This is a genomic window from Paenibacillus sp. FSL M7-0802 (assembly GCF_038004945.1).
GTDB classification, from domain to species: Bacteria; Bacillota; Bacilli; order Paenibacillales; family Paenibacillaceae; genus Paenibacillus; species Paenibacillus polymyxa_B.
Genome location: NZ_JBBOSD010000001.1, coordinates 1,268,772 through 1,384,114, shown reverse-complemented (window position 1 = coordinate 1,384,114; position 115,343 = coordinate 1,268,772). Strand labels below are relative to the sequence as shown.

The following is a 115,343-nucleotide window of genomic DNA, read 5'->3' as shown; positions in this document are numbered from 1 at the left end:
TCTAATATATTCTGGCGAACCATCCTTTCAAGAATAACAGATTGCCGAAAAAATTGCATAATTAGGGTAAAAACGAGCTCGCGGTGTCACTATATATAACAACAAATGGCTTTACCCTGATTAGGGACAATCCAAACAGCTACTTTTTGAGATATCCACAAATATCTATTAGGAAAGGAGGTATAGATTGATGAAAAATGAATCGCAAAGACTTTTTACAGCTATTGCTCTCCCAAATGAGCATAAGAAGAAATTACATGATTGGGTGGAGCAGGATTTAAAAGACCTGACTTTTCGCAAATGGAGTGATTTCAGAGATTACCACGTGACACTTCAGTTTTTGGGTGATGTGGAGACCTCGGTTATACCGAAACTTGAGCAGGTTTTAGTTCAAGCTGCAGCTGAGCATGGCCCGTTCACACTCGGCATTGGAGAAGCAGGTTTTTTTGGCCGTGAAGAATTTCCGCGTGTACTGTGGAGGGGAGTGACCGGGCAGCGTGAGTCACTGGATCAACTGTACCAGTCCATACTCCAGGCTACGGAACCGCTGGGTTTTAAACCCGAGGAACGACCTTATCGACCTCATATCACCCTAGCACGTTCGTACACAGGAGAAAAGCCTATTCCACCGTCTATTTGGCAGTCAAAAGACCGATGCAGCGAGCCGTGGGAAGTGGGAGAATTTGTTTTATATGCAACCCGAATGGGTCAAAAACCAATGTACCAAATAATTCAAACATTCCCATTAATGAGGTGAAAGCCTTGATCTATCAGCGAATTTAGTGATATAGTGTTTCAGCGTTATTCAAAAGGCGCATTTTGGGTTACATATCTGAGGAATGTGCTTAAAGTTAACGGGAGGAACATTATGGAAATCGTTAAAGAACATCGTTGGTTTGCACCTCTTTTGAGTGTGCTGCTTGTTTGTATATTGGGGATAGGCCTCTACGCTGAGGTTCAGCAAACACAGAAAAATCATAAAAATACACCTATGCAATCTCTGAGCTGGTCAGGGAACTCTTCGGCTCCTTCATATGGCGACAGGATGGGGACCCATAACGGGTCAAACAGGACAAGCCCCATCTTTGTCGCTGCTCATGGGCAGCCAAGCTGGAAAGAAATCATGCCGACACCGTTACCCGCTTCCCAGATGAAGCAGGCGGAACAAGCTCGGAATAACGTTGCTACAGGCAAGAAAAAGCCTGAGGTCCAGCATAGCAAGTCCGCAATCCTAACCCCTCCTACAACCATCTACTTTACGAAGACAAAAATGCTCACTCAGGATGACAAGGCGTTGTCTACCTGGAGCTATCCTGTCTCCGCTAAAGAACTGCTCCTGCTGCAAAAAATAGTGATGGCAGAAGCAGAAGGCGAACCGTACGAAGGCAAAGTGGCAGTTGCCAACGTTGTCTTAAACCGGCTGCGGTCAGCCCCATTTCCCGATACGATTCAGGCAGTGATTTATCAAAAAGCGCAATTTAGTCCGGTCGCGAACGGGCGTCTTCGTCGTGTTCAGCCCAACCAGGACAGCATCCGTGCGGTTACTGCTGCTTTGAACGGCCATAAAGCCGTGCCTGATAACACCTGTTTTTTCCTGTCGCTTACGTTAGCCCAGGACCTTACGGTTCATCATTCGCGTACCAAGGTGAAAACTATCGGTCATCATACCTTTTATAAATGAGCATTTGGCATAAAACCCATGAGCGTTTCAAATCAGTAATGTATAGATTGAAACGGTTTAGTTGGCAGCCTTCTACAAATAACAGCCCTTTCTAAACAATAGGGTTCAGCTTTGTGAACGGATTTTGTGGTACAGGTGAAGCCAGTATGCAAAAGAGGTATAATAGGTAAAGGAAAGTAACCAAAATAATGAAAGTGACAAAGGAGGCGTAGGTGATATGAAAATCACATATTATGGACATTCAGTTGTACTGGTAGAGGCAGAGGGGAAACGGATTATTATTGATCCTTTTTTGACGGGAAATCCTAAGGCAACCGTAAAAGCTGATGATATTCAGGTGGATGCCGTGTTGTTGACACACGGTCATGCTGATCATTTTGGAGATGCTGTTGAAATTGCCAAGCGCAATGATTGTCCAGTAATCGCGGTCGCGGAACTGGCTGAATATTGTTCATCCTTGGGAGCCAAAGCTCACGGTATGAATCTGGGTGGGGGTCACCACTTTGACGGTTTCCATGTGAAATTCACGCTTGCGTTCCACAGCTCATCTTTGACGGTGGACGGACAAACCGTTTACATGGGAGAGCCGGCGGGGATTTTATTGACCATGGGAGGCCAAACCTTTTTCCATGCAGGGGATACTGGCCTGTTTGGCGACATGCGTCTCATTGGGGAAACTAACTCCATCGATGCTGCGGTATTGCCGATCGGAGATGGTTATACGATGGGACCGGAGGATGCACTGCTGGCAGCAAAATGGCTGCGTGCAAGCCGCGTAATACCGGTGCATTACAATACGTTCCCGGGTATTGAGCAGGACGGAGACGGCTTCTGTGATCGTCTACACAAAGAAGGCATTGAAGGGAAAGCATTGAAGCCCGGCGAAAGTCTCGAATTTTAATACGGATATCTGATTTGCGGGAATACACTTGATGGTCTATAAACTCATCAAATCTCCTTTGTCAGCCTTTTCTGTTCCTTAGAGGAATAGGAAAGGCTGTTTTTTAAAAGTGAATATTTATACATAAAAATGAGATATTTTTGCATTGATACGTTGAAGCTGTAATGTAAAAGATTTATTATCACAATCATAAAAACTTTGAATTGCTAACATGATAGGTCAATGATAAAATGATAGAACTAATTAGATTCATCAGTGGAATCGACGTATTTTTCAAGTCAAGCCATTGCATAATTATTGAAAAACATACGCATTCAGCGGACCGTACCGCCTTGAATACGTCACATGTTTTGTCCCCCATTCCTCGTAGTTGTTCTTTGAGTTACCTCTTGTTGCCACTGTCTTCTATTCGGCCGCCTGTATTTCAGGCCAGCATGACTTTATAACAGAAAGGTTGCGTTCCATGAGACAGACAGGTTTACCACCCAAACAGGGACTATATGATCCCCAATTCGAAAAAGACGCCTGCGGCATGGGCTTTGTTGCCCACATCAAGGGAAAACCATCGCACGATATTGTAAGTCAGGCTTTGACCATGCTCGTGAATATGGAGCATCGGGGCGGTCAGGGAAGTGAACCAAACTCCGGTGACGGAGCAGGGATTATGATTCAGGTCCCTCATCTGTTTTTTCAAGAGGAAGCGGAGCGATTGGGTTTCAAATTGCCAAAGGCCGGACATTATGGCGTTGGTATGCTTTTTGTATCCAATGATCCCAAAGTTCGTGAGGTACATGAGCAGAAGCTAAGAGATATCATCGTGGACGAAGGTCAAAATTGTTTGGGTTTTCGCGATGTTCCAACTTATGACGAAATGCTGGGGAAATCGGCAAAAGCAGCTAAACCGGGCGTGCGTCAGGTATTCATCGGTCGCAGTAGCGATCTGAAGGAAGAGCTGGACTTCGAACGGAAACTGTATGTCATTCGCAAACGTGCAGAGCTTGCTATTCGCTATAACCAAGAGGATGAGAACGGTGAGTCGTTCTATATTCCAAGTTTGTCATGTCGCAAGGTTGTATACAAAGGAATGCTGACAACCGAGCAGGTAGGCAAATTTTATCTGGATTTGCAGGATGAGCGGGTGACATCGGCGATCGCGCTGGTCCATTCCCGTTTTAGCACGAATACGTTCCCGAGCTGGGACCGTGCGCATCCTTATCGTTTTATGATTCACAACGGTGAAATCAATACTATGCGCGGCAACGTGAACTGGATGCATGCTCGCCAGGCGCAGTTTGAAAGCGAAGCGTTTGGTGGAGATATCAAGAAGGTAAAACCAGTCATTAACCCAGATGGCTCCGATACAGCCATGTTTGATAATACGCTGGAGTTTCTGTATCTGAGCGGACGTTCCCTTCCTCATGTAGCCATGATGATGGTGCCGGAGCCTTGGAACAAGCATGAAACCATGGACCCGAAGAAGCGAGCATTTTATGAATATCACAGCACCATGATGGAACCGTGGGACGGACCTGCTGCGATGGCGTTTACAGACGGTATCCAAATCGGAGCCATTCTCGACCGCAACGGTCTGCGTCCTGCACGTTACTATGTGACCAAGGACGATCTGATCGCACTGTCTTCAGAGGCGGGTGTATTGGATATTGCTCCTGAAAATGTGCTCTATAAGGATCGTCTCCGTCCGGGTCGTATGCTGTTGGTTGATACCCAAGAAGGCCGTATCGTTTCTGACGAAGAGTTAAAGGAACGTATCGCTTCCGAGGAACCTTATCAGCAATGGCTGGATGAGCACTTGGTTGATCTGGATGAGCTGCCGGAAGCACTAGAACAGCCGGAGCCTAAACATGAAAATGTAAATCAGCTTCAGCTCGCTTTTGGATATACGTTTGAAGAACTGCGCAAAATTCTGGAGCCGATGGCACTTACAGGTGCAGAACCGATTGGCTCAATGGGGTACGACGCACCATTGGCGGTGCTGTCTGATCGTCCGCAACGTTTGTACAATTACTTTAAACAAATGTTTGCCCAAGTCACGAACCCGCCGATTGACGCCATTCGTGAAGAGATTGTAACGTCAACCGCAACTACGATTGGGCCAGAGCGCAATTTACTGCATCCAGAACCGGAAAGCTGTCGTCAGATTCGTTTGGATTCGCCGGTGTTGTCGAATGAGGAGTTTGCCAAAATTCGCCACGTACACCGTCCGGGCTTCAAATCAATGACAATTCCGATCTTCTTTGAAGCGAAGGAAGGTGCTGAGGGCTTACGCAAGGCGCTGGAAGGATTGTTTGAGGCGGCTGACCGTGTCATTGACAAAGGTCATAACATCCTGATTTTGTCCGACCGTGGAGTGGATGCGGAAAATGCGGCCATTCCGGCGTTGCTAGCTGTTTCCAGCCTGCATCACCATCTGATTAAGCAGGGTACACGTACACGTGTGAGCATTTTGCTGGAGTCCGGGGAGCCAAGGGATATTCACCATTATGCGGTGCTGCTTGGATACGGTGTGAGCGCGGTTAATCCTTATCTGGCTTTTGAAACGCTGGATGTCATGATTCAGCAGGGCTTGCTGCGCGGCATCTCGCACGAAAAGGCAGTTAAAAATTATATTAAAGCGGCAACAAAGGGTGTCGTTAAAATATTGTCCAAAATGGGTATTTCCACGATTCAGTCGTACCGTGGAGCACAAATTTTTGAGGCTGTAGGTCTGAAACAGGATTTTGTTGACCGTTATTTCACCTGGACACCTTCCCGCATTGGCGGTATCGGTCTGGAGGAAGTGACTACGGAAGCGCTCGTTCATCATAACCGTGCTTTCACCGACAAGGACGGCAACGACAAAGTGCTGGATTCGGGCGGCGACTATCAATGGCGTAACGACGGGGAAGAGCATTTGTTTAACCCGCAAACGGTGCATTTGCTCCAGCAGTCGGTTCGCTCTGGAGACTACAAGTTATACAAGAAATACGCCAAGCTGGTGCAGGGCGAAACGGAACAGCATTTAACGATCCGCTCGATGCTTCAGTTGAAGCCTACGGGTGAGCCTGTGCCGCTGGAAGAAGTGGAATCCGCTGCATCCATTATGCGTCGCTTCAAGACAGGAGCCATGTCCTTTGGCTCGATCAGTCAGGAAGCGCATGAAGATATGGCGATTGCGATGAATCGGATCGGTGGCAAGAGCAATACGGGTGAAGGTGGGGAGAACCCTGCACGTTTCATTCCGGATGCCAATGGCGATTCTCGTCGCAGTTCGATTAAGCAGGTAGCGTCAGGCCGATTCGGTGTAACATCGAATTACTTGGTGAATGCCGACGAAATTCAGATCAAAATGGCGCAAGGCGCGAAGCCGGGTGAAGGTGGACAACTGCCAGGACGTAAGGTATACCCTTGGGTTGCTGAGGTACGTGGTTCTACGCCAGGAGTAGGTTTGATTTCACCACCGCCGCATCACGATATTTATTCTATCGAGGATTTGGCAGAGCTCATCTATGATCTCAAAAACGCCAATCCGCGTGCTGACATTAACGTGAAACTGGTGTCAGAAGTAGGCGTAGGCACGATTGCTACAGGGGTAGCAAAAGGCCGTGCTGACATTATTCTGGTCAGCGGTTACGACGGTGGTACAGGCGCTTCCCCGCAAGGCTCCATTCGCCATGCAGGTATGCCTTGGGAGCTGGGTCTGGCGGAGACGCATCAGACGCTGATGTTGAACAACCTGCGCGACCGCGTGGTATTGGAGACAGACGGCAAGATGCTGTCTGGCCGCGATTTGGTAGTAGCTGCCCTGTTGGGCGCGGAAGAATACGGCTTCTCTACAGCGCCGCTCGTGGCGTTGGGCTGTATTATGATGCGGGTATGCCAAATGGATACATGTCCGGTTGGTGTGGCTACGCAGAATCCGGAGCTGCGCAAAAATTATATGGGCGATCCTGCCCATGTGGTGAATTTTATGCGTTTCATCGCAGAAGATGTCCGTGAAATTATGGCGGAATTGGGCTTCCGTACAATTCAGGAAATGATTGGACGTACGGATTGTCTGGATACCGTGAACGCCGATTCGCATTGGAAGAAGAAGGGCGTAGACCTGAGCTTGCTGTTGCATGTTCCTGAGTTGGAAGAAGGTAGTGTACGTTACCGCGTACAACGCCAAAATCACGGTCTGGAAGAAACACTCGACATGCAGCAGCTCGTACCGATGGCTGCGGAAGCGCTGGAGAACGGAACGCCTGTTGAGGGTACCTTACCTATTACAAACGTAAATCGGGCGGTAGGAACGATTCTGGGCAGCGAGGTCACCCGTAAGTATGGAGCGGCGGGTCTGCCAGAGGATACGATTCGCTTTAACTTTATTGGATCGGCAGGTCAGAGCTTCGGGGCATTTATTCCGAAAGGCATCACGCTGAGCGTGGAAGGCGATAGCAATGACTATGTCGGTAAAGGGCTATCTGGCGGTAAGGTTATAGTGAAAAAGTCTCACAAAGCAACCTTTAAGGCAGAAGAGAACATTATTATCGGAAATACAGCCTTGTATGGAGCGACCAGCGGTGAAGCTTACATTAGCGGAATCGCAGGCGAGCGCTTTGCCGTTCGGAACTCCGGCGCACGTATTGTAGTTGAGGGCGTTGGGGATCATGGTTGCGAATATATGACGGGCGGACGTGTAGCGGTATTGGGTGGAACCGGACGGAATTTTGGAGCCGGAATGTCCGGAGGTATTGCATATGTCTATGACCCTGAGGGGACGTTCCTGAGCCGTTGTAATCTGGAAATGGTGTTGCTGGAAGGTGTGGAAGAACCTGCAGAAGCAGCGGATTTGCGCGGCTTGATTCAACGCCATGTCACTTACACGGGTAGTGAAGCGGGACAACGTATTTTGGATGATTGGCAGACTGCGATTCAGCAGTTTGTACGGGTGATTCCAAAGGATTACAAGCGTATGGTTGAACAGATCCAAAAAGAAGAGGCAACTGGTTTGAGCGGAGATGAAGCTCTGTTGGCAGCATTTGAAGCCAATATGCGTGAATTGGCGCGTGCCGGGGGCTAAAATGTAGACTACCAAATTTACTAAAAAAGGACTCGCTGAATACCGCTGTTATAATCACGGTGGTACCAGCAAGTCTTTTTTAGGTTGCTAAAAATGTGATTCATTTCCTTGACAAACGTCATAAATTCTGACATTACCCCCAAAATGTTTTCCTGAAACGGTAAATATGTTATAAAAAGTACCAAATTTTTTGGAATGTAACCGTTTACGTAAGAGTTTATGTCTTGTTATTTATTTTTGGATTGGTTATGATTTTTTTAGAGTACGCAAACAAACCTAATATGCCCATCGTCCCTTCAAAACACAGAATAGGGTGACAGGATGAAGTTGAGGAAGTCAGCAGAAGACAAAATGATTTTTTTATACCGTTATGTATCACTATCTCTAACGTCACTTGTTTTTCTGTTCGAATCATCTAGGTTAATCGTGTGGCAGAAGCTATTACTGATTGGTTTTCTATTTTTATCCGTTACAGCATTTACTTGGATTTACCGTAAATACAGACTTCATGATATGGTATTGAAATGCAGCATTGCACTAGAAACAGCAGGGATCATTTTGTTGTTATTCCCAACCGGAGGGATGGATAGCCCGTTCAAATGGTATGTGATTACTCCCATGCTGGTGGCTTGTGCTCATCTGTCTATGAGATACAGTTGGACACTCCTCCTTTCTTATATCGGCTTGGTGCTTACATTTTGTTATATCTTTTTTACACCAGGTCAATATTTTTTGTGGGATCTTATATTGCAGAATATCAATTTGTTTCTGGTACTGATCGTAACTACGATGGCAATGCAGGTTATCGGCGTCATGAAGGACGAACTGAAGGTGGCTAAAGAACAAGCCAATGAGACGATGGATCATATCAAGTCGATTTACCACATCATGGAGACGACCAGCCACAATGAGGCTTTAAATCTCGGCCAGGTCATCTCAGACTATACTGTCAAGCTAACAAAGCAGAGCCGTGCATTTTTCTGGCTGGATAGTCAGGAGGAGGATGCACCGGAAAGTAGCCAGACAGGCTGGACGGTAGAGGAGGAGGAGCAGCTATTTGAGGAGCTGGGGAATTATCGGGAGGAATTCAGGGAAGAGCGTGAACCATTTTTCAGACATCTGCCAGAATGGGGCGATTTCCTCATGATCACAGTACCGATGACGACCCGTTTTGTAGCGACGATTGGCCTCAAGCTGGGCCCGGATCAAAGTCTGACAGGAAGACGCTGGCTCGTGCAACAACTGATATTCTTGGCTGAGCTGAGCGCTGTGTTCTTGGAGCGCTATGAGCTGGAGCGTATTGAAAATCAGCTGATTGTGACGAATGAGCAGAACCGAATTGCAAATGAAATGCATGACAATGTTTCTCAAAGTCTTTTTGGTATTGTGTACGCAACGCATTCTCTCCGGCAAACCTGGTGTCATCAGCCAAAGGAGCAGGTGGAGGAGCAAATTGATCTAATTCAGCAATCTGCTAACCAAGCGGTTAGAGAGCTGAAAGGGGCGATTCATAGTCTAAGCTCGAAAAAAAGCGGAGGCTCAACTTGGTTAGGGACGGTGAAAAGTCATCTCCATACACTCTCCAAGCTGAACCATGTACAAATTGATTTTGACATTCATGGTGATCATTATTCACTTCCGTATTTGTACCAAAAAGCTTTGTTCCGCATCATTTCCGAAGCGGCGGGGAACGCAATCCGTCATGGATTGGCCAAGCGAATTGATGTGAAGTTAAAATTGACGCCCCAAGTGATTAGACTGTCTATTCATGACGACGGAGTAGGGTTTGAGACGGCGAGAATGGTAGCAGGAGGTGAGGCGGTCAGTGCAGGCGGGGGCCTGGGCATGATGAATATGGAATATTTAGCTCAATCGATGGGAGGCGAATTTGATATTTCAAGTCGAATCGGAGAGGGAACACAGATCCGATTGTCCATTCCGGTAAATGCTTATGAATGAGGATTTTGCAAAATCCTCGAATAAAATGCGTGAACATTCTGCAATACAAAATCTGCGGTAACAATCGGATACATAGGGATTATGCAAATCCTGAACTGTAGACAGGAGGCCGAATCATGAAAATTGTCATTGTCGATGATCATCCTTTAGTACGGAAAGGACTCGCTGCGGTTATATCCATGCAGCCCAATGTTCAGTTTGCGGGAGAGGCCCAGAATCAACAGGAAGCACTTGTGGTGATCGAGGAAACAGATCCGGATCTGGTGCTGCTGGATTTGAAACTAGCTGATGAATCGGGGCTGGATATTATCAAGATAGCGCGCGGACGTGGTTTCAGAAGCAAATTTATTTTGCTGACCTCTTCCGCAACACGTGAAGATTTTCTGAAAGCAGAGGAAGCTTCCGTGGATGGTTATGTGCTTAAGGAAGCATTGCCTGAGGAATTAATTTACGCGATTCATCTTGTCAACAAAGGACGCAAATATTATGATCCGGCTATTCTCGAAAACAAGCTGCGTGAAGATGCGGGCAATCTGTCGGACGACCTGACGCCAAAGGAAAAGGAAGTGCTGGTCGAGCTGGGACAAGGAGCCTGCAATCGTGAAATTGCATCGCGGTTATTTATCAGTGAGTTCACAGTCAAAAAGCATGTCAGTCAGATCTTGGCCAAGCTGCGGCTGGCGGATCGTACGCAGGCAGCATTGTATGCCAATGCCATTGGTCTGGCGAAGTACGAGCCAACAAACATGGTATGATGCGCTGACTCTATAAGCTGCGCTGCACTTTTATATGCGAGTGGAAAGAAAAGCCTCAAAATCACCAAGCTTTGTGATTTTGAGGCTTTTTTCGATTTCTTTTTCCATAATCGACAAAGCATGGTACAAAAGTATACCATGCCGTATCCGAAAGTATACATTTCCCTCCCCCCATAGTGAGGGAGAAAGTGCCATTCGGTTCCATGTCGTTCACAGAGCCAATTGTTACAATAAAGTCATACTTAAATATGAAGAGAAATTGTATAGGAGGGAGGATTTTTGTGGAGAAAACCATTTTGGATTATCTAGTCCTGATCAAAAGAAGATTGTGGCTGATCGCAATTTTTGTCATTCTCTCATGTGTAACAACATACTTTGTGAGCGACAATGTTGTGAAGCCAGTCTATTCCGCTTCAAGCCAACTGCTGGTTAATCATATTTCCGCCAAGCAGGGGAGTAACAATCTGAACGACGTCAACACAAGTCTTAATTTGGTGGAAAGCTACAAGCAAATTCTCACTTCACCTAAAATTATGGACGCTGTTGTAGCGGCTCATCCCGAGTTCGGTTTGACGCAGCAGAAGTTGGCAGAGAAGCTGCAGATTAAATCCTCGGATAAAAGTCAGGTTATCGGTTTGACGTTTGAGGCAGGGAGCTATCCACAGGCCGCAGCGGTTGTAAACGCGGTAACCCAGAAATTCGTACAGACAGTTCCGGGATTGATGGAATTGAATAATGTGAAAATTTTAAATGAAGCGGACCCTCAGGCCAATCCTGACCCGATTAATGGGAACCCGCTCATGAATATTGCGATTAGTTTTCTCGTATCGCTGATGATTGCATTGGGCACGATTGTGTTCCTGGAAAGCATTAACGGCACGCTGCGCTCGGAGAAAGAAGCGGACGCGGACATCGGCATTCCGGTAATCGCATCGATTCCAGTCATTCGCAAGAAAGACGTCGATGGAGCAGCCGGAAATTCCAAAGAACGGGTAGGGGAGCGTAAATATGCTGCGATTGAATGACATGTTGATTACAGAAAGTAATCCATCATCGTATATCTCGGAATCATTTCGATCCCTCCGTACATACATCCGGCAGCAGGTGATTGGGCAAAAGGACCGTGGAACGGTTCTATTGTTGACCTCGCCGGAAAGCGGAGCGGGTAAAACTACACTGCTCGCCAACATCGGAGTTTCCTTTGCACAAGAAGGCAAGAAGGTGGCTCTGGTGGATTGCAATCTGCATAAACCAGCGCTGCACGAGATATTCGGAATGGAGAATACCGGAGGTCTATCGGCTTATTTGCGCGGTGGGGCTTCTTCCAAGTCTATCGTTAGGCATGGTGGGCTGGAGCTATCGGTTGTTCCCGGTGGAGACACCCTGTACAACGCAGCAGATCTGCTCGGTAGCGAACGTATGGCTGAGCTGCTGGAAGAGCTCAAACGTGAATATGACATCATCTTGCTTGATTCGGCTCCGGCGTTGAATTATACGGATGCTCGCTTGATTGCAGGCTTGACGGATGGTGTGATTCTCGTTGCTAGACATGGTCGTACCAAACGGGAAGATCTACGCAAAACAAAGCAACTCATGGAGCAGGCCAGTGCGACGCTGGTTGGAATTGTGATGAATCAGGTGAAGTAAGCAACACCAAAATTCGATGAAGCAAGGAGAATGAGTGCGATGACGAAAAGAGTGAAAAAGGCCATTATTCCAGCAGCAGGGTTAGGTACGCGCTTCCTCCCTGCCACAAAAGCGATGCCTAAGGAAATGCTTCCAATTATCAATAAGCCTACGATTCAATATATCGTGGAAGAAGCGATTGCTTCTGGTATTGAGGACATTATTATCGTTACGGGTAAAGGCAAACGTGCCATTGAGGATCACTTTGACAACGCATTTGAGCTAGAATCCAAACTGCTCGAGGACGGTAAGCTGAAGCTTCTGGAGGAAGTACAGCGTTCTTCAGGAGTGGAAATTCACTACATTCGCCAAAAAGAACCCAAAGGTCTTGGACATGCGGTATGGTGCGCAAGACGCTTTATCGGGGACGAGCCGTTTGGTGTGCTGCTGGGCGATGATATCGTAACAGGTCAAAAACCTTGCCTGCGCCAGCTGATGGATCAGTATGAGGAAACTCAAAATTCGGTTATCGGTGTGCAGCGGGTACCGCAGGAATTTACGAACCGGTACGGCATCATTGAACCGGATCAGCAGGACGGACGCTTGTACCGAGTGAATAATTTTATAGAAAAACCGGCTCCAGGCACAGCGCCATCCGATTTGGCTATTATGGGTCGCTACGTGTTCTCGCCGAAGATTTTCAAATATCTTGATCTTCAAGAAAAAGGAGCTGGCGGCGAAATTCAGTTGACGGATGCGATCCAAAAGCTGAATCAGAGTGAGCGTGTGTACGCCTATGATTTTGAAGGCACACGCTATGACGTAGGTGAACGTCTTGGATATATTCTAACCACACTTGAATTTGCACTTGCCAGCGATGATTTGAAGTATCCGGTTATGGAGGCCATGAATGAATGGTTGAAAAAGACCGAGAAAGCAACCACGGCAGGTTGAGAGGGGGTACGTCAGCATGAGCATGGAAAATTTACCGGAGGACGGCGAGGCTGTCATGTCAGGTAAAGCGTTTTACATGCCATACGGAAATACACAAATTCAGGATAAAACGTCCTACCTGGTCACAAAACGCCTCCTTGATATGCTGCTGTCGTTCGTGGGCTTGATCGTCTTGCTTCCGCTTTTTGTAGTGGTAGGCGTTTTGATTAAGCTCGAAGACCCAAAGGGAAGCGTGTTTTTCAAGCAAACTCGGGTGGGCAAGAATGAGAAGTTATTCGATATGTATAAATTCCGTTCAATGGTGTCCAATGCAGAGGAACTGAAAAAGGACTTGATGGAGCTGAATGAAGTGAGCGGCGCCATGTTTAAAATTAAAAACGATCCTCGGATCACGAAAATTGGCAGTTTTCTGCGCAAGACGAGTATTGATGAGATTCCGCAGTTGTGGAACGTGTTGGTTGGCGACATGACCTTAGTCGGTCCGCGTCCGCCGTTGCCCAGCGAGGTCGAGCAATATTCCGATTATGATAAGCAACGCCTGATTGTAACACCGGGATGTACGGGTTACTGGCAGGTGAGCGCACGTAACAGTGTAGGCTTCGAAGAAATGGTGCAAATGGATTTGAAGTATATTCATGTTCGCAATACGTGGCTCGATTTGAAAATCATCATGAAAACTGGCGTTAAAATGCTGTTCTCCAAGGATGCTTACTGATGGATGCATTCAAGCGATGTCCCGCAGTGTCCGTCGTTATTTGCACCTATAACCGGGCGGACCTGCTGGAGAAAACGTTAATGTCCCTGCTGGAGCTGGAAGACCTTGCACTGGCTGAGATCATTGTGGTCGATAACCGATCCACCGATCATACAGCAGCGACGATCAAAAGGTTCACCGTCGCCCATGGTCAGAATATCCATCTCCGATATCATTATGAGCGCGAACAAGGACTGTCTGCTGCTCGCAATGCAGGCATTACGTTATCAAGAGCGGAAGTCATTGCTTTTCTCGATGATGATGCAATTCCGTGTGTTACATGGTTGCAAACGATTATGTCAGCATTCGGGAGCAATCCTGAGCTGACGGCTATGGGTGGGAAAATTGACCCTATGTTTGAGACGGAACGACCGGGTTGGCTAACAGGCCCGCTTGAACTGCCTTACACGATTATTGATCTGGGCAAAGCCGTTCGTGAATATCCGTCTGGACTGAATCCATTTGGAGCGAATATGGCGATGCGCAAAACGGCTTTTGCCGCCGTTATGTTCCCGCTTCATCTAGGCAGAAAGGGAGATATCCTTCTATCAGGTGAAGAATCGTGGGTATTTGAGCAAATCCGTAAAAATGGTGGAACGATTATGTATCATCCACACATGTCTGTGGAACATTTTGTGCCGTCTTCACGGTTAACGAAAGAATGGATCATGAACCGCTACTATTGTCAGGGCATGTCTAACGCTGCTCAGGCCGTAGGTCTGCGTGGCAACGCGATGCTGATGGCGAAGACGGCAGCCAAAGTGTTATACATCACTGTGGATTCCCTGCTGGCACGTAGTGAGGGCAGGAAGCTGTTGAACCGGTGCAGGCTTGAAAGTATCCGTGGGACGCTGGATACACTGCGCAACCGGAAAAGCGAGTCAGCTGCGGGGTGAAAGATGGAACATGAGTAACTATCCTTGGACTACTAGAATAAACACCATACAGCATGTTTTTATTTTTCTACTGGGCGCTCTTGCTGTAGGAATTGCGGCTACCTATCAGCCGGTGGTCAGTATTGCGGCGGTATGTTTACTGCTCTTGCTGGCTGTTTCCATACATCATCCGGAGCGCATCAGCTACGCTGTTTTGCTAAGTACAGCAGTCTCAGTCGATTCTCTGTATCAGGGTGGCGTGTTCGGTATTGAGATTTTGTCATTGTACAAATTGGGCATTTTGGCTCTGCTGGTGCCGTGTATGCTCGTGTATGGCATACGTCTCAAGTTCAGCTATCCGGTCTGGGCATTGGTGATCATGCTGGGGATTACATTTGGATTTTCAGCATGGCTGCCTTTGTTAACGACCTCGATTGCCGTCAAGGCGTTCGTCGGTTTATCACTCCCTTTCTTTTTTTTACTGATCCAGTGGAAAAAGGATGTGGCAGAAAAGCATATCCGACTGATCAGTTTGTTGCCCATTATTAGTGTGGTCATTGGACTGGGTTTGCAGGTTCTAGGGCTGCATTCGTTTACGGATGTAGAATTTACGGGCGCAGTCAGAGTACAAGGAGCGAATATACCGCCGCATCTGGCAATGCTCTCCTTTCTCGGAATTGCTGTCTCTCTAATTGAGGTCAAGCGTAAACCCAAGCAAGCCGCATTTTATTACACTGTGTTGGCACTGAACTTTCTGATTCTGATCGCCACCGGTACACGTGGACCGATTCTGGCATTGTTATTAATGTTTGCTGTGTATCTGTTTGATATTGCCCGTCAGTACCTCAAGGGGAAAGTCAATTATTTGCTACCGCTGGCCGGATCGTTTTTGGTTGCTCTGGGGGCGGTGGCCCTGCAATGGAACAATTTAAAAAAACGCTCCTTCGAACGGGAGACCGATACAGGCATTGACCTGTCGGGACGCTCGGAGGCATGGGAATATTTTTTGAACAGAGTACATGATTACCCTTGGTCAGGGAGAGGTCTTGGCGCGGTAACGGTCGCGAACGATGGGACATTATTCAATGGCTTTGTTGTACCGCATAACGAGTATATACGCTTTTATTTTGACACGGGATATATCGGTTGCGGGCTATTAATGCTTTCATTGCTGATCGTGTTCGCTCTCATTTACCGGTCGCTTGCCAAGTCTATCAAACCTTATTTTGTAAGCTTAATTGCAGGCTTTCTGATCTACTCGTTTTCAGATAATACGTTGTCGACGGTTCAGATGATTATTCCATTTTGCTGGTATTTGAACGCGTTATACCAGACATCTACTCAAACCGATTTTCGCAAAGAGAAGTGATACGATGAGCAGAGTGAACATGTTCGATGTCAACTTTGATAATTACGATTTTAATGATCTACTCGAATTTATAGATACCTCTATTGAACATCAGCGTCATTCCTACATTTTGACCTGTAATGTCGATCATGTGATCAAGCTTCGCAAGGATGATGAATTCCGCAAGGTGTATTCGGATGCCGGAGCTGTAGTGGCCGATGGGATGCCTATCATATGGGCGTCCAAGTTACTGAAAAAACCCCTCAAACAAAAGGTCTCCGGGTCAGATTTGTTCACTCGGTTGGGAGAGGCTTTTGAGGATCGAGGCTATCGTTTATTTTTTCTGGGTGCAGCTGACGGTATTCCTGAGAAGGCTATGCTCAATCTCCAGGAATCTTATCCGAACATGAATGTGGTGGGCTGTTACTCTCCTTCTTATGGCTTTGAGAAAAACGAGGAGGAGAATAGGCACATTGTCCAATTGCTTCAAGAGGCTCGCCCGGACATCGTTTTTGTAGGTGTGGGCGCCCCTAAACAGGAAAAATGGATTTACAGATATTACGAGACTTACCGCGCTCCGATTTCGATTGGGGTGGGAGCGACCTTTGATTTCCTGTCGGGAAATGTGAAAAGAGCACCGGAGCTGATGCAGAAGACGGGATTTGAATGGTTCTGGAGGTTGTCTCAGGAGCCTAAACGATTGTGGAAAAGATATTTGATTGAGGATTCCCAATTTCTCGTTCTGCTGTTTAAGGAGATGTTCAAGCGGAAGCGGATGAAGGGAGGTCAGGGGTGAGAAACATGAGTCGGTTGGCAGATCAGCAGATTTCCGTTCGGCTAGGAAATCGGCGTGGAATCAGCATGATCGGCATGGGGTTGATGGCTTGTATGTTGCCACTCGCCATCGGATTTGTCAGCGCCAAGATGAATCCCACCATGAGCCAGCAGGGAGCCATATTGCTGGCGCTCGTTTTTCCGGCCTTCCTGCTGGCGATCTTGCAATCGCGGCTACTGATTCCTTACACACTGGCAGTGTGGGCAGTAGGCCCGGAAATCCGCCGCATTGCGGATTGGATGGAGGGAACATATCACTCGGTTTCCTTGTTGAGCGTGGCACCGCTGCTGGTAAGCAGTATGTTGATTATTCCTGTGTTGCGGGGCATTCATCAGGCCGAAAAACCCTTGACCCGAATTGCTGTATTTTTCGGCATAGAATTGGCCTACGGAAGTGTGGTCGGGTTATTCAAAAATGGTATTGTTTTTGCTTATGATTTAGCCAATTATGTGGTTCCTTTGATCCTGTTGCCTTATCTTGCGATTAAGCCCATGAAGGCGAAGGAGCTGGACCGACTGCTGTATTCATATGCCAACATTGCTGTTCTTGTGGCAATTTACGGCATTATCCAGTACTTGACGGTGCCTCCGTGGGATGCATTTTGGATGAATCATGTAGAAATGAATTCCATTGGTGTTCCAGAACCACTTCAAATCAGAGTATTTTCTTCCATGAACTCGCCTGGTCCCTGCGCTATTTTCCTGGCGATGGCACTTGTACCCATGCTAATGGAAAAACGTTGGCGTGGCACTTTGGGATGGATCGGAATCCTGCTGACGGTCGTTTGTCTCTTAATCACGCTGGTACGTTCAGCCTGGCTAATTGCATTCGTCATGTTACTGGCTTACATTCTCAGTTCATCTTCCAAGGGAAAGTGGAAAACCTTGTTTCAACTAGCTATAGTTGGCCTTCTTCTCTACATCATTGTTCCAAAACTTCCAGGGGCAGAAGGTTTGGTGGCTCGCATGCAGACGCTGACGGATATTCAGCAGGATCATTCGTACAATGAACGTTTGGATTTACTGCATACGATGCTTCCGGCGATTGCTGGCAATCCGGTCGGGCAGGGGATTGGGAGTGTAGGAATCGGAACCAAGCTTGATAACGGCGGCGATCTCGGCGAACTTGGGATTATGGATAATGGATATATCGCCATTTTCCTCACCTTCGGTATTTTCGGGGCATTCTTTTTCTTCGGTGGTCTCTTCGTTATCATCAAGCGCCTTCTCGCCCGTATTGCCGCACGAGATGCCAGTCAGCCTTATATCAGACTGGCGTTGGCTACGTGGGCCGGAGCTGTAGCCAGTCTCATATCAGATAATGGTTTCCCCGGTATGCGCGGCTATCTGATCTGGATGATGATCGGGATAGGACTATGGGCAAAAGATGTCATCGCGGAAAGAAGGTAAAGGCTGTGCAAAACTTACAAGCATTATCCGCACCTGTCCGGACACTATGGTCCACGGTGATTCGGTTTGCCAAAAGCAAGGATAACAGCTCTGCAGCAGTAAAAACGATGATATTCAGTATGCTGATTCTCGTCGTGAATATGCTGACTGGTGTGCTAACGGCACGATTCCTGGGTCCTACTGGACGCGGGGAACAGACAGCGATGGTGAACTGGTCCCAATTTCTCGCCTTCTGCATGAGCTTCGGTGTCCCATCTGCATTAATTTACAATGCGAAAAGGAAACCGGAGGAAACGGGCAAGCTGTATGGTCTGGCCTTGCTGCTGGCTACCATGTTCGGGGGCTTGGCGACACTCGTCGGAGTTTTTCTAATTCCTTATTGGCTGCGCTCTTTTTCTTCATCGGTCATACTTTTCGCGCAGTGCTCCATGATGATGTGTCCGCTCATAGCGATTTCACAGATCAATAATGCATTGCTTCAAGTTCGCTCGGAATATAAGCAGTACAATTTATTCCGGTATCTGGTACCGCTAAGTACACTGCTGGGTCTGGCGATTCTGATCTTAACCGGAAATATGAATCCGTACACCTCGGCATTGGCCTATTTACTGCCGGGCTTGCCGATTTATATTGGTGTCACGATACGAATGATTCGGCTGTACAAACCAAAGGTAAAGAACAGCTGGACGCAATTTAAAAATCTCTTTACCTACGGTATGGGTTCATACGGAAATGATCTCATGGGGCAGGTTTCCACTTATATTGATCAGATTTTGATTGCGGGTCTGCTCAGACCCGCTGATCTCGGTTTATATGCAGTAGCGGTCAGCTTGGCCAGGATGGTGAATGTATTTTCTACCTCGATCATTGTCGTGCTGTTTCCCAAAGCCTCCGGTCTGAATAAGGAAGAGGCGGTGGCCATAACATTTCGGGCATTTCGAGTGACATCAACGGCAACCTTTCTGGCTGCGGTGATGCTGATGCTGATTGCTCCGTTCGTATTTACATTGTTATATGGTCAAGAGTTTAAACAAGCGCTTACGGTATTCCGGTTCCTGGTGCTTGAGGTTGCTATCAGTGGGGGAACCATGGTGCTGGCACAACAATTTATGGCGTTGGGTAAGCCCAAACTGGTTACCATTCTACAGGGTGTCGGATTGGCGCTCGTCATTCCATTGCTGTCCATACTCGTACCGAAATATGGATTGACGGGTGCAGGGATAGCAATGCTGTCTTCGGGGATTCTACGGTTCATTTTCATTTTATGTAATGTTAAATTCGTTCTAAAAATGAAGATTCCAAGACTGCTTATTTCCAAACAAGATTTTCAATGGCTCCGATCAACGATGTCACACTACATCCGGAAAAAGCCAGTTAACGGTTAGATAAAGAAGGAGGCACCCGCTAATGAACCACATGTCTAGCGTTCCCGCGGACAACCGGATATCCGTAGTTATTATCGCTCAGGATGATGGCACTCGAATCACAGCCGCCATTAAATCCTGCAAGCCCTTTGCGGACGATATCGTCGTCATTGACGGAGGGAGCAAGGACAATACGATTCAGGTAGCTGAATCCTTGGGCTGTCGGGTGTTTTCCAACCCGTGGCCCGGTTATGCCAAACAGCGCATGTTTGGTGTTGAAAAAGCGGAATTTGATTGGATATTCCTGATTGATACGGACGAAGTAGTGGATGCAGAGTTGCTTGGAGACTTGTTGAAAGTAAAGGAAACGCTCCACGATCCGGCCAAAGCATATTCCGTATTCCGGATTGGAGATTTTCTCGGCAAATGGATGAACAAAGGCGAATACCTGGTTCGTTTGTACAATCGGCGTATTTATGGCATTACGAATAGTCTTGTTCATGAAATGCCGGATGTAGCCTCTTCCCAGATTGTCAATCTGGAGGGCGTGTTATGGCACTACGGCTTCCGCAGCATCAGTGATCATATGACCCGTTTTAACAAATATACAGATCTGGAAGCAGAGACGGCATTTAACAAAGGAAGATCCTTTCGGATTACCAGACTGTTGTGGCGGCCTCCTGCCCGCTTTGTGCAGAAGTATTTTGTCCAAGGCTTATACCGCAAGGGATTGGCGGGTTTTGCCGTAGCAGTATTCTGGGTGATGTATGAGTTTCTCGTCTGCTTCAAGCATTATGAGCTAACCAAGCGGCGAAAAAAGATAGAAATCGTGGATGACGGACATACCGAGCAGAAAGGAGAAACCAGCTATGTCGTACAATAACGGATTTCGTATTGCGGCAACGGGGCTTAGCTGGCCGTCCTTGCAGCCAGGAGGCCTCAACACATATTTCAAATCCATCTGTGAGCAGCTTACGTTAGAGCGCAATACGCTGGATGCTCTAATCTGTAGTGACGAGCAGCCGCAGGCGCCCGACCGTATTCGGATTCATTCGATTGGCAGCAAGCAGCAATCCATGTGGAAGCGTCGAGAGCTAATGCAAAAATATGCAGCAGAGCTGTTTGACAAGCAACCGACGGATGTACTGTATTCCCATTTTGCTCCCTATGGTGTCGGACCGGCGCTGGAGGCGAAAAAAAGAGGAATTCCGGTAGTTACCACCTTTCACGGACCGTGGACGGAGGAAATGAAGATTGAAGGACAGGGCATCAAGCATTTGCTAAAAACGACGTTGGCTAAATCCATTGAAATGAAGGCCTACGGATTGGCGGATAAATTTATAGTGCTAAGCGAAACCTTTCGGGATATTTTGCATGAGCACTATAAGGTTCCACTCAGCAAAATTCATGTTATTCCTGGTGCGGCGAATGTAGAAAGGTTCCACCCGGCAGAGGATCAAGAAGCGGTGCGGAAGCGCCTGAATTTGCCGCAAAATGCGACGATTGTGCTCACCGTTCGTCGTCTTGTTAATCGAATGGGACTGCTACAGCTACTGGAAGCATGGCGACGAGTAACCGAGCGTCATCCTGATCATGTGTTGCTGATTGGAGGGAAGGGCCCCTTGATGGAGGAATTGGCTTCCAAGGTGGCGGAATACAATCTTCATAACCATGTAAGGCTGCTCGGTTATGTGTCAGATGAGGAGCTTCCACTGTACCACCAAGCATCGAATTTGTTCGTTGTACCTACACAGGCACTGGAAGGTTTCGGTCTGATCACAGTGGAGGCGATGGCCTCGGGACTGCCGGTGCTGGCGACTCCTGTGGGTGGCAATAAGGAGATTTTAAGAGGATTCCGTCCCGAGCTTTTGTTCAAGGGAACGGATAGTGAAGCCATTGCTGAAGGGTTGCTGCGTGTGCTGGATCATCGTGAACTTCTACCGAATGCAAGGGAATGCCGGGACCATGTCCTGAGCAGATATACATGGGGACATGTAGCGGAGCAGGTGGAAGAGGTGTTCCGACAGGTCCTTGATAGAAAGGCGGCGGCGAAATGATGAGAGTAGCTTATATTGACCATACGGCAAGATGGAGCGGCGGCGAAGTCGCTTTGTATAACATACTGACGAATATCGGGGAACATATCGACCCGCTCGTTATTTTGGCAGAGGAGGGCGATTTAGCAGATCGGCTTCGGCAGCGTGATATTGATGTGCGCATCGTTCCATTGGACGATTCGATTCGCAATCGGGGACGGAATGCCGTGAATCTAGGTGCGCCTGCAGCAGCTTTTCGTTTGCTGGCTTACGGTAGAAAACTTGCGCCCTTGCTGCGTGAGGAAAAGGTCGTGTGCGTTCACACGAACTCGCTCAAGTCTGCACTGTATGGTACAGTAGCCGCCAAATCGGCGAAGCTGCCCTTGATCTGGCATATCCGTGACCACATCGGTCCGCCGTATCTGAAGCCGATTGTGGCCAAAGGGATTCGGCTGATGTCCCGCTTTTTGCCCAACGGAGTGATTGCAAATTCCAAATCCACGCTGAGTGCGTTGGAGTTACCCCCGGACAAAAAGACGCTCGTCGTTTACTCTGCTTTTGCCAAAGCAATTACAGCACGTGACACGGCTGCGGATTCACGTGGTGATGACTCGTTTAACGTCGTATTGGTCGGCAGATTGGCGGAATGGAAGGGACAGCATATTTTACTGGAAGCGGCACGCTCCTTTTTACCGGATCAGCGCGTGAAATTCTGGCTGGCTGGAGATGCGTTGTTCGGAGAAGAGGAATACAAGCAACGATTAGAGTCCACGATGCGCGAATACGGGTTGGCTAACGTCAATCTGCTGGGACACGTCGATGACATTCAAGGCCTGATGCAGCGTTGTGATTTGCTGATTCATACCTCTATTACACCAGAACCATTCGGTCAGGTCATTATTGAAGGCATGGCTGCGGGTCTCCCAGTGATTGCTTCCAATGAGGGTGGACCCAAGGAAACGGTGGTACCCCATGAAACCGGGCTGCTTATTGAACCGGGTGATCCGGCTAAGCTGGAAGAAGCCATCCGCTGGATGTTGGAGCATCCACAAGAACGTCAGCAGATGGGTGAGAGAGGGATGGAACGGGTCAAAAAGCATTTTGTCATCGAGAACACAGTTAAGGATATAGTTCATTACTATAAGGGTTTGTTGGCAGGAGTCTGACCGACATTCGCGTTAAAGGATGATTCAGATGAAAATAGCGATAGCACACGATTACTTAATCCAAATGGGCGGAGCGGAAAGGGTAGTAGAGGTATTCCACGATATGTATCCGGAGGCTCCTATCTTCACAACGGTGTTCAGCGACGACCGCCTGTCGCGTAACTTGAAGGATGCGGATATTAGAGCCACTTGGCTACAAAAAGTCCCAGGGGTGAAGGACAACTTCAAAGGAGTGCTGCCGCTGTATCCCATTGCTATACGTGATTTTGATTTTAGGGATTTCGACATTGTTTTAAGCTCCAGCAGTGCATTTATGAAAAGCATCCAGGTACCCAAACATACGTTTCACATTTGTTATTGTCACACACCGATGCGGTTTGCCTGGGATTACGATACATATATGGCCCGGCAGTCCAAATCCAACCTGCTCAAAAACATGCTCAAGCTGTACATGAACCGGTTGAAAACATGGGATGCCAAAACTTCTCGCAACGTAGACCAGTTTGTTGCCAACTCTTCGGTTGTTAAACGAAGAATTTTGCACTATTACCAAAGGGATTCGGATGTGATTTTCCCACCTATTAATACATCCCGTTTTAAACGCGCTACAAACATCGGTGACTATTACCTGATCGTATCCCGATTGGTGTCCTACAAGCGCATTGATCTCGCGATCGAAGCATTCAAACGTAACGGTCTCAAGCTGCGCATTGTGGGTGAAGGACCGGACCGTAAACGACTCGAAGGTATGGCTGCCCCGAACATTGAGTTCCTCGGCAGGCTTGAGGATGAAGAGGTTAACAAGCTGATGGCAGAATGCCGAGCGCTCGTTTTTCCGGGTGAAGAGGACTTCGGTATTACGCCTTTGGAGGCGAATGCGGCTGGACGGCCTGTCATCGCTTTTCAGGGTGGGGGAGCGCTGGATACGATTGTTCCTCATGTGAACGGCGTATTTTTCCGCAAGCATCAAGTAGAGGATGTGCTGGAGGCCGTCGAAAAGGTTGAGCAACATGCATGGAATGTGGACGATATCATTACCCATGCGCGCAAATTTGATGAAGAAAACTTCAAGGATCAATTAAAAAAGTATGTAGAACAAGCCTATGTGAACTTTCTAAAAGGAGGATGAACGGAATGAAGCTGGCTGTAATCGGTACTGGATACGTTGGGCTCGTCTCGGGTGTATGTTTTGCGCAAAAAGGTAATGAGGTGATTTGTGTCGATCTGGAGCAGCACAAAATCGACATGTTGAACCGGGCAGAATCTCCGATTTATGAACCGGGTATTGAGGAATTGATCGCGTTGAATCTGGAAGCGGGCCGGTTGGAGTTCACCTCGGATTTGGCCGATGCAGTACGCCGCTCGGATATCGTAATTTTGGCGGTAGGTACGCCTTCTCTGGCTAACGGCGAGGCGAATTTGTCATACATTGAACAGGCGGCCGCTGATGTTGGGAAAGCCATGAACGGGTATAAGATTATTATGACCAAGAGTACTGTACCTGTCGGAACGAACGAAAAGATTAAGGACGTGTTGGCTCGTCACACGAGTTTGTCTTTCGATATCGTCTCAGCGCCGGAGTTCCTGAGAGAAGGCTCAGCCATCAATGATACGCTTTATCCGGATCGCATCATTATTGGTTTGGACAATACAGGATTGCGTGAAACTATGGTCACTCTGCATCAGGTGTTCACGGATAAAATCTATGTAACGGATATCCGTAGTGCTGAAATGATCAAATACGCGTCCAATGCGTTTCTGGCAACTAAAATTTCGTTCATTAACGAGATCGCTAATATTTGCGAAAAGGTTGGCGCCGATGTAACCTGTGTGGCTGACGGTATGGGTATGGACAAACGGATTGGCTCCTCTTTCCTACAAGCAGGGATCGGGTATGGTGGCTCTTGCTTTCCAAAAGACACAAATGCGCTTATCCAAATTGCAGGTAATGTAGACTATGAATTTAAGTTATTGAAATCGGTGGTCGAGGTGAATACCGATCAGCGCTTTATGATTGTATCCAAGCTGCGCGAATCGCTGGGTCAACTGAACGGTGTGTCGATTGGCATTTGGGGCCTCGCCTTCAAGCCCAATACAGATGACATCCGCGAAGCTCCAGCACTGGAAATCGTAGAAACGCTCATTCAGGCAGGCGCTATTGTCAAACTGTATGATCCCATTGCGATGGATAAATTCAAGGAGCGCGTGGATCACCCGAATATTGTGTGGTGCTCATCCCCACAGCAAGCTGCTGAAGGTAGCGACGCTGTGTGCCTGTTGACCGATTGGGAAGAGTTCAAAAAAGTCGACCTCGTACAACTGGCCTCCATTTTGCGCAAGCCGGTTCTCATTGACGGCCGTAACGTATTCGGTGAGGAACAGATCCAAGGCTCCGGGCTGGAATACTATTCCGTGGGTCGTCCGCGGATGAGTGGGTGGAATCGGGATAAGGTGGAAGTTTAAACGTGACAGATTAAAAAGTGACTGTGGCGGTGTTGGAGGCGCTGAAGGCGCTGCGCGTGCAGATTGTTCTTCCGATTGCTGTTACCCCCGGATTTTCTGGATTATATAAAACATTCAAAGGTTAAAATCCGGGGATAAAGGCAAACGCTGACGCTTCTTCAGAACAATTCTGCCCGCTCCGCTGCTTTTCGCCGTGGAGTCACAATTTTTAAACTCCCACCTTATGGGGGGAGTAGAAGGGCAGATCAGAAGGAGCGGCACGGTTGAAGCCGCTCCTTCCGATCAAGTATGCCATTGCGGTTGCCGAAGGCAATCTCGGCAAGGCGTTACGAAACCTCGATTACTTGAAGCTTGCAAGCACAGCGGGCAAGCTCTGAGTTCTCGAACGTCTTACAGGCTGACCGGACTTAATAATGTCCGGTTGTGCCTTTTGCAATAAACGGTATGATCGGCATGATGCATTTTTGAGTAGCGCAGGGATGGATTTGAATCTGGAGAAGCGGAGCGTTCGCCTGAAAGCTTTCCAAAGGAAAGCTCGCATCGGAAGCATAAGCTTAGTGGGATTCAAACCTATATACGATTTATATAATCGAGTGAATCCCGGTCCAACAGCGATCATAAGATTAAATTCATACCGTAGCGGGTAGTCAACTCATCATCAGAACGATCATCCAACCAATATAGAGAGGAAGTGGAGAGTTATGAAGCTCGTACTTTTGTCTGGTGGTTCCGGTAAAAGATTATGGCCTTTGTCCAACGATTCCCGTTCCAAACAATTTTTGAAGGTGCTGGAGAGCCCGGAGGGGATTTCGGAATCCATGGTACAGCGGGTATGGAGACAATTGGGAGACAACGGATTATCAGAATCTTCGTTTATTGCGACAGGGAGAGCACAGGTCGAAATGATCCAGAGTCAGGTCGGGCCGAATACGCGCATTATTGTTGAGCCGGAACGCAGAGACACCTTTCCTGCGATTGCGCTGACAGCGACTTATCTATATTCCATTGCAGGTGTTTCACCTGATGAAATTATAGCAATATTGCCTGTAGATCCTTATGTTGAGGATGCTTTCTTCGCTTCCGTAGCCCAGCTGGAACATACGCTTCAGGAGAGTGAAGGCAAGCTTGCTTTAATCGGGGTTGTCCCTTCCTATCCTTCAGAGAAATATGGTTACATTATTCCGAAAAACGATGCCACTCAAGGTAGCACAGGCTACCGTGAAGTGAGCCATTTTCAAGAGAAACCCGACCGGGAGCAGGCGGAGCGTCTGATTGAACGCAATGCTCTATGGAACTGTGGGGTTTTTGCATTCAAATTAAGTTATTTGCTGGATATCTTGGCATCCAAGGGGTTGCCGCTTAATTATGAAGAAATGCAAAAGCAATACGCATCTCTGGAAAAAATCAGCTTTGACTATGAAGTAGTCGAGAAGGAAAAGGACATCGTAGTTCTTCCGTATGATGGTTTTTGGAAGGATTTGGGTACCTGGAATACGCTCACAGAAGAAATGTCTAATCAACAAGTGGGCAGAGGTGTAGTAACGGAGGATTGCGTCAATACGAGCCTTATTAACGAGTTAGACATTCCTGTGGCGATCATTGGAACGAATGATCTGATCGTAGCCGCTAGCCCGGATGGCATTCTTGTGACCAATAAGGCAGAAAGTCCTCGCATTAAGGAAGTGCTCAAGGCTCATGATCAGCGTCCAATGTATGAAGAACGTCGTTGGGGACAGTATCGGGTTGTGGATTATGTCAAGTATGACGAGGGTAACGAGGTATTGACCAAACGAATCCGCGTACGGAAAGGCAAAAATATCAGCTACCAGCTTCATTTCAAACGAAGTGAAATCTGGACCATTATTAGCGGTGAAGCGGAAATTATTTTGAATGAGAAGCTGCACAAAGTGAAGGCTGGTGACGTAGTACGTATCCCTGAAGGGACGAAGCATAGCATTTTGGCAGTGACCGATGTGGATTTTATTGAGGTGCAGACTGGCTCTGAGTTGGTTGAAGAGGATATTGTCCGCTTTTGTATGGATTGGAATGAAATTTCCCGTCACCAATTTATCTCCTAATTATTTTCGTAAAAACGAAAAAAAGACGAATTCATGAAAATTCATAGCCTAAACTGTCGAAATTGGGCGAAAACCTGTAAATTCATGAACATGACCTATTAAATTTTGGTAAAAAAAAGTCGATACTTAGGGTAAGAAGGAATCCAAACTCCTTCCAACGATAAACGCAGCCCTGTCGAAAGGCAGGTACGCAAAGCTAAAGGGCCTTCCACAAGGATGGCAGCCTGGCTACCGAAAGGAAGAGCGAAAGTGAGATTCAATTTTATTCCTCTGTATCGACTGATACGTCATGTACTCCCCGTTGTTATGCTTTTTTCATTGTTGCCCGTCGGTTTTGGAGATTCTCTGTCGGTGGCGAATGCCGCTTCATTACAACCTGTTAATTCGGACGCTTCTACTCAGGCCCGTGAACTATACAATTATTTACTCAACATCTCAGGGAAAAAAATAGTCACCGGTCAGCATGATTATTTGGAAAGTCCAGATGAATTAAGTAACAAGGTCCAAAAAATCAGTCAGGCATATGTTGGTGTACACGGCTATGAGATGGGAGCTATCTCTGGTCAATCTGACGCTACGGAAGCAGCACAACGTAAAAATGTCGTCGATAGTGCTATCCGTTGGGACAGATCCGGTGGTATTGTGACGATGACTTTTCATGAAGCGCTACCAGGTAGGCCACTGACTTGGGCCAATGTACAGGCGAAAGTAAGTCAGGCAGAGTTCAACAAATACGTGACTCCAGGTACTGCGCAGTATAACCTCCTCATTGCCGATCTGGATAAGGTCGCTGTATCGTTAAAGCAGCTTCGTGATGCAGGGGTTCCGGTTTTGTGGAGACCTTACCACGAAATGAATGGTGACTGGTTCTGGTGGGGAAACAAAACTAATTTCAATCAGCTATGGAATATCATGTATGACCGTTTTACAAACACACATCAATTGAACAATCTGCTGTGGGTATGGAGTCCGAATGCGCCCAATTCGTATACTGTCCCGTATACCCCAAAATACCCGGGGGATGACAAAGTGGACATTTTGGCAGTAGACATTTACAACAATGATTTTAAGCAAAGTCATTACGAAGGTCTGCTCGGGCTGGCACGGAATAAGCCGATTGCCATTGGGGAGCACGGTGAGATGCCTAGTTCTGAGGTATTTCAGGCTCAACCTAAATGGGTATATTCCATGACTTGGGGCAAGATGCTGACTGAGAATAACACAACAAATCAAATTCAGGATTATATGAATGATTCGAAGAGTTTGACGCGTGATGATGTGAAAAATGGGCTGGCAGCAATCGAACAACCTGGGACAGACGTACCGACCTTACCAGACGAGGGACAAAGTGAGCCTATCCCGGCTCCGACTCCTCCTTCCGTTCCTGATGTGGTCTATGTGAACGGGCTGCAGGGCGAATATTTTAACAATATGAATTTGAGCGGAAGTCCTGCTTTGATCCGTACAGATAGCAAGCTGGACTACAACTGGCGTGCCAATGCAGCTGATCCAAAGGTGAATGCCGATCAGTTCTCGGTTCGCTGGACGGGTAAAATCAAACCGCAATATAGCGAGACCTATACGTTCACAACGATATCTGATGACGGTATCCGTGTATGGGTAGATGGCAAGTTGGTTATTGACAGCTGGTTCAAACAAAGCTGGACAGAGCGTAAAGGTAGTATTACTTTGGAAGCAGGCAAAATGGTAGATTTAAAAGTGGAATACTATGATGAAAAAGGCGACGCGATGGCACGTCTAATGTGGGAAAGTCAGCATGAAGCGAAAGCGGTGATTCCCGGAAACGCTTTGTTTCTTCCTTGATTGATACTCTTTCCCGGTCAAAAAATTTGAGGAGAGAGGGTGGATCATATGATAAAAAAATGGTTATCCCATAGGTATTCAGTAGTTTTATCTGGACTACTAGCGGTCGTAGCTATAGCGATGATCGCTTGGTTTATATACACGCCTTCAAGAAGCGCAGAATTGCAGACGGATAAAGTAGCGGCTGCCAGTCCAGTATGGAAGCTGGGTCAGAGGGATGACTCTTCAGCGGAATTCAAAGGTGTGGTCGGTAGGGATAATATCGATATTTCTACAGCAGCTGCCTCTACCGAATCGTCTGCTAAAGGATCATTGTCAGCATTGTCGGAAGCAGAGAGTACAACAGTTCCGGTATTGCTCAGCAGTGGAGATATTCCTCCCGGTTTGAATGCGTCCACGAACCCTGAACTGACACTCCAGTATAAGCTGAATCAGATTCCTCCCAATGGTATGATATTCCGTGTTCGGATTTTGGATGCGGGCAAAGCAGTCCCGCAAATGGCTGTATTTTCAAATCATCAGCTGTCCGGTATTATTCAGATTGCCGGGGTTTCCGGTACTGGGAGTACTTATAATTTCAAAAACAACTACGAGCTGTATATACCCAAAGAGCAATTGCAAAGCGGTGTTAACGTACTCAAGCTAAAGACAGCGCGCTGCCTATACTGCTCCTCTGCAGAAGATAAAAATGTGTGGTGGACTTGGGATGACTTGAGCTTGGAGACGTTAGCTTCACCTGCGACCGAACCGGTACACGGTAAATATATACTGACCGGAACAAATGTGAACAATAAAGAATTTTATTATGATCAGGGTGCAGTTAAGCATTTACCATACGTTCTCAAGTGGCTGGGCATTGCTTATAGTGGCAACGTCATGAGGGTCACCTGTGCCAGTAATGTGGGCAAGGCCTGTACAGACGTGGATGATTACTATCAAACGTTAAAGCAGTATAATATGCAATCGTCTGCTTTGTATTTATATACAGGTGATATTAAGCTGCAAAAAGATGGTTCTCTACCAGAGACGGCCAAGCAAAAGTTGCGCGATTATGTAAAAAAATACGGTTCTTATCTTCAATATTATGAAGTAGATAACGAACCTGGATTATTTAATCGCTCCAAGGCGGTAAACCTGGCTGTGGCCAAGTGGTTGAATACAGAAGGCAAGCAATTGGCACCGCATCTCAAAACCGTAGCACCGGGCTGGGCCTACTGGCCAACGTACTCTACCAAGGCATGCAAAAATCAAACCAGTGGTACGCAAAAATGCGGTGACCCAGATGGATGGGAACGGGACCCGGCGCAACGTAAACAGCTGGAGGAAGTCACCGACCTGACCAATGGACACGCCTATGGTGAATCGTATAATGAAGAGGGCGGGGGCAGCTTCGTCCAAAATTTGAAAACCTTCGGCGGTTCGAGCAATGGACTGGCGAAAAAGATGCTGAACACAGAGTTCGGTACCAATGATACGCATCGAGACAATCCAGATTACGGGGCTAGTCAGCCACAAGCAGCTGCATTCGACCGGATTATGCGTTCGCAAATTGGGTTTGCCGATATGTTTATCCAGCACGCTGCTTTTTATAAAGATTATACGCTGTTTAAAACAGGCTTCGATCTGCAAAGTCATAACCCGGCCAACACAGAAATTTATCCGTTCGGGCAAGGACAGGACACCCGCGTTAAGATCATGAGACGCTTGAGCTTAGCCTATGCCACCCATGGAAAACCTCTGACTTATACAGTGCTGAATCCAGAGGAAACCAAGGATAAGATGGTGTATGTTCGTGCGGTGGATACGTCCAAGCTTAAACCGCTGGCAGGTAGCGGCGCTACTTCAGACAAATTGCTGGTGAATCTAGTGAATTTCGAAGCTACCACGCAGACAGTTCGTGTACGGGTAACGATGCCGAAAGCCGGTTTGTACACGGGTGAACGTTTTGGAGCGGGTTCTACTTACAGTCAGGCACAACGTTCCATATCAGGACTCAAGGCTTCTCCTGCCCTTGATTTTGAAGAAAAGCTGGGTCCTGGTGAAGCGGTACAATATATTTTGGAATTAAAAAGTACAGATCAAACCGCAGCTTCAGCTCCAACAGGGGTGAAGGCTGCCTCTGTTCAGGATGGGGCAGTAAAGATTAACTGGCTTCAGGCAGAAGGCGTATCTTCCTATGATGTGCTGCGTGCTGACGGGACCGACGGGGCCTATCAGGTGATTGCCTCGCAAGTAGCGGGAAGCACGTATACAGATCGGACGGTAAAAGCCGGAGGTCACTATGTCTACAAAGTTCGGGCGACTGGAGGCACTCAGGTTTCCCAGGCAGCCGAGGTCGCTTAATATCAGATCGGAATGTATATAGGACCTTAGATAACGAATACCTAACATCATTTCGAAATAAAACAAAAAAGAACCTATCAGGAGAAAATAGGACCTGACAGGTTCTTTTTTGTTGGAAAATCGTTCTGATTTGCCAATACTTTACGTATAATGAAGAAAAAAATAAGAAAATCCTTTTATATTCTCGTCATAAGACGACAACATTGCAGGTATGTATTCATATATAATAGTTTTGTTCATGACTATACATACATGGTTTGTGGGAAATCTCTTTCCGGTGACCAAGAATAATAAAGCGAGGTTAGTGCTGAATGAACAAGGAGACAGAATTAGGGGTGAACAACCCTCTTTTTCGAAACAACGTACAGAAAGCAGACAAAGCTGCCATCCACTTGGACATCCGGGACATTTTGCTCCAATGTGGTATCACGATACCAGAATGGCTAGAAAGCGACGCTGATGGAACCACATACCGGAAGGACAAGCGCGTGTAAATTCCAACGGCTGGTCTTACTTGAGCGAGACGTAAGGCAGTCGGCCGCGTTCTTTATTCCATCATTCGTTCCATTCGGACAAATGCAATAAAACGTTTGGCTTCTTCCTCAGACAAGGTGCGTCCGTCAATGGTCAGGTTGAAACGTCGCAGAATATCCTCGTCGGACAGTTCAAGCTGGTCCACAAATTCCCTCACATCTGAATCCAATATTGCCGCCGGATGGCTCGTACGTCCCACCAAGTAGTCAATCGTTACCCCAAAAATATCAGCGAGCTTGGTCAGGATCTCAAAATCTGGCTTGCGCCTATTTTTTTCATAGTGAGAAAGAGCTGCCCGCGTAATTCCGAGGGATTGCGCTAGCTCCTCTTGTTTTAATCCCTTATGTTCTCGTAATTCAGCGATGCGGGTGCCATAATTCATCTGTTTTTCCTCCTGAAGGCAAGGTTAAGAAAGGTAAAAAAGCAATTTTACACTTGACAAGATACGTTTTGTATCATAAATTAGTTATGTAAGTTACATAACGTATCTTTATTTCATAGTTTTCACTTATGTCTTCGTTTATATACCCTAAGAGGCCACCGATGATTGAGCATTTTGTGCTTATTCGCTGGCTGGACCTTCTATGCGCTATTATACAACATTTTACTATAGATTAGAGGGTCATGCATCGTTCTTTTCCCCGTTATGCAGAGGATCAGTACAAGCGTTATTGCATCGAAAACAAGTCAATCAGGGAGGACTGGTCTTGTGCAGTTGAAAGAGTACATCCGTTTGATCCGTAAAAGAATGTGGTTGATTGGTAGCATCGTATTGCTGGTATGTACTGTAGTGGGCATAAAAAATGTATATTTTACCCCGCAGATTTACGAAGCTACCGCAAAGCTCATTATCAACCAGACGCCACGACCGGATCGTGCAGGTGTCGTTGATTACAGTGTAGTTCAAACGAATATAGCCTTAACGAACTCCTATAAGCAAATTATGATCTCCTCGGCGATTATGGATCAGGTGGTCGCCAGCTTCCCCGACCTTAAGGTCACTCCGTCAGCTTTGGCGTCAAAATTAAGAGTGAACACCGCAGGTGATTCACAGGTCATGGATGTAACAATCCGCGATTTATCGTATACGAAGGCTGTGAAAACCGTCAATGCGGTAGCCAAAGTATTCAAACGGCAAATCCCCTCTATCATGAAAATGGACAATGTCACCATCCTAAGCGAAGCCAGTCTGAATGATCCAGCAGTTCCCGTGAACAGTAATCCCGCTATACAGATATTTATTGCTTTTGCCACCTCTTTATTGTTGGGAATAGGCTTGGCGTTTTTGCTGGAGGTACTGGATGATACATTTAAGAATGAAGAGGATATTGAAAAAGAACTCGGTCTGCCTACCCTATCCCTGATTACGAAAATGAAAAAAGAAGATAAACGCTCCGACAGCTCCACTACAACTCCTAAACAGGTAGGTGAAGGGCAATATGCCGCGATTAATCAATAATCAGCTCGTTACATCCCTACATGCTCAGTCTTCCGTTTCGGAGGAGTACCGCATGCTTCGTACTAACATCCAGTTTTCTTCTATAGACGAGCCGATTGAGGTTATGATGGTGGCGTCCGCTCAGGCGGGTGAAGGTAGAACGGTCACGATTAGCAATTTGGCTGTAACCTATGCGCAAGAGGGGAAAAAGGTGCTGATTATGGATATGGATCTGCGTCGTTCCTCTTTGCACCATATGTTTGGTTTGCGTAATCACACGGGGCTGACACGGGTGCTTGCCAATCAACAGGCATGGCAGGATGTGGTTCAGGAAACCGGGATTGACCATCTGCATGCAATTACAGCCGGACCGAACCCGCCCAATCCGTCCGAGATGCTCAGTTCCCGCAGAATGAATGCTCTGCTGGTTGACCTAAAAGAACATTATGACGTGATCTTAATGGATACGCCGCCGTTGCTGTCCTTTCCGGATGGCTTAATTATAAGCGCTATGTGTGACGGAGTCATTCTGGTGGTGCAGGCAGGGAAAGTCAAAAAGGATATCGTCAAGAAAGCAAAAGCGAATTTGGAAAGAGTAAAGGCGCGCATTCTGGGTGTAGTACTTAATAATGTGAAGCGTTCGAATACCCGCGCCGAGCGGGGGATGGAGGAACGCAATCTGACATGAATAAAAAGGAGGAAAATGATAGTATATAAAATTCTTTTAACAATGCATAAATAATACTTATCAATAAGGAGCGAGGTGATGAGACGTGTCTTCTTCCCGCTCGAACGAGGCCGAAGTGCTGGGCGCGTCAGTGGATGTTTATTCGGTTGCTCATGGGCTTGAACGGCGGCAAGGATGGAACGTATACCCGTTCGTGAAGCGAAGCATGGATATTATATTGTCTTTCATTGGAATCATCGTGCTATGCCCAGTATTTCTGCTTGTCATTTTGCTGATTAAGCTGGAGGACCCAAAAGGCAGTGCAATATTTTATCAAGTACGTATTGGAAAAAACGAGCGGCCGTTTCGCATGATCAAATTTCGTTCTATGGTGTCTGATGCCGAAGCCAGATTGTCTGCACTGCTGGTGGAAAATGAAATTGAGGGTGCGATGTTCAAAATGCGGGACGATCCCCGAATTACCCGTGTGGGTCGCTTTCTTCGCAGAACGAGCATCGACGAGCTGCCACAACTGTTCAATGTACTACGTGGGCAGATGAGTCTGGTAGGACCCAGACCCCCATTGCCAAGAGAAGTCCATGATTACACAGTGAGGGATAAGCTGCGTCTGACGGTTACACCGGGCTGCACTGGTCTATGGCAGATCAGCGGTCGTAATCATCTAAGCTTTAACCAGATGGTAGAACTGGATTTGGAGTACATATCCAGACGCAGTTTCCGCACAGATATGATCATTATGCTGAAAACATTTCGTGTGCTGCTAGGCTCCAAGGATGCGTATTAAAGTCTTTCATTTTCACGAAGAAGGTAGGGGATAAGTATGGATCTTCATTCCAACATATATGTAGCAGGGCATAACGGACTGGTGGGTTCCGCTATTGTCCGAGCGCTTCAGGATGCGGGTTACCGTCATATTATTACTCGCACAAGCCGTGAGCTGGATCTACGCAATAAAGAGGCAGTAGATCATTTTTTTGAAACAGAGCCTGTGGATTATGTATTTCTGGCAGCGGCCAAGGTTGGTGGGATTTTGGCGAATAACGAATATCCGGCTGATTTTATCCGTGACAATCTGCTTATACAAACGAATGTGATTGATGCGGCATACCGGGCGAATGTAGGCAAGCTGTTATTCCTCGGCTCTACTTGTATCTATCCTAAATTTGCTCCGCAGCCGTTGCGGGAAGAATATCTGCTTACAGGTGAACTGGAGCCTACTAATGAGGCCTATGCAATTGCTAAAATTGCCGGGATTAAAATGTGTCAGTCTTACAACCGTCAGTATGGAACCCGGTTTATTTCTGTGATGCCGACGAATTTATACGGTCCGGGCGACAACTTTGATCTCCAGACCTCTCATGTGCTGCCTGCGCTCATCCGCAAGTTTCATGAAGCCAAGCTGAATCAATCTCCGACTGTCGAAGTATGGGGCTCAGGTACGCCGCGGCGAGAATTTCTTCATTCTGATGATTTGGCTGAAGCCTGTCTGTTCCTGATGAACAATTATGAGGGAAATGAAATTGTAAATATCGGCGTAGGTGAGGATATCTCTATTCGTGAGCTGGCTGAACGAGTGAAGAATGTAGTCGACTATGAGGGAGAAATTACCTTTAACACCTCCGCTCCTGATGGAACGCCGCGTAAGTTGGTAGATGTATCCCGAATTTCCGAGCTGGGTTGGTCGGCGCGTATTTCACTAGAAGAGGGATTAAAGTCTGTGTATCAGGCATTTCAAGGTCTGGATCTGGTTGAACAATAAAAAAACGGTGGGGGAATGGGAATGAAAAAAGCGCTGATCACAGGGATTACCGGACAAGACGGGTCCTATCTGGCTGAGTTGCTGCTGTCCAAGGATTATGAGGTGTACGGGGTGCGCAGACGAACCAGCACACCGAACTTTGAAAATGTAGCGCATATCCAGAATGACATCCACTGGCTTTCCGGTGATATGACCGATCTGGCTTCATTGATCGAAGCCGTCCGTCAGTCCGACCCGGATGAGGTCTACAACTTGGCTGCTCAATCCTTCGTAGCGGCCTCATGGCCGCAGCCGTTGGCTACAGGTCAGATTACAGCGCTGTCTGTCACCAATATGCTGGAGGCGGTTCGAATTGCCAAACCGGAAGCGCGCTTTTATCAGGCGTCAAGCAGCGAGATGTTCGGTAAGGTGCTGGAGACACCGCAGACAGAAACGACTCCGTTTTACCCACGTAGTCCCTACGGTGTCGCCAAAGTATACGGCCATTGGATTACAGTGAACTATCGCGAAAGCTTTAATATGTTTGCTTGCTCTGGCATTTTGTTCAATCACGAATCCCCACGCCGAGGACTGGAATTTGTAACGCGTAAGGTGTCGGATGCGGTAGCTCGTATCAAGCTGGGGTTGCAGCAGGAGCTGCGCATGGGAAATTTGGATTCACTGCGAGACTGGGGTTTTGCAGGGGATTATGTAAAGGCGATGTGGCTGATGCTTCAGCAGGATCAACCGGATGATTACGTCATTTCCACGGGAGAAATGCATTCTGTGCGTGAACTGCTGCAAATTGCCTTTTCCCATGTAGGCCTAAATTATGAGGATTACGTCGTGATCGATCCTCAATTTGTCCGTCCGGCAGAGGTAGATCTATTGCTCGGCGATTGTGCCAAGGCGAAAGAAAAGCTGGGCTGGCGATTGGAAGTAGGCTTCGAGCAGCTCATTCATATGATGGTGGATACAGACTTGGAGCGGGTAAAAAGGCAGGCTGCAGTTGAAGCTTCTGTCGTCGTGTAAGAGATGGAGAGGCCATCCGCCTGGGCGGGGGTCTCTTCGCTGTACGCAAGGTCATTTTTCAAGATGGAGTAAAACCTATGACATTAGTCGAAAAACGCGCCAAACCGCGCAGAAGTTTGCTGGTGAATACATCATGGCTGTTCGGTGACAAAATGATTCGCATGGTGTTCGGCCTGGCAGTCAGCATCATCATGGCGAGAGTGTTGGGACCAGAGGAACTGGGAAAGTGGAATTATGCGGAATCCTTTTTCGGGATGTTTCTGATTTTCACGACCCTTGGCTTTGATTCTATATTAGTACGCGATCTTGTCAAAGACCCCAAGGATGAGCATGAGCTATTGGGTACGGCGGTTCTGCTGAAATTGGTAGGTACTTTGATGGCCATTGTACTGTCCTATTCCTTCATTTCACTGCTCAGACCGGAAGACAGTTCGGTGCGGTTGATCAATCTGATCCTGGCTACGGCCTCGGTATTTCAATTGTTTGATATCATCGACTACTGGTTTCGTGCGCAGATGCTGTCCAAATACACGGTCGTTGCCAAGAATACCGCCTTTGTTCTCGGCTCCACCATCAAAATCATTCTGTTGTTGTCCGGTGTTCCGATATGGGTGGTGGCGTTGTGTGCTCATGGAGAGTTTCTATTGGGGAGCCTGCTGCTGCTGTATTTCTTCCGTAAGGAAGGACGACGTGTGAACCGATGGACGTTCCGCTTAGCCACAGCTCGGCGAATCATGAATCACAGCTGGCCGCTTATACTGTCATCTTCCGCTGTATATGTACAGGCACGGATCGATCAAGTCATTATCGGTGAACTGCTGGGGAACGCTGCGGTTGGGCAATACTCCGTTGCACTCCGACTCATCGAAGTGCTGGGCTTCATTCCGGTTGTTCTGACAACGGCCTATGCTCCAGTAGTAACCCGCTCCAAGCAGAAAGGAAGCGACGAATACAGACAGACATTGTCTACGGTGTATCGCCTGATGTTTATATGCTTTCTTGTGACCTCGGTACCTTTATTTTTTCTATCCCAATGGGTAGTGGTTGTGCTGTATGGGAAAGAATTTACCGAAGCAGGTTCGCTGTTGTCTCTGTTTGCGATTCGTCTGTTTTTCACTAACTTCAGTGTTGCTAAAAGCTTGTTTATTACCAATGAAAATTTGTTCAGATACACGCTGCTGACCTCGGTGGTGGGTGCGGTTACGAATATCGCTTTCAATTACGCGCTAATCCCGTTGCTTGGTGTCCGAGGGTCGTTAGTGGCGACGATCTTGTCCTTTACGATATCTGTATTTCTATTAGATTTGCTATTTAAGGAAGTTAAATCTAATTTGGGTTGGATGATGAAGTCCATCCTGACCTTCTGGCGTGTTCATATTACAGTACCGAAAGTTGGAGAGAACAATCATGATACCCATTAAACCGTTTGTTCGGCATGAGGAACAGTGCCCGCATTGTGGAAGTAAGGTACGTGGTGGAGAGGTGCTGTGGCAGGGAATCCATGTATGTGTCAGCACTGCGTGTGAGGGGTGCGGACGCGAATATCTCGAGGACATGAGGGTCGGTCATGCCACGTATTCACCTTATCGTGTAGAAATGCCTGACTATATTCTGACAGGTGATGCGAAGTCGAGAAAATGGCTCGGAGAGCCTTTACGGCAATCGTTGATGAATCCTTCCTATGACTTAGCAGTCGGCATGACTGTGCATAAAATGAAAGCTTCTACACGTGTAATCATCGTCAACACTATGGATTATTTGTATGGTCATGCGTTGCTCAAGCTGCTCAATGTGCAACGCGAATACGAGCAATCCCCGGACCTGGGAATTATCGTCATTGTGCAAAAGTCGCTGGAGTGGATGGTGCCAGCATATGTGTCTGAAATTTGGACGGTTGATGTGCCATTCAGCAGGGCACGTAACTTTTATCCTGTACTACATCATCGGATGATTGAGGAACTGATGCGTTTTGATGAGGTGTATGTCAGCCCGGCATATTCACATCCCAATCAGTTTGATATTGAGCAGTTTACAGGTGTCTCCCGCTATGACGAGGGGCGTGAGTCGGAGCCGCGCATTACCTTCGTATGGAGGGAAGATCGCTTGTGGAGCGGCAGCCATCATATCGCAAGAGCGGTACAGAAATTTCCGCAGCTCAAACGTGGGCTAAAACCGCTAATTTATCATCAGCGCAGTAAAATCATACGGCTGTTCCGCAGGCTAAAAGAAAGCTTCCCAGATCATCGTTTTACAGTCGCTGGACTTGGGCGTACCGGGAGCTTCCCGGCATGGATTTCTGATGAGCGTGTCACACGCTTCGACCGAGAAAGTGAGCTGCGGGTCTGCGAGGTATACGCAGCCAGCCAATTAGTAATCGGTATCCACGGCTCTAATATGCTGCTGCCGTCTGCGCATGCCAGCATGACCATTGATTTGATGCCCAAGGACCGATGGGGGAATTACGCTCAGGATATTTTATTTCACGAAACGGATCATCGGCTTACAGCCTACAAATACCGCTTTGTGCCGATGGAATCGAGTGTGACTCTAGTGGCAGATATGGCAGCTGCCCAGCTCAAAGGGGCAGACCATTTTAATATGCAGATGATGGAGGAAAGGCAGCGTGAACATTCAAGTTGGAGGGGAAAGGCCGCTTCGGGGCGGGTTTGATCCTGGAGCAACTATTGTGGATGGAAGGCCGCTTCGGGACGGGTTTGATCTTCCGATCGCTGTTGACGAGAGATTCCCTGGATTGAATAGGCACTGTAAGAGGTCGGAATCCCTCGTCAAAGGCGAACGCTACGCTTCTCCAGATTCAAATCCTTACCCTCGGCTACCCACCGCCGCCAAAAAGAATTTCCCCCAGCCCATAAGGTGGGGGAGGTAAGAACTGCCTGGCGATAGCTTCGCCCTATCGCCTCGAACATCACGCCGGGCATGCATGCCGGCGTAGGGCACACTCAGCACGGTTCTCTGTCAGGGTGACAGTGTTTGGTGGATAACACTCACGGCAAGCAACAATCAAGCCTAGCTAAGGTCTCGTGGTCAGCCCTGCGGTAGTAGCTCTATGCTGTTCAATCGTTTATCGCTATGTGACCGGTATACAAGTTAGCGTAGTCAACGGCTGCATGCATTCGCTCGCGTATATCTGCGCAGCGGGGGCACTTCATGCCAGCATTCCCTTTTTTTAAAATGGGGTGACTTTATGGACCCGGCGGTCAGTAGCGGAGCGGTCCATTTGAATCTGAAGAAGCGCTAGCGTTCGCCTTTGCAGTGGGATTCTTACCTCGGAGTGTTTTATATATCCAGGAATCCCACTGCAACAGCGATCGGAAGATCAAATGGAGTGCGCAGCGGTCTCTAAACCCCGCCGCCATAACTCACCCAATATGAAATGGCAGGAGCCCTGATGATGATTCAAAAAATATTGTATCTCCGCAATTTTGCTAGCAAGGTGAACGGGGACTCATACAATTTACAGGAAGTCGGTTTGGGCAAAGCACTCGTTCGAAAAGGCTATGATTGCGATATTGTTTACTACAACGATCGTAAAGAAACCCATCTGGAACAGGTCTACCGTCACGAAGGATGCACCTTGCGTATTATCTGGCTCCATGGGTTTAAGTTCTTAAGCAACAGCATCTACAGAGATGTTCTCAAAGATTCTTTTCTGGATGCTTATGGTCTGGTCATTACTACAGAATACAACCAGATCATGACCTATCTGCTTTCTCGCAAATGTCCTGATAAGCTGGCATTGTATCACGGCCCATACCGGGATAACACGCACGCGCTGATCCGCAAACTGTACGATATTATGCTGCTGCCGAAGGTAGCAAAATCTCTAAGCCGTACCTATGTCAAATCCGATCTCGCCAAGCGCTATCTGGAGAATAAAGGTTTTGACAACGTGGTTACGATTGGAGTCGGACTGGATCGCAGTAAAGTAGAGAGAGCATTCGACAGTGACACCAGTAACAACAGTGAAGACATAAGCGGAGAACGTGAGGAAAACCGTGAGGTCGCGAATGAGCTGCGTCGAATCGGAGATCGTCCGGTGCTACTGTATGTTGGTGTACTGGAGGAACGGAGAAATATACGTTTTATGCTGAGTACGTTCAAAAGGGTACTCCAAAAGCATCCTAGCTGCCTTTTGTTAATGGTCGGGAATGGACGGAAGACGGACACAGACCGCTATTGGACATATGCTCATGAACTGGGAATAACGGACAGTATTATACATTTTTCAAGAGTGGAGCAACGTCATCTGTGGCAGGTTTATGGAGCGGCGGATGTGATGCTGTTTCCAACCCAATACGATATTTTTGGTATGGTGCTGCTGGAAAGCATGCTGTTTCGCGTTCCGATTATCTCTTCGGTAAACGGGGGCTCGGTTACCTTGATTGAGGACGGAGTGAGCGGAGTCATGCTGAGAAGCTTTTCAGAAGAGGAATGGTCTGGTCGAATAGGCGCTTTGCTGGATAATGCTGAGCTGAGACGAAGTATGGCGGAGAAGGCCTTCCTTACGGTCGAGCGTATGTCGTGGGATCGCATCGCAGATGAAATAGTAAGCCATCAAGGGATCAAGCCCGGGAATTCTAACCACGTTATGCAATCAACGCAGGAAAGAGGGGCAGCCACGTGAGCCAACAGGTCAGCAGACAGATGAACCCTCCTGTAAGCAAGGTGCTGATCATCCATAACTTTTATCAGCAAAGCGGGGGAGAAGACAAGGTTGTCGAGCAAGAATCGGCTATGCTGCGTTCCAGAGGAATAGAGACAGAGCATTACTATGTGCACAACGACAGTATTCAAAGCAGAGGGCTAGCGAACATGGCAAAGCTGGCAGTAGAGGCGGCATGGTCCCTGCCGGAATTCAAAAGAATTAAGAAGCTGCTTTTACAGGTGAAGCCGGATGTGGTGCATGTGCATAATTTTTTCCCAGTTATATCTCCTTCGGTCTATCATGCTTGTGAACGGCTGGGGATTCCGGTTGTCCAGACACTGCATAATTACAGGCTGATTTGTCCGGCGGCAACCTTTATGCGAGGGAATAAGGTTTGTGAAAAATGCCTGCACGGCACGCTACTGCACTCCATCCGTCATGGATGCTATCGAGGTTCACAGCTTCAGACGATTCCGGTGGCGGCGATGATTAAGTTCAACGATCTGATCGGCACATGGCAGCACAAGGTAAGTCGCTATATTGCGCTGACAGAATTTGCACGGGACAAATTTGCCGAAAGCGGTATTCCGCTGGATCGTATCGCGGTAAAGCCGAATTTTATCCATCATAAAAAAGTGAAAACCCAGTATGACCCGAATGATCGTTATTTGTTGTTCGTGGGGCGGATTTCTGCTGAAAAAGGGGTTCGCAATCTGCTGCAAGCCTGGTCGCAGTTGGAAGATCGGGGGGGATTTAGACTGGTCATCATTGGGGATGGTCCGGAAAAGGCTGAATTGGCCGCTGCTTATCCGCAGGAAGATGTTCGGTTTCTCGGTAAGCAGGATGGAGACACGGTACTGGATTGCATGAGCCGGGCCATGTATGTCATGGTACCTTCCATTTGGTATGAAGGATTTCCCATGACCATTGTAGAGTCTTTTTCTGTTGGAACCCCGGTATTATGCAGCCGGCTCGGCGCACTGGAGGAAGTCGTGGAGGACGGGGTGACGGGTTTCCATTTTCAACATGATGATTTGGAAAATATAAAGACTGTGATTCGCTGTGCAGTAGCCTATGAAAACTATGCAGCTATGAGACAGAAGGTGTCGGAAAATTATGCTGCACGCTATACGGAAGAAGTGAATGTAAAGCAGCTGATGGCGATATATAGCGAGGCGATGGAGGAGCGTGATTATGAAACAGCTGCCCCAATATAGAGTCGGAAGGATTGCGGATGCAGATATTGCAGCACTTACGTTTCAGGAGACGGTACACATGCTGGAACAATGGGCAGTCGAACGAAAGGACGGCTATGTATGTATTTGCAACACGCATTCCATTGTCACAGCCGGGAATCATTCCGAGTTCCACAAAGCGCTCACTCAAGCCGATTTGTGTACTCCGGACGGTATGCCGTTGGTATGGGCGCTTAAGCTGTACGGATTTGAGCGTCAGGATCGGGTAGATGGTCCCAGCCTGATGCTCAAGTTGTGCGAACGTGCGCCACAGACGAAGGTAAGTATATATTTTTACGGCAGTACGCCAGATACGCTGGATAGCTTAAAAGAAAGAGTAGGACAGGATTACCCCGGAATCCGCATCGCGGGCAGCTTTTCACCACCATTTCGTGAGCTTCACCCAGATGAGGAGGAGCGGATCATTGATGAAATCAATGCGTCCGGCGCGCATATCATATTTGTCAGCTTAGGCTGCCCGAAGCAGGAAATATGGATGTATCGAAACAAAGACCGCATCCGTGGCGTGATGATTGGAGTAGGGGCGGCCTTTGACTATATCACTGGAAAGGTTCGTAGACCGCCACTAGCGATACAAAAGCTGGGGCTGGAGTGGCTGTACCGTCTGATCTGTGAACCGAAGCGATTATGGAAGAGGTATGCCTATAACAATCCGACGTATGTATACCGTTTTCTAAAGTCTTATCGGCAAAACAAACGGCTTACGCTTTATCATAATCGGCTTGCAGGAAGAGATATAGAGAAGTGAAGTCGGTAAAAGCAGGATGCAATGAGACAGATGTAAAAGGGGGAGTTGCTTTGAAGTTATGTGTAATTGGTGCAGGGTATGTCGGGCTGGTGTCGGGGGTCTGTTTTGCCGCACTCGGGAATACCGTCGTCTGTGTAGATCAGAATGAGGACAAAATTCATCAGCTGCGTGCAGGTGGGGTGCCGATTTATGAACCGGGATTAAAGGCTCTAATTAAAGATAATGTAGAACAAGGCCGACTAAGCTTTACAACAGATACGGCTGCTTCGGTGGAGGCAGCCGAAATTGTTATTTTGGCGGTCGGTACGCCTTCGCTGCCAGGCGGAGAAGCGAACCTGTCCTATATTGAAGAAGCCGCCTGCGAGGTGGCAGACGCCATGAATGGCTACAAAATAATTGTCACCAAAAGCACGGTGCCTGTCGGAACGAACGAACGTATTCAAAATTGGATTGCGAGCCGCACAAATTATCCGTTTGGTGTGGCTTCGGTTCCCGAATTTTTACGTGAAGGTTCAGCAGTCATAGACACCCTACAGCCAGATCGAATCATCATCGGAGCTTCCGATCCGCATGTGTCCACTGTGCTGACTACACTGCACGAACCGTTGACGACAAATATCGTAACCACGGATATCCGTTCGGCGGAGATGATCAAGTACGCGTCGAATGCTTTTTTGGCGACCAAAATTTCGTTTATTAATGAGATTGCAAATATTTGTGAAAAGGTGGGCGCAGACGTTACACGCGTGGCACACGGTATGGGGCTGGATCAGCGGATCGGTTCCTCCTTTTTGTCTGCTGGTATCGGCTATGGGGGTTCCTGTTTTCCCAAGGATACACAAGCTCTGATCCAAATTGCTGGTAACGTGGACTATGAATTCAAGCTGCTGAAATCTGTGGTGGAAGTGAATCAGGGGCAACGTTTTAACGTGATTCGTAAGCTAAAAGAGGCGCTGGGTGATCTGGAAGGATCCACGATTGGCATATGGGGGCTGGCCTTTAAACCGAATACAGATGATGTAAGAGATGCCCCGGCGCTGGATATTATGCAGTCGCTGCTGGAGGCAGGGGCGCAAATTCGTGCATATGACCCGATCGCTACCGCTAACTTCCGCCGACTGCTGGACAGCTCGGAAGTAACGTGGGCAGATAGCGCACGAGAAGCGGCAGAGGGATGTGACGCACTGTGTCTATTGACGGAATGGGAAGAGTTTGGTGATATCGGGTTGGGTGAGCTGAATGAGCTTATGAAATATCCTATTATGATCGACGGACGCAATGTGTACAGCGAGGAGCAAATCAGACAATCCCCCTTTGCATACTATTCTGTCGGTAGGCCACAGATGAACAATCTGGATGTAGATCGTTATCAGTCTGTAGTAAATCCGTAAAGGGGAGGCTGCATATGAAACGATGGCTGAAGATGACATTGGGGGCTGCGGCGTTATTGGTCGTAGGGGCTACTGCCTACACCGCTTATGTGTATCATTCCTTTAAAACAGCGGCGAATGCGATGTATCATCCGCGCAGCATCGTGCAGCCTGGGGCGGTTTCTACCCTTGCAACGGGCGGAGCAGGGCGATCCGTAGATACAGACTCTGGATCAAGTACACCCAATCCGGCAGCCATCTCCCAGTTCAAGCCGTTCACCGTGCTGGTACTGGGCGTAGATCGGCGGCCTCACGATCCAGGACGATCGGATACGATGATCGTCTTGTCTGTTAACCCTGCCGAAGGCTCTATGTTGATGTTCAACATCCCACGTGATACGCGAACAGAGTTGATCGGCAGGGGGCGTGAGGACAAAATCAATCACGCTTTTGCTTTTGGGGGCGTGGATATGTCGATCCGTACGGTAGAGCATTTTTTGAACCATCCGATAGATTACTATGTACAGATGAACATGGAAGGGTTTGCGAAAATGGTGGACCTTGTGGGGGGAGTCGAGGTTCATAACCCACTTGATTTTCAATATGAGGGCCATCATTTTGCGCAGGGTAATTTGAACTTGAACGGGGCTGAGGCGTTGGCCTACGCCCGTATGCGTTTTGATGATCCACGTGGGGATCTCGGAAGAAATGCTCGCCAGCGGGAGCTACTCAAGCAAATTCTTGCCCAGTCCATCAGCAAGGAAGGGCTGTTGAGGGTAAAACCGATACTGGAGGCAGCGGGGGAGCAGATTCGCACAGACATTACCTTTGACGATATGACCACCTTCCTGACCCGGATCGGTCCGTCCCTCAAGCAGACGGATACCGTTGAGCTGAAGGGACATGGGCGTAAAATCAACGGTGTGTATTATTACATTGTGGATGAGCAGGAACGCCAGCGTATCCATGGAGTGCTGGAGAAGCACATGCTTACCGAGGCCATATCGCCTTAGGTAAGCCTTATGTAGACGGGTGCCCTATTGGGAGGTCACCCGTTATTTTCTTATAAAGTCTTCTAAAAAAGGCTTGTCCCACATACATCTGTAGAGAATTCGGTATAGTCCAACAGAGGGAGGGGCAATGTGTGCTGTTTAGAAGGAGAGCGGCTTCGGCGTTCGTCCGTAAGCTATTATATTTTGCAATCATATGTGGATTGTTATGGTTGCTGTGGCTGGGTCTGCATGGGGTGATGTCTACAGGCGAGGGCGATCAAGCGGTAGAAGCACTGAACGAGTTCTACACTATGGAGCAATCGGGAAATTTCGGAGGCTCATGGGAGCTTTTTCATTCGCAAATGAAAAAGAAATTCGAGAAGTCCACGTATGTACAGCAGCGTGCGCACGTTTTTATGCAGGATATGGGGACGGATACGTTCACGTTTGAACTGGGGGAGCCGCAGGCTGAATATGACATTCGTACCGATCAGAATGGAGAAGAGTTAGGGAAAGTTTACCGTATTACAGTCACTCAGCATTACAAGACCCGATTCGGTAATTTTGATATCGTACAGCCTTGTTATGTGACGCAGGAAGATGAGAAGTGGCGGGTGCTTTGGATATACAAGGACAAGGAATAGAGGTTGCGTGGTGTTTCTAAAAGGTTAAATATGGTACAATACTTCCAAAACCGGAAATGTACAGTAAAATGGATCACAGCTTCACTCCGGATGGAAGGAGTTTCAAAGCATGCAGCAAGCGACAGGACAGGTTCCCGTCATACGTATGGAGGGTGTGAGTAAAATCATTTCCTCAAAAGCGATCGTGGATGATCTGACGCTGGAGGTTCCGGCGGGGCAGGTATTTGGTTTCCTTGGACCCAATGGTGCGGGAAAAACGACCACCATCCGTATGATGGTTGGCCTGATTTCGATCAGCAAGGGCGATATTCATATTTGTGGAGACAGCATTAATACCGATTTTGAAAAGGCCGTTGCCCATGTCGGCGCGATTGTTGAGAACCCGGAGATGTACAAGTTTTTGACAGGCTATCAAAATTTGCAGCATTTTGCGCGAATGTCTCCTGGGGTGACCCAAGAGCGCGTGGAAGAAGCGATTCGTCTGGTGGGACTCGGAAATCGGATTCACGATAAAGTAAAAACCTACTCGCTCGGGATGCGGCAGCGACTTGGGGTAGCTCAGGCGATTTTGCATCGACCGAAGCTGCTTGTGCTGGACGAGCCGACCAATGGCTTGGACCCGCAGGGTATTCGTGAACTGCGGGATTATTTGCGTCAATTGACCCGTACGGAAGGAATTACTGTATTCGTATCAAGCCATTTGTTGTCCGAGATGGAGCTGATGTGCGACCGTGTAGCTATTATTCAGAGCGGACGGCTGGTTGATATCAAGCAACTGAAGAATACAGGGGAGGAAGTGCAGAAGGCGGAAATTGCTTTTGAGGTAAATGATGCCGAACAAGCTTATGCGCTTGCTGGAGCAGGGCGCGTCGAAGGTAATCAACTGCTGCTTCACCTGGAGCGGGAACAGATTGCAGAGATGAACAGCCTGCTGGCTGCAAATGGCATTAAAGTATATGCGATTCGCCCGGTTGCCCGTACGCTGGAAGATCAATTTTTGGAAGTGACGGGAGGCGGGGTCATTGGGTGATTTCTTCAAGCTGGTACATAACGAAAATCTGAAAATTTACCTGCGTGTGCGCACATGGATTATGCTGGGATTGCTGGCGGTCATCACTGCTGTGATTCCGATGCTGATTTCCCTGGTTTCCGATCAGGTCAGTGTGTGGGATGGGATTGCGTTGACGACGTTGTTTACATTTTTCCTCAATACGACGTTTACGGTCATTGTAGCCGCTGATTCGGTGGCTGGTGAATTTACTTGGGGAACGATTAAGCTGCTGCTCATCCGACCTTGGACTCGCAGCAAAATATTGTTGTCCAAGTATTTATCCGTGATTTTGTTCAGTTTGCTCGGAACGATCATTTTGATCTTGATGGTTACGCTGTCCTCATGGCTGATGTTGTCCAAGGATGCACCAGCGGGTTCTGTTCCACTGTTCAGTGATCCGATATCTTATGTAACGCTGAACTTTTTGTATAGCTATATCGCCTTATTCGTGACGATGGCCTTTGCTTTTATGCTGTCCGCTGTTTTCCGTTCCAGTGCCTTGGCGATTGGGCTGTCACTGTTCATGATGTTCACCAAAACAGTTTATAACACGATTGGTTTGTTCAGCACAGATCGTTTTGAATGGACCAAATACGTTCTATTTACGCATATGGATCTGAAAAAATATTTAGATATGCCGCCGGGTACGGTAAGTTCCAGTCTAACCTTTTCGCTCACCGTGCTGGCCGCTTATTATGTGATTTTTATCGCCATTGCCTGGGTGGTTTTCGTAAAACGGGATGTTTCGACCTAAATCGAAGTGCCATAGAGTAACACAAAGGACGTTCAAATGCCTAGCATTTGGACGTCCTTTTGTTATTTCAGGAATTTGCAAAATCCTCATTTAAGACTATTTTATCCTGTATCTATGTCATTTTTACTACACATTCTGCGTGCAGGGGTATATTGTAATCTATTTTCAGCAAGAATCAATCAATAGGGTCATTTTGCGTTTAAAGAGGTAGAGAGAAACAGAATAGAGGGGGGCCGCATGATATGCTGCAAAATAATCGTTTTTTTCGTCTGACTACGGGTATTGTCATGCTATTACTCATCATTTACTTGGGCACCAAAGTAAGCTTTATATTCAGTCCTCTCGTATCTTTGGTCAGCTTGCTGGTTGTACCGTTGATGCTATCTTTTTTCCTCTATTATTTATTGAGGCCGATTGTAGATGTAATGGAACGGAGAAAAATCAAACGATCTATCTCCATCTTGCTGATTTATTTGGTCATTGGAGTGTTATTGTTTGTTTTCTCATGGGGTGTGTGGCCTACGCTGCGTGATCAAGTTACCAATTTATTTGAAAATGCGCCGAAGCTCATTAAAAGTCTGGTTGATCAATTGAGCCAATGGCGGCATAATCAATCCTTGAGACAAGTGCTGCCTCCGGGTGAAGACCCGCTGTCACAACTGTCAGATACGTTGAACGAAGCTTTTTCGACACTGTCTGATTATTCGGTAAAGCTGGTATCGTTCGTGTCCTACTTTTTTATTGTATTGGCTACCTTTCCAATATTGCTCTATTACATGCTGAAGGAAGGGAGCAAGTTTGGCCCTAAAATGCTAAACTTCTTTCCAAAAAAATATCACAAGGACGCATTGGAGGTTATGGAAGATATCGATAGTGCACTCAGCAGCTTTATCGTGAGTCGGGTGCTGATTAATGTCGCGTTGGGTGTGATGATGTTTCTTGGATTTTTAATTATTGGCTTGCCTTATGCCTTGCTGCTTGCCGTTATTTCGATTTTTCTTAATTTTATTCCCTATGTGGGGGCAGTGGCTGCTTCTATACCTGTGGTTATTATTGGATTACTCGAATCACCTTCGATGGCACTCTGGTCCCTGGTCGTGGTGATCGCTGCACAGCAAATTCAGGATAATTGGCTGTCACCTATAGTTTTTGGCAAGCAGCTGGATATTCATCCGTTGACTGTCGTTATTTTACTGTTAGTTGGTGGCGACCTGCTCGGGATTCTGGGTATCATTTTGGTGATTCCATTGTATATGTGCGGAAAAATCGTCATACGCAAGGTGTACCAATTATTTTTGGAACGCAGAGTGGAGGATATTATGGAATGAATGGAGAATGCACTGGATTTAAAGGAGTATATACTGACTTTATCCTGCTTCGGATTGCAGAGCGGCTTGGCTATCCTCCTTGTTTTTGCTGAAACTAGATTGGGTTTCGTCGTTTGACTCATCCGTAGAAGTTGACAACTCTACATCCTTTGTTCGGTTCATTTGAATTGTGCCGTCCAGTATACCGCCTTCAGAAATGACCAATGCAGTGGTCGCGGTATTTCCGTACAGTTCACCTGTCGGCGTAATGGTCAGTCGTCCTTCTGTAGTAATGCTGCCAAACACCTTACCGGCAAGAATGACGTCTTGTGCGATGATATCCGAACGTACAACAGCAGATTCTCCAATGACGACAGTACGAGTGCTGCGGATATCGCCCTGAAAATGACCGTCAATCCGAATATTGGCCTCTGCCTCAACTGTACCTTCAAAGCTGGTGCCATTAGCGAGCAGTGTATCCATAGCTGGGGCGGAGAGCTTTTTTTTGGATTCCTTGAACATGATGGTTTTCCCCCAATCTTTTATTGTAAATATTTTCAAAAATCCTCATTGTACATACAGTAATGGATCGACAGGTTGGTTATGCTTGACGATCTGAAAATGAAGATGAGGTCCTGTGCTTCTCCCGGTACTTCCCAGCAGACCGATGGTCTGTCCTTTGTGGACACGATCCCCCGGAGCCACCTGCATGCCGCTCAGGTGCATATACCAGCTCTGGAGTCCGTCAGGATGCTGGATGATGATGCACTTGCCGCGGGCTCCGCTAGAAGCAGCCTCCAAGACGGTGCCAGCTCCTGCTGCATAGACAGGATCACCGGTTTGTCCGGCAATGTCCACGCCTGAATGGAAGGCAGATCTGCCTGTAAAAGGGTCGCTGCGATAGCCGAAGCTGGAGGTCATTCGCCGTGAACCTACAGGCCAAACGGAGGGATTCCCTTGCTCGGCAAGAGCAAGTCTACGAGTCTGGAGTAGCTGTGCGGCTTGTTTGCGCTCCAGATTCTGCTGTACGGCATTTGCTTGCTGAATAGAGCGGGGAACCGTACGTTCCACCGTGTCCAACAGAGATTCGATCTCCTGAAAATCATCCATTGCCTGGCGAGTTAGGAGGGCAGTATTTTCATGCACTGCGATCAGCTCGCCCCCGATATGGCCGGAAGCATCCCAGGAGAGCGGAGTCATGGTCTTTTTATGGTTACTTGTGGCAGATGAGTTTCCGTGTTTACGAATGAATTGCTGCATTTGCTGTTCCAGCTCCGTTACACGCTGGAGGCGTTCACGAATATTGGTGGCTTGATTCGTCAGCTCCATGACTTCCTGCCGTAGTCGCCCAATGGCTGCATCCTTGTCCGCTACCGTGACCTCCATCTGCAAACTCTGGACAGCAAGATTCGTTTCCATTTGGGAGATAATATGGGAAGAATGGATTTGCAGCCCGATCACGAGTGTAGAGATAGACGCGATCACAAGAGTTGGGACGAGAATGACAGCGGCTGTAGAGCATTGTAGCTGCTTGGGCGGTTGCTGTGCATCCCGAATAACAAGCAGGGTCATCCGGCGATTTAGGCTTCCTTTTTTCATAATCGCTCCTTTCCGGACATCGCTCCTATAGTGCTTGGTTACTATCTATTCAGCTTAAGAGGCAAACATGTCAAAAAAATTGGAGCTTAGTATAAAACGTAGATGAGGATTTTGCAAAATCCTGAGATATATAAGGAGGCTTAGACATGCTGTGGTTGCTGTTGGTTTTAATTGTTTTTATTTTTCAGACCGGGACGATCCTGCTCTTTGAATTTCGCAAGCCGTCCAAAGCGGTAGCCTGGCTTTTTATTTTGTTTTGCTTCCCGCTCATTGGCTTTGTCGTGTACTACTTTGTTGCACAGGATTATCAGAAGCGCAAAATGGTTCGAAAAGGGGGATCGCAGCTGTTTCGTGAGTTTCGCGAGCGTCTGTGGGCGCAATCCAAAGTGATTGAACATGTGGAGCAAATGCATAATCCTCATTTCAAGCATCAGGAGCGACTGTTTAACCAGTTAATTCGTATGTCGGAAAACCCGTTGACTGGATGTAATCGCACACGTGTGCTGACGAACGGTGAAGAAACCTTCGAGGCTATGCTGACAGCGATGGAACATGCACAACATCATATCCATGTGGAGTTTTACATATTTCGTGCCGACGAAATCGGAAGAAAGTTTCAAGAGGTCATGATCCGCAAGGCACGTGAGGGAGTAAAGGTACGATTCGTTGTGGACGGTGTAGGAAGCTACCATTTGCCCTATTCCTTTATTCGTACCTGTAGTGAGGCAGGAGTGGAATTTCATTATTTTCTACCTCCGTTTTTCGCCACGTTGGACCGCCGGATTAACTATCGCAATCACAGGAAAATCGTGGTAGTGGACGGCATGATCGGATTTGTGGGGGGGATTAATGTAGGCGACGATTATCTCGGAAAATACCCCAAAGTGGGATTTTGGAGGGATACGCACTTGCAGATTGAAGGAGATAGCGTCTATTTTCTGCAAAATGCATTTCTTAGCGACTGGAAGCTGGCCTCAGGGGAAAGGCTGATGGATGTGAATTTATTTCCTCCACATACCTGCACTGGGGATGAGGAAGTACAGATTTTGAGCAGCGGTCCCGATCAGGTTTGGGATACGATTCAGGAAATGTGTTTTGGAGCGCTCACAGTTGCCAAAAAGCGGATTTGGATTACGACGCCGTATTTTATTCCCGATCTGGGGATTTATGAGGCGCTCAAGCTAGCAGCAGTCAGTGGCGTAGATGTGAAAATTATTATTCCCTACCAATCCGATTCGAAGCTGGTTCATCTGGCGTCTTTATCCTATGTGCAAGAATTGCTGGAGGCAGGGGTGGAGTTCTACCAATATCGAAAAGGATTTATTCACGCCAAAGTGGTGATTGTCGATGATTTACTCGGCTCGGTCGGGACCGCCAATATGGACATGCGCAGCTTTTTCTATAATTTTGAGTTGACCGCTATAGTTTTTGCTAATTCAGCACTGGAACGGCTTTCGGAAGATTTTGTAGAGGACATTTCCAACTCCTCACGCATAGATTTAAACGTGTTCCGCAGACGGCCTCGATCTCAGAAAATAGCTGAAATTCTAACTCGCATGCTCTCTCCACTCCTTTAAAGGCGGTTTTCGCCGTTTTTATCGATATAATCCCGCTTTATTGTGATTTATGTGCTCTTTGCTAACTTTTTTGCGCAAAATCACAGTTTTATGGTATACTATTCATATAACACAAGCGCGGTAAAGGAGAGGGGACTGCGGATAGCAGCCCCTTTTTCGGTCCAATATACCATACTGTAACGGGGGGATTTATATATGAGTGTAGTGAGCAAGGAAGTTCAAAATCTGTCTGAAATCACAGATGTAACCGGAGAGTTGACCAAGATCAGCAAAATTCCAGCTAATCCGAAGAACAAAGCAAAACGCCTGTTTCAGCGTGCGGCCATGATTATTTTTGGTGCGACGCTTATGGCAGTGGGCCTCGAAATATTTCTGGTTCCTAACGGCGTTATCGACGGAGGCGTCACAGGTATTTCCATTATGGCCTCCAAGATTACTGGCTATCCACTCGGTATTTTCCTGACCCTGTTGAACCTTCCATTTTTACTTATCGGATACAAACAAATCGGTAAAACCTTCGCTTTATCCACATTATTCGGCATTATCGTGATGTCCATCGGTACCGCGTTACTTCACAATGTAAGTGCATTGACTCCTGGCGAACCACTATTGGGTGCTATCTTTGGGGGCGTCATTCTCGGCGTTGGGGTGGGTCTTGTGATTCGGTCCGGCGGCTCGCTGGATGGAACAGAGATCGTAGCTATTCTCGTCAGTGAAAAAACTCCTTTTTCGGTCGGTGAGATCGTACTGTTCGTTAATATCTTCATTCTGGGAAGTGCAGGTTTTGTGTTCGGTTGGCCGAATGCCCTGTATTCCATGATTGCTTATTATATCGCCATGAAAATGATTGATATTACAATTGAGGGTCTGGATCAGTCCAAATCGGTCTGGATTATTAGTGAAAAATACCGTGATATTGGGGATGCCCTGACAGACCGTCTTGGACGGGGCGTAACTTATCTGGAAGGTGAAGGCGGCTTTACGGGCGAAAGCAAGAAAGTGATTTTCGTCGTCATTACCCGACTGGAGGAAGCGAAGCTGAAGAGCATCGTTGAAGATTGGGACCCACACGCTTTCGTTGCGATCGGTAACATTCACGATGTGAAGGGCGGACGCTTTAAGAAAAAAGGAATACACTAGCGCAAGGGGACAATTTCTCAGCCTAATGGCTGCGGGGTTCGTCCCCTTTTTTGTTCTTCCAAGCATGGATCAGGTTCGGTGTGCCTTGGTGCGCATATGCTTGAGGACGTCTTCTACGGGCTGGGGAGGAACCTTGTCGATCAAGTCACCTACCTGGTTTAGTCGTTCTTCAATATTCAGCAAATGGTAGTCAAGTGGTGATACATCTTGCCGTACCTCTTCCCATGTTAGCGGAGTGGAGACCGTAGCGCCGGGGCGTGCCCGCGGGGTATAAGGAGCGGCCAGAGTTTTCCCCTGATAATGCTGCAAATAATCAAAATAGATGGCTGTTCCCCGATCCTTCTTTAACCGTTCGAGTGTGAACAGATGCGGGTGCTTTTCTGTCACAAACTGTCCAACTAATAGCCCGATGCTGCGAAGTTCGTCGAAGGTTATGCCTGTACGGATCGGAACGATAATTTGTACACCTGTGGCCCCGGAAGTTTTGGGGACGGAATCCAAACCAAGCGAAGCCAGTACTTCACCGACAATAGAGGCTGCCTCCATAATACGTGGCTCCACCTCTCTGGATGGATCAAGGTCAATCATCCATTCACAGGGCAGCTTGCTTCCCGCTTCATGCAGAGAGGGGTGGAATTCCAACGCAGCTTGATTACCAAGCCAGAGAAGTTGTGGCAATTTGCCGAGCACGATATATTCAATACCATCATGCAGAGCGGTTTCAATATAGTCCGGCCGAGGACGTGGGGCATTTTTCTGATAAAAAAAATCACCGTGAATCCCATGTGGCCAGCGGATGACGGTCAGCAGACGATGATGGCAATATTTGAGCAGGAAGGGAGCCAATACCGCGAGCTTGCGAAGATATAGCGCCTTAGTCACGCCTGCTTCAGGCCACAGTGGTTTATCCGGGTTGGTGATAGGAATTTCCTGACCTTCAATGGTAATAGTACCTTTAACAGCTTGTCCCATAGTGCTATCCTCCTTGGGCTAACATGCAGCAAAATCTTTATTTACAGGCTGATTGTTGAGCTTATAGATCTACATATGGTTTAACATGAACGTGAAGTGCTGAATTTATCCATCAAAGGGATTGACAAGATACATTATGTATCATAAATTTATAATAAAAATACGATATGTATCTATTAAAGTGTCTTGAGCAGAGGTAGAGGAGGAGTTTGCTTGATTGAAAAGCAAGGCGGAGGGCTGGTATTCCTGTTAAGTGTCCCTCGGAGTGGAAGCTCGTTGCTTACCGCCATTTTGCAAAACCATTCCCGCCTGTTTGCCACACAGGAAATGTGGTTTCTGCTCAGTTTATATGATCTTCCTCAGTCACATGTACGGCCATATGGAGGAACAGGGATACTTCGGCAATTTTTTAAAGGTATGGTTCCCTCCGACGTATTGGAGCAGGCCTCCCGTTCGTATGCACTTGAAATATATAATGGTCTGCTTCAAGGAACTACAGCAGATATGCTTATCGACAAATCCCCGCGTTACTATACGGTGCTGGAATTTATAGACCGTTTATTCCCTGATGCCCGCAGGCTGTGGCTTATCCGGAATCCTTTAGCCATTGTGGCCTCATTCAAAAAGGTCAATCAGCTACGGAATGGACGTTTTCAACTGCTGGAGGAACTGGGGAGTCCGCATTTTAATATGAAAATGACGGATATTACGGTTGGTTTGTTCCGTTATGCTCATTATTTTGCTACACCTCATCCACTTGCATACCCGCTTAGGTATGAACAACTCGTATCCAATCCAACGATGGAGATCGAGAAGCTGTGCAGTTTTCTGGGGATCAAGTATGAGCCGGGGATGGAAAAGTACGGAGACTTTGCGGATACGCCCAAATCCAGTCTTTTTTATAGTATGGGAGCGGGTGATCCATTCGTAGGAGAGCATGAGCAGGCGCATCAGGATTCGGTACATAGCTGGCAACATTTGTTGAGTAAAACGGAAATTGAGCTGTATTGCAGAAGCATTGGGTCCCGCATGTTTAGGCAGCTTGGGTACGCGGAAGCGTTGGAGCAGGCTGAGCAGATGACTGGAGTCCGCTTTGAAGATGAGCCGGATATAGAGCTGCTGAGTCAACGTACACAACAATTTCTCCAACAAAGCGGCTTTGAATGGAAGGCAGCTTATCGGATGCTGGAAGACCGGGATGCAGATAACAGAGAACTTGTGATAAATGCAACCCGTCATACTGTACCTCAAGATCTGGCAAGGATGGAGGTGGACCAGATCGTGAACGATCGGCGGATCCAATCACTGGAAAACAGGTTGGCACATAGCTATGAGGAGCGGAACCGTCTTATCGCTCAGCTCCAAAGCTATCAACGCCCAAATCAAGGTCTCCGATCTCGCAGCCTCTTTGCCCGTAAGCTCGGGCGCTTGGCGTCTGTAGCGTTATCAAGCATAGGAAAAGAAAAAGGGGGAAGAACGTGAGTGCGATTGCCGGAATCTATAGCTTTGGACATGAGTCCGTAAGCACCGAAGAAGGCGGGAAAATGATGCAAGCCCTGCGAAAATATCCCGCTGACCGCGTATGCGCTTGGTGCGAAGGCTCAATATTTTTGGGTTGTCATGCCCAGCATGTGACCCCGGAATCTGTTCATGAGCGTCTTCCCTTCTATGATGAGCTAAGAGATTTGGCAATCACGGCGGATGCGATTATTGACAATCGTTCCGAGCTGTTTGAACGGCTGGGAGTTGAGCAGGAACGGCGGCAAGATATCACGGACAGCGAGCTGATTTTGCTGGCATATGACAAATGGGGAGTGGAAGCAGCCAGTTATCTGATAGGTGATTTTGCCTTTGTCATTTGGGATGCCAAGGAACATCGATTATATGGTGCTCGAGATATGACAGGAAATCGTACGCTGTACATCTACCAACATGACCGAGGATTCGCGTTTAGCACGGTAGTCGCTCCACTTTTGGCCCTGTCCTCTCTGCGAAAAGAACTGCATGAACCGTGGCTGGCCGAATTTTTGTCCATCCGTGCCATGCAGGAATCCGTCGATATCGGAACGACTGCATACAAGCATATCAACCAGCTTCCTCCTGCACATTGGTTCACTATGGAGGAGGGGAAGCGAACCCTTCATAAATATGCATGTCTGGATGAGGTAGAGCCACTGCGGCTCAAAACAGGGGGCGAGTACATAGAAGCTTTCCGCGAGGTGTTCACACAGGCGGTCACTGCCCGACTACGGACGCATCGTGCTGTAGGGGCTGCCTTGAGCGGAGGGCTGGATTCCGGGGCGGTTGCCAGCTTTGCCGCGCCATCGCTGCACCTGCAACAAAAGCCGCTGCATGCATACAGCTATGTGCCTGTTCAAGATTTTACAGACTGGACACCGCCTACATTGCTGGCGAACGAACGAAGCTATATTCAGTCTACGGCTCGCTATGTAGGCAACATTCACGAAAATTATATGGATTTTGAGGGGAAAAGTCCGTTTTCTGAAATTGATATTTGGCTGGAACTCATGGAAGCACCCTACAAATATTTTGAAAACTCCTTCTGGATCAGAGGTTTTTATGAAAAAGCACAGGAGCACAATGTCGGTGTACTATTAACCGGGGCACGAGGCAATTTTACCGTATCATGGGGCCCTGCACTAGACTATTATGCCCGGCAGTTTCGTCGTTTGCACTGGTTGCAATCCTTTCAGGGATTGTGGCGGTACAGCAAGCTTACGGGCAGGCGTATGTCTCATCTACTCCCTGTGATGTTGAAAAAGGCGACTTCGCTTGAATCTCGTTCATGGCTGCGGCGTAGCAATCGAAGTCCCGTTCCTTCACTGATTCACCCGGAGTTTGCCAAACGGATGCATGTAGAAGATATTCCTGTATTGAGCGGAACAGGCTGGATGAAAAACGCCGATCAGACGAGAAAAGAGAAATTTTCGAATTTGGCGATTGCTAACAAAAATGGTGTGGTCGCGACCAAACTTTCACTACGGTATGGCCTGTGGGAACGTGATCCGACCGGAGACAGCCGAGTGATTCGCTTTTGCTTATCGGTGCCTTTTGAACAGTATGTGCAAAACGGTCGGGACCGTGCCCTCATTCGTACGGCCATGCGTGATCATCTACCTGATGATGTTCGGTTGAACCAGCGGGTACGCGGTGTACAGCCTGCAGATTGGCTACATCGAATGCTTCCTTGCTGGGATACGTTTATGGGAGAGCTTCAACTGATGTGTCATGATTTACGAGCCGCCGAATATCTCAATATTGAGTTTATTAAGACGGCTATGGCGAAACTTCACCACCCCCGCCCTGAGCAGGCGTCTGATCCGAATATACGACTACTAATGCATAGCCTGATCGTGTACCGTTTTCTCTGTAGATTGAACTGATCGAACCTATCCGGTCAGACAGTTCGCCATTCGTTGGAGGGGAGGTGATGAGATGAGTAAAAAAGAATGGCAGGAACCGACGATAGAGGTGCTGGATATTAACCAGACTATGGCGGGTAAAGGCTGGAAACAGATTGACTGGGTGTCTGACCACGATGCCGATCTTCATAATCCAAGCTAACACATGGTTATACATGCAGCCGATGTTGGGCTGGAAGCAAAAAACTGGTCCGATAACGACTGAATGAACGAGAATAGCATAATCCATTGGACTCGTATTCAATACAAAGCCGTCTTTATTTCTTCGGGTTAGAGGTATTGCCCAAGAAATAAAGACGGGATTTTTAAGGACAGAGGAGTGAGTCCTATCGTGCATGACAGGAGTGCAAATGTCAGTTGGACGAAATATATAGCCTTTGGACTCAGAATTGCCAGTGAGCTGAATCTGCCTGAGCTGATCCTGGCAGCACCGGAAGCAGTAGAGGATGTAGTCATTCGGCAGGCTGATTTAACTGCATGGAGTGGTCAGCTGGAGCAGGCCAATTTTGTGATGCTAGATGAGCGATTTATGTTCCAAATACCAGGCACGGCCATTTATGCCGTCAGGGAAGGCAAGGAGATCGAAGTAAGCATATTCTCCGGGGCCGATCCTGACACCGTGCGGCTGTTTGTGCTGGGTACATGCATGGGTGTTCTGCTGATGCAAAGACGAATATTACCTATTCACGGAAGTGCGGTCGTCATCGGGGGGAGGGCCTACGCATTTGTGGGTGAATCGGGTACGGGCAAATCGACACTGGCTGCTGCTTTTAGGCAGGCAGGTTATCAGATGGTTAGTGATGACGTGATTGCTGTAAAAGCTACGGCTTCCTCAGCCATCGTGTATCCAGCTTATCCGCAGCAAAAGCTGGGGTTGGATAGCTTGCTCCAACTGGAGGCTTTACGGGAGAACAAGCATGCACGCAAAAGAAATAACATACGGTCCCTAACTGATGACAATTCTGTAATGCCACAATACAGTGATCTGCGTATGCTTGCAGGTGAACTGAATAAATATGCCGTACCCGCCGTAGATGAATTTTTTAACGATCCGCTGCCCTTAGGGGGCGTATTCGAGCTTGTGGCAGATTCTCCAATCCGTGCGTTGATGCGCGAAGGGGAGCTAGTGGCGGTTACGGAACAGCCCTTGAACGTTCTGGAGTGCTTGCATACATTACTACAACATACATATCGTAGGGTGATTATTCCGCGAATGGGTTTGAGTGAATGGTCGTTTGATACAGCGGCTAGGATGGCTCGTAAAGTAGAGGGCTGGCGGCTGCTGAGGGATAGTTCCGTCTTTACTGCGTCCGAGGTTGTACAACGGGTACTTGATATCATTCGTAAGGAGGAAAAGAGTTATGGCAGCCACTAATTCAGCTAAAGACCATTATCGCGTCATTTACGGTGAAGAGGTCTATGTCAGTGATATGGACGGAGAAAAAGTGATGATGAGCATTAACACTGGTAAATATTATAACTTAGGCTTCACAGGAGGACGAATCTGGGAACTGGCAGAATCCGGTCCTTCCCTTGGCGATATCGTAACTGTCCTGACGAATGAATATGAGGTGGACGAGGAACAGTGCAGACAACAGGTACATACCTTTGTGGCTGAGTTGGAGCGGGAAGGACTGTTGAAGCTTCTACGGGAGTCGGTATAACATGCGGATACAACGGCTTCTTCTCCTGTCTCCAGAGGTTAGGAGATTGTTGCCGGAAGCCTGGCTGGAGCTGGGATGGGCGAGGTTGCGCCAGCGTCGTTCTTTTGGGGATTACTCAAGGGTTTGGGGCATATGTATGGAAGAAACTCCATGGAAGTGTGATGTCAGGCAGGAGAAGTGCATTAAGCAGATTTCGCACGCTGTGGAGCTGGCAAGCCGTTATACTCCTTGGCGCAGTAGTTGTCTTGTACAAGCCGCTGCGGCGATGACGTTGCTGGGGCGCAGAAAACTGGACTGCACGCTGTATCTGGGCACAGCCAAAAATGCCGCTGGACGCTTGGCCGCACATGCATGGGTACGTAGCGGACCGATTTATGTTACGGGGAAACGGGAGATGGAAGCATTTACGGTGGTGGGGATATTCGGGAGACGTGCTGTGACGGATACAAATACAAAGATGGCAGATAAAGGTAGTTCTTTACTTTAATGCGATGAGACAAGAAGGAGAAGAATGCATGCCCACCAAGTCTGTTTTGGAACTTGCGAATTGGAATGAGGATCAAGAATTAACGTTGTTATTCTCTCTATTGGGGAAAGACGTTTCTCATTGGCAGGATAAGACTGCTGCTACCCAGCTGCGTGAGATGGATTGGGTCCGCTTTTTACGTCTGACCGAGCACCATCGAGTGGTACCTACGGTGTATCTCCAGCTGAAAACATTGAATCATCCGTTCATTCCCGTAGAATTGTTGCGAAACCTTCAGGCGCAGTATCATCGAAACACGCTTCGCATGCTCCATCTTCAAGCAGAAGCCGAGCGTCTGACCAGGCTGCTCATAGCTCATGGAATTCGTGTGCTTATGTTGAAGGGTCCTGCTCTGGCGCAGCAATTGTACGGGGATGTTTCTCTGCGTACCTCCAAGGATATAGATTTACTCATTGCCCCTGACGATATGGATGAGGCTGAGCATTGGATGAAGGAAGCCGGATATGCGTCCAAGAGCGGAGAAGTGCGTGTCCTTGGAAGTTGGAAATGGAAGGACCATCATGCATCCTACCTCCATCCGCAAAAACGGGTAGAGATTGAGCTGCATTGGCGGCTTCACCCGGATGGGGGTGGGGAACCCTCTTTTGACGAGCTGTGGAACTGCCGGAAAATGGGCAAAGCTGCAGGAACCAGTCGGCAGGTATTGTTGGGACCTGCCGACAACAGGACTGTGATGACGTCCTGTATGTATACGCTGAGCAGCGAGCATCAATTTCTGTACTTGAGCGCGCATGGTGCGCGTCACGGCTGGTTCAGGCTACGCTGGCTGGTTGACATCGACAGGCTTGCGGTATGTGCTGTCGATTGGGAGGCGCTACTGCCGATGATGTGCCGCTACGGGGGCCTGCCTGCTGGGGGGCAGGCTTGGGCACTCGCCGCTGCGCTGTTGGGTACGCCGATACCGGAGCCGATGCGTCCGGCATCGGCTACCCGGCAGGCGCACAGGCTCGCGCTGAGCGCGCTGGCCTTCATGCAGGCCAGCGTTCCCGCACCGTACCCGATTGCCCACGGGCCGAGTACAGGTAGGCTTGCTCCATCAGAGCTGCTGCATAGCAGAGCTTTGGCGGAGCAAGCGGAGGCCGCCCCTCCGGATGGCGGTGCTTCGGTATGCGGTACCTGTGGCGAAGCAGCCATGCTTGCCACCAGTGGCGTTACTAGCATCACGGAAGATGCCAGTAACGCCGATCATAGCCCGATGAGCACTGCTACCAGTTGTGCCCCCATTACTCCAGCTGTCGCCTCCAGCCAAGTCATGACCAGAAACACGGCGGCTGCCCATCAGCCGGTCAGCCGCACTTACTTGCTTTCCTTAAAAGAGCCAAGACACAGACTATGGTACCTCATCAGCCGTTTGTTTCCTTCTACGGGGGATTCGGCCGTTTTTCCACTGCCTCGCCAGCTGCATTTTTTGTATATCCCTTTACGTCCATTTCTTTGGCTGAAGCGGCGATTTTCAAAGCACTGACTCGATAGAGGATTTTGCAAAAATCCAATAAGCGACTTTCAATGAACAATATATAGATCGAAATGGTCTAGTTCGTCTATATATTGCACTTTGGAGCGACTGGAATCGAATTTTTCAAAATCCTGGATAAGGAGTGTGCATTATGGTTCACCTGCGATTATATATGACAAAGCTGTATAGCGTGAACGGCGGTGCGTTATTTCTCAATATTGGATGTATGATCATTGTCAGCCTGCTGGAGGGTTTTGGCATTTATATGCTTGTTCCTATGCTGGCGGCTATCGGCGTATTTGTTGGTCATTCAGGGATGCCATTTCTGTCTGGTGGATTGGAACATTTTTTGCCGTTCATTCCTAAAAGCTGGCTGTTGCCGGGGATGTTGATGGTTTTTATAGTGCTGCTTACAGGGCAGGCTTTGCTTCAGCGTTACCAATCCATCCTGAATTCGCGGATTCAGCAGCGTTTTATGCGCTCTTTGCGAATAGACGTGTACACTTCCTTTATGAAGGCGCAGTGGGCATTTTATTTGCGTCAGCGTAAATCTGATTTTAGCCATGTGATGACGACCGAGCTGGCGCGTGTCAGTCAGGGAACGAATTTGCTTCTTCAACTGACTACTGCTGTCATGTTTACGATGATCCAGATTGCGTTGGCTTTTTGGTTATCCCCCTCTTTAACCGGGCTGGTATTTCTGAGTGGATTGGGGCTGTTTGTCGTGTTCCGCCGCTCCATTCGAAATGCCAAACAATTAGGTGATCGTACCACTGAGCTGTCGCAGGTTTATTTTGCTGGGATTACGGATCACATGAACGGCATGAAAGATATTAAAAGCAATCTGTTGGAAGCGGCGAATATCCATTGGTTTCGCTCCCTGACACAACGCATGGAGGATAATACGACCCAATTTGTCCGGCAAAATGCGACCACACAGTTTTTTCATCGTACAGCGGCAGCTGTTTTTGTCGCTTGTGTCATATTTACATCGCTGCAGTGGCTGCATGTTACTCCTGAAAAACTGATTGTGCTGATTCTTATATTTTCACGCTTATGGCCCCGATTTGCTCTTATTCAAGCGAGTCTGGAATACATCATGTCTATGATCTCCGCTTTTGAGAGTGTCACCAAGGTGCAACAGGAGTGCGAAGCTTTCACAGATCCGTCATTGATTGTATCTGCATCTGTACGGCAACCCCTGTCCCTTCGTCATGGGATCGAATGCAGCCATCTGGATTATCGCTACGATGGTGCAGCAGAGTCTGCGCTGCGTCAAATTAACTTGTTCATACCCGCTCGGGGAATGACAGCCATTGTAGGGAAATCGGGAGCAGGTAAAAGTACAATGGTCGATGTCCTGATGGGTTTTTTACGTCCAACTGGGGGGCAGATTACAATAGACGGGCTTGTTCTGGACGACGAATTGTTGCTCCAGTGGCGGCAGTCGTTTGGCTACGTGTCACAAGACCCATTTTTATTTCACGCGACTGTCCGCGAAAATTTGATGCTGGCAGATAAGGATGCTAGTGAGCAGCAGCTATGGGAGGCGTTACATTTTGCCGCCGCAGACAACTTTGTATCCAGATTGCCCGAAGGGCTGGACACAGTAATTGGAGATCGCGGGATTCGTCTGTCTGGAGGAGAACGTCAACGGCTAGTATTAGCACGGGCTGTCTTGCATCATCCTTCGGTACTTATACTAGATGAAGCGACAAGTGCGCTGGATGGTGAGCATGAAGCCGCAATTCAGGCAGCACTGGAACGGATGAAAGGTCAAATGACGTTGATCGTCATTGCTCACCGCCTGTCAACCATCAGACATGCGGATCAAATTGTCGTACTGGATCAAGGCGAGGTCATACAGCAGGGGAACTACCACCAACTGGAACAAGAGGAGCGGGGGGCGTTCAGTCAGCTACTATCGTATCAAAGCAGTGTCACCGCCACCCCTTAACCAGACTTTTCTGTAACTCAGCTTAAGTTTCTTTACGTTTGGCAGTGCTTCTTTTCTTTTTGACTGGAGTCGGAGAGATGTTCTCGCCTGCAACAGCCTGCTGTGCTGTTGGGGCCGCTGGTTTACGCGCAGGGCGTTTTTTCGCAGCAGGGCCGGGATCGGTAACGACAGGTTGCACTGCCTCGATGCTGGCCTGAAGGGCGGCCATTAAATCTACTACATTGGTCTGAGGCTGTGTTGGGGCGATTCGCACCTCTTCACCAGCCACTTTATGTTGAATGAGATCCAGAAGACGCTCGCGGTACTGATCCGTATACTTTGCTGCATCAAAAGGTGTAGATAGCTGCTCGATTAGCATTTTTGCCATGGTCAGCTCCTTCTCTTTAACCTCCTCCTGCCCCGGTAAGTTAGGCACTTGAGCAATGGGGCGAATTTCATCGGGGTAAAACATCGTCTCCACCGCCAAACATTCATCCAACACCCGAATAGCCGCCAGGCTGCTTTTAGAGCGGATGGAGATTTGGGCAATCCCGATTTTCCCGGTATCCTTCATCGCATTCATGAGCAGCTTATACGCATTGGAGCCAGCTTGATCCGGGGACAGATAATACGTTTTCTGAAAGTAAATCGGATCAATTTCCTGCAAATCCACAAAATCTAAAATAACAATATTTTTATCCGCTTGTCCGCTAACTTGCTCCAGTTCCTCCTTGTCGAACATGACAAATTTTCCTTTTTCATATTCGTATCCTTTTCCAATTTCCTCCCATTCGACCTCCTTGTCACAAACGGGACACTTTCGTACATAGCTAAGTGGGCTTCCACACTCCTTGTGAATATAACGCATGGAAATGTCCTTATCCTCAGTCGCAGAAAACATTTTAACGGGCACATGAACCAGCCCAAAGCTGATCGCACCTTTCCAGACTGTATGCATTACGCCGCTCCTCCTTTTCTTTAATCCGCATTTTGTATCCTTCGATTCCAACGCTCGGCTGTGAGCATATCCATTTTTCACTTAGATTTTTCACTTAGTATGCTTCGGAGAAAGGAATGTATGAGGTGTAAAGAAAAGAGCGAGCCAACTAATCTGCATTCTGAGGTATGACTACATCGCATAACACAATGATATGAAGTTGTTAAGTTACATTAGTTATATTAAGATAAGGGATAAACAACGATTTTGACATTTTAAAGAAAGGAGTGTTCATGTCATGAAGAAAAGATCATTAAACTTTATATCTTTTGGATATGGATACTCTACTGCTGTTTTTTTCTAAAATCATTTTTATTGGTGGAGTCTGCCTAAAAATGGTTAGAAGAAACGGTAGAAAAATTTAAAAATGACGAGGTCGATTTCGGCTACCTTACTGCTCTAGGATTGCCTGAAATAAAAATTGAAATTGAAATTTGGGCAGCTAAAGCATAAAAATAATACGCACCTCATTTATGGGATGGAATCATAGATAGCCCCGGTCTTCGTGAGAAGCTGGGGCTGTTTTATGTTTAAATTCACGAAAAATGTACATCCGTCGTCGCAAGCAAACGCACTAAAAGATTACCGAGCATCCCATAGTGACGAGCTATCCGCATCTGCATCCTTCGATTCCAACGCCTTGGCTGTGAGCAAATCATTTTTATGTTTCGTACAAAGGATTTGTATGAGTTGTGAATGAAGACTGCGAATTGCTTCCGCGTGCGCATGGTTACAGCAAGTTTGGTGCATAGTAAGGCATATCCGATTCAAAAGGGGGTACACAATTTATGTCCGGAAAATCCTATCCTCAGCAAATCAGGCATCGTGTGGGTCAAAGCCAAATCGCCTTTCGGGGCCCGGCTGGAGGCGAACAGGATGCATTGCCGCCCGAGTTTGCTCTTTCACATGGAATCCGTCCGCCTTTTCCCGTAGCTGTGGCTCATGTGGATTTGGAGGCTGTAGTTTCAACTTCGCCTTCTCATAGCATCCCTTCATTAGACGTTGAACGGATTATAGATGAAGACTAGGTGAACTATATTTCTGAATGAATGCACACAACAACAAACAGGAGGGGAAGAATAACATGAACGTGGAACGAGCAAAAGCTATTTATGATTCATCTGAAAATATTGCCGTACAATTGGATGGTAAACCGATCTGGATTGAGCATGTAGACCAAGCAAACGGTATGGCAACGGTACAGATAGGTAGCAGACCCGGCAATACCCAAACCGTCCGTGTGGATCGTCTGGAAGAACAATAGAAGAGGGCACCAAACCAGATTTTTCCCATAGTATGGGGTATAGCTTTAGAAAGATCTTGGACAGCTGTAGGCTTTCATCGTAGAATGCTGCTTGAATGATCCCGCTTCAACCCTAAAAGGCTCGCAATTGCTCAATGAGCAATTAGCGAACCTTATTTGTAATAATAAATGCAGTCGAGGGAACAAGTTAAACGCCAGACAAGTTAATTTGAAGGTGGAGTTGGTTCCTTTACATGACTTTATACTGCAATGGCCTTTAAATGTGGTGAAATCATCAGTTTAGCCTCAGTTGCCAATTGAACGTCTTCCACCGATAAACCCGGCGCAATTTCCTTCAGCATCAGTCCACTACCTGGAATAACATCGATGACAGCCTTTTCGGTTACGATGGTCTTTACAACATTTACAGCGGTGAGGGGCAGTTTACATTGTTCCAGTATTTTCGGCGCTCCATTTTTGTTCACATGCTCCATGGCTACAATCACTCTCTTGGCTCCGACCACCAAATCCATGGCTCCCCCCATGCCCGGAACCTTTTTCCCTGGGATCATCCAGCTTGCAAGGTTGCCTTTCTCATCGACCTCCAGGGCGCCCAACACGGTGATATCCACATGCCCTCCACGGATGATAGAAAATGAAAGCGAACTGTCGAAAAAGCAAGCTCCTTCCATAGTTGTAACATAGTTTCCGCCTGAATCGATACAATCGAGTCTTTCTTTCCCCTGAGTCGCTTTTGGGCCTACACCGAGGATTCCGTTCTCAGCCTGCAGCATAATATGAATGTTTTCGGGGATATAGTCTACCACCATTGTAGGCATTCCAACACCAAGGTTGACAACTTCGCCATTTTTAAATTCCTGGGCTATTCTTCGAGCAATGAATTCTCTGTTATTCATGCGTTTTCACCCACCTTTACAATTGCGTCGACAAATATTCCGGGAACGTTGACATGATTGGGGTCAATTTCTCCCGTCTTTACGTATTCGTCTGTCTGAGCAACTACATACTCTGCCGCTGTAGCCATTACCAAATTGAAGTTACGTGAAGAGCCGTTGATGACAAGATTTCCCGCTTCATCAGCCTTATGAGCTCTGATTAGCGCCACATCTGCTTTGAGCGGCAGTTCGAGCAAATATTCTCTCCCGTCAATTTGGATTTTCTTTTTTCCTTCCTCTACAATGGTGCCTACACCTACAGGCGTTAAAACACCGCCCAAGCCTGCTCCTCCTGCACGTATTTTTTCAGCGAGCGTACCTTGCGGGAAGAGTTGAACCTCCGCTTCTTTCGTCATCAGGAGCCTTCCCGTTTCCGGATTAGAGCCAATATAGGATGCAAAAATCCGCTTTACTCTGCCGCTTTTTACAAGCTTATAAATAGATAATTCCGGTGTGCCTGTATCATTGGATATAATCGTAAGATTGCTGGCGGGATTGGTGTCGACAAGCGCACGTACAAGTTCCTCCGGAAAGCCTCCTGCCAGAAAACCTCCGACCATAACGGTGTCTCCGTCTTTGATCTGCTTAACTGCTTCTTCAGCGGAGATTACTTTGTTATTCATGGTTCCTTCTCCTTATATATATATTTTTAGGAAAGCAACTTTATTGGAGATAATCATAGAGGACTCTTCCATATGGAAGCGTTAAATCGGCAATAAAATGTTTTCCGCCAATATAAGCTTTTACCGGCAAATCTGCCACAGGAGCGTTGACATGGGGAATCAGGTTTAACCTCGCAGGCCCTGACCAGGCGCCTTTTACCGTAATGTTTTCGAGATTATACGCTACCAACTGAGCAATTTTAGGGGTACCGTCAACATCAGGAATTAATTTTAAATTAACTTGCGTTTTTGCGATGGCTTTAGCCGTTTCCTTTTCATCAAGAATGTTATATTTGAAAGGCATGGTTCCCGTGGCCACCAGGACGTTGTTGTAATGCAATGTACCCGTCAGCGTCTCCGTCTCCTCAACGATCAAGCGGGGCTTCGCCCATTTTTTCGGAAATCCCCAGATTTCACGTCCTCCCAGAATAGCAGGCGCGTTATCCAAATACATTTGGGCAACAAAATTACAGGGTTCTCCATGAAAAGTACACGGAATGACAATACCGCTTTCCTCATAGCTTCCTAACCCGGATGAATCGGGCATCTTGATCCATTCATAGGAAACGGTATTGCTTCCATCCGGCTGAAGAGGTTCCGGGACCGCCTGTCTAATCGCAGCGGGATCGGATTCATAGGTAATGATGAAAAATTCCCGGTTGATGAAGCGACATGGCGGGCGCCCATAACTGCCGCTGGCCGCAGGCATGGATTGGAGTGAAAGTACTTCTTTTTGATTCATAGCGATCTCCCTTCCTTTTAAGAGGTAGTTCTAAAAGTCATCCTGAACTCGCACTTTAAATGAGTGCATTTTCAACTAGCATCGCTATTCCCATTCCCGTTCCGATGCATAACGAGGCGATGCCGTAACGTGAAGATCTTCGCACCATTTCATGAACCAGCGTAACCAATACCCTAGCACCGCTTGCACCGACAGGATGCCCGATCGCGATCGCGCCGCCATTGACATTCACCTTCTCAGGATTGATTCCAAGCTCTTTCAATACCGCTAGTGCTTGTGCGGCGAACGCTTCATTAATTTCAAAAAGATCGATGTCATCAATAGACATTCCCTGTTGCTTCAGAAGTGACGAAATGGCCTTCACCGGTCCCATTCCCATATATGCAGGGTCAACGCCAACAAGTGAATAACCCTTGATATATGCCAACGGCTTTAACGCATGTTCCTTACATTTGTCTTCCGACACTACAAGCATAGCCGCCGCGCCATCATTGATTCCTGAAGCATTTCCGGCGGTAACTGTTCCGTTCTCCTTAAACGCAGGTTTTAATTGAGCAAGTTTTTCTTTCGTTGTATTTCCTCTTATGTGTTCGTCCTCCGTGAAAGAAATAGTTTCTTTTTTGTTTTTGATCATGACTGGAACAATCTGCTCTTCAAAAAGCTTCTTGTTTTTAGCTTCTACGGCCTTTATCTGGCTTTGATAGGAAAATTCATCCTGCTCAAGTCTTGAAATTCCATATTTCTCTGCAACATTTTCTGCGGTAATTCCCATATGGTAATGGTTGATCGGGCACGTAAGACCGTCGGCCACCAGGGAGTCTACCAACTCACCGTTGCCCAGTTTGTAGCCGTTTCTTGCATTCCTTAGCAGGTAAGGGGCATTCGACATGCTCTCCATGCCTCCGGCCAAGACGATGTTGCCTTGTTCCGCCAATATTGAATTGTAGGCTAAAGCAACGGCATGGAGTCCTGAACCGCAAACCGTGTTTATCGTTGTTTCGGGTACATCAATAGGGATACCGGCTTTTAGTGCCGCCTGTCTGGCAGGATTTTGGCCATTGCCCGCCTGAAGAACATTTCCCAAATAAATTTGATCAATCAAAGAAGGCTCTAATTTACTTTGCTGAAGGCATGCTGTCATCACAGTTGCTCCCAGTTCAGGAGCGCTTAGAGGCGCAAGGGTTTTGTTAAAAGAGCCGACCGCTGTTCTCAACGGGCTTACTAAAGCTACTTTTTTCATTAAAAACTCACATTCCTTTCGTTGTGTTCAAGACACAATACATCCATGATTGCACTTCAATTCGTAATTTCCGTTCTTAACCTACGAGATGTAGCGACTGCAAGATACATTTGCTTGCGGGCATATCATGGTGCCTAAGACAGTGAGTGTGAGGGTTCGATCGCCTTCTCTCGTTGGAAATTAAAACCAGTTTCATCATAGTTCTAATGCAGATTTTGCTCAATGTTCAAAAATATACACATATCTATGTACAGATGTTTATAGAGCCATATAGGCCACAATAATTAGGCCATTCTAACGTTTTCTGTTAATTTCTTAATTTTTCTGAAAATCATGATCATAAATTGAATTTTCTGTTAAAAATGAAAGTTACAATCCATACGTGAAAAAGTTTTCCTCGCAAATATCATCTAACTCATCGCTGGGAAATAAAAAAAAGCCTCCAGAATGTTCTGAAGACGGATTTGCCTTTCAATATTCATAATCTTCGTTATATTGTGCCAGCTTGCTTCTTGTTAACGGTGTCACTTGAAAGGGCGGTTTTTTCGTATGAACAATAAAAGAAGCCGACTTGCTTGAAAGCAATCGGCTTGGAACATAAAACTTCAACAACTCACGAAAAATGTACATCCGCTGTCGCGAGTAAACGCACAAAACGATTGCCAAGCATCCCATTATGATGCGCTACAATTTGTTCACTGCTCAGCACCTTGCTATTAAATGTACTATGCGCATCTAATACGAGCACGTTGTTCTGGTATCCCAGACTATAGGCGCTTCGGCAAGTCGTGTCGAGGCAAAACTCGGTCTGCATCCCCGCGATTACGAGTTGATCGGCCCCCAGTTCCTTTAGCACATGGCCCAATTCAGTTTGGTAGAAGCTGTCCCAAGATGATTTACGGACAATTCGTTCATGAGGAAGAGGACGCACCACGTCGGCGATGGCCCAGCCTACACTGTTTTCCCGGAAATCCTCATCCGCTTCATCGGTATGCTGTACAAAAATCACCGGTGTACCTGTAGCTCTGGCTTTGTCCAAAAGCTGCTGCAAATGCGCTACAACTTCCTGTTCACGATACAGCTTCTCATCATACATGAACATAGCCTGCTGAACATCAATCATGAGTAAAACGGTTTGCCCCATCGTTTCAATCCCTCCCTGTGTGTATCATCTAACTTACAATAGCATGTCTTCATGCCTTGCGGCGACATAAGGTGAACTATATAATAAAGAACAAGTTGGAACGGTCCGATTCGGACGAAAGGTGATTAAAATATATGACAATTTCGCAGGAGCAGTTTATGTTCCGTTCTGTCTCAGAGGCACAGACCGGGGCATTGGCAGGTTTTTTGGCAGCCAAAGCGGTCCCCGGAACGGTGATTGTGCTGGATGGAGATCTGGGAGCGGGCAAAACTGCTTTTTCCAAGGCTTTTGCCAGCCATTTAGGTGTGCCGGGTATCGTAAATAGTCCAACCTTTACCCTCATTAAGGAGTACGAGGGCCGATTGCCTTTGTATCATATGGATGTGTACCGGATTTCCCAGGACGAGGCAGAGGATCTCGGGCTGGACGAATATTTTTACGGGACAGGAGTATGTCTGGTGGAATGGGGTAGTATTATACCGGATATATTGCCGGAGCAGCGGCTTCACATGTATATAGAAACAACGGATGTCGGGGAGCGCTTGATTCACCTGACCGGGTACGGCGAGCCTTATGAACAATGGTGCCGCAGTTTGCGGGAGAATGGAGTTTGAACCATGCAAAGAGAGCATACAGATGTGAATGTAAAGCCGCGTGAGCGGTTTTTGACGTTAGATACAGCGACGACCGTGATGGCGGCCGCTCTGATGAACGGAAGAGAACTGCTGGGAGAAAGCAACGTCTATGGCGAACGTAATCACTCCGTGCATGTGATTTCCGAGCTGGAGCGACTGCTGAATGAAGAAGGGCTGACACGAGATGATGTAGACGGCATTGCAGTTGGTGTTGGACCGGGGTCTTATACCGGTATCCGGATTGCCGTGACCGCAGCCAAAACACTCGCTTGGGCCTGGGGTGTCCCGGTGACGTCCATATCCACTTTGCACGCTTTGGCGTGGGGTGGTTGGAATCGCGGCATCGAGATGAAGGGGCAAGAAGGTAAAAATGAGTCTGTGAATAACGGTTCGTCCGGAGCACAGGCAGCAGACTGGATTGTGCCCGTACTGGATGCGCGCCGTGGTCAGGTTTACACGGGGCTGTTCGCCGTGAGTACAGTTGACGACGTCGAGAGTCCGCAACGGCTGGAGCCAGATGCAATCCGGTTGATGACTGCTTGGACCGATGACCTGCTGCAACGGCTGGAGTCTTTGCCCTCTGAAGAGCGTCCTCCAGTCATTTGGCTAGTCGGTGAAACGGCGGTTCACGCCGAAACAGCCGAGCGCCTGCGTGCTTGGAGCGAGCTTCGTAGCGTACCTTATGAGCTGGAAGGAAGATGGGTTGGCCGCCTTGGGGCGGATAAGCTGCTTCGTCAAGAACATGACGAGCTACATACGCTGGTTCCTAATTATACCCAGCTGGCGGAGGCGGAAGCCAATCTGCTTCGCCAGCGCTGAAGAGAGCGGTGAACAACATGGCAAAGAACATACAGCGGGAAGAGAAACTTGAGTTTCGCTTGATGCAACTGAATGATATTCCCGATGTGCTGGAGATTGAGCATGAAGCGTTCACGCTACCGTGGACAGAGGAAGCATTCCGCAATGAGCTGACGATGAATCATTTCGCTAAATATATGATTATGGAACTAGACGGACAAGCCATTGGTTACGCAGGCATGTGGACGATTATGGATGAGGCCCATATTACGAATATTGCGATTCGTGAGGCTTATCGCGGACGTAAGCTTGGAGACAAGCTGTTGGATGAGCTGATGCAGACCGCCTCTTATTTAGGGATGGAACGTATGACGCTGGAGGTGCGGGTAACGAACCAGATCGCTCAAGGCTTGTATGAGAAAAAAGGCTTTAAGCCCGCAGGTGTGCGCAAAGGCTATTATTCGGATAATAACGAGGATGCTGTGATCATGTGGGCGGATCTTCCCGCGCATGGGGCATCCGGTGAACAGGAAGGAAGCGTGCAGAAGCAATGATGCAAGAGGAAAAAGTAGGTACAGGCTCCGCCTCCGGCGAGCCTTGCTATATACTGGCAGTGGAAACGAGTTGTGATGAAACGGCTGTTTCTGTCGTGAAAAATGGCACAGAGGTGCTCTCGAATCTGATTTCCAGTCAGATTGAAACACACAAAGCCTTTGGTGGTGTTGTGCCAGAGGTGGCTTCACGCAAACATGTGGAGAGCATCACCTACATGCTGGACGAGGCCATGCAAACATCAGGAATTACCCCACGCGAGATTTCGGCGGTTGCCGTGACACAAGGACCAGGACTGGTTGGTGCATTGCTGGTTGGTATTGTCGCCGCTAAGAGCGCTGCTTTGGCGTTCGGCAAGCCATTAATCGGGACGCATCATATCGCGGGACATATTTATGCCAATCAGCTGGAGCATGATATCGTATATCCGTGCATTGCTCTCGTTGTGTCAGGAGGACATACAGAGCTGGTGCTGATGGAGTCCGAAGGTCATTTTCAACTCATTGGTCGTACAAGGGATGATGCGGTTGGAGAAGCCTACGACAAAGTAGCGAGAGCCATTGGATTTCCGTATCCCGGCGGTCCGCATGTGGATCGTGTGGCTCATGAATCGGAGGAAGTGGTTACTTTGCCGCGTGCATGGTTGGAGCCGGATTCTTATGATTTTAGTTTTAGCGGTTTGAAATCTGCAGTGCTGAATGTAATTAACCAGACGAAAATGCGCGGAGAAACTGTTCATGTCGGAGCGATCGCAAGAGGCTTTCAAGAGTCGGTCGTCGAGGTGCTGGTGGAAAAGGCGATTCGTGCCATGCGTGAATACGGTGCGAAGCAGCTCCTGCTTTGTGGCGGTGTGGCTGCTAATCGCGGACTGCGTACAGCATTGCGTGAGCGCTGTGAGCGCGAAGGAATTGAGCTGCTTGTACCATCGATGAAATATTGCACAGATAATGCAGCGATGATCGGTGCTGCGGCCTACGCCAAATGGAAGCGCGGGGAATTTACCTCATTGGATATGAAGGCTGATCCAGGACTGTCTCTGGAAGAATGGTCTGTCCAAACTTAATTGAAGAAGAATGAGCAAGACACGGCACAGTTGAGTCGTGTCTTTTTTGTTCTGCTCCATAACTATCATAAAAATATAAATTCAAGAGGATAAAATACAGGAGTTTGAGCAAATGAATGGCAGTATCTCATTCCCTCACATTATTCGTCACAATTGTTCACGATTTTTCATGATTCATAAAAAAAATCTGGAATTTTGATACTGCCCGAATAATGATGTGATTTGTCAAGTTGTGAACAAAGTTATCCACATATACCGCTTCTAATGTGGATAACCGAGCCCGAAGCAAGCAGGATAAGACTTTTTGGAGATAGCAAGTTGGGGGATATGTAACACCTTTAGTTCTTGTGAAATCTGTGGATAATGTGGATAAAAGGGTGGATAAATTTGGTTTTCATTTGAAAACGGCTTTTTATCAATAAAAAAATGGCCCAAAAGGCCATTTTTCAATCTCATTCATACACATAAGTTGTGGATAATCTTGTGTACAAAAATACAAAAGAGGAAAATGTGAAATTTTTAAGGCTGAGATTTTATGCAGTGGTGTTTATTCTTCTAACAGCTCTTCCCAAGCGGTATAGGTTTCAGTCAATTCCTGTTTATGGGTGTCGAGTTGTGCCTGAATATTCTGAAGCGCTGTGTAATCCTGATAGATCTCAGGCAGGGTCATTTGTTCCTCCAGCCCTAAAATTTGTTCTTCCAGCGTTTTAATCTGGTTTTCCAATGCCTCCAGCTTGCGTTGACGGCTGCGTTCCTCGCTTTTGGCTTGTTTGTCCGCCGCATAGGTGGCGGCGCGTGATTTGGACGTGGTCTCGTCTGTCACGGATGCAGAGGCAGCCGATGTTTTGCCGCGTGTGGCCTGATTTGCCTCCAGAGCTTCCAGCGCAATTTCCTCTAACTCCTGCTTTTTGGCTACATAGTCATCATAATTCCCCAGGAAATGTTCTATCCCTTCAGGATGCAGCTCGATGACACGTTCCGCCATTTTGTTCAGGAAATAACGGTCATGGGAAATGAACAACAGTGTACCGTCATAGTCCATCAAAGCTGCTTCCAGCACTTCCTTGCTAAACAAATCCAGATGGTTGGTAGGCTCATCTAGAATTAATACGTTGGCTTCGCGCAGCATGAGCTTGGCCAGAGAAACGCGGGCTTTTTCCCCTCCGCTTAATGCAGCTACTTTTTTCAGTACATCGTCACCGCTAAACAGGAAATTACCCAGCACTGTACGAATACGTGCTTCTTCCATATGAGGGTATTCGCTCCACAACTCCTCCAGTACGGTATTGGCGGGGTTCAGGTTCGTCTGCTCCTGGTCATACAGGCCGATTTTGATTTTTGTGCCCCAGTGGATGGAGCCAGCAACAGGTTTAAGTGATCCGGTCAGACATTTGAGCAACGTCGATTTTCCGATCCCGTTCGGACCAATCAGTGCCACGGTATCTCCACGTTTTAAGTCGAACGATGCGTGCTGGAATAAAGGCTTTTTACCTTCATACCCCACAGAGAGGTCACGTACCTCCAGCACTTCCTTACCTGACATATGGGCTGTTTCAAAGGAAAAATGAGCCTTTTTCAAGTCTCCCATGGGCCGATCCATACGCTCCATTTTATCTAACTGCTTGCGCCGACTTTGAGCGCGTTTGGTCGTGGAAGCCCGTACGATATTACGTTGTACGAATGCTTCTAAACGGGCAATTTCTCCTTGCTGCTTTTCGTAATGTTTCAGGTTCGTTTCGTACTCGGCAGCCTTCAACTCCATGTAGCGGCTGTAGTTGCCTGTATATCGGGTAGAACGATGGCGTTCGATTTCAATAATCGTCGTTACCAGTCGGTCCAGAAAATAACGGTCATGTGATACAACCAGCAGAGAACCGGAGTAGCCGCGCAAATAGTCCTCCAACCAGGTCAGTGTTTGAATATCCAGATAGTTGGTAGGCTCATCGAGCATAAGGACATCTGGGGCGAGCAGTAGGATGCGTGCTAGCGCAAGCCGGGTTTTCTGTCCTCCGCTCAGAGTAGCTACAGGCGTCTCAGGTGCAAATGAACCAAAGCCCATGCCGTGCAGCACGCTGCGAATACGGGTCTCCATTTCATAACCACCGTGATCCTTGAACCAGTCTGAACGACGTGCATAGCGTTCCAGCAGATCTGCGTAGCGTTTTTCGTTTTGAGCATTGGCCAGGTCAGCGATGTCCTGTTCCATTTGCCGCAGTTCCCGTTCCGCTTCAATCAGGGGAGTGAACACCAGCATCATTTCCCCCCAGATAGAACGATCAGAATTCAAGCCGCTGTTTTGCGCCAGATAACCGATGCTGGTCTCCTTCGCCTTGAAAATTTGTCCACTGTCATAGGATATTTCACCAGCAATGATTTTGAGCAGGGTCGATTTGCCTGCACCGTTCACACCTACGAGTCCAATACGTTCACGTTCCAATATTTGAAGGTTAATCCCGTCCAGAACGGGCTCAATTCCATAGGATTTAGTAATTCCGGTTACTTGCAATAGCATAGCGTATCGTTCCTCCATTACATTTTGCACAGTTCTACCTGCTTTCTTCGCAGGTACCTTCCTTCCAGTTTACATGAAATTACCCACTATTGCACTGCTTTCACCCTGTAAACCCTTGAGCCGCGTGTAGTCAATTTGTATAAACAATGATAAACTTAAACGAGAAGTGAAAAAGAATGAAAAAAACTTGCAACGTACAGCACTTACTGACAAATGGGACAATAGCAACGTTTTAAAGATTATCGACGATTGTGCGGGAGGGCGGATGTGATGGATGTCTGTGATGTGAAGAACGCGCTGCGTTTGCAGCAACGGGAAGCGCGTGACTCCATGGACCCGCTGACAAGGCAGAAGGCATCGGCTGTGGCCTGTCGGCATGCAATCGAGGCATGGGAGCAGCTTAGAATAGACAGAAACGGAGATAAGCTAACATTATTTAGTTATCTCTCTTTTGGCAGCGAGATTTCGACGACCCCCCTCATTGAGCATTGCTGGTCACAGGGAGATCGTGTCCTGGCCCCAAGAGTGGATCCGGTAACCCGGACTATGGAGCTGAGGGAGATGGATCAGTACGGAGATATTGTACCCGGTATCTGGAACATCCCTGAGCCTGCTTTGACATGCAAGGAATGGTCGCCTGAAATGTGGGCGGGAATTGACTGGGTTGTTGTGCCTGGCTTGGCCTTTGATCGACGTGGGGGCAGGATTGGTTACGGCGGAGGCTATTATGACCGCTTTACCGTACAGGTAGAGGCAGAGAAGCGTAACAACAGCCACGTTGGTCCGCTTTATGTCTCGCTGCTGCTGCCGGGACAATTGCTGATACAGGTGCCCATGGAGCCAAGGGATTTGCGAGTGGACGTGCTGTTTACTCTGGATGGACGCTTAGATTGTGATTATGCAAAATTGACAAATGATGAATGAAGTAAAGTTGGGTATGTGAAAGGAGCTGTGAGGGAGTCGTGGATTCCTTTACTCATTTTAACGAACAGGGACGGGCTCGGATGGTAGATATTTCGGGTAAAACGTCTACGATTCGTACAGCAGTTGCCGTGACTCAGATTACGATGAATCCGGCTACATTGACGGCTGTAAAAGAAGGAAGAATCGGCAAGGGTGATGTTCTTGCTGTGGCCCAGGTCGCAGGGATTCAAGGTGCGAAAAAAACGTCAGACTGGATACCGATGTGTCATCCACTGGCCCTGACAGGCGTGAACATTACTTTTTCCGATAATGGACATGATGTGCTTCATATTGAAGTTGAAGTGAAGACCGAAGGTAAAACAGGTGTAGAAATGGAAGCTTTGACAGCGGCTTCAGCCGCAGCGTTAACCGTGTATGATATGTGCAAGGCGCTGCAAAAAGATATGATCATCGGCCCTACCATGCTGCAATCCAAAACAGGTGGCAAGCATGGGGATTTTCAAAGGGAGGACCACCGGGAACCTTGACATAGACAACATTGTCGCCGAGAGGGTACTGTGATGTGATGGAGGATGCAGCGTGGCTGTTTCTGATTTTCAGAAGAGAAAGTATTCTTTCATGATAGGAGAAGGGTGATCTTATGGTGTGGAAAACGGCGATCCTAACAGCCAGTGATAAAGGGGCAAGGGGAGAGCGTGAGGATACAAGCGCACAGGTCATCCGGGAACTCATCGAAGAAGAACTGGGCGGAGAGATTGTGGAATACCGGATCGTTCCCGATGAACCGGATGAAATTATTGCAGCTTTAATCGAAATGACCGATTATTTTCATGCAGACCTGGTACTAACTACGGGCGGAACTGAGCTGGCGATCCGTGATGTGACACCCGAGGCGACTAGGCGGGTTGTGGAACGGGAAGTGCCAGGCATGGCGGAAGCCATGAGAATGATCGTGATGCAGAAAAATCCAGCGGCTATGCTATTCCGTGGAATCGTGGGAATACGCGGACGTACACTGATCGTCAATTTGCCAGGAACGCCCAAAGGTGTGCATGAAAATTTGGCGGCGATAATGGACCAACTTCCAGAAGCGTTGCTTATGGTGACAGGCCAGTTCCGGTAGAAGGCAGCACATCGTGTGTGGTATGATACCTATAAGAATTTATAAGGCCGTATACGGGCAAAGATTCTTATTTTGTCCGTCAACATAAGGAGGATTACTACACATGCCCAATATTGGAGCACCGGGTTATATTTTGTTGATTATTCTGGCGCTGCTGTTATTTGGTCCGAACAAGCTGCCTGAGCTGGGTCGAGCTGTAGGGCGTACATTCCGTGAGTTTAAAAACGGGGCACGCGATATTTTATCAGAAGATGAACGGACTGAGCGTAAAGACAGCAAAGATAGTGTGGTCAAAGCATCACAAACGACGTCTTCAGAAGTTCAACCTCAGCCTGAGGATAAACGCTTGTCATAGATTTAGTTATAATTCTTGATGCTTGTACAATAAACAAGAGCCTCTTCTTCAGTGAAGGGCTTTATTTTTTAGGAGGCGCTGCTGCGTTCCGTTCAGAAAGGAGGAATGGACTTGACCCCATCAGAGCATGAAATGCCGTTAATGGAACATCTGGGAGAGCTTCGCCGCAGAATTATTTATGTGCTAATTGTATTTGTATTGGCACTGGCTGGTGGTCTGTTCGCGGCGGGTTCTGTCTATGACTGGCTTATTCGCTCCGGTTCGGCGCAAGCTTTTCAGTTAAACGCGTTTTCCTTTTGGGACGGGATTGGTATCTACATGAAGATCGCCATGATCATCGGGATTGCGGTGGCGCTACCGTTTGCCTGCTACCAACTGTGGAAGTTTGTCAGCCCGGGCTTAAGACCGCAAGAACGGAGTGCGACTTTGCGGTATGTGCCTTATGTGCTGCTTTTGTTCATCATTGGGGCAGCTTTTGCTTATTTCATTATTTTCCCAATGGCGATTCAGTTTACATCGTCTGTCACCAAAAGTATGGGATTACAGGAAACGTACGGGATAGCACAATATTTCACCTTTATGTTTAATATTGTACTGCCTGTAGCGCTGTTGTTTGAGCTCCCACTGCTTATCATGTTTCTGACGGGGATTCATGTTATAACACCAATGCGGCTTCGCAAATGGCGGAAGATTTCTTATTTTCTGCTTGTGTTCGTCGCGGTTGTCATTACTCCGCCGGACTTTATTTCCGATTTTTTGGTGGCGATTCCGTTGCTGGTGCTATATGAAGTGAGCGTGTATTTGTCTTCGGTCGTGTACCGCAGGCAGCTGCGTGCGCAGGAGGAACGTGAGGCCCAGTTGCGTGTAGCTTCGGAATAATAAGGCAGGACCTGAATGGCTCAGTAAACAATTTATTCGGGTCCGCGCTACATGACAACTTGCAGATAATGAATAGCATTTGTATATCATAACTATTTACAGAGTATGAACAGCAGCAGCTTAGCTGCCTTAAAAGTAACCATTAGCCTTGGGTTAACGGTTATTTTTCAGATAGATGGATATAATCGGGAAGGGCTGTCCATAAAAATTCCCATAAAAAATACATTAGGGACTTGAAATTCAATCTCAAGTTGAGTATCATAAAGTTGGTTGTTAGCACTGACGACTGTCGAGTGCTAATACATACAACATAACAACCAAATTACAGGATAAAACACTTAATAAGGAGGCTATTTTTTCATGATCAAACCTTTGGGTGAACGCGTATTGGTGGAAGCAATTGAGCAAGAGACAACGACTTCCTTCGGGATCGTACTTCCTGACTCTGCCAAGGAAAAGCCGCAAGAAGGCAAAATTATCGCGGTTGGCGCAGGCGCATTGAAAGACGGTGCCCGTATTCCTCTGGAAGTAAAAGAAGGCGACCGTGTCATTTTCTCTAAATACGCTGGAACGGAAATCAAATATGAAGGTAAAGAATATTTGATTATGAAAGAAAGCGATATCCACGCGATCATCGGTTAACCGGAACCCGGACAAGACCTGAATATAGGAATTGAAACAAATCATTCATAATCCATAGGGAGGTTTATCACAAATGGCTAAAGATATTAAATTCAGTGAAGACGCTCGTCGCTCTATGCTGCGCGGGGTTGACGCATTGGCTAATGCTGTTAAAGTAACACTCGGACCGAAAGGCCGTAACGTTGTACTGGAGAAAAAATTCGGTAGCCCGCTCATCACCAATGACGGTGTAACGATTGCAAAAGAAATCGAGCTGGAAGATGCGTTTGAAAACATGGGCGCTCAACTGGTTAAAGAAGTAGCAACCAAAACGAACGATGTAGCTGGTGATGGTACGACTACTGCTACTGTTTTGGCTCAAGCCCTCATCACAGAAGGCCTGAAAAACGTAACTGCGGGCGCAAGCCCAATCGGTATCCGTAAAGGGATTGACAAAGCGGTTAAAGCAGCTGTTGCTGAACTGCAAGCCATCTCCAAACCAATCGAAAGCAAACAATCCATTGCTCAAGTAGCTGGTATTTCCGCTGCTGATGACGAAGTAGGCGAACTGATCGCTGAAGCTATGGAAAAAGTGGGCAAAGACGGTGTAATCACGGTTGAAGAATCCCGCGGTTTTGCAACAGAGTTGGAAGTGGTTGAAGGTATGCAATTTGACCGTGGCTACATTTCCCCGTACATGATTACAGATACGGACAAAATGGAAGCTGTACTGGACAATCCATATATCCTGATCACAGACAAAAAAATCACAAACACACAAGAAATCCTGCCATTGCTTGAAAAAATCGTACAACAAGGCAAGCCACTCGTTCTGATCGCTGAAGACATCGAAGGCGAAGCACTGGCTATGCTCGTTGTTAACAAACTGCGTGGTACATTCAACGCTGTAGCTGTTAAAGCTCCAGGATTTGGTGACCGTCGTAAAGCAATGCTGCAAGATATCGCTGCCCTGACAGGCGGTCAAGTGATTACAGAAGAACTGGGTCTGGACCTGAAAACAGCTTCCGTAGACCAACTGGGTACAGCACGTCAAGTGCGTATCACTAAAGAAAATACGATTGTGGTTGACGGTGCTGGAAACAAAGCCGACATCGACGCTCGTGTTAGCCAAATCCGTACGCAACTGGAAGAAACCACTTCCGAGTTCGACAAAGAGAAACTGCAAGAGCGTCTGGCTAAATTGTCCGGCGGCGTAGCAGTCATTAAAGTCGGTGCGGCTACTGAAACAGAATTGAAAGAACGCAAACTGCGCATCGAAGATGCCCTGAACGCAACCCGTGCTGCTGTTGAAGAAGGTATCGTATCCGGTGGTGGTGTAGCGCTCCTGAACGTATACAAAGCAGTTGCAGCTGTTGAACTGCAAGGCGACGAGCAAACAGGCGTGAACATCGTGTTGCGCGCTCTGGAAGCTCCAATCCGCACGATCGCTGCTAACGCAGGTGAAGAAGGCTCTGTAATCGTTGAGCGTCTGAAACGCGAAGAAGTTGGCGTAGGCTTTAACGCAGCTACTGGCGACTGGGTAAACATGATCGACGCTGGTATCGTGGACCCTGCGAAAGTAACTCGTTATGCATTGCAAAACGCTGCTTCCGTAGCAGCAATGTTCCTGACTACTGAAGCGGTTATCGCTGACAAGCCAGAACCAGAAAAGGCTGCAATGCCTGACATGGGCGGCATGGGTGGAATGGGCGGAATGATGTAATAAAGGGTATCAAAACCCTGTAATACCGCTATTTAAAAGGCTCCCGAGAGGGAGCCCTTTTCTATAAAATCACATAAAAATCACATTCTCTGCACGGAGTCAGATTTGAAGGATGTCGGAAAAGTGATTTTTAATCTTTTCATTGGCATCTTTCTTCATTTTTTCTGTGACGTGTGTGTAGATTTTAAGTGTAGTTTTTGCGTCATCATGGCCAACTCTCTTCATGATTGTTTTGAGATCGACTTCAGCTTCAGTCAGCATTGATATATGGGTGTGCCGAAAAATGTGAGGAGTTGCTTTCTTTGTAATGGAGGTCTTCTTGAGAATGCGTTCCATTCGGATTAATATATTTTTCTGAATGAGCGGGTAGCCATTCTTGTGAGCAAAAACAAAGTTGTTTTCATGATAGTCAGTAAATAATTTTTTGTATTCAAGTCTGAGCGTTCGCTGTTTAACAATGTGTTCTTGAAGCAAATTCATAACAATATCAATTACATTAAATTTACGAATAGATCCTGTAGATTTGGGTGGAGTTAGAGTGTATTTACGCATGTTATTATCAGGATTGTAAAGTGTTTTGGTTATTCGTAACTCATTTAACTCAAAGTTAAAATCCGTATCTTTTAAAGCACAGAGTTCCCCAGATCGCATCCCTGAAAAGGCAAGCAAGTGAAAGATTTCAATGTCACAAGGTAAACCGTGTTCTTTCACTGGATTTAAAAATTCAGCCAGCTCATGTTTTTCTAAGTAACCATCCTCGATTGTACTATTTTCAATGCCTCTACCGTCAGCATTTTCGCCGGAATAATTGCACCCGAACATGGATTATCCAATCTCATTTTGTTTTTTATTGCATATTTCATGATCATATTCGCAGTTACGTGAACGCCCTCAATGGTTGTCCTGGCATACTCTTGATCATCTAAATCGTTTAAGATGTCCTGATGCTGTTTATGTGTAACCTTGTCTATTATGACCTTTGGAATATACCTTAGTAGGATCTTAATCTCTTTTTCTCTAACTCTCACGGTGTTTTTCTTTACTTTGCTCTTGGAATAAGTTTTTAACCAATCCCAGGCTACCTGTTCGAACGTTAGCTTCTTGATTTTTTTTGTATCTATTCCATGATTTTTTTGGGCATCTAAGACTTTCTGTACCCGCTCCTCAGCTTGCTTTTTAGTATCACCTCGACGTGCAATCTGATTTCTCTTACCAGTTACAGGATTAGGTAGGCCGTCTACTGTACAAATCCACTTATAGCCCTGTTTGTTGTTTGCTTTAATTTTAGTGAAGGATGCCATACATTCTATCTCCTTATATAGGTACAAATGTTCGCTTTAATAGTGATAAGAAAAGCCCAGAAGGGCTTTAGCTGTGAATGATTTGAACTAATTTTATTGTACAAAAACTCCAAACGTTTGAGAAATTTCCTTATATTTAGAATTACTCAGCTCTGCTTGCTCTAAAAATAATTCCGTACTTGGTTATCATAATTTTATACTCAATATTATTCTTTGTAATTTTCTTCTCGTTTTCGGAAGTTTTATTAGAAAGAGAACTTATCAAACCTGAATTGATGTCTACTACCTCGCCTCGAGTTAAATTCTGATTTGTAAGAATAGTCACAATGCCCATTACATTCGAAAAGTCATAAGCCTCTTGATCTATTGGCCATTCCAATTAAGAATAGCAGCCAGCGTGGTGACGAGGTTGTCGATTTCTTTGGCGGCAGCGGCTCCATGCTTATGGCATGTGAGCAGATGGACCGGACATGCCGGACATTGGAACTGGACCCGATCTTCTGCGATGTAATTAAAAAACGATTCCTGGAGAGTACTGGTATTGAGCCAGTCCTGTTGCATCGGGCTAAACCCGTAGCATAGGAAAAAGGAGGACGCGCTAACGTCCTCCCCCCAATCCAGGGTATCCCCCGGCTGAGATAGCGGCCCGCCACACGTGGCATTTTGCAGACATCCGCTATCTCGCATTCCAGTATATAGGAAAGCTGAGGGATACGACAATGGGAACAGCAGACGAACAATACAACACAGCATTACAACGCGAGATTGAAATCATAGAAGGTATCCTTGAAAGCAAGGCGCAGTACCGGAAGATTGTTAAGGCTGGCATAGCTCAGTGGGTCAAAGACCTGCAAGCTGGAAATATAAAAATGCAGACGGTCCAGGACTTGGATCGTCTAATTGAGCTGGATATAAAGCTTCAAAAGGATGAGTTGTAAAAGCATATAATAATCTTGTTAGTTAATGCATAAATATGGATTTATTAAACAACATTAAGATTTTATTGTAAAAGAAATTAGAAACATGGAATCTTTTAGTAGAATGAGGTGGTAGTTTAATATATTAAGGAGGAATAGAAGTATTATGAAGAAGAAACATTTAATTGCGTCAGCCTTATCTTTAGGTTTGCTAGGAGGAGCTATTGCTGTACCCAGTGCGATCTTTGCGGATTCAGATGCTGCAACTAATTCCGCAAATACATCGACGTACGCGACCCACGATGAGGTGAAAACACCTGGCAATCATGATATAAGTCTTTTTAGAACAAAAGATCTTTTTAATGTGAACCTTGACGGCAAGTCGCCATTAACAGAGTTCTCCATAGATCCTGGATATGGTCATGTTAAGATTCGTGTAAGAAACAACACCAAAGCTACGCTCACTTTTACCTTAAAGCATGTCGACAGTGGGAAAGATTATTTTACCAAGTATGTGGGTGCTGGTGATACATTTAATTGGTATAGCACGGATGGGTTTTCAAGCGGATTGCGCTCAGGTAAATATGAAATACAGTGGCGTGCCGGCGGAGCTTATGTAGACGCCTCAGCATGGGCTATATCAGCCACTAACCCAGATGAACTTTAATTAAACCAAGCTATAAAGTTTTGTATAAGAAAAACTAACTGGTAGCTCGCTTGATTGGAGAAGTTTCTTATACTGCAACGAAGCAAGGAAAGCTTCAGGCCATTCGGTTTGAAGCTTTCCTTGCTTCGTTTATAACTCAAAGGAGAAATGATATTGGTGAAAAAGAAAAAAAATTTTTTCATCAGCCTTATCTATTAGTTTGTTGGGGGCTGTTGTTGTGCCGAGTGTGATCTGTGCAAGTTCAGATGCGTCTGATTCTGCAAATACATCTAGTATTGCGACCAAAAATGCTGGTAAATCAACTATTAGTGACCAAGTCATAACTCCTCAAAAATCAAGAGATGTTTTTGAGGACATTTTCGACAAAAAGGACCCAGTATCACGTTTTGTATTAGATCCGGGATACGGGCATCTTAAAATTTTTGCCAAAAATAGAGGTGGTTCAACCATTACCTTTAGTCTGGTGCATACAGACAGTGGAAAACAATATATTGTTAAGACTATTGGTGCTCATAAAAAATTGTTCTGGGATAGTGTAAATTCTTTGTCACAAGGGCTGCGCTCCGGAAATTATGAAATACAATGGAGAGCTAACGGCGACATTGTGCATGTCACAACATGGGGTGTATCAGGAAATGATTCTGCAGATACATCCACTACGGCGACCCAAGATGCTAGTAAAACAACTACTGGTGACCATGTCATTACTCCACAAGCTACTGATGGACAAATTGTTGATCGTCCAGTAGCTGGATTTAATGATTCTGCTGATTTTGACGTTAAAGGAGGATATGGATATGTAAGATTGTACTTGAGAAACACAGGGGACACTACTATAACTTTTACTGTGAATCAGGGAAGTGCATCTGGTGCGGAAGAGTACAGTGGAACAGTAAAACCTGGTAAAACATTCGATGAAATATTAAATAAAAGCAAGGTATGGTCCACAGGGAAATTTTATGTTAGTTTAAGTAGCGGTTCTGGTTCCATGTCTGGAAAGCTCGGAGTTCGGACTAGTACTAATACGAATTTTTAAATATAATTTCTGGGAATCCGCCTTACTTTTCCTATCGACCCGGCAGAGATCAAATAACCGGAGGCAATGAAGTTGAAACCTTTACCGTCATAACTGGACATGAGCGCACAGGGAAACCCATCTCGAAAGTGAAACGGGTTTCTTTTTCTACTATCCTTCCGCGCTATTGGGAGAGAAAATTTGGGAGACGGATAGCAAGCAAACAGTCACCTACAAAACGCCCGAGGTGACGTGGAAGCTGCTGGAGCAATGGAAGGGTAAGCCGGTTGAGCTCAATTTTGAAAATCTGTTTGTAATCCCACCCTGCTGGCTAAAGCAAGTGGGGTGTTTTTTGTTTACAGGAGTGCTCTTATGACAAACGCAGTATTTCTACATAATTCGCAAAAAAAGATATTGACAACTGGTTAATTGCTGGACAAAAATAGTAAATGAATATAAAATTATGGGATTTTTATGCGAAGGGTGGCTAGGGCATGAAGCATACACCTACGATTCGAGCAGAATTAGATAGATACTTACAACAAAAGGGTTTGAGCATAGCGCAATTTGGACAACTTGCAGGCATGAATAGGGGAATAGTAAGTGCTGTTGTGACAGGGAATAAGTCAATGTCTGTTAACCAGCTTGACCTAATCACTGAGGCTATGGATTTACCAGAAGGGGATTTTTACGATCTGTTTATAGAAAACTACATTATCGACCATCCCCCGAATATGAGGCGAATCGAGCCATTTTTGTTTCGCTGTGCGGAGTTGGACAAGCTGGATGCGATCCGTCGAGTGGTGGGAGCTATCATGGACAATCTGCTATATTCACCCAAGCTATTTGAAATTGCAGAAGAATTGTTGGCGCAGGGACGACATGAGGCTGCGCACTGCTCTATGAGGGTGTGGCTGAAGCGGAGAAATATCAACATTCTGAGCGTTTGGCAGTCTGTCAATATCGTATATTCATGATTCAAGTTGGAGACGATCAAAGTCGGAATCTCAAGGCAGCAACGCTATTTGAACCCTTCGTGGAACGTCTGGATGAAATAGAACAGCTTGACGCGCTGAAGGATTTGGCTAACGTGTACAGGTCTTTGCGTAAATGGGACAAGGTAGAGGAAGTAGCAAAAATAATGAGGACTAAAGCGGAAATTCAATATAATTTGAAACATGAACACAAGAGTCGAGAATGTAATGAATCTACTAAGAAGCTGACTCGTCCTTTGTTTGTATACATTTCCTATGCTGACCTGCTGTGTGCAAGTGTCTATGAAGCCCAAGGCGATTATCAACAAGCTCTACAATATACATACGCCTATGCTAATTTAGATTGGGTTAAAGAAACAGATGAAGATACCCAACACTGGATTGGCTTGTTTAAGCACTGGGCAAAAGCTAATGTTATTGTGAATAAGCTTTTATCCGGAGATACAAAGGTGCTACAAGATTATGTTGAATATATTGATACGGCGGAGGATACAACTCAGGAAGACAGGGTCATCCAACTGCTGAATATTATGATAGCGGCTAACCGATATGATATCGATGTTAGTAATATAATTAAACGCTTTGAAGCGGACATGGTATCATTATCGCAACACTCATCAAGTGATATGTATACTCAACAAGTGGTACCAGACTATTTTGCGTGGTGTGGTTACGAGTTAGCTCATTATTATTTACATCGAAGCTTTTACGATGATGGTTTTAAACATTTGATGTATTCAATGGTAAGTTATCATACACTAAATAATGAGACTTACTTCATAAATTGTATGGGGCTGTTTTTACATTTTCGGGAGCATGCAGTTCCTGAAACCAAAGCAGCATTTTTAAATCTCATTGAAAAGGTGTGGATGAACAATGTTAAAAAAAATGGTACTGTTGATCATCGCGGCTAGCTTTTTATTTATCGTTACTGTACCCGTTCACTCGCATGATATACGGCCTCAAGTACAGCATGGGGGCGCTTAAACGTAAGCAGTGCAAATCCCCGCTAACCTTAACTGGTGGGTGGGGATTTTTTATTGAAGTAATTACCACACCGTTCACCGAATGAATTATCGAGGTGATCAGCATGAACCATACATATAAAGTGTTAAACTCAGATATCGAACTATTTGCAGCTGCATTAAGCTAGGTAAGAGTATACGTTGTTCAGTCATTGGGAGAAGACGTGGTATCGGTTGTAGACTATGGAGGGACAGTAGAAAAGTTTTCGCCCGATACGATTAAGATTGCCGGAGCGTACTATATGCGGAATCAGTTTGAATTAGAGTAGATATGAAAGGACCTACCAGATTGTAGACGGTAGTCTCTTTAAGGTAGACCATATCAAAAAATAGAAGGGGAAAATGATGAAGAAAAGAATATTTCTGTTCTCGGTTTTGTCTTTAAGCATGGCGATTACGGTAGGGGCTACTTCAGCTTCAACAAGTAAAACTAGCGAAAACATCATAATTAATCAAAGATCGAGCGGAGGCGCAACTGTAGGAGAGTCCTTTGATGTCCCTAAGGGATGGGGGCATGTTAAACTTCGTATGAAAAATCACTCTAGTCATCCAGTAAAAGTAAGTTTAACTCATAACGGTTCAAACAAACTATATATTGAAGCATTAGTAATTGCTCCTCATGACACAGTTATTTGGAAAAGTACTGATGAAGGTATCACCAACGGTTTGCGTTCTGGAAACTACACACTTCAGTGGAGAGGCAGTGATTATAAAGTTAATGGGGAAACATGGGGAATAGCTGATTCACAGCCTGGAAACCTCTAAATTACCCTGCTATACAACTTGTCCTTCAAGCCATTTGGTGAGGAAGGTTAATTATGTGTTTGTTCAAGCCAGCAAGTGAATTAATCCCCTTAATTGGTCGGGAGAGCTTTTTTCATTGATCAGTTTGAATTTAGAGTAGATATGAAGAATTAGGTGTCGGGATGGTTAGCTGATATTATTGCTAGAGCTATCGAGCTATATTCCTTTAATAACTGTGATTAACAACGATTAATGACGGAGGAAGAATGAAAAGAAAGTGGTATTTAAGACCAATGGTCATAATTTTAATGATCCTCATAACTCCACCGATAGGCTATTTGAATGTGTTCTTCAATAAAAAGAAATTTGAACCATCTGAACGCTTAGGCTATTTGACAATAGCCACAGTATTCGCTGCCCTATGGTTAACAAAATTTCTACCGAATCCATGGCGAATTCCCGCTATAATAGTTGTTGCACTTATTGGGATGTTCATATTCAGAAAAAATAAATAGTCGAGTAATCAAAAAGCTCTGCAAACCTTAATTGGTCGGCAGAGCTTTTTGATTAAAGAAATTGTTTCAGACGGACATTCAAGGTGCTATGAATCCACTTTTTAAATGTTCGATGAAAATAAAGTTTTGATAACTACAACAAAAGAAACAATGGTAGCCTAGGACGGGAAAATAAAGCCCTAGACTATCGCTATTTCATTGAACTAACGTTTCCCGTTAGTTCAATCAATTCTGTTGCCATCGTATATGCTGGTGGTGAACCAGGTCTTCTACATTACTATATCGTCTTTCGTAAGTTTTTGGTACAGGGCTATCTTCTCGTTGGCAAGGGAAATCATGCACTCAAGTTCCTGCCGCTTGGATTCCAGTTCCACCAGATGCTTTTCAAGAATTTCTATCCGTATGTGTAAGGCAGGAGTAAAATTAGCAACTTCTTCCCCTTTTTGAATTTTATCCAGTACACATCCGTCACGAGTAAATTCCGTAATCTCCTCAAGCGACAATCCCAATTTTTTTAATCTAATTAAACATTGTATATATGAAACCTCACTTTCGGTATAAATGCGTGTCCTTCCATTTCTTCGATTTGGTTCCTGTAGCACTCCAATTTTTTCATAATAGCGAATCGTATAAGGAGTTAACCCCGTTCTTTCTGATACTTGACTTATAGTAAGCATTGCTTTTTTATGTCACTCCTTTTTTCTAAACCAAAATTTAAAACTATTATACATCTTTAAGTCAACTCGAAGTCGATATTTGCACCTCAAACTTCATTTCAAAAATTTGTGCTTGATTTCTAGTTGACTCTAACTTGTAAGCTAAAGTTGCTAATTGATATACATGAAACATAAAAAAACTAAAGATAAAAGGAAATGGTGTCAAACTTATTTTGATGGAGGCATAAACAATGAACAACAAATATTTCACGATTCAACAAGCAGCGGAAGGTATCTGGGGTGCTATTTCGGTACCTGGTAGTGGTTCGCTGGGGAATGCGGCAATTATTGACATTGGGGATTTGACCGTTGTTGTGGACACAACTAACCTACCGCATTCTGGTGCTTTGTTACGTCAAACCGCAGAACAATTAACGAATAAACCAATTAAATATGTGATCAATACTCATTTCCATGGAGATCATGTCAACGGCAATCAGGAATTCATGGAAAGTGATTTTATATCTACCGTTTGGACAAGAGATTTGCTATCTGAAATGGGTAAAGTGAATATTGATCTAATGCAACAAAACATTCAGAAGTTAATAAATAGCCTACATGAAGTACGTTCACAAGAAAAAAATCCGCACATGTTAACCGAAATCGGCTATGATCTTTCCGTGCAGAGAGCCCTGTATGATGCTATCCCTTCCCTTCGTAGGGTGATACCCACGATAACTTTTGACGATAAACTAGTTATAAAAGGAGCAAAACGTACTGTCGAAGTTTTATCCTACGGAGGCGGCCATTCTTTAAGCGATGCCGTTATTTACGTACCTGAAGAACGAACCTTGATTGCTGGTGATTTAATAACCAACAAGACGATTCCGGTCATGCCATACGGTAATCCATACGCTTGGATACGCATCCTTAGACGCATTCAAAGAGATCTGAAGGTAGATACTGTCATTCCCGGGCATGGAGATGTGTCCACTCCAGATAAAATCCTAGATGTCATTCGCTTTTTAGAAAAAACGATCGCTTATGTGTCTGAAGCTGCGACGAGCGGAAAACCAGAGTCTTACTGGTTAAATGAAGGTGTATTAAATGGCTATGAAGATTGGCATCTAGCTCAGTATTTCAGATGGAATTTTCGCTGGCTCTTCAATACAATGCTTGTTCAAAATAATAGATGAGACACAACTAGCACTCCCTTTAACTCCACCAGATTCACAAGGCCAGTTCTGAATGGCAACCCGGCAGCACGTTTGGGTATTTTCAAACGTAATTGGCAGTCTGCTTGTTAGGTTAACCTGCCACGTTAGCTTAACATCGCCGTTCAGTCTACAACTTTTCAGCAGATTGCCGTAATATGTTAGATCTGGAGATAAAGACGCGGAGGTGTACAGAAAGCTTAAAAGTTAGTTGCTTGCTTTTGAGCAAAATAACTATATTATGGGGCCGGATAAGTCTACACTACGAGATATCGTCATTCTGGAGAGTTGGGAGCGGGATAGAGCATACCTATGCCGCCAAGAGAAGGTGAAATATTTTAGAAAATTAAATTCTCAGAAATATCAATGCTACTTTGTATACCCCATTATACAATTGTAAGGAAGTTGTTGATTAGAATGAATTATGTCGGGGGCAAAAAAACTTATGCATCAAGGGCTTCTATGATTAGACGCCCTGTTTGACCACATAGCGTAAAACAAAAGGCTGATTATGGACTCTCTCATAATCAGCCTTTTTAATGATCCAAAATGCAGTGTTATATAGATTTACACATGATCTATAAGGGTTTTTCGGTTCATTACATTTAAAATGAAAGCGTTGACATGTATTTCAACCCGCTATATACTTAGCTTAATTAAATGAATAGCTCTAGGATTGTTACTGTTACGCGGGCAAAACCTAAGGAACAAAATGTTAAGATCTAAGGATCTTATGTATTTTGTTATACTTAGGTTTTTTTGTTTATAGAGAGAGGAAGGTTAAATACAAGTGGTTTCGGCACTCTGCTGAAGCCATTTTCTTCTATTTATATGTTCACATCTGAGAGGAGCGACAAACTTGGAATACAAATATGAGCTGGTCCAGGCAGACAATCATTTTCCGTTAAAAATTATAGTTCATTCCTCAAATGAACCAGCGTACATACCTGGGCATTGGCACGACAGCATCGAAATATCCTATGTGCTTTCAGGAAGAATCGACCATATCTACATCGATGGCGCGAGTTATAGCTCCAAAGAAGGAGATATTTTGCTCATTAATTCGAATGCCATTCATTCCTTTTCTGTAGCTAAGGGAAAAGGGAGAGAGGCTATAACGGTTCTGATTCCTTCTGAATTTATTAGAGCAAATGTTAACGGCAGTGACCCGATTTCATTTGACTGCGTATCCATTTTTGAAACTAACGAGCAGAGATTACTGCATTTTGCGGAGCTGCGTGATTTGTTAAACACCTTATTTGTGGCTTATCTCAACCGGCATAATGACCCTTTAGCGCATATCCATTTAACGTCATTATCTTATAAACTGGTGTATCTGTTATTAATGCATTTTAAAATGGATCATGAATCTATCCGTGGCTTTAACTCCGATAAATATTTGGAGCGGCTGACGTTGATAACCGATTATATCAAAAAGAATTACGATCAAAGCTTATCCTTGGATTCGATAGCTCAGGTTTTTGGGTTGTCTCCCGAATATTTGTCCCGGTTTTTTGTGAAGCATGTAGGGATGACCTTATTTCAATATATCAATGCCATCCGTCTGGAGAGATCTTATCGTGTTCTTATGAATACGGATCATTCCATTATACAAATTGCGCTGGAGCACGGATTTCCGAACGAGAAGTCTTTTGCCAGGGTATTTAAAAAGGTTTATCAGGCAACACCGCATCAATATCGAAAAGAGAACAAGGGGTATTCTGGAGCAAGGAGTCAGTAATTGACCTGAATTAGGCTAATAAAAGACAGGATACAAATAAAAAAATCATTAAAATAAATAATGTAAGCGTTTTATTAATGGACCCGGGAGGTAAGACATCATGTTTAAACGGTTTCAAAAGGCTGCTAAAACAACTATGTTATTCACTTTAGCTATCGGTACGACCCTTGCTTTCAATTCCGGTGCATGGGCCAAGGATGTAAAGATACAGCCCACCTCGTACCGGACGGTTGCGGAGGTTAAGGATTGGGGAGCAACCATTACGAAGATCATTGTTAACCTGGGAAAGCCGGTACCTAAAGATGCGATCACCAAGGATACATTTAAGGTGCATGTAGAAAGAAGCGATAGCAGGCTGGTAAATCCTATTTTTGAGGAAGGCAACCGGAAAGTCACCAAGGCCTATGTATCGGACAAAAGTGGCAACCCTGTAAATAAAACCGGAAGCTACGTTGTATTGGAAATGGAAATCGGCCCGGCCTTAACACTAAGCTCCGCTATTCATTATGATGCGGCAGGCTCCGGGTTTAATGCATGGAATGATAACAAATACACGATCACGCAGCAAAAAGCTATTAAAACCAAATCAGGAACGATTTCCGGCTTGAAGATTGATACTTCCGCAGGAGAGATACGGAAGCTGGTTGATCAATATACAACTGGCAAAGCTACTTTTGACGGTGTTACTTTAACGTATGTGGACTACGCACCGGCACAAGACAAAGTGAAAAACCCTCTAGTGATCTGGCTGCACGGTATGGGTGAGGGAGGTACCGATCCGACGATTCCGATTTCCGGAAATAAAGCAGCGAATTTTGCTTCTAAGGATATCCAATCCTATTTTGGCGGGGCTTATGTGTTGGCACCTCAGACCCCAACCTACTGGATGGATGGCTTTACAGGCTTTGGGGACGGAACCTCCAAGTACGAGCAAGCATTGATGTCCTTAATTAAGGAGTACGTGGCCAAAAACAAAGACATTGATACAGATCGAATCTATATTGGCGGAGACTCCAACGGCGGTTACATGACTATGCTGATGATCCGTGATTATAAAGATTATTTTGCAGCAGCAGTGGTGGCCTGTGAAGCCTTAAAGGACAGCCTTATAACCGATGAACAGATTAACGAAATGAAGGACCTGCCGATCTGGTTTGTGGCTGCCAAAACCGACACCGTAGTACCGCCCAACGATTATACGATTCCGACCTACAACCGTTTAGTGAATGCCGGAGCAAAGGATGTTCATATGTCGTTATTTGATAACGTAGTGGATACCTCTGGTTTGTACAAGAAGAGCGACCAAACACCGTATGAATACAACGGCCACTGGTCCTGGATTTACGTGTATAACAACGAAGTATCGAAGGTGATTAACGGAAAGAAAACAACGATGATGCAATGGCTGGCCTCCAAAACATTGGACTGAAAGGTATAGCTAGCAAATGAAAATAGCAATATGATGTAATAGGCTTCTTTAAAGTTCAATGAAAAACTATTGAAAAATAGATTATGCTTTTGGGAAGCCAGCTTTACCGTACATTCTCTGAGTCATTCGTTAACAACACGTTATCGCTCGGCATTATCAGTTCCTTATTGGGTTTTCGCAAAATCCTCATGTATAAAACTCCGTCAACAAATAATTGACGGAGTTTAATTGCTCTCTTTCACTTATTCACTTCAATCAGCCCATCCGGTTTTTCCCGATTAGAGAGTAATTCGGATACCGTGACGAAGGTGTATCCTCTCTTCTTGAGCTCGGGTAGAATAATTTTCAAGGCTTCAACGGTTTGTGTACTTTGATGTACATAATCGTGCATGAGGACAATGTCACCGTTACGGGTGTTGCGAAGGACCTTATTAGCGATGCGATGCACACCAGGTTTTCGCCAATCTAAGGTGTCCTGATGCCAGGACCATAAAATAATTTTCAGCCCTTTCTCCTTGGAGAGCTTAACCAGCGAATCGGTATAGGAGCCGCCGGGTGGCCTAAAAAGATGGGTTCCCGTACCAGTTGCCTGAACGATGCTCGCCTGAGCTTGATCCAATTCGGACAGAGCTTTGTTGCGGGAAATGTACTGAAAGGATGAGTGAAGAAAGGTATGGTTGCCAACTTCATGCCCTTCTTCTCGTTCCCGTTTGACAAGGTGAGGCAGCTTTTCGACACGACTGCCGACGACAAAAAAGGTCGCTTTAGCATCATATTCTTTAAGCAAATCCAAAATGGCAGGCGTGTTGCTTTCGTCAGGTCCGTCATCGAATGTGAGAGCGATAAGCTTACGATGGGTAGGAACTTCCCATACAATGTCGCCCCGTTCTTCGTAATAGGCCCTTCCCTTTGTAGGAGCAGGGGAGGCGTATGATGTGGCTTGTGCATTGGTAGATGGAGTGGGGCAAGAGCTGATACACAGTAAAGAAACAGCGATTCCAGCGCACAGCAAACGGTTATATTTCATAAGGCTTCTTCTCCGTTCTAACGTATTCTCACATTAGCTTGCCAAGAAGAAGCATATACCATTCCTCGTTTCTGAAATTCATCCATTCCAATCACTTAAAATTAGATCTAATTGCTTCTTCAGCAAGGCGCAGATTACGGAGTTATGCTCAAAAAGAGTGATAGCTTGCTTGTTGATAACATCCTGTACCCATGATAAGTTGTACATATCCATCCTTGGTTTCAATGTGCAGTTGAGGTAGGTCATTGTCCAGTTCGTGAGAGTCTTAATCTAACGAAAAATGAAGAGGTCGACGGGACAAGCCGCAAAAGCTGATCTGAGGTCAAGGAGCTGCGACTCGTTTCTGAACTTCGAACAGGAGATGAGACGGGATGAAAACAAATGAAAAAGAGTTGCGAGCTATTAGTCTGACGTTAGAAGCGGGCGAACACATCCGATCATATATGGGGTGTACGTATGATTTGAAACAGAGCTCCCAGAAGATATCGCTTCATGGAATGCTGGCAGTGACGTCCGAACGAATCATCTTTTATTCCTGCACTATGGGTACTCCTTGGGTCAAGTTCATCAATTATCACCATATTTCACTGGCTAAGCTAGATAAGGATTTGTCGGATTCTAGGGGGAACATCACGCTGATCAATCAGGGTGTGAACGAGGTGTTCACCCACCTGCCGAGTGGAGATTGTATAGAGGGCTTTGTAGCTGTACTAGAGCAAGAAGCAGGTATCTCTTGTGAGAACTAATGATTATGGAAAACAAATAACTAAAACCTCCAACTTCGTAATGTGCCAAGAAGGCTCCTTACAGAATTTGGAGGTTTTTTTGTCTTTTAATTAGAGAGAGATATGGATCGAGCGCTAACTCAATAGGGTTATAACCAATAAATTATATAATACCAGCGGCAGAATGACATTGTTGTAGGCATAGGAGCGATCAGGGGTTGTGGTGCCTGAGAAGGGTGAGTGATATTGCTGAGGGACTCTCAGATACAAATGATCCGCATCGATGTGCACAATCGTTCCTTCATATACTTGATGATCCATCGTTTGGACCCTGACCGTGTGATTCATGTAGGGGCTTAATTGATAATGCAAATGATCGCGGATATTTTTGAGTTCGGCCTGTAACTCCGGTCTAGCTTGATATAAAGTTTGCGGACTGACGGTGTTGTACGGCATTCGCCTCTAACCTCCATACCATGTAATGATGCATCGTATGCAGGAGTCTATGTCTTTGTGCTCATACCTATAGAGAGTTGCTTTTACAAAAAGAAAAAACATTAACATTTTACTCCAGCCCACTTGACGTTCTCTTTACATCGAAACGATACACTTACTGAGGTTGGTTTGAAAAGAAAGGGGCGATCCGTTTTGGGTGAGCTTAACAAATCTATGGGACTGGGGACGAGGAGTCAGCAACAGACTTCGTCTAAAGCCCGTATACGCACGGGTTCGCTAAAAATTCAAAGACTGCGCGAAAACGCGCTGGCGTATACCTTTTTGGCTCCATCGCTTATTTTGTTTGCTGTATTTATGTTTTATCCGATGATCAAGTCCGTTTATCTCAGCTTGCATTCTACAGATCCCGCAGGAAACGTTGCAGCTTATGTGGGGTTAGATAATTTCACTACACTTTTCAGCTCGGGACTGTTTCTGCAAGGGATTAAGGTGACACTCCTGTTTGCACTGCTAACAGTACCAGTAGGTATTTTATTGGCGCTGGTACTGGCTGCACTTACACACAGTAAATTACGGGGAATGCGTATCTTCCAGTTTGCCTTTTCGCTGCCGATGGTGTTGTCGGTCGGTTCATCTGCGGTCATTTGGAAATTTCTTTTTCATCCGACACTGGGGATGTTCAACTATGTGCTTTCCCTGCTACATATCAATCCGGTTCCATGGCTGACCAGCCCGGATTGGGCGCTGTTCTCAGTAGCCATGATGACCATCTGGATGAATCTAGGCTTCAATTACATTATCTTATCAAGCGGACTTCAAGGGATTCCAGATGACATGTATGAAAGTGCCAAAATGGACGGAGCTGGCCCGCTCGTCACGTTCTGGCGTATCTCCATGCCACTGTTATCACCGACGATCTTTTTTGTAACAGTAGTTTCCATCATTGGAGCCTTCCAGTCTTTTGCTCAAATTAACATTTTGACCAAAGGCGGCCCGGTGAACAGTACGAATGTATTCGTGTATTCCATCTATCAGGAAGCTTTCGTTAATTTCCGGTTTGGAACGGGGAGCGCGCAGGCGATTGTCTTGTTTGCTGTCATTCTGCTGCTCACGATGATTCAGTTCAAATGGGTGGAAAGAAAGGTGCATTACCAATGAAAAGACACCTGAATTCAACATTGCTGTATGTGCTGCTTACGATTGCAGCTGCTCTCATTTTGTATCCGGTTATATATACGTTTTTTATGGCAGTCATGTCGCCGGAGGAAGCAAGCGCTTATCCACCAAGCTTTCTTCCACATTCTTTTCATTTGGCGAATTTCACTGAAGTGTTTGAAATTGTTCCGATTGCAGCCTTTATTGGAAATACATTTCTCATTTCGGGTCTGACCATGATTGGGCAGCTGATTACAGCTAGCTTGGCGGCCTACGCTTTTGCCAAAATGGAATTCAAGGGAAAAAACTTCATTTTCAGCATGTTTGTAGCGACGATGATGATCCCTTGGGAAGTGACCATTATTCCGAACTACCTGACGGTACGAAGCTGGAACTGGCTTGATACATATCAAGGATTGACGGTTCCTTTTCTGGCGACGGCATTCGGAACATTCCTGTTAAGGCAATTTTTTCTCCAGCTTCCCAAGGAACTGTTCGAGGCGGCTCGTATGGATGGGTGCGGGCATATCCGTTACTTTCTGTTCCATGTGCTTCCGTTATCGCGCCCTGCGCTCGGAACACTGGCTGTGTATTCGTTCCTGAATATGTACAATTCGTACCTCTGGCCTTTACTGATCACCAATAGCGAGAATATGCGCACGGTACAGATCGGAATATCCATGCTCGAATTTCAGGAATCGACTTCATGGAATTTGGTATTTGCGGGTACGGCCCTTGTCATTTTACCGTCTCTGCTCCTGCTGATCTTTGGACTAAAACAGTTGGTTCGTGGAATGGCAGCGGGCGCGCTTAAAGGCTGATCACATATGTCAAATGAAAAGCAACACCTGCGCAAGCAGCCCATATACAGAGCTTCAACACACAAGAATACGCAAGAGAATGCCAATTCAAGAATCATTTAATCAAAGGGAGAGAAGAGAGATTATGGGATTTTTTCGTCTGAAAAGTGCATTGACCCTGCTTATTCTGACTGCCATGGTGGTTGCAGCAGGTTGTAGCAATAATACTGCTGCAGAGAAGCCTAGTAATGGTAGTGATGGGGGAGCAACGGCTTCTCCAGTGAAGCTGACTTGGTGGCATTCGATGTCCGGTAACGGTGAAAAAGCAATCAAGCAGATCGCTGCTGACTTTAACGCCAGTCATAAGGACATTCAGGTAGAGCCAGTATATCAAGGCAAATATGATGACAGCTTGAACAAGCTGAAAGCGTCGCTTGGTTCCAACAGCGGACCGGACATCATTCAGGTATACGAAATCGGTAGTAAATTTATGATCGACTCCAAAATGATCACACCCGTACAACAATTTATTGATGCAGATAAGTTCGATCTGTCGCAGCTAGAGCCGAATATTACACGATACTACACGATAGATGGTAAATTGAACGCCATGCCGTTCAATACGTCAAACCCGATTTTATATTACAACAAGGACGCATTCAAAGCCGCAGGACTTGATCCAGCTAATCCTCCGAAAACGTATGATGAGTTCGAAAAGGCTGCAAAAGCCTTGAGCAAGGATGGTAAATCCGGTGCTTCCATTGCCATCTACGGCTGGTTTATGGAGCAACTGTTTGCCAATCAGAACGCGGATTATGTGAATAATGGCAATGGTCGTGATCAAGCGGCAACGGAATCCATGCTGAATTCGGATGCCGGTGTAAAAACGCTGACGTGGTGGAAGAAAATGATCGATGAAAAGGTTGTATCCAATCTGGGACGTAACTCGGACGACACGGCAAAAGCTTTTTCCGCAGGACAAATTGCGATGACGCTGGATTCCACCGCTTCGCTGCGTAATATTGTGGAGCAGGTTGGCGATAAATTTGAAGTAGGCACAGGATTCCTGCCAAGAGCCAATGAAGCTAAAGAAGGCGGCGTGGTTGTAGGCGGCGCAAGCTTGTACATCATGAACAACAAGCCCGAAGCTCAGCAGAAGGCAGCATGGGAGTTCATTAAATTCGTCGCTTCCCCAGCTGTACAGGCACAATGGAGTGTAAATACCGGGTACTTCCCGATCACGAAAGCAGCCTATAACGAGAAGGTACTCAAAGATAATATGGTAAAATATCCGCAATTCCAGACGGCGGTTGACCAATTGCACGCATCGGCACAATCCACCGCTACACAGGGCGCGGTGATGGGCGTATTTCCAGAAGCGCGTCAAATCGTAGAAGGTGCAATTGAGGCCGTTCTGAGTGGCCAGCAACAGCCAAAACAGGCATTGGATCAAGCTGCACAAGAAATTACAGGCAAAATTGCTCAATACAATCAAACCGTAAAAAAATAGTCGGCCTTCCCTTAAAATCGGTTGATAATCTGTAGAATGGCCCCCTTATCATCCGATTTTATGACATAACGGATCGAATGAGTGACCCCCTCACTTATTCGATCCGTTTTTGCATTTTCATTTTTAGAATGAGTGTTTAGACGAAATGTCTAAAATGAATTATTTTCATTTTTCCTATTGCTGGATAACTAAAAATGGGCTTATAATAAATACATAATTTTTGTACTGGACGGTCAGTTCAAAAAAGGAGGAAGCATGAAACAGCAGACAAAGGAAATTATTTTTAACGGCGCACTCAAAGCTTTTTCCGAACGAGGCTTTAATGAAACAAATATGGAGGAAATCGCCAAGGTATGCGGCATAGCCAAGGGCACCCTGTATTACAATTTTAAAAACAAGCAAGATTTGTACATTTATATTTTGAAGATGGGGATGGAGCGTTTTGTCCGGGATATCCATGAAGCAATGGCTCATACTCCTAAAGATCAGGTGGAGCTTAGGGTTCGTAAGCTGATCCAAGTACATATTGAGTTTATTGTGAGAGAGCCGGACTTTTGCCGTCTATTGGTCAGTAAGGGCTGGGTTTCACAAGAGCAGCATTTTAATATTAGGCAGGTGCTGGCTGATTATTTTGATTTTATGGAGGCAGAGATCGATTCCGGTAAGTTATATGGGAAAATTTCAAGTAAGCTGGATGCCAAAACAACAGCCAATTGCTTATTTGGGATTTACATTTTCGCTCCGATGCGGTCTATGGTTTGGGGCGAAACGATGAATCTGCAAGAGGTTCGAGAAAGTATTGAAGTATTTGTGTGTAATGCATTGGGCATGCAACATTAATAGACAGATGGAGTGATGAGAACATGAAAGCTAAAAAATATACGATTTACGTCGTACTTATTATTTTAATCGCGGTTGGAATATATGCCTTGACTGCTTTTCCACGGGGTGGAAGCAGCTTGTCTGCGGATCAGTCTTCTTCCATTCCTACGGCTTATGTGGAGTCGGATACCCTCAATGCCAGCTTTAAAATGGCAGGACGGATTGACCAGATGCTCGTCAAAGAAGGCGATCAGGTTAAAAAGGGGCAGGTGTTAGCACATCTGGAAAGTCGCGAGTTAGAAGATAAGGTGAAGCAGGCACAGGCGGCATTGCTGGCAGCCAAGAGTAATGTATCCAAAGCAAAAGCTGGAGTGTTGCAGGCTCAAGCAGGAGTAGGCCAGGCACAGGCCACTGTGAGTGCTGCTCAGGCCAAGAAAAGCCAAGGTACGACATCGGTCAGTGTGACCGCAGAGGCTTCCTCCAGCCAGATTGAACAGGCCAAAGCGGCTGCGAACGCCGCCAAGGCAAAACTGGATGCCCTCAAGAGCGGGGCAAGACCGCAGGAGCTTGAGCAATTGCAAGTATCTGTGAAGATAGCCAAGGAAACGCTGGACCTGACCGTTAAAAATTTGGAGCGTGCCAAAAAGCTTCAAGAAGCCGGAGCAGCAACCCAGGCATCTTTGGATCAAGCGACATTGGAACATCAACAGGCAGTGGCCAAATATAATGCAGAGTCGCAAAAATTGGATATGGCACGGGAGGGAAGCCGCAAGGAGGAAATTACGGCGGCTGAAGCTCAATACCGTCAAGCCTTGGCTGCGGTGAAGGAAGCACAGGCAGGAGCGGGCAAAGTTGCTGTACAACAGGAAGATGTCAAAGCTGCTCAGGCTTCGGTAGAGCAAGCGCAATCCGCTGTGAAGGCGGCGCAATCCACAGTTGAGCAGGCTCAATCTGCGGTTGCAGGTGCCAATGCTCAGGTAGCCCAAGCGGAAGCCGCGCTTCAAGAGGCTCAGACCTATTTGAGCTACACTACGCTATATGCGTCAGAAGATGGAATCATAAAATCCAAGTCGCTTAGCTTAGGTGAAATGGCTAGCGCAGGATTCCCGGTCTATACCATTGAAACTTCGACACAACGTTGGGCTAAATTCTATGTACCTGAAACGTCTCTGAACGGTCTTCAAGCAGGGGATACAGTCCAAATTAAATTGCTGTCTGGCGGTAAGGAGCTGAAGGGTAAAGTCATTCTGTTAGAATCGGCTGCGGACTTTGCCATTCAAAAACCGAGCCAAAGCTCCGGTGACAAGGATGTCCGTTCCTTCGGTGTTAAAGTAGCATTGCCAGACCTTGCTGCTTCGGTTCCAACAGGCTCCACGGTTCTGTTTACAGGCAAAGGGGCGCAGTAATATGCAGGATTCACAGGAAAGACTTCGTATCCGCGATGTGTTTCGCGAGGAATGGCTGAGCATCTTCCGGGACCGCCGCTTTATGGCTATTCTGCTGATTACGCCGATTGTGTATACGATACTATTCGGCTTCCTATATTCACATCAGCGGATTACCGAGATGCCTGTCACAGTGTACGATGGAGATAATTCACAGCTCAGTCGCCAGATCATTCAGGCGTTCGATTCGACCGACTCATTTGCCGTTACACGGCAAGCGACCAATCAGGAAGATGCTGTCCGTCAGGTAGAGACCGGGGAAGCTAAGGTCGGAATCGTCATTCCCGACAACTTTACGACTCGGCTTAAGCATGGGGAGAACCCACCCGTGCTCACGCTGATTGACGGCAGTAATATGATGTATTCCAATAGTGCCAGTCGGATTGCGAATCAGGTCATTAGCAGCGTGAGCGCTGGAGTATCGGTCAATTCCATGAAACAAAAGGGAATGAACGCCGATCAGGCCGCGTCGACGCTGACTACCATCCCGTTCCGATCCAGAGTGCTATTTAACCCGGTATATGATTATAAGCTTTTCATGCCACTAGGGGTTATCTCTGCGGCTCTCCAGCAGTGTTTGCTGCTTGGTATCGCGTTGTCCTGCACGCGTGATAAGGAAGCAGGGACTTGGGGAAGATTTGGTGCATGGAGAAATACCCCTTGGCGTTTGGCTATTGCCAAACTGGCACCGTATTATGCAGCGGGAGCTTTCAATGTGCTGACTGTATTCAGTATCAGTGCTTTATGCTTTGATATTCCGTTCAGGGGACAGGTACTGCCGTTGATTTTAGTGTCGCTGGCCTTTAACTTTGCATTGTGCGGGTTAGGATTCCTATTCAGTCTCTTTTCCAAGACTAGAGTGGATGCGACCCAAACCCTGATGTTGATTGCTGTTCCTTCCTTTATGCTATCAGGCTATACGTGGCCATTAGAGGCAATGCCCGGCTTCTTGCGGGGGCTTGCTGAAATATTGCCACTGACGTATTACCTGGATGCTGTACGGAATATCACGCTCAAAGGACTGGATATCACATACATCTTCAAAGATATGATTGCCTTGGGCGTCATTGGTTGTGTGAGTCTGCTGGTGTCCTTCGCGATCTATCCGTTATTCTTTAGACAGCACCAGACGACAGGGCAGCATGCCGATGTGCCTGCTCAAGAAGGATTCACGCTAAAAGGCTGAGAGCAACTTTAAATATGAATAAGCAAAAGGCAGATCAGGAGTAAACCCTGATCTGCCTTTTGCTTATTCATATGGTTTAAAAGTGGAAAAAATATTATTGCGGCGGCTTAAGGTCCTCGATAGAATCAATCGGTACATAGGATGGAACGACAAGCCCGGACATAACGCCAGTCATGCTGGTTCCGATGTCATCCACCTTATCCTTATATTGAGCCCAATAATCAGCATGCGTCAATGGAAGCCAAGCGGCAGCAGTAGCATCTACACTTCCGCCGGCCACGCCAGTCCACATTGGGCCGATTTCCACTTGCAGGGCTGTTACTTTATAGCCCAATTTTTGTTCCAATACATATTTCAATACGTTCGTACTAGCAATTTCAGAATCCCAAGCAGCGTAGCTCAGCTTCAAAGGATCACCGTTGACGGGCTGTAGACCCTTGATCCATTCCTGAACCTTGTCAGGATGTTTATCAGCCCAGTTCTTGGCAGCCTGCTGTGGGGCAGTACCGTCCTGAATCGCGATCATCACTTCACCCATATCTTCAGCAGTCCACTTAAATCGGCTTAGAAATTCATAAGCCACTGGAGCATCCTGCTTCAAGCCTTTGCGGGCGATGGTATGAATTTCTTCCTTATCACCGTACGCTTTTTTAGGATCTTTCAAGTATTTTAAATCATATTTATTAAACATCCAGTGAGGAGTCCAACCTGTTACGACGATAGGCTGCTTGGCTTTGATAGCTTTATCCAGTGTAGCGGTCATAGCAGCCCCAGAGCTTTCAAGCAGCTTCCAGTCGGATAAGCCATAGTCATTCATAGCTTTAGCGGTCAGCTTCATTAGTCCGGCTCCAGGGTCGGTACCGACAATGCGGTAGCCGACCTCTTTGCCAAAGTCCCCAGTTGTGGCGGAAGCCGGAGCCGCTTCGGCTCCGTTATCCTGCAAATCAGTAATCGATTTAACATCCATGTAAGCTGGAACGACTAATCCGGTTTTAACACCACTCATATTAGCCCCAAGATCGTCGAGCTTATCCTTGTATTTAGCCCAGTAATCCGCGTGGGTTAACGGCAGCCATGCCGCAGGTGAAGCATCTACATCACCACTAGCGACACCCGTCCACATAGGACCTGCTTCCACTTGCAGTGCGGTTACTTTATAACCTAGTTTGTTTTCCAAAATATATTTCAGCAAATTCGTGCTGGCAATTTCAGAATCCCAAGCCACATAACTTAGCTTGAAGGTGTCACCATTGACAGGTTGCAGTCCTTGAGTCCATTCCTGAACCTTGTCGGCATGTTTCTCCGCCCAATCCTTGGCAGCTTGCTCAGGACTGGTTCCGGCTTGAATGGCGACCATCATTTCACCCATATCTTCTGGTGTCCATTTGAAACGTTTCAGAAACTCATAAGCGATAGGAGCATCCTGTTGCAATCCTTTACGGGCAATCGTATGAATACCCTCGGCTTCACCATAAGACTTCTTAGGGTCTTCCAAATATTTGAGATCATACTTGTTGAACATCCAGTGAGGAGTCCAACCTGTAATAATGATCGGTTTTTTCGCTTTAATGGCTTTGTCCAGTGTGGCCGTCATGGCTGCACCGGAACCTTCAACGAGCTTCCAATCAGACAAATTGTAGTCTTGAATTGCTTTGGCAGTCGATTTCATAATGCCTGCCCCGGCATCAATACCGATAATTTTGTAACCGACTTCTTCGCCAACCGGGTTGGCAGCAGCGTTACCTTTGCCAGATGCGGAATGATCCGTACCAACAAAATATTGAGATGCACCAGCGATCAAAATGACAGCTGTAACTGCAGAAGTAATCCATACTTTTTGCTTGCTGGATACGCGGCTTTTGCCTTTTTGCGTAGGTTTAAACAGGTTTTGCGTAAAACGGTCAAGCACAATAGCCAGAACGACAACAGCTAGGCCGGCTTCAAAACCTTTACCGATTTGCAGCTGTGTCACAGCACGGTACACAACAGCACCGATGCCTTCTGCACCGATCATGGAAGCAATAACAACCATGGACAGTGACAGCATAATCGTCTGGTTAATACCAGCCATTAAGGTAGGCAAAGCCAGTGGAAGCTGAACTTTGAACAGCTTTTGCGCAGATGTTGAACCGAAAGCGTCTGAGGCTTCGATCAGCTCACCCGATACTTGCATAATACCCAAGTTGGTCATACGAATGGTTGGGGGGATAGCAAAGATAACAGAAGCGATAACACCTGGTACAACACCTAGGCTGAAAAAGGTAACCGCTGGGAGCAAGTACACGAACGCAGGCATCGTCTGCATAAAATCAAGTAAAGGCGTGATAATGCGTGATGCGGATTTACTGTATGCACACCAGATCCCGATGGGAATCCCGATAACAATGGATACGAGCGCAGACGTGATGACCAGTCCCAGCGTATTCATTGTTTCACTCCAATAGCCGAGATTATCAATTAGCAGGAAGCCGATGACAGTAAACAGCGTAAGCTGAACCCGCCCGATCATAAAGGCGATAATCCCGATAATCACGATGAACACCAGAGGGTGCGGAAGCATGAACAGGCCTGAGAAAAAGCCTACTACAGCTTCTATAATGGAAGAAATAACATTAAACAATCCAGCCAGATGAATACCCATCCAGTCGACAATGGATTGAATCCACTCAGCGATTGGCAGTTTCGGTATCATGGGCATTCACCTCCTTCATAGTGGTAACATCTCCACCAAGTGCGCCGAGCAATGCTCCACGGACGATAACGCCCAGTAGCTTCTGCTTATCATCGACTACAGCCAGCGGCACTTTGGACGAGCTTGTAATTTCAAACAAATCATTAATGACAGTCTCGGCAGGAACCTGCGGTCCGTCAGTGATCAAAATATCTTCAATCTTCAAATTGTTGCGCAGTGCATGCACAGCATCCTCGGCGTTAATAACACCCAGTAGCTTTTTGGTGCGGTCAATGACGAACAAATTGGAAATCCCACGCTCCCGCATCAATTCCAGAGCCACACGCGGACCACGATCCATGGTAATGGTTTCTGGACGAAGCATGACATGAGCAGCCGTCAATACCTTGGACAGATCCACATCCTCGACGAAGCGGGCTACATAAGAGTTAGCCGGTTGGATCATAATTTCTTCCGGTGTACCGATTTGTACGACCGCACCGTCTCGCATCAATGCAATCCGGTCACCAATCCGCAACGCTTCATCCAGATCATGGGTGATAAACACAATTGTTTTCTTCATTTTATCTTGAAGCTCCAACAGCTCATCCTGCATGTCACGGCGAATAAGAGGGTCCAATGCACTGAACGCTTCATCCATCAGGAGCACTTCAGGGTCATTAGCCAGCGCCCGTGCCAGACCGACACGCTGCTGCATACCGCCACTCAATTCATCGGGCATTTTATCGCCCCAGTTTTTAAGACCAACTAGTTCCAGCGCTTGTTGCGCTTTTTCCTGACGCTGTGCTTTTTCTACCTTTTGAATTTCAAGACCATATTCTACATTCTCTAATACAGTCCGATGTGGGAACAGGGCGAATTTTTGAAAAACCATGCTGATGGTTTTACGACGAACTTCGCGAAGTTGTTCTTTGTTCATCTTACGGAGATCTTTGCCGTGGACCAGAATTTCACCGGAGGTAGGCTCAATCAAGCGATTTAGCATTCGCACCAAGGTGGACTTGCCACTGCCCGATAGCCCCATAATTACGAAAATTTCACCTTGCTTAATTTCCATGTTGGCCTTATTGACACCAACAGTAATCTGTTTTTCTTTGGCCAACTTTTCCTTGCCCCAGCCTTGCTCCAGGAGCGGAACACCTTGCTCTGCGTGAGGACCAAAGAGTTTGCTGACATTTTTGACTTCCAAAATCGTCATACATACACCTCTTCTTTCTATACTTTGCTTGGTATTAACCCCTTGTTGCATTAAGGATTGAGTATAAAAATCATAATTCTGAACATCCTGAACGGTTAATGACAAAATTAATTGTAACAGAAGCATTGCTTACATTTCAAACAAAAAAACTGTTCATAAAGTACGTACAGAAAAAACTGTACAAAGTTTCCTTTGATATGCTCCTTCGTTCTATAGAATGCTCAAACATTCGGAACTTTACAACCGATAGTGCTTTTTTTAAAATAGACAATGAAATATAACCATAAGAAAAAGATTTATGTATATCCATAATTTTAAAAGTTTACTATCATTAGCAATTTTGCGAATTATGATTTTGAACGATCCATGCTGTTGTAATATAGACAGAAGCTTTGTTTTTGAAACATTTCATTTATATTGAAAGATTTCATACATTGCGTCAAAGCTAATCTTTTACGGGTAAATCGTTCATACTAGGTTGTGCAAAATGCTCTAAAATTAGGAGGTTGCAAGCATGAGCTTGTACCAGTTAGGTGATGAGCAGCAGGCTTCGCTGCAAAAAATTCGCAAACGTGTTATAGAAGCTATAGGTAAAAACATGGACCTGTATGGGATCACTTTGTCTGCGGGGCATTTATACGGTTTGCTTTTTTTTGCGGATAAACCGATGACGCTGGACGAGATGGGCCGTGAAATGGAAATGAGCAAAACGAGCATGAGTACAGGAGTTCGAACATTATTGGATCTGAAAATGGTAAATAAGGTATGGAGCAAGGGCTCACGCAAAGACTTGTATGAAGTCGAATATGACTGGCATCAAACCTTCACTGATTTCTTCGCTATTAAATGGAGAAAAGCGGTAGAAACAAATTTACTGGTGTTGCGCAAAGCCATTGATGAGCTGGACAGATTGATGAATCAGGGTGAAGAGTACGAGGAATTTAAGGCGATTCTTCAGCAGGATCGTATGAAAATGAAGCAGGCCGTGGCCTATTACAAGTGGCTAGACCGACTAATTGACTCTATGGAAAGCGAAGAAATTTACAAGCTGATTCCCAAAGAAGAAGTTCGGGATTAATCGCTATTTCCCTATCTTGTTTATAAAAATGCCGGAGCGCAAAAGTGCTTCCGGTATTTTTTGGTTTGGCCGTGTGCAAAGGGTATAATAGAGATATGTAAAGATTGATATTATACCGTTGTGTTGAAGATACGAAATAAAGGAGGCTTCATGATGGAGAGTATTACAGTACATACTCGTTTAGGTCAATTACGTGGGGAAACGGGGAATGGATATCATGTATGGAAAGGTATCCCATATGCACAGCCTCCTGTTGGAAAACTACGTTTTCACGCGCCCCAGCCTTTGGAGTCTTGGGAGGGTGTACGGGCTGCGACGAGTTTTGGGCCAATCTGTCCGCAACCTATGCCATCCGCTGAAAGTATGACTGGAAATCTGGTGGAACCGCCTGAGCAGTCAGAGGATTGCTTATACCTGAACATTTGGACACCTGCTTCGAAGGCACCTGAGAAGGGACGTCCGGTGATGGTGTGGATTCATGGCGGTGCCTTTGTCACGGGGTCCGGGATTATACCTTTATATGACGGGGAACGCATGGCGAAGAGTGGCGATGTTGTGGTTGTTACGATCAATTATCGATTAGGGCCGTTAGGATTTTTGCATCTGACTCCAAAGGGAGACGGCCTGACCTCTAATGCGGGACTGCTGGATCAGATCGCTGCGCTGGAATGGGTTAGGGATCACATCTCTGCCTTTGGCGGTAACTCGGACGAAGTAACGGTGTTCGGTGAATCGGCAGGGGCGATGAGTATTGCCGCTTTATTGGCGATGCCAGCAGCTGAGGGACTGTTCCAGCGTGCGATTTTGCAGAGTGGTGCGTCGCAGGTATTGTCAACTTCACAGGCTGAACAAGTGACGGCTGTGTATCTGCAGCAGCTGGGTGTGGACACTCAGCATCCAGAACGGTTGTTTACGCTGCCGACAGATGCGCTGATGCTAGCTATGGCGAAGACGCATGAAGTCATCGGACCAGGGATGGCGATGATCTATCAACCCGTTGTGGACGGTGTGACCTTGCCAGATGTACCGCTGTCTGCAATCGCGCAAGGTTCAGCAAAGCAGGTATCCGTTTTGATTGGAACGAACTTGCATGAGGGAGCCTATTTCATCCGAAAAGAATCCCATCTAATGAACAAGTCAACAGCGAGTCAGGCATTGGAAATGATGACGGGCATGTCAGACATCGGCGACCTGATAGAACCATTTCCGGTTACGATTGAGGGACAGGCGCAAATGTTGACTGATCTATTTTTTTGGCGTCCTGCGTTGGCTCTTGCTGTTGCGCAGTCGGCGCATACGCCTGTATGGATGTATCGTTTTGATTGGACATTGCCGGGGCATCCTACCTTTGGACAAGCGGTTCACGGTGCCGAAATTGCGTTTGTTTTCGATAATCTGGAGCTGCTAGGTAAGCTTGGATTAGAGATTCAACCGTCGATGCAGAAGCTGGCTCAAAATATGCAGCAGGCATGGGTTGCTTTTGCACGTGATGGGAAGCCTGTGCTGTCGGAGGGGGCTTGGCCAATGTACGACAGGGAAGAGCGGACTACAGCTATTTTCCATCAGGATATTAAGGTAGAGCACGACCCCGAAGGAGATAGACGCCGTCAGTTAATCGGTCAGATGACCATATAAGTAGACAAGAGAGAGCATCCTAAGAACTCTAATGTAAAAAGCCTTCGCCCGTAATTTGTATACGGACGAAGGCTTTTGTTAGTCATAAGATGTATTGCTGTTCATTCTTACTTGCATGAAATTGCAACGCTGCAATGTGTAAGTTAAATCTTAAATCGCTTAACCAGCTGTTGCAAATCCTGCGCCATGTTGGACAACTCCTGAGACGAAGATGCGATTTCCTCCATGGCCGCCATTTGCTCCTGAGCGGCAGCAGATGTTGTCTGCGAACTGTCCGCTGAATTGCGAGACAGACTTGCCAAATGGGTGACAGTAGCGGAAACTTCCTCTGTACTGGCTGAGATTTGTTCAGCTGCAGCGGATACACTTTGAATTTGTTCCACGATATGAGATGTAGAGCGTTCAATATTCGTAAATGCACCTTCTGCATCTTGGCTAATACGTAATCCTTCACCTACCTGGTTACGAACATTACCGTTCATGGTAGCGGTGGAGCGTTGAATCAAATCGAGCATCTGAGTAATGATCTGACTGATGGAATCCGCGCTTTCCTTGGATTGCTCAGACAGCTTGCGTACCTCTATAGCGACTACGGCAAATCCACGCCCGGCTTCGCCTGCTCTGGAAGCTTCAATAGACGCGTTCAGAGACAACAAATTGGTTTGCTTGGCAATAGCGGCAATAGCTGTATTCATCTGCTTCGCATCGTCTGAGAGCTGGGATAGCTCATCCATCAGGCTAGCTGTTTGGCTTACAGCTTCCAGAATACGGTCCATTTGTGTCCGCACATGGCTGATCATTTGACTGCCTTGAGCCACATCATGCTCGGTTTGTCCTGCTGAATCCACGATGGAGCTTGCCGATTCGGCAATGGTGCTGACACCCTTCGCCATTTCTTCAACGGCATTAGCGGTTTGCTCGGATGCCTCGGCGCTGGTGGCTGCATTTTCTGCGGATTCCATAACCGTTTCCGCTACGTGTTGTACGGACTCCGTCGTTTGCTCTGTGCTTTCCTTGATCATCAGAGAAGAGGAAGCAAGTCGGGAGGACGTTTGATTGACCTCGGAAACCATCGTATGCAAGGAATGCGTCATTTGGTCAAAATTCTGTGCCAGTTCGCCGAACTCATCCTTGCTGGATAGATTAACACGTTCGGTCAGATTTCCGTCACGGACGATGCGTGTTCCTGCTTGCAGCTTGCGCAGCGGAATTAAGAACGAGCGGACCATAAGCACAATGATGATTGCAGCGGCAAGTATGGAAATGACAATCACAATCAGGCTTTGCTTCAGAATCGGTTGGGCTGCATCACTGTAATCCTCCAGATCCGACAGTGCGACAATGCTCCAACCGGTGAGAGGGTCCTTAAGTGTAAAGGCCAGCATATCTCGATTCATAAATTGAATTTGCGACATGGAAGGAGTATCATTTTCGACGGTTGTCGCCACTTCGGGAAGTCCCTCTATGGCGTCAGCAGGTTTTTTGCCTGCCTTGTTAAAGGCTGTTCCAGTCCCAGATACAACTTTATGTTCAGAATCAACAATAATGAGTCCTCCGCGTTCACCAATCTTGACAGACTGCAGACTTTCACCCATTTTGTCCAGATTCAAAGCCAATGAAACAGCTCCTTCACCGTCCTCCAGCGTTCCCGATATATTAACGACTAAATTCCCTGTCGTGACGCTGGCAACTGGAACACCGACGAATACCTTGCCCTTTTCCAGCATTGCATTTTTGTACCATTTTCTCTCCCGGGGGTCATAATCGTCCTCCTGTTTTTTCGGCGAACGTATGTATTGCCCTTTCGCATTGCCGAGAAGCGCGGCATCTAGCTCGGGATGAGCCTTGACGATGACATCCAACTTTTTCTGAAGGGCCTCTTGGTTGGTACCAATGGAATCAGATTTGATTTCAGTGGTAAGCACGTCCAGATCTTTCATAATGGGCGCTACATACTGATTGACATTGCTTCGGATCAGATACAGATTCGTATATACGGAACCGCCCATTTGCTGACTGAGTTGTGTCGTAGCCCCCTGATAGGAAAAGTACCCGATAAGTACGCTCGGAATCAATAACACAGCCAAAAAAGATATTATTAATCTTGTCCTCATTAAATAAAACTGCTTGAGAAACCTGTTCCACCACGGAACTGTTTGTTTTGTTTTAGTCATAGTTATTGCTCCTCTGTGTCTGATGATCACTACATTGTTTTATTCGACAGAAACCGACGAATTTTATAGATGTAATCTTTGAGAAACGAGGAATAATTGCATGTTTTAGACACTTTTTTCGGAAAATAGGTCTAAAGAACTATGATTTATATGAATACGAATACATAAAAAGCCAAATCAGAGATGCAAAAGCATCTTCACGATTTGGCTTGGGTGAGTCATGAAAGGGACATTGAACTGTTAATTTTTTTGCTGACGTGAAATCATAAAGAGCGTAATCCAGATGAGCATAAAACCAGTCAATTGCGCTACAGTGACAATTTGCTGAAATGCGATCCAGTTAATCACGACACCAACCATGGGGAAGCTTAATTCTGCCATCGTAGCATAAGACGCTTTGGTCGTACTTAAGCCTTTGTAATACAACAATAAGCTAAGAAGACCCGGAAGCAATGCCTGCAATAGCAGATTGATAATCACAGCTGCGCCCGCCCATGTACCGGCAGGCATATTCCATGGCGCATGCTCTACGGAGGTGAGGACAATCAGCAGAGGGAGCGCGACCATGAAGCGGAGGGAGGTTACCGTTTCATATTTCATTGAACGAAGCAAGTAACTTCCCATGACTGTCGAACCGCCCCACAGAACTGCTGCACCGAGTGCAAGTAGACTACCGACCTGGACAAAATCACGAACATGTCCGAAGGGGAGCGACCAACCGAAGGTCAGAAGATACGTCCCGAACAGAGCGACGACAATTAATAATCCAAAATGACGCGGCAACATTTCCTTCAAAATAATACGAGCTAGAATAATAGCGACCAAGGGTTGAAGCTTCTGGAGTAAGAGTACAGCATTCAAATCACCATTGCTGAGTGCCATGGTGAAAATTACGCTGGCCAGAGCCGAGCCACCCCACGAGACGAACAAAATAGCGAAAACTTGACGAAGCCGTACCGCTTTGAGCTCCTCACGATGCTTCCACAACATCGGTGTCAGAGCGAGGAAAAGCAGCACATGCTCCATTAGTACAATTTGTGTTGAAGTAAATGACTTTAACAAAATAATACGAAACAGCGGGTCTGCGCCCCACAAGGCCGCTCCAATTGCGACCAGCCAAAAACCGCTTTTCATGTGGGAGCTACGATCAAAACCTTTGGATGTTAGTACAGTAGAAGATTGACTCATACTCAATTAGCTCCTTGCGAATACAGGACCGGTGGCACAAAAACCCCCGTCCATGGCGAATGGCCATGCAAGACGGGGGTTGATCAAATAAACTTGCCGCTTTATGCAAGTTAAATGAAGTTACTGCAAAACCAATAACGCAGTATTCATCCACTTCGCGGCATGTTGATATTTCGATCTTCTTCCATCCGGACTTTACCGTCGGCTTTGGCATCTCACCAAATCAGTCCGTATCCTGTTGCCAGATACAGAGTCGCGGGCTTAGCTCCATGAGCCATACCGCCGGTTGGGAATCTCACCCTACCCCGAAGATCCTTATTCCGTTTTTAATTTCTCCTATAGGATATACCTGTTTTAGAATGAAGTCCAGTGAAAAATGTGTGTATATCGAACAATGATTTTCATCTGTTTTTTGAAAGCGCTCTACGAAATTACATATTACGAGGTAATATCCTTATACTCAATACGTCGAATCGCCGCATAAGCCACAAGCATTCCCAGTATAGAGAAGCCTATTTGCACGGGGGCAATGGAGCTAAGGGTAGCGCCGTTATTATTGGAGAAAAGCAATGCTACAATCAGGATTGAGGTCACAATGGTGGTGGGTACAGAGTATCTTCGCATCCCCATATACAGCGGAACCAGTCCCATAAAGCTGGCAGCAACGGCATTGATTAACGTCCGTGCTGATTGTTGCCCCAGTATGGAAAGAGTAAGGTTATCCGGTACAATCAAAACAAACTGGTTGAGCAGATGAATAGCAGCCGTAATGATTATTTCCGAAATAATAATGGACAAGAACGTGAACAGTAATACGACCAAGAGTTTGGCGATCATCAGCTTTTGACGATGAATCGGATACATGAACAAGATCGTAATCGATTTGGACTTAAATTCCCCGACGATAAAGCGGCATAGGAGAACGGAAGCAAACACAATAAATGTAGCTCTTACAAAATTGTCTATTAGATCCAATAGTTGAGTGTACTGTGTGAATTCAGGTATTCCTTCACTTTGACTTTCCAGCGCAATAACACAGAGCAGCCCAAGAATGCATGCATTGGCGATCAGGGCTGAACGGATATAACCCGTGAGATGGAATTTTTTCAGCTCCAACTGCATCAATTTAAGCATGGAGATCACCTCCGTTTAACAGGCGAAAAAAGTAGTCTTCCAGCGTGCTGCTTTTCTGATGAATGGAATCCACCTCTATAGCATTTAAGATGAGCGTCTTCGTAATTTGTTTCTGCGGTACATTTGTATCGTAAATACGTATACTCTGTTCATTTATCACCTTTATATTATTCAGGCTCAAATGATGGGAGAGGACGTAGGCCGCCTTCTTACAATCGTTGGTCGTAAATTCGATGTATTCCGTATTGGTTTCCCGCATCTGCTCCATCGATACTTCCTCAATCAGTCGTCCGTGATTAATCACGCCCACCGTATCCGCAATCTGCTCTATTTCCGCTAAAATATGACTGGACACGAGCAGGGTCATCCCATATTCCTTGCATAGCATGTGGAATAGTTGGCGGATTTCCTTGATTCCCACTGGGTCCAGACCATTAATGGGTTCATCCAAAATGAGTAGCTCTGGCTTAGTCGCAATAGCGCGGGCAATCCCGAGACGTTGTTTCATTCCTAGCGAAAAATCCTTTACCGGCTTGTCATCTGCATTTCGCAAATTCACTAATTCCAGGGCATCCTGAACAGCCTGCTTATTATAGTAGCCCATATATTCACAATGAAGTTCGAGATTTTGCTGTGCCGTCAGCCTGTCATAAAAAATCGGGTATTCAATAATTGAACCCATCCGTCCGAGCAGATGATACGACTTCGGCGTTAATTTTTCACCGAATAATTCAATTTCACCCGA

At 46.4% G+C, this 115,343-nt stretch carries 99 protein-coding genes, 4 pseudogenes and 2 riboswitches (1 of these 105 only partly in view); of the genes and pseudogenes, 82 read left to right on the top strand and 21 right to left on the bottom strand.

Translation table 11 applies throughout. The features are described from left to right. The first annotated feature begins 190 nt into the window (after positions 1-190). From thpR to MHB54_RS06780, 24 genes are all read left to right on the top strand, one after another. Positions 191-757 carry an RNA 2',3'-cyclic phosphodiesterase gene (thpR, locus tag MHB54_RS06895; protein ID WP_264454064.1) on the top strand — a complete coding sequence of 189 codons (567 nt, stop codon included), beginning with the start codon at positions 191-193 and terminating at the stop codon, positions 755-757. Positions 758-868: 111 nt separating this feature from the next. Then, positions 869-1,681: a cell wall hydrolase gene (locus MHB54_RS06890; protein ID WP_053324848.1), complete on the top strand. Its 813-nt coding sequence runs from the start codon at positions 869-871 to the stop codon at positions 1,679-1,681. A 217-nt stretch (positions 1,682-1,898) separates the two neighbouring features. Next, the gene (locus MHB54_RS06885; protein ID WP_071559048.1) at positions 1,899-2,582 is read left to right on the top strand and encodes a metal-dependent hydrolase; all 684 of its coding nucleotides are present in this window, start codon (positions 1,899-1,901) and stop codon (positions 2,580-2,582) included. Between the two features lie 463 nt (positions 2,583-3,045). Beyond that, positions 3,046-7,644, top strand: a complete 4,599-nt coding sequence (gene gltB, locus MHB54_RS06880; RefSeq protein WP_068938671.1) for a glutamate synthase large subunit — start codon at positions 3,046-3,048, stop codon at positions 7,642-7,644. Between the two features lie 321 nt (positions 7,645-7,965). After that, a complete protein-coding gene (locus MHB54_RS06875) occupies positions 7,966-9,603 on the top strand; it encodes a sensor histidine kinase (protein ID WP_028543112.1) in 1,638 nt (545 codons plus the stop codon). Between the two features lie 116 nt (positions 9,604-9,719). After that, a complete protein-coding gene (locus MHB54_RS06870) occupies positions 9,720-10,358 on the top strand; it encodes a response regulator (protein WP_013309148.1) in 639 nt (212 codons plus the stop codon). A 281-nt stretch (positions 10,359-10,639) separates the two neighbouring features. Continuing rightward, entirely contained in the window at positions 10,640-11,383 is a 744-nt protein-coding gene (locus tag MHB54_RS06865) for a YveK family protein (RefSeq protein ID WP_023987416.1), read from the top strand. Further along, the gene (locus tag MHB54_RS06860; protein WP_013309150.1) at positions 11,367-12,005 is read left to right on the top strand and encodes a CpsD/CapB family tyrosine-protein kinase; all 639 of its coding nucleotides are present in this window, start codon (positions 11,367-11,369) and stop codon (positions 12,003-12,005) included. The genes MHB54_RS06865 and MHB54_RS06860 overlap by 17 nt, the downstream gene beginning before the upstream one ends. A gap of 39 nt (positions 12,006-12,044) precedes the next feature. Next, complete coding sequence (gene galU, locus MHB54_RS06855) at positions 12,045-12,938, top strand: UTP--glucose-1-phosphate uridylyltransferase GalU (RefSeq protein WP_013309151.1); 894 nt, start codon at positions 12,045-12,047, stop codon at positions 12,936-12,938. Between the two features lie 16 nt (positions 12,939-12,954). Next, positions 12,955-13,653: a sugar transferase gene (locus tag MHB54_RS06850; protein ID WP_013309152.1), complete on the top strand. Its 699-nt coding sequence runs from the start codon at positions 12,955-12,957 to the stop codon at positions 13,651-13,653. Next, a complete protein-coding gene (locus tag MHB54_RS06845; protein ID WP_076295008.1) occupies positions 13,653-14,588 on the top strand; it encodes a glycosyltransferase in 936 nt (311 codons plus the stop codon). The genes MHB54_RS06850 and MHB54_RS06845 overlap by 1 nt, the downstream gene beginning before the upstream one ends. A 10-nt stretch (positions 14,589-14,598) precedes the next feature. Further along, positions 14,599-15,936, top strand: a complete 1,338-nt coding sequence (locus MHB54_RS06840) for an O-antigen ligase family protein (protein WP_023987419.1) — start codon at positions 14,599-14,601, stop codon at positions 15,934-15,936. Between the two features lie 4 nt (positions 15,937-15,940). Beyond that, positions 15,941-16,711 (top strand): WecB/TagA/CpsF family glycosyltransferase, encoded by a 771-nt coding sequence (locus MHB54_RS06835; protein WP_013309155.1) that lies wholly within the window; start codon positions 15,941-15,943, stop codon positions 16,709-16,711. 5 nt (positions 16,712-16,716) lie between these two features. Further along, positions 16,717-18,159: an O-antigen ligase family protein gene (locus MHB54_RS06830; protein WP_340981482.1), complete on the top strand. Its 1,443-nt coding sequence runs from the start codon at positions 16,717-16,719 to the stop codon at positions 18,157-18,159. Between the two features lie 5 nt (positions 18,160-18,164). Continuing rightward, entirely contained in the window at positions 18,165-19,544 is a 1,380-nt protein-coding gene (locus MHB54_RS06825; protein ID WP_013309157.1) for a lipopolysaccharide biosynthesis protein, read from the top strand. Between the two features lie 22 nt (positions 19,545-19,566). Continuing rightward, positions 19,567-20,406, top strand: a complete 840-nt coding sequence (locus tag MHB54_RS06820) for a glycosyltransferase family 2 protein (protein WP_023987421.1) — start codon at positions 19,567-19,569, stop codon at positions 20,404-20,406. After that, complete coding sequence (locus tag MHB54_RS06815) at positions 20,393-21,580, top strand: glycosyltransferase family 4 protein (RefSeq protein WP_023987422.1); 1,188 nt, start codon at positions 20,393-20,395, stop codon at positions 21,578-21,580. Before MHB54_RS06820 ends, MHB54_RS06815 begins: the two co-directional genes overlap by 14 nt. Next, on the top strand, positions 21,577-22,725 hold the full coding sequence (locus tag MHB54_RS06810) for a glycosyltransferase family 4 protein (protein ID WP_028543108.1): 1,149 nt from the start codon (positions 21,577-21,579) through the stop codon (positions 22,723-22,725). The genes MHB54_RS06815 and MHB54_RS06810 overlap by 4 nt, the downstream gene beginning before the upstream one ends. A gap of 28 nt (positions 22,726-22,753) precedes the next feature. Further along, positions 22,754-23,854 (top strand): glycosyltransferase, encoded by a 1,101-nt coding sequence (locus tag MHB54_RS06805; protein ID WP_023987424.1) that lies wholly within the window; start codon positions 22,754-22,756, stop codon positions 23,852-23,854. 5 nt (positions 23,855-23,859) lie between these two features. Next, positions 23,860-25,188 (top strand): UDP-glucose dehydrogenase family protein, encoded by a 1,329-nt coding sequence (locus tag MHB54_RS06800; protein ID WP_340981481.1) that lies wholly within the window; start codon positions 23,860-23,862, stop codon positions 25,186-25,188. Positions 25,189-25,889: 701 nt separating this feature from the next. Further along, on the top strand, positions 25,890-27,266 hold the full coding sequence (locus tag MHB54_RS06795; protein WP_013309163.1) for a sugar phosphate nucleotidyltransferase: 1,377 nt from the start codon (positions 25,890-25,892) through the stop codon (positions 27,264-27,266). Between the two features lie 155 nt (positions 27,267-27,421). Continuing rightward, positions 27,422-27,502, top strand: a riboswitch (cyclic di-GMP riboswitch). 13 nt (positions 27,503-27,515) lie between these two features. Further along, positions 27,516-29,090, top strand: coding sequence for a glycosyl hydrolase (locus MHB54_RS06790; protein WP_264454063.1), 1,575 nt, complete (start codon positions 27,516-27,518; stop codon positions 29,088-29,090). Positions 29,091-29,138: 48 nt separating this feature from the next. Further along, positions 29,139-31,433, top strand: coding sequence for a hypothetical protein (locus MHB54_RS06785; protein WP_264454062.1), 2,295 nt, complete (start codon positions 29,139-29,141; stop codon positions 31,431-31,433). Between the two features lie 311 nt (positions 31,434-31,744). Then, positions 31,745-31,927 carry a hypothetical protein gene (locus MHB54_RS06780; RefSeq protein WP_025720481.1) on the top strand — a complete coding sequence of 61 codons (183 nt, stop codon included), beginning with the start codon at positions 31,745-31,747 and terminating at the stop codon, positions 31,925-31,927. Positions 31,928-31,980: 53 nt separating this feature from the next. On the opposite strand, the gene MHB54_RS06775 is transcribed toward MHB54_RS06780, so the two are convergent. Further along, on the bottom strand, positions 31,981-32,349 hold the full coding sequence (locus MHB54_RS06775; RefSeq protein ID WP_023987431.1) for a helix-turn-helix domain-containing protein: 369 nt from the start codon (positions 32,347-32,349) through the stop codon (positions 31,981-31,983). Positions 32,350-32,676: 327 nt separating this feature from the next. Here MHB54_RS06775 and MHB54_RS06770 point away from each other — a divergent pair, with 327 nt between their 5' ends. The 16 genes from MHB54_RS06770 to MHB54_RS06695 all read left to right on the top strand — a co-directional run bounded on the left by MHB54_RS06770 (position 32,677) and on the right by MHB54_RS06695 (position 49,672). Continuing rightward, positions 32,677-33,426 (top strand): YveK family protein, encoded by a 750-nt coding sequence (locus MHB54_RS06770; RefSeq protein WP_023987432.1) that lies wholly within the window; start codon positions 32,677-32,679, stop codon positions 33,424-33,426. Then, positions 33,407-34,093 (top strand): CpsD/CapB family tyrosine-protein kinase, encoded by a 687-nt coding sequence (locus MHB54_RS06765; protein WP_023987433.1) that lies wholly within the window; start codon positions 33,407-33,409, stop codon positions 34,091-34,093. Before MHB54_RS06770 ends, MHB54_RS06765 begins: the two co-directional genes overlap by 20 nt. A gap of 85 nt (positions 34,094-34,178) precedes the next feature. Continuing rightward, positions 34,179-34,877, top strand: coding sequence for a sugar transferase (locus MHB54_RS06760; RefSeq protein ID WP_023987434.1), 699 nt, complete (start codon positions 34,179-34,181; stop codon positions 34,875-34,877). A gap of 36 nt (positions 34,878-34,913) precedes the next feature. Further along, positions 34,914-35,852, top strand: a complete 939-nt coding sequence (fcl, locus tag MHB54_RS06755) for a GDP-L-fucose synthase (RefSeq protein WP_023987435.1) — start codon at positions 34,914-34,916, stop codon at positions 35,850-35,852. A 21-nt stretch (positions 35,853-35,873) separates the two neighbouring features. Next, a complete protein-coding gene (gmd, locus tag MHB54_RS06750) occupies positions 35,874-36,863 on the top strand; it encodes a GDP-mannose 4,6-dehydratase (protein WP_023987436.1) in 990 nt (329 codons plus the stop codon). Positions 36,864-36,940: 77 nt separating this feature from the next. Next, a complete protein-coding gene (locus tag MHB54_RS06745) occupies positions 36,941-38,284 on the top strand; it encodes a flippase (RefSeq protein ID WP_264454061.1) in 1,344 nt (447 codons plus the stop codon). After that, the gene (locus MHB54_RS06740) at positions 38,271-39,533 is read left to right on the top strand and encodes a hypothetical protein (RefSeq protein ID WP_264454060.1); all 1,263 of its coding nucleotides are present in this window, start codon (positions 38,271-38,273) and stop codon (positions 39,531-39,533) included. Before MHB54_RS06745 ends, MHB54_RS06740 begins: the two co-directional genes overlap by 14 nt. Positions 39,534-40,275: 742 nt before the next feature. Then, complete coding sequence (locus MHB54_RS06735) at positions 40,276-41,508, top strand: glycosyltransferase family 4 protein (RefSeq protein ID WP_264454852.1); 1,233 nt, start codon at positions 40,276-40,278, stop codon at positions 41,506-41,508. After that, positions 41,505-42,746: a glycosyltransferase family 4 protein gene (locus MHB54_RS06730; protein ID WP_075153891.1), complete on the top strand. Its 1,242-nt coding sequence runs from the start codon at positions 41,505-41,507 to the stop codon at positions 42,744-42,746. Before MHB54_RS06735 ends, MHB54_RS06730 begins: the two co-directional genes overlap by 4 nt. Further along, positions 42,724-43,533 (top strand): WecB/TagA/CpsF family glycosyltransferase, encoded by an 810-nt coding sequence (locus tag MHB54_RS06725; protein WP_264454059.1) that lies wholly within the window; start codon positions 42,724-42,726, stop codon positions 43,531-43,533. Before MHB54_RS06730 ends, MHB54_RS06725 begins: the two co-directional genes overlap by 23 nt. A gap of 50 nt (positions 43,534-43,583) precedes the next feature. Continuing rightward, a complete protein-coding gene (locus MHB54_RS06720) occupies positions 43,584-44,924 on the top strand; it encodes a UDP-glucose dehydrogenase family protein (protein ID WP_264454058.1) in 1,341 nt (446 codons plus the stop codon). Between the two features lie 14 nt (positions 44,925-44,938). Then, positions 44,939-45,916: an LCP family glycopolymer transferase gene (locus MHB54_RS06715; protein WP_023987443.1), complete on the top strand. Its 978-nt coding sequence runs from the start codon at positions 44,939-44,941 to the stop codon at positions 45,914-45,916. Positions 45,917-46,047: 131 nt separating this feature from the next. Continuing rightward, positions 46,048-46,539: a hypothetical protein gene (locus MHB54_RS06710; protein WP_023987444.1), complete on the top strand. Its 492-nt coding sequence runs from the start codon at positions 46,048-46,050 to the stop codon at positions 46,537-46,539. A 109-nt stretch (positions 46,540-46,648) separates the two neighbouring features. After that, positions 46,649-47,569, top strand: coding sequence for an ABC transporter ATP-binding protein (locus MHB54_RS06705; protein WP_023987445.1), 921 nt, complete (start codon positions 46,649-46,651; stop codon positions 47,567-47,569). Further along, on the top strand, positions 47,562-48,344 hold the full coding sequence (locus tag MHB54_RS06700; RefSeq protein ID WP_071559036.1) for an ABC transporter permease: 783 nt from the start codon (positions 47,562-47,564) through the stop codon (positions 48,342-48,344). The genes MHB54_RS06705 and MHB54_RS06700 overlap by 8 nt, the downstream gene beginning before the upstream one ends. 242 nt (positions 48,345-48,586) lie before the next feature. Beyond that, entirely contained in the window at positions 48,587-49,672 is a 1,086-nt protein-coding gene (locus MHB54_RS06695) for an AI-2E family transporter (RefSeq protein ID WP_023987447.1), read from the top strand. A 39-nt stretch (positions 49,673-49,711) separates the two neighbouring features. Here MHB54_RS06695 and MHB54_RS06690 read toward each other — a convergent pair whose 3' ends face one another. Together MHB54_RS06690 and MHB54_RS06685 are read right to left on the bottom strand one after the other, a co-directional pair. Beyond that, positions 49,712-50,173, bottom strand: a complete 462-nt coding sequence (locus MHB54_RS06690) for a bactofilin family protein (RefSeq protein WP_053324862.1) — start codon at positions 50,171-50,173, stop codon at positions 49,712-49,714. Between the two features lie 45 nt (positions 50,174-50,218). Continuing rightward, on the bottom strand, positions 50,219-51,250 hold the full coding sequence (locus tag MHB54_RS06685; protein WP_028543094.1) for a M23 family metallopeptidase: 1,032 nt from the start codon (positions 51,248-51,250) through the stop codon (positions 50,219-50,221). A gap of 146 nt (positions 51,251-51,396) precedes the next feature. Here MHB54_RS06685 and cls point away from each other — a divergent pair, with 146 nt between their 5' ends. Next, entirely contained in the window at positions 51,397-52,827 is a 1,431-nt protein-coding gene (gene cls / locus MHB54_RS06680; RefSeq protein ID WP_028543093.1) for a cardiolipin synthase, read from the top strand. A gap of 195 nt (positions 52,828-53,022) precedes the next feature. Further along, positions 53,023-53,967, top strand: coding sequence for a YitT family protein (locus MHB54_RS06675; RefSeq protein WP_023987451.1), 945 nt, complete (start codon positions 53,023-53,025; stop codon positions 53,965-53,967). Between the two features lie 69 nt (positions 53,968-54,036). On the opposite strand, the gene ligD is transcribed toward MHB54_RS06675, so the two are convergent. Beyond that, complete coding sequence (gene ligD, locus MHB54_RS06670; protein WP_013309189.1) at positions 54,037-54,939, bottom strand: non-homologous end-joining DNA ligase; 903 nt, start codon at positions 54,937-54,939, stop codon at positions 54,037-54,039. A gap of 213 nt (positions 54,940-55,152) precedes the next feature. Between ligD and MHB54_RS06665 the strand changes: the two genes are divergently transcribed. From MHB54_RS06665 to MHB54_RS06630, 8 genes are all read left to right on the top strand, one after another. Continuing rightward, on the top strand, positions 55,153-56,421 hold the full coding sequence (locus tag MHB54_RS06665) for a sulfotransferase family protein (protein WP_264454057.1): 1,269 nt from the start codon (positions 55,153-55,155) through the stop codon (positions 56,419-56,421). Next, positions 56,418-58,343 carry an asparagine synthase-related protein gene (locus tag MHB54_RS06660; RefSeq protein WP_076157926.1) on the top strand — a complete coding sequence of 642 codons (1,926 nt, stop codon included), beginning with the start codon at positions 56,418-56,420 and terminating at the stop codon, positions 58,341-58,343. Before MHB54_RS06665 ends, MHB54_RS06660 begins: the two co-directional genes overlap by 4 nt. 52 nt (positions 58,344-58,395) lie before the next feature. Continuing rightward, positions 58,396-58,524, top strand: a complete 129-nt coding sequence (locus MHB54_RS06655; RefSeq protein ID WP_023987454.1) for a paeninodin family lasso peptide — start codon at positions 58,396-58,398, stop codon at positions 58,522-58,524. A 189-nt stretch (positions 58,525-58,713) separates the two neighbouring features. Beyond that, a complete protein-coding gene (locus tag MHB54_RS06650; protein ID WP_053324867.1) occupies positions 58,714-59,757 on the top strand; it encodes a dephospho-CoA kinase in 1,044 nt (347 codons plus the stop codon). Next, positions 59,744-60,046 carry a lasso peptide biosynthesis PqqD family chaperone gene (locus MHB54_RS06645; protein WP_053324868.1) on the top strand — a complete coding sequence of 101 codons (303 nt, stop codon included), beginning with the start codon at positions 59,744-59,746 and terminating at the stop codon, positions 60,044-60,046. Before MHB54_RS06650 ends, MHB54_RS06645 begins: the two co-directional genes overlap by 14 nt. A gap of 1 nt (position 60,047) precedes the next feature. Then, entirely contained in the window at positions 60,048-60,533 is a 486-nt protein-coding gene (locus MHB54_RS06640; protein ID WP_023987457.1) for a lasso peptide biosynthesis B2 protein, read from the top strand. A 28-nt stretch (positions 60,534-60,561) separates the two neighbouring features. Next, on the top strand, positions 60,562-62,058 hold the full coding sequence (locus MHB54_RS06635) for a nucleotidyltransferase domain-containing protein (RefSeq protein ID WP_264454056.1): 1,497 nt from the start codon (positions 60,562-60,564) through the stop codon (positions 62,056-62,058). A 142-nt stretch (positions 62,059-62,200) separates the two neighbouring features. Then, entirely contained in the window at positions 62,201-64,006 is a 1,806-nt protein-coding gene (locus tag MHB54_RS06630; protein ID WP_071559030.1) for an ABC transporter ATP-binding protein, read from the top strand. A gap of 22 nt (positions 64,007-64,028) precedes the next feature. On the opposite strand, the gene ku is transcribed toward MHB54_RS06630, so the two are convergent. Then, the gene (gene ku / locus MHB54_RS06625) at positions 64,029-64,943 is read right to left on the bottom strand and encodes a non-homologous end joining protein Ku (RefSeq protein ID WP_013309197.1); all 915 of its coding nucleotides are present in this window, start codon (positions 64,941-64,943) and stop codon (positions 64,029-64,031) included. Positions 64,944-65,770: 827 nt separating this feature from the next. On the opposite strand from ku, the gene MHB54_RS06620 reads away from it, so the two are divergent. Together MHB54_RS06620 and MHB54_RS06615 are read left to right on the top strand one after the other, a co-directional pair. After that, positions 65,771-66,010, top strand: coding sequence for a hypothetical protein (locus MHB54_RS06620; protein WP_023987461.1), 240 nt, complete (start codon positions 65,771-65,773; stop codon positions 66,008-66,010). A gap of 56 nt (positions 66,011-66,066) precedes the next feature. Continuing rightward, complete coding sequence (locus MHB54_RS06615) at positions 66,067-66,246, top strand: H-type small acid-soluble spore protein (protein WP_023987462.1); 180 nt, start codon at positions 66,067-66,069, stop codon at positions 66,244-66,246. 239 nt (positions 66,247-66,485) lie between these two features. On the opposite strand, the gene MHB54_RS06610 is transcribed toward MHB54_RS06615, so the two are convergent. From MHB54_RS06610 to MHB54_RS06590, 5 genes are all read right to left on the bottom strand, one after another. After that, entirely contained in the window at positions 66,486-67,142 is a 657-nt protein-coding gene (locus MHB54_RS06610; RefSeq protein WP_023987463.1) for a 3-oxoacid CoA-transferase subunit B, read from the bottom strand. Further along, positions 67,139-67,804 carry a CoA transferase subunit A gene (locus MHB54_RS06605; RefSeq protein ID WP_023987464.1) on the bottom strand — a complete coding sequence of 222 codons (666 nt, stop codon included), beginning with the start codon at positions 67,802-67,804 and terminating at the stop codon, positions 67,139-67,141. The genes MHB54_RS06610 and MHB54_RS06605 overlap by 4 nt, the downstream gene beginning before the upstream one ends. 40 nt (positions 67,805-67,844) lie before the next feature. Continuing rightward, entirely contained in the window at positions 67,845-68,585 is a 741-nt protein-coding gene (locus MHB54_RS06600; protein WP_340981480.1) for an acetoacetate decarboxylase, read from the bottom strand. Between the two features lie 55 nt (positions 68,586-68,640). Then, positions 68,641-69,825 carry an acetyl-CoA C-acetyltransferase gene (locus MHB54_RS06595; RefSeq protein WP_068938649.1) on the bottom strand — a complete coding sequence of 395 codons (1,185 nt, stop codon included), beginning with the start codon at positions 69,823-69,825 and terminating at the stop codon, positions 68,641-68,643. A gap of 613 nt (positions 69,826-70,438) precedes the next feature. Continuing rightward, positions 70,439-70,969 carry a cysteine hydrolase family protein gene (locus tag MHB54_RS06590; protein ID WP_023987467.1) on the bottom strand — a complete coding sequence of 177 codons (531 nt, stop codon included), beginning with the start codon at positions 70,967-70,969 and terminating at the stop codon, positions 70,439-70,441. Positions 70,970-71,103: 134 nt separating this feature from the next. Between MHB54_RS06590 and tsaE the strand changes: the two genes are divergently transcribed. From tsaE to tsaD, 4 genes are read left to right on the top strand one after another with little or no spacing between them, the layout of a single operon-like run. Then, positions 71,104-71,583: a tRNA (adenosine(37)-N6)-threonylcarbamoyltransferase complex ATPase subunit type 1 TsaE gene (gene tsaE, locus MHB54_RS06585; protein WP_053324873.1), complete on the top strand. Its 480-nt coding sequence runs from the start codon at positions 71,104-71,106 to the stop codon at positions 71,581-71,583. 3 nt (positions 71,584-71,586) lie between these two features. Further along, the gene (gene tsaB, locus MHB54_RS06580; RefSeq protein ID WP_053324874.1) at positions 71,587-72,423 is read left to right on the top strand and encodes a tRNA (adenosine(37)-N6)-threonylcarbamoyltransferase complex dimerization subunit type 1 TsaB; all 837 of its coding nucleotides are present in this window, start codon (positions 71,587-71,589) and stop codon (positions 72,421-72,423) included. A gap of 17 nt (positions 72,424-72,440) precedes the next feature. Continuing rightward, the gene (gene rimI, locus MHB54_RS06575) at positions 72,441-72,956 is read left to right on the top strand and encodes a ribosomal protein S18-alanine N-acetyltransferase (protein ID WP_023987470.1); all 516 of its coding nucleotides are present in this window, start codon (positions 72,441-72,443) and stop codon (positions 72,954-72,956) included. Further along, positions 72,953-74,017, top strand: coding sequence for a tRNA (adenosine(37)-N6)-threonylcarbamoyltransferase complex transferase subunit TsaD (gene tsaD, locus MHB54_RS06570; RefSeq protein WP_028543081.1), 1,065 nt, complete (start codon positions 72,953-72,955; stop codon positions 74,015-74,017). Before rimI ends, tsaD begins: the two co-directional genes overlap by 4 nt. Before the next feature lie 547 nt (positions 74,018-74,564). Here the strand turns inward: tsaD and MHB54_RS06565 are convergent. Further along, a complete protein-coding gene (locus tag MHB54_RS06565) occupies positions 74,565-76,529 on the bottom strand; it encodes an ABC-F family ATP-binding cassette domain-containing protein (protein WP_254348189.1) in 1,965 nt (654 codons plus the stop codon). 270 nt (positions 76,530-76,799) lie between these two features. Here MHB54_RS06565 and MHB54_RS06560 point away from each other — a divergent pair, with 270 nt between their 5' ends. From MHB54_RS06560 to groL, 7 genes are all read left to right on the top strand, one after another. After that, positions 76,800-77,453, top strand: a complete 654-nt coding sequence (locus tag MHB54_RS06560) for a 5-formyltetrahydrofolate cyclo-ligase (protein ID WP_340982134.1) — start codon at positions 76,800-76,802, stop codon at positions 77,451-77,453. Positions 77,454-77,491: 38 nt separating this feature from the next. Further along, a complete protein-coding gene (gene moaC / locus MHB54_RS06555) occupies positions 77,492-77,980 on the top strand; it encodes a cyclic pyranopterin monophosphate synthase MoaC (RefSeq protein ID WP_013309211.1) in 489 nt (162 codons plus the stop codon). A 113-nt stretch (positions 77,981-78,093) separates the two neighbouring features. Beyond that, a complete protein-coding gene (locus MHB54_RS06550; RefSeq protein ID WP_013309212.1) occupies positions 78,094-78,576 on the top strand; it encodes a MogA/MoaB family molybdenum cofactor biosynthesis protein in 483 nt (160 codons plus the stop codon). A gap of 103 nt (positions 78,577-78,679) precedes the next feature. Next, positions 78,680-78,931, top strand: coding sequence for a twin-arginine translocase TatA/TatE family subunit (locus MHB54_RS06545; RefSeq protein ID WP_013309213.1), 252 nt, complete (start codon positions 78,680-78,682; stop codon positions 78,929-78,931). A gap of 111 nt (positions 78,932-79,042) precedes the next feature. Beyond that, positions 79,043-79,810 carry a twin-arginine translocase subunit TatC gene (gene tatC / locus MHB54_RS06540; RefSeq protein ID WP_023987474.1) on the top strand — a complete coding sequence of 256 codons (768 nt, stop codon included), beginning with the start codon at positions 79,043-79,045 and terminating at the stop codon, positions 79,808-79,810. 360 nt (positions 79,811-80,170) lie between these two features. Continuing rightward, on the top strand, positions 80,171-80,452 hold the full coding sequence (gene groES, locus MHB54_RS06535; RefSeq protein ID WP_007429271.1) for a co-chaperone GroES: 282 nt from the start codon (positions 80,171-80,173) through the stop codon (positions 80,450-80,452). Between the two features lie 73 nt (positions 80,453-80,525). Next, a complete protein-coding gene (gene groL / locus MHB54_RS06530; protein WP_013309215.1) occupies positions 80,526-82,154 on the top strand; it encodes a chaperonin GroEL in 1,629 nt (542 codons plus the stop codon). Between the two features lie 99 nt (positions 82,155-82,253). Here groL and MHB54_RS28690 read toward each other — a convergent pair. After that, positions 82,254-83,455 (bottom strand): annotated as a pseudogene (locus MHB54_RS28690) (tyrosine-type recombinase/integrase). Between the two features lie 345 nt (positions 83,456-83,800). Here MHB54_RS28690 and MHB54_RS06515 point away from each other — a divergent pair. The 7 genes and pseudogenes from MHB54_RS06515 to MHB54_RS06485 all read left to right on the top strand — a co-directional run. Further along, positions 83,801-84,037 (top strand): annotated as a pseudogene (locus MHB54_RS06515) (DNA methyltransferase); the annotation flags it as partial. A 137-nt stretch (positions 84,038-84,174) separates the two neighbouring features. Then, on the top strand, positions 84,175-84,393 hold the full coding sequence (locus tag MHB54_RS06510) for a hypothetical protein (RefSeq protein WP_076294994.1): 219 nt from the start codon (positions 84,175-84,177) through the stop codon (positions 84,391-84,393). 145 nt (positions 84,394-84,538) lie between these two features. Then, the gene (locus tag MHB54_RS06505; protein ID WP_076294993.1) at positions 84,539-85,039 is read left to right on the top strand and encodes a hypothetical protein; all 501 of its coding nucleotides are present in this window, start codon (positions 84,539-84,541) and stop codon (positions 85,037-85,039) included. Between the two features lie 217 nt (positions 85,040-85,256). Next, positions 85,257-86,075: a hypothetical protein gene (locus MHB54_RS06500; protein WP_264454054.1), complete on the top strand. Its 819-nt coding sequence runs from the start codon at positions 85,257-85,259 to the stop codon at positions 86,073-86,075. A gap of 473 nt (positions 86,076-86,548) precedes the next feature. After that, positions 86,549-87,963, top strand: a pseudogene (locus MHB54_RS06495) (transcriptional regulator). 176 nt (positions 87,964-88,139) lie between these two features. Continuing rightward, a pseudogene (locus MHB54_RS06490) lies at positions 88,140-88,343 on the top strand (hypothetical protein). A gap of 73 nt (positions 88,344-88,416) precedes the next feature. Beyond that, a complete protein-coding gene (locus MHB54_RS06485; protein WP_413630604.1) occupies positions 88,417-88,839 on the top strand; it encodes a hypothetical protein in 423 nt (140 codons plus the stop codon). Between the two features lie 763 nt (positions 88,840-89,602). Here the strand turns inward: MHB54_RS06485 and MHB54_RS06480 are convergent. Further along, complete coding sequence (locus tag MHB54_RS06480; RefSeq protein ID WP_023987566.1) at positions 89,603-90,010, bottom strand: MerR family transcriptional regulator; 408 nt, start codon at positions 90,008-90,010, stop codon at positions 89,603-89,605. A gap of 230 nt (positions 90,011-90,240) precedes the next feature. Here MHB54_RS06480 and MHB54_RS06475 point away from each other — a divergent pair, with 230 nt between their 5' ends. The 3 genes from MHB54_RS06475 (at position 90,241) to MHB54_RS06465 (ending at position 94,373) form a co-directional block, all read left to right on the top strand. Continuing rightward, positions 90,241-91,185, top strand: a complete 945-nt coding sequence (locus MHB54_RS06475) for an MBL fold metallo-hydrolase (RefSeq protein ID WP_023987567.1) — start codon at positions 90,241-90,243, stop codon at positions 91,183-91,185. 877 nt (positions 91,186-92,062) lie between these two features. Further along, complete coding sequence (locus MHB54_RS06470; RefSeq protein WP_023987568.1) at positions 92,063-92,944, top strand: AraC family transcriptional regulator; 882 nt, start codon at positions 92,063-92,065, stop codon at positions 92,942-92,944. Positions 92,945-93,044: 100 nt separating this feature from the next. Beyond that, complete coding sequence (locus MHB54_RS06465; protein ID WP_264454053.1) at positions 93,045-94,373, top strand: prolyl oligopeptidase family serine peptidase; 1,329 nt, start codon at positions 93,045-93,047, stop codon at positions 94,371-94,373. A 238-nt stretch (positions 94,374-94,611) separates the two neighbouring features. Here MHB54_RS06465 and MHB54_RS06460 read toward each other — a convergent pair whose 3' ends face one another. Beyond that, a complete protein-coding gene (locus MHB54_RS06460) occupies positions 94,612-95,400 on the bottom strand; it encodes a polysaccharide deacetylase family protein (protein WP_071559023.1) in 789 nt (262 codons plus the stop codon). Between the two features lie 371 nt (positions 95,401-95,771). Between MHB54_RS06460 and MHB54_RS06455 the strand changes: the two genes are divergently transcribed. Then, positions 95,772-96,146 carry a PH domain-containing protein gene (locus MHB54_RS06455; protein WP_023987571.1) on the top strand — a complete coding sequence of 125 codons (375 nt, stop codon included), beginning with the start codon at positions 95,772-95,774 and terminating at the stop codon, positions 96,144-96,146. Between the two features lie 114 nt (positions 96,147-96,260). On the opposite strand, the gene MHB54_RS06450 is transcribed toward MHB54_RS06455, so the two are convergent. Beyond that, positions 96,261-96,581, bottom strand: a complete 321-nt coding sequence (locus MHB54_RS06450) for a hypothetical protein (RefSeq protein ID WP_023987572.1) — start codon at positions 96,579-96,581, stop codon at positions 96,261-96,263. Positions 96,582-96,773: 192 nt separating this feature from the next. Between MHB54_RS06450 and MHB54_RS06445 the strand changes: the two genes are divergently transcribed. From MHB54_RS06445 to MHB54_RS06420, 6 genes are all read left to right on the top strand, one after another. After that, the gene (locus MHB54_RS06445) at positions 96,774-97,739 is read left to right on the top strand and encodes a carbohydrate ABC transporter permease (protein WP_023987573.1); all 966 of its coding nucleotides are present in this window, start codon (positions 96,774-96,776) and stop codon (positions 97,737-97,739) included. Next, entirely contained in the window at positions 97,736-98,557 is an 822-nt protein-coding gene (locus MHB54_RS06440) for a carbohydrate ABC transporter permease (protein ID WP_023987574.1), read from the top strand. The genes MHB54_RS06445 and MHB54_RS06440 overlap by 4 nt, the downstream gene beginning before the upstream one ends. Positions 98,558-98,681: 124 nt before the next feature. Then, a complete protein-coding gene (locus tag MHB54_RS06435; RefSeq protein WP_264454052.1) occupies positions 98,682-100,046 on the top strand; it encodes an ABC transporter substrate-binding protein in 1,365 nt (454 codons plus the stop codon). Between the two features lie 255 nt (positions 100,047-100,301). Continuing rightward, positions 100,302-100,886 carry a TetR/AcrR family transcriptional regulator gene (locus MHB54_RS06430; protein WP_023987576.1) on the top strand — a complete coding sequence of 195 codons (585 nt, stop codon included), beginning with the start codon at positions 100,302-100,304 and terminating at the stop codon, positions 100,884-100,886. A gap of 23 nt (positions 100,887-100,909) precedes the next feature. Next, positions 100,910-102,274 (top strand): HlyD family secretion protein, encoded by a 1,365-nt coding sequence (locus tag MHB54_RS06425; protein ID WP_023987577.1) that lies wholly within the window; start codon positions 100,910-100,912, stop codon positions 102,272-102,274. A gap of 1 nt (position 102,275) precedes the next feature. Continuing rightward, positions 102,276-103,499 (top strand): ABC transporter permease, encoded by a 1,224-nt coding sequence (locus MHB54_RS06420; RefSeq protein ID WP_071559022.1) that lies wholly within the window; start codon positions 102,276-102,278, stop codon positions 103,497-103,499. A gap of 94 nt (positions 103,500-103,593) precedes the next feature. On the opposite strand, the gene MHB54_RS06415 is transcribed toward MHB54_RS06420, so the two are convergent. Beyond that, positions 103,594-106,191 carry a glycine betaine ABC transporter substrate-binding protein gene (locus tag MHB54_RS06415; protein ID WP_023987579.1) on the bottom strand — a complete coding sequence of 866 codons (2,598 nt, stop codon included), beginning with the start codon at positions 106,189-106,191 and terminating at the stop codon, positions 103,594-103,596. Further along, positions 106,166-107,389: a quaternary amine ABC transporter ATP-binding protein gene (locus tag MHB54_RS06410; protein ID WP_028543061.1), complete on the bottom strand. Its 1,224-nt coding sequence runs from the start codon at positions 107,387-107,389 to the stop codon at positions 106,166-106,168. The genes MHB54_RS06415 and MHB54_RS06410 overlap by 26 nt, the downstream gene beginning before the upstream one ends. A 514-nt stretch (positions 107,390-107,903) precedes the next feature. Here MHB54_RS06410 and MHB54_RS06405 point away from each other — a divergent pair. Both MHB54_RS06405 and MHB54_RS06400 read left to right on the top strand, forming a co-directional pair. Further along, positions 107,904-108,467, top strand: coding sequence for a GbsR/MarR family transcriptional regulator (locus MHB54_RS06405; protein ID WP_028543060.1), 564 nt, complete (start codon positions 107,904-107,906; stop codon positions 108,465-108,467). A gap of 153 nt (positions 108,468-108,620) precedes the next feature. After that, a complete protein-coding gene (locus tag MHB54_RS06400; protein ID WP_076158206.1) occupies positions 108,621-110,102 on the top strand; it encodes a carboxylesterase/lipase family protein in 1,482 nt (493 codons plus the stop codon). 143 nt (positions 110,103-110,245) lie between these two features. On the opposite strand, the gene MHB54_RS06395 is transcribed toward MHB54_RS06400, so the two are convergent. The 4 genes from MHB54_RS06395 to MHB54_RS06380 all read right to left on the bottom strand — a co-directional run. Then, complete coding sequence (locus tag MHB54_RS06395) at positions 110,246-112,276, bottom strand: methyl-accepting chemotaxis protein (protein WP_053324890.1); 2,031 nt, start codon at positions 112,274-112,276, stop codon at positions 110,246-110,248. A gap of 240 nt (positions 112,277-112,516) precedes the next feature. Next, the gene (locus tag MHB54_RS06390; protein ID WP_023987584.1) at positions 112,517-113,464 is read right to left on the bottom strand and encodes a DMT family transporter; all 948 of its coding nucleotides are present in this window, start codon (positions 113,462-113,464) and stop codon (positions 112,517-112,519) included. A 172-nt stretch (positions 113,465-113,636) separates the two neighbouring features. Next, a riboswitch (FMN riboswitch) is annotated at positions 113,637-113,781 on the bottom strand. A 121-nt stretch (positions 113,782-113,902) separates the two neighbouring features. Further along, positions 113,903-114,598: an ABC transporter permease gene (locus MHB54_RS06385; RefSeq protein WP_069080825.1), complete on the bottom strand. Its 696-nt coding sequence runs from the start codon at positions 114,596-114,598 to the stop codon at positions 113,903-113,905. After that, positions 114,591-115,343, bottom strand: partial view of an ABC transporter ATP-binding protein gene (locus MHB54_RS06380; RefSeq protein WP_264454051.1) — the 3' portion only. The gene runs 171 nt beyond the window's last position; only the last 753 of its 924 coding nucleotides appear in the window; its start codon lies off the right edge, out of view; it ends in the stop codon at positions 114,591-114,593. Before MHB54_RS06380 ends, MHB54_RS06385 begins: the two co-directional genes overlap by 8 nt.

Bases quoted from the DNA above. Each gene is read 5' to 3' on its own strand.
- thpR (WP_264454064.1), top strand. From the start codon at position 191: ATGAAAAATGAATCGCAAAGACTTTTTACAGCTATTGCTCTCCCAAAT.
- MHB54_RS06890 (WP_053324848.1), top strand. From the start codon at position 869: ATGGAAATCGTTAAAGAACATCGTTGGTTTGCACCTCTTTTGAGTGTG.
- MHB54_RS06885 (WP_071559048.1), top strand. From the start codon at position 1,899: ATGAAAATCACATATTATGGACATTCAGTTGTACTGGTAGAGGCAGAG.
- gltB (WP_068938671.1), top strand. From the start codon at position 3,046: ATGAGACAGACAGGTTTACCACCCAAACAGGGACTATATGATCCCCAA.
- MHB54_RS06875 (WP_028543112.1), top strand. From the start codon at position 7,966: ATGAAGTTGAGGAAGTCAGCAGAAGACAAAATGATTTTTTTATACCGT.
- MHB54_RS06870 (WP_013309148.1), top strand. From the start codon at position 9,720: ATGAAAATTGTCATTGTCGATGATCATCCTTTAGTACGGAAAGGACTC.
- MHB54_RS06860 (WP_013309150.1), top strand. From the start codon at position 11,367: ATGCTGCGATTGAATGACATGTTGATTACAGAAAGTAATCCATCATCG.
- galU (WP_013309151.1), top strand. From the start codon at position 12,045: ATGACGAAAAGAGTGAAAAAGGCCATTATTCCAGCAGCAGGGTTAGGT.
- MHB54_RS06850 (WP_013309152.1), top strand. From the start codon at position 12,955: ATGAGCATGGAAAATTTACCGGAGGACGGCGAGGCTGTCATGTCAGGT.
- MHB54_RS06845 (WP_076295008.1), top strand. From the start codon at position 13,653: ATGGATGCATTCAAGCGATGTCCCGCAGTGTCCGTCGTTATTTGCACC.
- MHB54_RS06840 (WP_023987419.1), top strand. From the start codon at position 14,599: ATGAGTAACTATCCTTGGACTACTAGAATAAACACCATACAGCATGTT.
- MHB54_RS06835 (WP_013309155.1), top strand. From the start codon at position 15,941: ATGAGCAGAGTGAACATGTTCGATGTCAACTTTGATAATTACGATTTT.
- MHB54_RS06830 (WP_340981482.1), top strand. From the start codon at position 16,717: ATGAGTCGGTTGGCAGATCAGCAGATTTCCGTTCGGCTAGGAAATCGG.
- MHB54_RS06820 (WP_023987421.1), top strand. From the start codon at position 19,567: ATGAACCACATGTCTAGCGTTCCCGCGGACAACCGGATATCCGTAGTT.
- MHB54_RS06815 (WP_023987422.1), top strand. From the start codon at position 20,393: ATGTCGTACAATAACGGATTTCGTATTGCGGCAACGGGGCTTAGCTGG.
- MHB54_RS06810 (WP_028543108.1), top strand. From the start codon at position 21,577: ATGATGAGAGTAGCTTATATTGACCATACGGCAAGATGGAGCGGCGGC.
- MHB54_RS06805 (WP_023987424.1), top strand. From the start codon at position 22,754: ATGAAAATAGCGATAGCACACGATTACTTAATCCAAATGGGCGGAGCG.
- MHB54_RS06800 (WP_340981481.1), top strand. From the start codon at position 23,860: ATGAAGCTGGCTGTAATCGGTACTGGATACGTTGGGCTCGTCTCGGGT.
- MHB54_RS06795 (WP_013309163.1), top strand. From the start codon at position 25,890: ATGAAGCTCGTACTTTTGTCTGGTGGTTCCGGTAAAAGATTATGGCCT.
- MHB54_RS06785 (WP_264454062.1), top strand. From the start codon at position 29,139: ATGATAAAAAAATGGTTATCCCATAGGTATTCAGTAGTTTTATCTGGA.
- MHB54_RS06780 (WP_025720481.1), top strand. From the start codon at position 31,745: ATGAACAAGGAGACAGAATTAGGGGTGAACAACCCTCTTTTTCGAAAC.
- MHB54_RS06775 (WP_023987431.1), bottom strand. From the start codon at position 32,349: ATGAATTATGGCACCCGCATCGCTGAATTACGAGAACATAAGGGATTA.
- MHB54_RS06765 (WP_023987433.1), top strand. From the start codon at position 33,407: ATGCCGCGATTAATCAATAATCAGCTCGTTACATCCCTACATGCTCAG.
- fcl (WP_023987435.1), top strand. From the start codon at position 34,914: ATGGATCTTCATTCCAACATATATGTAGCAGGGCATAACGGACTGGTG.
- gmd (WP_023987436.1), top strand. From the start codon at position 35,874: ATGAAAAAAGCGCTGATCACAGGGATTACCGGACAAGACGGGTCCTAT.
- MHB54_RS06745 (WP_264454061.1), top strand. From the start codon at position 36,941: ATGACATTAGTCGAAAAACGCGCCAAACCGCGCAGAAGTTTGCTGGTG.
- MHB54_RS06740 (WP_264454060.1), top strand. From the start codon at position 38,271: ATGATACCCATTAAACCGTTTGTTCGGCATGAGGAACAGTGCCCGCAT.
- MHB54_RS06735 (WP_264454852.1), top strand. From the start codon at position 40,276: ATGATTCAAAAAATATTGTATCTCCGCAATTTTGCTAGCAAGGTGAAC.
- MHB54_RS06725 (WP_264454059.1), top strand. From the start codon at position 42,724: ATGAAACAGCTGCCCCAATATAGAGTCGGAAGGATTGCGGATGCAGAT.
- MHB54_RS06715 (WP_023987443.1), top strand. From the start codon at position 44,939: ATGAAACGATGGCTGAAGATGACATTGGGGGCTGCGGCGTTATTGGTC.
- MHB54_RS06705 (WP_023987445.1), top strand. From the start codon at position 46,649: ATGCAGCAAGCGACAGGACAGGTTCCCGTCATACGTATGGAGGGTGTG.
- MHB54_RS06695 (WP_023987447.1), top strand. From the start codon at position 48,587: ATGCTGCAAAATAATCGTTTTTTTCGTCTGACTACGGGTATTGTCATG.
- MHB54_RS06690 (WP_053324862.1), bottom strand. From the start codon at position 50,173: ATGTTCAAGGAATCCAAAAAAAAGCTCTCCGCCCCAGCTATGGATACA.
- MHB54_RS06685 (WP_028543094.1), bottom strand. From the start codon at position 51,250: ATGAAAAAAGGAAGCCTAAATCGCCGGATGACCCTGCTTGTTATTCGG.
- cls (WP_028543093.1), top strand. From the start codon at position 51,397: ATGCTGTGGTTGCTGTTGGTTTTAATTGTTTTTATTTTTCAGACCGGG.
- MHB54_RS06675 (WP_023987451.1), top strand. From the start codon at position 53,023: ATGAGTGTAGTGAGCAAGGAAGTTCAAAATCTGTCTGAAATCACAGAT.
- ligD (WP_013309189.1), bottom strand. From the start codon at position 54,939: ATGGGACAAGCTGTTAAAGGTACTATTACCATTGAAGGTCAGGAAATT.
- MHB54_RS06655 (WP_023987454.1), top strand. From the start codon at position 58,396: ATGAGTAAAAAAGAATGGCAGGAACCGACGATAGAGGTGCTGGATATT.
- MHB54_RS06645 (WP_053324868.1), top strand. From the start codon at position 59,744: ATGGCAGCCACTAATTCAGCTAAAGACCATTATCGCGTCATTTACGGT.
- MHB54_RS06640 (WP_023987457.1), top strand. From the start codon at position 60,048: ATGCGGATACAACGGCTTCTTCTCCTGTCTCCAGAGGTTAGGAGATTG.
- MHB54_RS06635 (WP_264454056.1), top strand. From the start codon at position 60,562: ATGCCCACCAAGTCTGTTTTGGAACTTGCGAATTGGAATGAGGATCAA.
- MHB54_RS06630 (WP_071559030.1), top strand. From the start codon at position 62,201: ATGGTTCACCTGCGATTATATATGACAAAGCTGTATAGCGTGAACGGC.
- ku (WP_013309197.1), bottom strand. From the start codon at position 64,943: ATGCATACAGTCTGGAAAGGTGCGATCAGCTTTGGGCTGGTTCATGTG.
- MHB54_RS06620 (WP_023987461.1), top strand. From the start codon at position 65,771: ATGTCCGGAAAATCCTATCCTCAGCAAATCAGGCATCGTGTGGGTCAA.
- MHB54_RS06615 (WP_023987462.1), top strand. From the start codon at position 66,067: ATGAACGTGGAACGAGCAAAAGCTATTTATGATTCATCTGAAAATATT.
- MHB54_RS06610 (WP_023987463.1), bottom strand. From the start codon at position 67,142: ATGAATAACAGAGAATTCATTGCTCGAAGAATAGCCCAGGAATTTAAA.
- MHB54_RS06605 (WP_023987464.1), bottom strand. From the start codon at position 67,804: ATGAATAACAAAGTAATCTCCGCTGAAGAAGCAGTTAAGCAGATCAAA.
- MHB54_RS06600 (WP_340981480.1), bottom strand. From the start codon at position 68,585: ATGAATCAAAAAGAAGTACTTTCACTCCAATCCATGCCTGCGGCCAGC.
- MHB54_RS06595 (WP_068938649.1), bottom strand. From the start codon at position 69,825: ATGAAAAAAGTAGCTTTAGTAAGCCCGTTGAGAACAGCGGTCGGCTCT.
- MHB54_RS06590 (WP_023987467.1), bottom strand. From the start codon at position 70,969: ATGGGGCAAACCGTTTTACTCATGATTGATGTTCAGCAGGCTATGTTC.
- tsaE (WP_053324873.1), top strand. From the start codon at position 71,104: ATGACAATTTCGCAGGAGCAGTTTATGTTCCGTTCTGTCTCAGAGGCA.
- tsaB (WP_053324874.1), top strand. From the start codon at position 71,587: ATGCAAAGAGAGCATACAGATGTGAATGTAAAGCCGCGTGAGCGGTTT.
- rimI (WP_023987470.1), top strand. From the start codon at position 72,441: ATGGCAAAGAACATACAGCGGGAAGAGAAACTTGAGTTTCGCTTGATG.
- tsaD (WP_028543081.1), top strand. From the start codon at position 72,953: ATGATGCAAGAGGAAAAAGTAGGTACAGGCTCCGCCTCCGGCGAGCCT.
- MHB54_RS06565 (WP_254348189.1), bottom strand. From the start codon at position 76,529: ATGCTATTGCAAGTAACCGGAATTACTAAATCCTATGGAATTGAGCCC.
- MHB54_RS06560 (WP_340982134.1), top strand. From the start codon at position 76,800: ATGGATGTCTGTGATGTGAAGAACGCGCTGCGTTTGCAGCAACGGGAA.
- MHB54_RS06550 (WP_013309212.1), top strand. From the start codon at position 78,094: ATGGTGTGGAAAACGGCGATCCTAACAGCCAGTGATAAAGGGGCAAGG.
- MHB54_RS06545 (WP_013309213.1), top strand. From the start codon at position 78,680: ATGCCCAATATTGGAGCACCGGGTTATATTTTGTTGATTATTCTGGCG.
- groES (WP_007429271.1), top strand. From the start codon at position 80,171: ATGATCAAACCTTTGGGTGAACGCGTATTGGTGGAAGCAATTGAGCAA.
- groL (WP_013309215.1), top strand. From the start codon at position 80,526: ATGGCTAAAGATATTAAATTCAGTGAAGACGCTCGTCGCTCTATGCTG.
- MHB54_RS06510 (WP_076294994.1), top strand. From the start codon at position 84,175: ATGGGAACAGCAGACGAACAATACAACACAGCATTACAACGCGAGATT.
- MHB54_RS06505 (WP_076294993.1), top strand. From the start codon at position 84,539: ATGAAGAAGAAACATTTAATTGCGTCAGCCTTATCTTTAGGTTTGCTA.
- MHB54_RS06485 (WP_413630604.1), top strand. From the start codon at position 88,417: ATGATGAAGAAAAGAATATTTCTGTTCTCGGTTTTGTCTTTAAGCATG.
- MHB54_RS06480 (WP_023987566.1), bottom strand. From the start codon at position 90,010: ATGCTTACTATAAGTCAAGTATCAGAAAGAACGGGGTTAACTCCTTAT.
- MHB54_RS06475 (WP_023987567.1), top strand. From the start codon at position 90,241: ATGAACAACAAATATTTCACGATTCAACAAGCAGCGGAAGGTATCTGG.
- MHB54_RS06465 (WP_264454053.1), top strand. From the start codon at position 93,045: ATGTTTAAACGGTTTCAAAAGGCTGCTAAAACAACTATGTTATTCACT.
- MHB54_RS06460 (WP_071559023.1), bottom strand. From the start codon at position 95,400: ATGAAATATAACCGTTTGCTGTGCGCTGGAATCGCTGTTTCTTTACTG.
- MHB54_RS06455 (WP_023987571.1), top strand. From the start codon at position 95,772: ATGAAAACAAATGAAAAAGAGTTGCGAGCTATTAGTCTGACGTTAGAA.
- MHB54_RS06450 (WP_023987572.1), bottom strand. From the start codon at position 96,581: ATGCCGTACAACACCGTCAGTCCGCAAACTTTATATCAAGCTAGACCG.
- MHB54_RS06440 (WP_023987574.1), top strand. From the start codon at position 97,736: ATGAAAAGACACCTGAATTCAACATTGCTGTATGTGCTGCTTACGATT.
- MHB54_RS06435 (WP_264454052.1), top strand. From the start codon at position 98,682: ATGGGATTTTTTCGTCTGAAAAGTGCATTGACCCTGCTTATTCTGACT.
- MHB54_RS06430 (WP_023987576.1), top strand. From the start codon at position 100,302: ATGAAACAGCAGACAAAGGAAATTATTTTTAACGGCGCACTCAAAGCT.
- MHB54_RS06425 (WP_023987577.1), top strand. From the start codon at position 100,910: ATGAAAGCTAAAAAATATACGATTTACGTCGTACTTATTATTTTAATC.
- MHB54_RS06420 (WP_071559022.1), top strand. From the start codon at position 102,276: ATGCAGGATTCACAGGAAAGACTTCGTATCCGCGATGTGTTTCGCGAG.
- MHB54_RS06415 (WP_023987579.1), bottom strand. From the start codon at position 106,191: ATGATACCGAAACTGCCAATCGCTGAGTGGATTCAATCCATTGTCGAC.
- MHB54_RS06410 (WP_028543061.1), bottom strand. From the start codon at position 107,389: ATGACGATTTTGGAAGTCAAAAATGTCAGCAAACTCTTTGGTCCTCAC.
- MHB54_RS06405 (WP_028543060.1), top strand. From the start codon at position 107,904: ATGAGCTTGTACCAGTTAGGTGATGAGCAGCAGGCTTCGCTGCAAAAA.
- MHB54_RS06400 (WP_076158206.1), top strand. From the start codon at position 108,621: ATGGAGAGTATTACAGTACATACTCGTTTAGGTCAATTACGTGGGGAA.
- MHB54_RS06395 (WP_053324890.1), bottom strand. From the start codon at position 112,276: ATGACTAAAACAAAACAAACAGTTCCGTGGTGGAACAGGTTTCTCAAG.
- MHB54_RS06390 (WP_023987584.1), bottom strand. From the start codon at position 113,464: ATGAGTCAATCTTCTACTGTACTAACATCCAAAGGTTTTGATCGTAGC.
- MHB54_RS06385 (WP_069080825.1), bottom strand. From the start codon at position 114,598: ATGCTTAAATTGATGCAGTTGGAGCTGAAAAAATTCCATCTCACGGGT.